General features: G+C 41.7%; 88 protein-coding genes and 1 tRNA gene (1 of these 89 cut by a window edge). 56 read left to right on the top strand and 33 right to left on the bottom strand.

What is annotated here, in order from left to right; translation table 11 throughout:
* Positions 1-69 precede the first annotated feature (69 nt).
* A complete protein-coding gene (locus tag H6G86_RS38660; protein WP_313930939.1) occupies positions 70-162 on the bottom strand; it encodes a hypothetical protein in 93 nt (30 codons plus the stop codon).
* Positions 163-323: 161 nt separating this feature from the next.
* Positions 324-1,277, bottom strand: a complete 954-nt coding sequence (locus H6G86_RS12830; RefSeq protein ID WP_190934648.1) for a Rieske 2Fe-2S domain-containing protein — start codon at positions 1,275-1,277, stop codon at positions 324-326.
* 335 nt (positions 1,278-1,612) lie between these two features.
* On the opposite strand from H6G86_RS12830, the gene H6G86_RS12825 reads away from it, so the two are divergent.
* The 3 genes from H6G86_RS12825 to H6G86_RS12815 all read left to right on the top strand — a co-directional run bounded on the left by H6G86_RS12825 (position 1,613) and on the right by H6G86_RS12815 (position 2,998).
* The gene (locus H6G86_RS12825) at positions 1,613-2,269 is read left to right on the top strand and encodes a TetR/AcrR family transcriptional regulator (RefSeq protein WP_190934647.1); all 657 of its coding nucleotides are present in this window, start codon (positions 1,613-1,615) and stop codon (positions 2,267-2,269) included.
* A gap of 103 nt (positions 2,270-2,372) precedes the next feature.
* Complete coding sequence (locus tag H6G86_RS12820) at positions 2,373-2,612, top strand: hypothetical protein (protein WP_190934646.1); 240 nt, start codon at positions 2,373-2,375, stop codon at positions 2,610-2,612.
* Positions 2,609-2,998, top strand: a complete 390-nt coding sequence (locus H6G86_RS12815) for a type II toxin-antitoxin system VapC family toxin (RefSeq protein WP_190934645.1) — start codon at positions 2,609-2,611, stop codon at positions 2,996-2,998. Before H6G86_RS12820 ends, H6G86_RS12815 begins: the two co-directional genes overlap by 4 nt.
* Positions 2,999-3,545: 547 nt before the next feature.
* On the opposite strand, the gene H6G86_RS12810 is transcribed toward H6G86_RS12815, so the two are convergent.
* From H6G86_RS12810 to topA, 5 genes are all read right to left on the bottom strand, one after another.
* Positions 3,546-6,239: an HD family phosphohydrolase gene (locus H6G86_RS12810; protein WP_190934644.1), complete on the bottom strand. Its 2,694-nt coding sequence runs from the start codon at positions 6,237-6,239 to the stop codon at positions 3,546-3,548.
* 416 nt (positions 6,240-6,655) lie between these two features.
* Positions 6,656-7,594 (bottom strand): ADP-ribosylglycohydrolase family protein, encoded by a 939-nt coding sequence (locus H6G86_RS12805; protein ID WP_190934643.1) that lies wholly within the window; start codon positions 7,592-7,594, stop codon positions 6,656-6,658.
* A 112-nt stretch (positions 7,595-7,706) separates the two neighbouring features.
* Positions 7,707-8,174 carry a type II 3-dehydroquinate dehydratase gene (gene aroQ / locus H6G86_RS12800; protein WP_190934642.1) on the bottom strand — a complete coding sequence of 156 codons (468 nt, stop codon included), beginning with the start codon at positions 8,172-8,174 and terminating at the stop codon, positions 7,707-7,709.
* A gap of 7 nt (positions 8,175-8,181) precedes the next feature.
* Entirely contained in the window at positions 8,182-8,322 is a 141-nt protein-coding gene (locus H6G86_RS12795) for a hypothetical protein (protein ID WP_012410890.1), read from the bottom strand.
* A 501-nt stretch (positions 8,323-8,823) separates the two neighbouring features.
* Positions 8,824-11,484, bottom strand: a complete 2,661-nt coding sequence (gene topA / locus H6G86_RS12790) for a type I DNA topoisomerase (RefSeq protein WP_190934641.1) — start codon at positions 11,482-11,484, stop codon at positions 8,824-8,826.
* Between the two features lie 282 nt (positions 11,485-11,766).
* On the opposite strand from topA, the gene H6G86_RS38655 reads away from it, so the two are divergent.
* Both H6G86_RS38655 and H6G86_RS12780 read left to right on the top strand, forming a co-directional pair.
* Positions 11,767-12,249, top strand: coding sequence for a DUF8820 family protein (locus tag H6G86_RS38655; protein ID WP_242064804.1), 483 nt, complete (start codon positions 11,767-11,769; stop codon positions 12,247-12,249).
* Positions 12,236-13,282 (top strand): DUF6745 domain-containing protein, encoded by a 1,047-nt coding sequence (locus H6G86_RS12780; protein ID WP_190934640.1) that lies wholly within the window; start codon positions 12,236-12,238, stop codon positions 13,280-13,282. Before H6G86_RS38655 ends, H6G86_RS12780 begins: the two co-directional genes overlap by 14 nt.
* Positions 13,283-13,534: 252 nt before the next feature.
* Here H6G86_RS12780 and H6G86_RS12775 read toward each other — a convergent pair whose 3' ends face one another.
* Positions 13,535-15,136 carry an iron uptake porin gene (locus H6G86_RS12775; RefSeq protein ID WP_190934639.1) on the bottom strand — a complete coding sequence of 534 codons (1,602 nt, stop codon included), beginning with the start codon at positions 15,134-15,136 and terminating at the stop codon, positions 13,535-13,537.
* A 310-nt stretch (positions 15,137-15,446) separates the two neighbouring features.
* On the opposite strand from H6G86_RS12775, the gene H6G86_RS12770 reads away from it, so the two are divergent.
* The 5 genes from H6G86_RS12770 (at position 15,447) to H6G86_RS12750 (ending at position 19,128) form a co-directional block, all read left to right on the top strand.
* On the top strand, positions 15,447-16,457 hold the full coding sequence (locus H6G86_RS12770) for a metal ABC transporter substrate-binding protein (protein WP_190934654.1): 1,011 nt from the start codon (positions 15,447-15,449) through the stop codon (positions 16,455-16,457).
* 119 nt (positions 16,458-16,576) lie between these two features.
* Positions 16,577-17,353 (top strand): metal ABC transporter ATP-binding protein, encoded by a 777-nt coding sequence (locus H6G86_RS12765; RefSeq protein ID WP_114085699.1) that lies wholly within the window; start codon positions 16,577-16,579, stop codon positions 17,351-17,353.
* A gap of 11 nt (positions 17,354-17,364) precedes the next feature.
* Positions 17,365-18,234 (top strand): metal ABC transporter permease, encoded by an 870-nt coding sequence (locus tag H6G86_RS12760; RefSeq protein ID WP_190934638.1) that lies wholly within the window; start codon positions 17,365-17,367, stop codon positions 18,232-18,234.
* A gap of 75 nt (positions 18,235-18,309) precedes the next feature.
* Positions 18,310-18,382: transfer RNA gene (locus H6G86_RS12755), tRNA-Phe, on the top strand.
* A 491-nt stretch (positions 18,383-18,873) separates the two neighbouring features.
* Entirely contained in the window at positions 18,874-19,128 is a 255-nt protein-coding gene (locus H6G86_RS12750) for a hypothetical protein (protein WP_190934637.1), read from the top strand.
* A gap of 542 nt (positions 19,129-19,670) precedes the next feature.
* Here H6G86_RS12750 and H6G86_RS12745 read toward each other — a convergent pair.
* Positions 19,671-20,813: a BMP family ABC transporter substrate-binding protein gene (locus tag H6G86_RS12745; RefSeq protein WP_190934636.1), complete on the bottom strand. Its 1,143-nt coding sequence runs from the start codon at positions 20,811-20,813 to the stop codon at positions 19,671-19,673.
* 236 nt (positions 20,814-21,049) lie between these two features.
* Here H6G86_RS12745 and H6G86_RS12740 point away from each other — a divergent pair, with 236 nt between their 5' ends.
* The 4 genes from H6G86_RS12740 to cobJ all read left to right on the top strand — a co-directional run bounded on the left by H6G86_RS12740 (position 21,050) and on the right by cobJ (position 25,369).
* The gene (locus H6G86_RS12740) at positions 21,050-22,549 is read left to right on the top strand and encodes an acyl--CoA ligase (RefSeq protein ID WP_190934635.1); all 1,500 of its coding nucleotides are present in this window, start codon (positions 21,050-21,052) and stop codon (positions 22,547-22,549) included.
* A 40-nt stretch (positions 22,550-22,589) separates the two neighbouring features.
* Positions 22,590-22,979 (top strand): hypothetical protein, encoded by a 390-nt coding sequence (locus H6G86_RS12735; protein ID WP_012411090.1) that lies wholly within the window; start codon positions 22,590-22,592, stop codon positions 22,977-22,979.
* 133 nt (positions 22,980-23,112) lie between these two features.
* The gene (locus tag H6G86_RS12730; protein WP_277883588.1) at positions 23,113-23,544 is read left to right on the top strand and encodes an NADPH-dependent FMN reductase; all 432 of its coding nucleotides are present in this window, start codon (positions 23,113-23,115) and stop codon (positions 23,542-23,544) included.
* A gap of 97 nt (positions 23,545-23,641) precedes the next feature.
* Positions 23,642-25,369 (top strand): precorrin-3B C(17)-methyltransferase, encoded by a 1,728-nt coding sequence (gene cobJ, locus H6G86_RS12725; RefSeq protein WP_190934634.1) that lies wholly within the window; start codon positions 23,642-23,644, stop codon positions 25,367-25,369.
* Between the two features lie 608 nt (positions 25,370-25,977).
* Here cobJ and H6G86_RS12720 read toward each other — a convergent pair.
* Together H6G86_RS12720 and H6G86_RS12715 are read right to left on the bottom strand one after the other, a co-directional pair.
* Positions 25,978-26,523, bottom strand: coding sequence for an RNA 2'-phosphotransferase (locus tag H6G86_RS12720; RefSeq protein ID WP_190934633.1), 546 nt, complete (start codon positions 26,521-26,523; stop codon positions 25,978-25,980).
* 71 nt (positions 26,524-26,594) lie between these two features.
* Entirely contained in the window at positions 26,595-27,782 is a 1,188-nt protein-coding gene (locus H6G86_RS12715; RefSeq protein ID WP_190934632.1) for an anion transporter, read from the bottom strand.
* Positions 27,783-28,313: 531 nt separating this feature from the next.
* Here H6G86_RS12715 and H6G86_RS12710 point away from each other — a divergent pair.
* The gene (locus tag H6G86_RS12710; RefSeq protein WP_190934631.1) at positions 28,314-29,144 is read left to right on the top strand and encodes a peptidoglycan-binding domain-containing protein; all 831 of its coding nucleotides are present in this window, start codon (positions 28,314-28,316) and stop codon (positions 29,142-29,144) included.
* On the opposite strand, the gene H6G86_RS39505 is transcribed toward H6G86_RS12710, so the two are convergent.
* Positions 29,121-29,243: a hypothetical protein gene (locus H6G86_RS39505; protein ID WP_277883587.1), complete on the bottom strand. Its 123-nt coding sequence runs from the start codon at positions 29,241-29,243 to the stop codon at positions 29,121-29,123. The two genes, H6G86_RS12710 and H6G86_RS39505, sit on opposite strands and share 24 nt — an antisense overlap.
* A gap of 313 nt (positions 29,244-29,556) precedes the next feature.
* Between H6G86_RS39505 and H6G86_RS12705 the strand changes: the two genes are divergently transcribed.
* Positions 29,557-30,744, top strand: coding sequence for a TRC40/GET3/ArsA family transport-energizing ATPase (locus tag H6G86_RS12705; protein WP_012411082.1), 1,188 nt, complete (start codon positions 29,557-29,559; stop codon positions 30,742-30,744).
* Positions 30,745-31,000: 256 nt separating this feature from the next.
* Entirely contained in the window at positions 31,001-34,312 is a 3,312-nt protein-coding gene (locus H6G86_RS12700; protein WP_190934630.1) for a GAF domain-containing protein, read from the top strand.
* 358 nt (positions 34,313-34,670) lie between these two features.
* Here the strand turns inward: H6G86_RS12700 and H6G86_RS12695 are convergent, their stop codons facing one another.
* A complete protein-coding gene (locus H6G86_RS12695) occupies positions 34,671-35,654 on the bottom strand; it encodes a CHAD domain-containing protein (protein WP_190934629.1) in 984 nt (327 codons plus the stop codon).
* Between the two features lie 281 nt (positions 35,655-35,935).
* On the opposite strand from H6G86_RS12695, the gene H6G86_RS12690 reads away from it, so the two are divergent.
* Positions 35,936-37,003: a DUF3616 domain-containing protein gene (locus H6G86_RS12690; RefSeq protein ID WP_190934628.1), complete on the top strand. Its 1,068-nt coding sequence runs from the start codon at positions 35,936-35,938 to the stop codon at positions 37,001-37,003.
* 24 nt (positions 37,004-37,027) lie between these two features.
* On the opposite strand, the gene H6G86_RS12685 is transcribed toward H6G86_RS12690, so the two are convergent.
* Positions 37,028-37,432 (bottom strand): NIL domain-containing protein, encoded by a 405-nt coding sequence (locus H6G86_RS12685; RefSeq protein WP_012411079.1) that lies wholly within the window; start codon positions 37,430-37,432, stop codon positions 37,028-37,030.
* A 185-nt stretch (positions 37,433-37,617) separates the two neighbouring features.
* On the opposite strand from H6G86_RS12685, the gene H6G86_RS12680 reads away from it, so the two are divergent.
* Positions 37,618-40,629 carry a response regulator gene (locus tag H6G86_RS12680; RefSeq protein WP_190934627.1) on the top strand — a complete coding sequence of 1,004 codons (3,012 nt, stop codon included), beginning with the start codon at positions 37,618-37,620 and terminating at the stop codon, positions 40,627-40,629.
* A 165-nt stretch (positions 40,630-40,794) separates the two neighbouring features.
* A complete protein-coding gene (locus tag H6G86_RS12675) occupies positions 40,795-41,181 on the top strand; it encodes a response regulator (protein WP_190934653.1) in 387 nt (128 codons plus the stop codon).
* Positions 41,182-41,235: 54 nt separating this feature from the next.
* On the opposite strand, the gene H6G86_RS12670 is transcribed toward H6G86_RS12675, so the two are convergent.
* Complete coding sequence (locus H6G86_RS12670) at positions 41,236-42,711, bottom strand: pentapeptide repeat-containing protein (RefSeq protein ID WP_114086084.1); 1,476 nt, start codon at positions 42,709-42,711, stop codon at positions 41,236-41,238.
* Positions 42,712-42,936: 225 nt separating this feature from the next.
* On the bottom strand, positions 42,937-43,680 hold the full coding sequence (locus H6G86_RS12665; RefSeq protein ID WP_190934626.1) for a pentapeptide repeat-containing protein: 744 nt from the start codon (positions 43,678-43,680) through the stop codon (positions 42,937-42,939).
* A 3-nt stretch (positions 43,681-43,683) separates the two neighbouring features.
* Here H6G86_RS12665 and H6G86_RS12660 point away from each other — a divergent pair, with 3 nt between their 5' ends.
* Positions 43,684-44,865, top strand: a complete 1,182-nt coding sequence (locus H6G86_RS12660; RefSeq protein WP_190934625.1) for a slr1591 family oxidoreductase — start codon at positions 43,684-43,686, stop codon at positions 44,863-44,865.
* 160 nt (positions 44,866-45,025) lie between these two features.
* Here the strand turns inward: H6G86_RS12660 and H6G86_RS12655 are convergent, their stop codons facing one another.
* Both H6G86_RS12655 and H6G86_RS40160 read right to left on the bottom strand, forming a co-directional pair.
* Entirely contained in the window at positions 45,026-46,870 is a 1,845-nt protein-coding gene (locus tag H6G86_RS12655; RefSeq protein WP_190934624.1) for a tetratricopeptide repeat protein, read from the bottom strand.
* Between the two features lie 490 nt (positions 46,871-47,360).
* On the bottom strand, positions 47,361-47,519 hold the full coding sequence (locus H6G86_RS40160) for a hypothetical protein (protein WP_206758434.1): 159 nt from the start codon (positions 47,517-47,519) through the stop codon (positions 47,361-47,363).
* Between the two features lie 8 nt (positions 47,520-47,527).
* Between H6G86_RS40160 and H6G86_RS12650 the strand changes: the two genes are divergently transcribed.
* Positions 47,528-49,744, top strand: coding sequence for an AAA family ATPase (locus H6G86_RS12650; RefSeq protein ID WP_190934623.1), 2,217 nt, complete (start codon positions 47,528-47,530; stop codon positions 49,742-49,744).
* A gap of 485 nt (positions 49,745-50,229) precedes the next feature.
* Here H6G86_RS12650 and H6G86_RS12645 read toward each other — a convergent pair whose 3' ends face one another.
* Together H6G86_RS12645 and H6G86_RS12640 are read right to left on the bottom strand one after the other, a co-directional pair.
* Positions 50,230-52,980 (bottom strand): cation-translocating P-type ATPase, encoded by a 2,751-nt coding sequence (locus H6G86_RS12645; RefSeq protein ID WP_190934622.1) that lies wholly within the window; start codon positions 52,978-52,980, stop codon positions 50,230-50,232.
* Between the two features lie 272 nt (positions 52,981-53,252).
* Positions 53,253-53,795 (bottom strand): general stress protein, encoded by a 543-nt coding sequence (locus H6G86_RS12640; protein WP_190934621.1) that lies wholly within the window; start codon positions 53,793-53,795, stop codon positions 53,253-53,255.
* A 290-nt stretch (positions 53,796-54,085) separates the two neighbouring features.
* On the opposite strand from H6G86_RS12640, the gene H6G86_RS38180 reads away from it, so the two are divergent.
* The 3 genes from H6G86_RS38180 (at position 54,086) to H6G86_RS38645 (ending at position 55,765) form a co-directional block, all read left to right on the top strand.
* The gene (locus H6G86_RS38180) at positions 54,086-54,184 is read left to right on the top strand and encodes a universal stress protein (protein ID WP_199338253.1); all 99 of its coding nucleotides are present in this window, start codon (positions 54,086-54,088) and stop codon (positions 54,182-54,184) included.
* 3 nt (positions 54,185-54,187) lie between these two features.
* Positions 54,188-54,511, top strand: coding sequence for a universal stress protein (locus H6G86_RS12635; RefSeq protein ID WP_199338252.1), 324 nt, complete (start codon positions 54,188-54,190; stop codon positions 54,509-54,511).
* A gap of 939 nt (positions 54,512-55,450) precedes the next feature.
* A complete protein-coding gene (locus H6G86_RS38645; protein WP_242064802.1) occupies positions 55,451-55,765 on the top strand; it encodes an SRPBCC domain-containing protein in 315 nt (104 codons plus the stop codon).
* Between the two features lie 243 nt (positions 55,766-56,008).
* Here H6G86_RS38645 and H6G86_RS12625 read toward each other — a convergent pair whose 3' ends face one another.
* Positions 56,009-56,395, bottom strand: a complete 387-nt coding sequence (locus H6G86_RS12625) for a hypothetical protein (RefSeq protein ID WP_190934620.1) — start codon at positions 56,393-56,395, stop codon at positions 56,009-56,011.
* Positions 56,396-56,535: 140 nt separating this feature from the next.
* On the opposite strand from H6G86_RS12625, the gene rppA reads away from it, so the two are divergent.
* The 11 genes from rppA (at position 56,536) to H6G86_RS12570 (ending at position 67,408) form a co-directional block, all read left to right on the top strand.
* Positions 56,536-57,216, top strand: a complete 681-nt coding sequence (gene rppA, locus H6G86_RS12620) for a two-component system response regulator RppA (protein WP_190934619.1) — start codon at positions 56,536-56,538, stop codon at positions 57,214-57,216.
* A 150-nt stretch (positions 57,217-57,366) separates the two neighbouring features.
* The gene (locus tag H6G86_RS12615; RefSeq protein WP_190934618.1) at positions 57,367-58,647 is read left to right on the top strand and encodes a sensor histidine kinase; all 1,281 of its coding nucleotides are present in this window, start codon (positions 57,367-57,369) and stop codon (positions 58,645-58,647) included.
* 276 nt (positions 58,648-58,923) lie between these two features.
* Complete coding sequence (locus tag H6G86_RS12610; RefSeq protein WP_190934617.1) at positions 58,924-60,081, top strand: sulfate ABC transporter substrate-binding protein; 1,158 nt, start codon at positions 58,924-58,926, stop codon at positions 60,079-60,081.
* Between the two features lie 69 nt (positions 60,082-60,150).
* Positions 60,151-61,152 carry a PstS family phosphate ABC transporter substrate-binding protein gene (locus H6G86_RS12605; RefSeq protein WP_190934616.1) on the top strand — a complete coding sequence of 334 codons (1,002 nt, stop codon included), beginning with the start codon at positions 60,151-60,153 and terminating at the stop codon, positions 61,150-61,152.
* Between the two features lie 49 nt (positions 61,153-61,201).
* Positions 61,202-62,143 carry a phosphate ABC transporter permease subunit PstC gene (pstC, locus tag H6G86_RS12600; protein WP_114086070.1) on the top strand — a complete coding sequence of 314 codons (942 nt, stop codon included), beginning with the start codon at positions 61,202-61,204 and terminating at the stop codon, positions 62,141-62,143.
* 6 nt (positions 62,144-62,149) lie between these two features.
* A complete protein-coding gene (gene pstA, locus H6G86_RS12595) occupies positions 62,150-63,049 on the top strand; it encodes a phosphate ABC transporter permease PstA (RefSeq protein ID WP_190934615.1) in 900 nt (299 codons plus the stop codon).
* A 51-nt stretch (positions 63,050-63,100) separates the two neighbouring features.
* The gene (pstB, locus tag H6G86_RS12590) at positions 63,101-63,931 is read left to right on the top strand and encodes a phosphate ABC transporter ATP-binding protein PstB (RefSeq protein WP_190934614.1); all 831 of its coding nucleotides are present in this window, start codon (positions 63,101-63,103) and stop codon (positions 63,929-63,931) included.
* Between the two features lie 244 nt (positions 63,932-64,175).
* Positions 64,176-64,418, top strand: a complete 243-nt coding sequence (locus tag H6G86_RS12585) for a hypothetical protein (protein WP_199338251.1) — start codon at positions 64,176-64,178, stop codon at positions 64,416-64,418.
* Positions 64,387-64,548, top strand: coding sequence for a hypothetical protein (locus H6G86_RS38640; RefSeq protein ID WP_242064801.1), 162 nt, complete (start codon positions 64,387-64,389; stop codon positions 64,546-64,548). Before H6G86_RS12585 ends, H6G86_RS38640 begins: the two co-directional genes overlap by 32 nt.
* A gap of 236 nt (positions 64,549-64,784) precedes the next feature.
* Positions 64,785-65,210 (top strand): hypothetical protein, encoded by a 426-nt coding sequence (locus H6G86_RS12575; RefSeq protein ID WP_012411065.1) that lies wholly within the window; start codon positions 64,785-64,787, stop codon positions 65,208-65,210.
* Between the two features lie 83 nt (positions 65,211-65,293).
* The gene (locus H6G86_RS12570; protein ID WP_190934613.1) at positions 65,294-67,408 is read left to right on the top strand and encodes a single-stranded-DNA-specific exonuclease RecJ; all 2,115 of its coding nucleotides are present in this window, start codon (positions 65,294-65,296) and stop codon (positions 67,406-67,408) included.
* A 125-nt stretch (positions 67,409-67,533) separates the two neighbouring features.
* Here H6G86_RS12570 and psb30 read toward each other — a convergent pair whose 3' ends face one another.
* Positions 67,534-67,677, bottom strand: coding sequence for a photosystem II reaction center protein Ycf12/Psb30 (psb30, locus tag H6G86_RS12565; RefSeq protein WP_114086065.1), 144 nt, complete (start codon positions 67,675-67,677; stop codon positions 67,534-67,536).
* A 279-nt stretch (positions 67,678-67,956) separates the two neighbouring features.
* Between psb30 and H6G86_RS12560 the strand changes: the two genes are divergently transcribed.
* The 3 genes from H6G86_RS12560 (at position 67,957) to H6G86_RS12550 (ending at position 69,225) form a co-directional block, all read left to right on the top strand.
* Positions 67,957-68,307 (top strand): YkgJ family cysteine cluster protein, encoded by a 351-nt coding sequence (locus H6G86_RS12560; protein WP_190934612.1) that lies wholly within the window; start codon positions 67,957-67,959, stop codon positions 68,305-68,307.
* A gap of 108 nt (positions 68,308-68,415) precedes the next feature.
* Positions 68,416-68,847: a TMEM165/GDT1 family protein gene (locus tag H6G86_RS12555; protein WP_190934611.1), complete on the top strand. Its 432-nt coding sequence runs from the start codon at positions 68,416-68,418 to the stop codon at positions 68,845-68,847.
* Between the two features lie 75 nt (positions 68,848-68,922).
* Positions 68,923-69,225, top strand: coding sequence for a TMEM165/GDT1 family protein (locus tag H6G86_RS12550; protein ID WP_012411060.1), 303 nt, complete (start codon positions 68,923-68,925; stop codon positions 69,223-69,225).
* 229 nt (positions 69,226-69,454) lie between these two features.
* On the opposite strand, the gene H6G86_RS12545 is transcribed toward H6G86_RS12550, so the two are convergent.
* A complete protein-coding gene (locus tag H6G86_RS12545) occupies positions 69,455-70,381 on the bottom strand; it encodes a cobalamin-binding protein (protein WP_190934610.1) in 927 nt (308 codons plus the stop codon).
* 539 nt (positions 70,382-70,920) lie between these two features.
* Here H6G86_RS12545 and H6G86_RS12540 point away from each other — a divergent pair.
* Positions 70,921-73,137 carry a hybrid sensor histidine kinase/response regulator gene (locus H6G86_RS12540; protein WP_190934609.1) on the top strand — a complete coding sequence of 739 codons (2,217 nt, stop codon included), beginning with the start codon at positions 70,921-70,923 and terminating at the stop codon, positions 73,135-73,137.
* Between the two features lie 102 nt (positions 73,138-73,239).
* Here the strand turns inward: H6G86_RS12540 and H6G86_RS12535 are convergent, their stop codons facing one another.
* Positions 73,240-73,677 (bottom strand): GNAT family N-acetyltransferase, encoded by a 438-nt coding sequence (locus tag H6G86_RS12535; protein WP_190934608.1) that lies wholly within the window; start codon positions 73,675-73,677, stop codon positions 73,240-73,242.
* A gap of 803 nt (positions 73,678-74,480) precedes the next feature.
* Here H6G86_RS12535 and H6G86_RS12530 point away from each other — a divergent pair.
* From H6G86_RS12530 to H6G86_RS12515, 4 genes are all read left to right on the top strand, one after another.
* Positions 74,481-74,981 carry a sterol desaturase family protein gene (locus tag H6G86_RS12530; RefSeq protein ID WP_190934607.1) on the top strand — a complete coding sequence of 167 codons (501 nt, stop codon included), beginning with the start codon at positions 74,481-74,483 and terminating at the stop codon, positions 74,979-74,981.
* A gap of 520 nt (positions 74,982-75,501) precedes the next feature.
* The gene (locus H6G86_RS12525) at positions 75,502-77,499 is read left to right on the top strand and encodes a GAF domain-containing sensor histidine kinase (RefSeq protein ID WP_190934606.1); all 1,998 of its coding nucleotides are present in this window, start codon (positions 75,502-75,504) and stop codon (positions 77,497-77,499) included.
* Positions 77,500-77,525: 26 nt separating this feature from the next.
* Positions 77,526-80,894 (top strand): PAS domain S-box protein, encoded by a 3,369-nt coding sequence (locus H6G86_RS12520; protein ID WP_190934605.1) that lies wholly within the window; start codon positions 77,526-77,528, stop codon positions 80,892-80,894.
* A gap of 216 nt (positions 80,895-81,110) precedes the next feature.
* Positions 81,111-81,488, top strand: a complete 378-nt coding sequence (locus tag H6G86_RS12515) for a response regulator transcription factor (RefSeq protein WP_114086157.1) — start codon at positions 81,111-81,113, stop codon at positions 81,486-81,488.
* A gap of 314 nt (positions 81,489-81,802) precedes the next feature.
* Here H6G86_RS12515 and H6G86_RS12510 read toward each other — a convergent pair whose 3' ends face one another.
* Complete coding sequence (locus H6G86_RS12510; protein WP_190934604.1) at positions 81,803-82,783, bottom strand: aldo/keto reductase; 981 nt, start codon at positions 82,781-82,783, stop codon at positions 81,803-81,805.
* A gap of 463 nt (positions 82,784-83,246) precedes the next feature.
* Here H6G86_RS12510 and H6G86_RS12505 point away from each other — a divergent pair, with 463 nt between their 5' ends.
* The gene (locus H6G86_RS12505) at positions 83,247-84,341 is read left to right on the top strand and encodes a phosphotransacetylase family protein (RefSeq protein ID WP_163934832.1); all 1,095 of its coding nucleotides are present in this window, start codon (positions 83,247-83,249) and stop codon (positions 84,339-84,341) included.
* A gap of 41 nt (positions 84,342-84,382) precedes the next feature.
* Here H6G86_RS12505 and H6G86_RS12500 read toward each other — a convergent pair whose 3' ends face one another.
* A complete protein-coding gene (locus tag H6G86_RS12500) occupies positions 84,383-84,661 on the bottom strand; it encodes a monooxygenase family protein (RefSeq protein ID WP_242064800.1) in 279 nt (92 codons plus the stop codon).
* A gap of 123 nt (positions 84,662-84,784) precedes the next feature.
* On the opposite strand from H6G86_RS12500, the gene H6G86_RS12495 reads away from it, so the two are divergent.
* The 3 genes from H6G86_RS12495 (at position 84,785) to H6G86_RS12485 (ending at position 86,532) form a co-directional block, all read left to right on the top strand.
* Positions 84,785-85,288 carry a hypothetical protein gene (locus tag H6G86_RS12495; RefSeq protein ID WP_041565591.1) on the top strand — a complete coding sequence of 168 codons (504 nt, stop codon included), beginning with the start codon at positions 84,785-84,787 and terminating at the stop codon, positions 85,286-85,288.
* An 86-nt stretch (positions 85,289-85,374) separates the two neighbouring features.
* Positions 85,375-85,773: an MAPEG family protein gene (locus H6G86_RS12490; protein ID WP_190934603.1), complete on the top strand. Its 399-nt coding sequence runs from the start codon at positions 85,375-85,377 to the stop codon at positions 85,771-85,773.
* 267 nt (positions 85,774-86,040) lie between these two features.
* Positions 86,041-86,532: a YajQ family cyclic di-GMP-binding protein gene (locus H6G86_RS12485; RefSeq protein ID WP_114086052.1), complete on the top strand. Its 492-nt coding sequence runs from the start codon at positions 86,041-86,043 to the stop codon at positions 86,530-86,532.
* A gap of 81 nt (positions 86,533-86,613) precedes the next feature.
* On the opposite strand, the gene H6G86_RS12480 is transcribed toward H6G86_RS12485, so the two are convergent.
* Both H6G86_RS12480 and H6G86_RS12475 read right to left on the bottom strand, forming a co-directional pair.
* On the bottom strand, positions 86,614-87,171 hold the full coding sequence (locus H6G86_RS12480) for a glutathione S-transferase family protein (RefSeq protein WP_190934602.1): 558 nt from the start codon (positions 87,169-87,171) through the stop codon (positions 86,614-86,616).
* A 6-nt stretch (positions 87,172-87,177) separates the two neighbouring features.
* On the bottom strand, positions 87,178-87,642 hold the full coding sequence (locus H6G86_RS12475; protein ID WP_163934819.1) for a hypothetical protein: 465 nt from the start codon (positions 87,640-87,642) through the stop codon (positions 87,178-87,180).
* A gap of 467 nt (positions 87,643-88,109) precedes the next feature.
* Here H6G86_RS12475 and H6G86_RS12470 point away from each other — a divergent pair, with 467 nt between their 5' ends.
* A complete protein-coding gene (locus H6G86_RS12470) occupies positions 88,110-88,847 on the top strand; it encodes a tetratricopeptide repeat protein (protein ID WP_190934601.1) in 738 nt (245 codons plus the stop codon).
* Between the two features lie 312 nt (positions 88,848-89,159).
* Here the strand turns inward: H6G86_RS12470 and H6G86_RS12465 are convergent, their stop codons facing one another.
* Both H6G86_RS12465 and psaM read right to left on the bottom strand, forming a co-directional pair.
* Positions 89,160-89,570 (bottom strand): slr1601 family putative cell division protein, encoded by a 411-nt coding sequence (locus H6G86_RS12465; protein WP_114086048.1) that lies wholly within the window; start codon positions 89,568-89,570, stop codon positions 89,160-89,162.
* A 424-nt stretch (positions 89,571-89,994) separates the two neighbouring features.
* Positions 89,995-90,084 (bottom strand): photosystem I reaction center subunit XII, encoded by a 90-nt coding sequence (gene psaM / locus H6G86_RS12460; RefSeq protein ID WP_040630342.1) that lies wholly within the window; start codon positions 90,082-90,084, stop codon positions 89,995-89,997.
* Between the two features lie 200 nt (positions 90,085-90,284).
* Between psaM and H6G86_RS12455 the strand changes: the two genes are divergently transcribed.
* The 6 genes from H6G86_RS12455 (at position 90,285) to H6G86_RS12430 (ending at position 97,561) form a co-directional block, all read left to right on the top strand.
* Positions 90,285-91,553 (top strand): FGGY-family carbohydrate kinase, encoded by a 1,269-nt coding sequence (locus H6G86_RS12455; protein ID WP_190934600.1) that lies wholly within the window; start codon positions 90,285-90,287, stop codon positions 91,551-91,553.
* Positions 91,554-92,000: 447 nt separating this feature from the next.
* On the top strand, positions 92,001-92,606 hold the full coding sequence (locus tag H6G86_RS12450; protein ID WP_242064798.1) for a hypothetical protein: 606 nt from the start codon (positions 92,001-92,003) through the stop codon (positions 92,604-92,606).
* Between the two features lie 261 nt (positions 92,607-92,867).
* A complete protein-coding gene (locus H6G86_RS12445; RefSeq protein WP_190934599.1) occupies positions 92,868-93,926 on the top strand; it encodes a BMP family protein in 1,059 nt (352 codons plus the stop codon).
* 95 nt (positions 93,927-94,021) lie between these two features.
* Positions 94,022-95,491 carry an ABC transporter ATP-binding protein gene (locus H6G86_RS12440; RefSeq protein WP_190934650.1) on the top strand — a complete coding sequence of 490 codons (1,470 nt, stop codon included), beginning with the start codon at positions 94,022-94,024 and terminating at the stop codon, positions 95,489-95,491.
* Positions 95,488-96,546 carry an ABC transporter permease gene (locus H6G86_RS12435; protein ID WP_190934598.1) on the top strand — a complete coding sequence of 353 codons (1,059 nt, stop codon included), beginning with the start codon at positions 95,488-95,490 and terminating at the stop codon, positions 96,544-96,546. Before H6G86_RS12440 ends, H6G86_RS12435 begins: the two co-directional genes overlap by 4 nt.
* 76 nt (positions 96,547-96,622) lie before the next feature.
* Positions 96,623-97,561 carry an ABC transporter permease gene (locus H6G86_RS12430; protein WP_190934597.1) on the top strand — a complete coding sequence of 313 codons (939 nt, stop codon included), beginning with the start codon at positions 96,623-96,625 and terminating at the stop codon, positions 97,559-97,561.
* A gap of 114 nt (positions 97,562-97,675) precedes the next feature.
* Here H6G86_RS12430 and H6G86_RS12425 read toward each other — a convergent pair whose 3' ends face one another.
* Together H6G86_RS12425 and H6G86_RS12420 are read right to left on the bottom strand one after the other, a co-directional pair.
* Positions 97,676-97,939, bottom strand: a complete 264-nt coding sequence (locus H6G86_RS12425; RefSeq protein ID WP_190934596.1) for a hypothetical protein — start codon at positions 97,937-97,939, stop codon at positions 97,676-97,678.
* Complete coding sequence (locus tag H6G86_RS12420; protein WP_159402519.1) at positions 97,908-98,066, bottom strand: hypothetical protein; 159 nt, start codon at positions 98,064-98,066, stop codon at positions 97,908-97,910. The genes H6G86_RS12425 and H6G86_RS12420 overlap by 32 nt, the downstream gene beginning before the upstream one ends.
* A gap of 123 nt (positions 98,067-98,189) precedes the next feature.
* On the opposite strand from H6G86_RS12420, the gene H6G86_RS12415 reads away from it, so the two are divergent.
* Positions 98,190-98,645 (top strand): DUF2214 family protein, encoded by a 456-nt coding sequence (locus tag H6G86_RS12415; protein WP_190934595.1) that lies wholly within the window; start codon positions 98,190-98,192, stop codon positions 98,643-98,645.
* Between the two features lie 160 nt (positions 98,646-98,805).
* Here H6G86_RS12415 and H6G86_RS12410 read toward each other — a convergent pair whose 3' ends face one another.
* Positions 98,806-99,279 carry the 3' end of a chloride channel protein gene (locus H6G86_RS12410; protein WP_190934594.1) on the bottom strand. The gene runs 822 nt beyond the window's last position, so only the last 474 of its 1,296 coding nucleotides appear in the window; its start codon lies off the right edge, out of view; the stop codon is at positions 98,806-98,808.

Raw genomic sequence — 99,279 nt, 5'->3', positions numbered from 1 at the left:
TACCAGCCACCACCGAATCTAGCGCAGCGTTCCCCTGTTGCGTCAATGTTCACAGTCCCGGTTTTTTGTTCACGATCGCTTGACTTTTAAGACAGTCGCTACTGGGATGCGATAGCCTCCATACTCAATATCCTTCAGGACAACACGATTATAGGCATACACTGGCGGATAGAGTCTTTCTGCTTCTTTTAGTACGTTGGTTAACTGTGGAAATTGGAATTTCTTCGGCGGATTTTAGCTGCTGCATATTTAAGTACCTCTAGCAGGAATTAGCAACAGTATCTATTTAATTCTAAAACTTAGCTAGGCTTTGTAAATCCAAATTACCAATCACGGTAGAGTTTTTCTGCGTAGAACATAATCTCTTCATTTGGCAATCTAATTTTCGGTTTTTGCCGAGGATACAAACTTTCAACTGCACCCGTATCCTGTTGAATGACTGTGGCTGCTGCTTGTAAAACTGAGTTTTTAAACAGAAATTTCATCAAAGGATTGACGACTCTGGCATACATCAAAATAAAAGTTTTGGTGATTTTGTCTGTTTCAGGGTAGAGAATATGAATTTGAGCAATATCACCAATCGGCGTTTTAGCAAAAAAAGCTGTAGTTGAAGGAAATGCGTATTCTAGTGTGTTAGAAAGTGTTTTAGGAAATATTCCCAAAACAGGATTTTTGATAATTTCTCCTAGCGTGTTGTTGGCTCTAATCAGTTCTTGTTTAACTGTGGCATAATATCCTTTTTCTTCAAAAGCACTGACATTACAAGTTGTAATTTTAAATAGTTCTTTATGAGTACCATTTTGGTGATTATAGTCATAGTTAACCATCAGGTTAGTCAAAAACTCACCCTGAATACTTTTATCCCCAGTTACTCCGAGAAACTCGTATTCATCGACAATTTTTTGATGCAAATCTGGAATTGGTAATCTTGGCTCAAATCCAGCATAAGTCCAGATACAATCATTGCTAATAATTAGCTTTAATGGTTTGGTAATTGGCTGATTGTCTTTTTTTTCTCCTTGCTGTAGTCTACCTTGTCCATCAAATTCTAGTGCATGAAAAGGGCAAGTAATAGTATCTCTCTCTTGACAAATCCAGCCGTCTGATAAGGGTGCTTGCATGTGCGGGCAGATGTTATCAAGGGCAAATACTTCGCCTTTTGGGTTTTGCCAAATGACATAATCCTGTCCGTTTAAAGTTATTTTATTGGGTTTATTGACTCCTAATGTAGATTTGTGTGCGATTAACCAAGGCGCACCTGGTAAAATTGGTTCCATTTTTCCTCCAAAATATTGAAAAGTTATTTATTGAAGTTCGATAGATGCGTTAGCAAAAGGTAACGCAATCTTGGAAATTAAAAGTTGTAGACAAGCTGGTGTCACTTACCCTACATTGCTATTTTGAATGTCAATTGGGAAATTAAAGTCTTATCTGCAATGGACGAACTAACACTACCAAGCATTTACTTGGCTGACTTCGGCTACTGCATGGATCAGTTATACAACTAACTAAATTTTTAGTTAGTTGATATTAATGTAATAAATTTCATTTTCTATGTCAACTACTAACCAATTTTTTAGTTAATATATTTTCGTTATGATGATGGAGAAACGTGGGTCGTTCAACGCAATCAAAATTTTCATCTAAAAAGCCGCGTCAGGTGCGTGATGCAGAAGTGACGAAAAAGCAGATTCTCGATGCGGCGGAAGCGGAGTTTGCCAGAAATGGACTTCAAGGGGCGCGGACTGAGGCGATCGCTAGAGGTTCAGGTGTCACCACAGCGATGATTTACTACTACTTTCAGAGCAAAGAAGGACTATATGAAGCTGTTCTGCAACGTCCGGCGGTGGAGATGCACAAAGGGTTTGAGCAGCTAAATTTGGATCAGTTCCCACCAGAGGAGGCGTTGAAGGTGCTAGTCAAAGAAGCGATCGCTTACGAAGCTGCTCACCCGCACAGAGGGATGCTTTGGTTTCAAGAAGCAAACCAAAATCAGGGAAAGTATTTCAAACAGGCAAATTGGCAAGAAAATTTTAGCTATCTCATCAAGATTTTAGAGCGAGGGATGGCAGAAGGTTGTTTCCGTCAGATCGATCCATTTCTCACAACTCTGCATATTATTGGGGTTTGTAATTTATACTTCAACGCTTACGAAAACATCAAGCATACTAGACCTGATTTGCAACTGCTGAGTCCAGAAATGATCGAGCAGCATACTCAAGCAGCAGTTAATTTTATTTTGGCTGGGGTGCGATGTAGTGAGAATTAGGGATTGAATATTGGGAAAACTGCGATCGCGTGCCAAACCGTCATAATAAAAAAACTAGAGTAAGTAACTGACTTTCTCTGGATTAAAAAATAGGAGTAGCAAGATGAATGCTCATAAAGTAGAAGCTGTTTTAAGTGAAGATGGAACTTTGATACTGCGGGACTTACCTTTTCATGCAGGGGATGCTGTGGAGGTTATTATTCTCGAAGCTAAAATTCCACAGCCTCAAGAAGCACCACCTAGCCAGTTAGAAACCAATCTCTATCCAATGCGAGGTAAACTACTCCGTTATGATGAGCCAACAGAACCCGTCGCTTTGTCAGATTGGGAATTTTTGCAATGATTATACTTGATACACATATCTGGGTTTGGTGGGTTGACGATAACGAGCGATTAACTAAAAAACATCGGGAATATATAGAAGAATATCAATCTCAGGGTTTAGGAGTAAGTATTGTTTCTTGTTGGGAAGTCGCCAAATTAGTTGAAAAAAATCGACTAGTTTTTTCTTGTTCAGTTAATGAATGGCTGGAAACAGCTTTGGCTTATTCCGGAATACAGCTATTAAATTTGACGCTGCCGATAGTAGTTGATTCAACTCAATTAAGCGGATTTCATAGCGACCCTTTTGACCAAATTATTGTAGCTACAGCGATAAATTATAGGTGTCCTTTGTTAACTGTTGATACGAAAATCCTTAACTATTCTGGTGTGGTAACGCTTTCATAAACACTTCTACCTTATATTGGCTATTGATGAAGATGAAGCTTGAGTTATTAAAACTAAATCTGGCGAGCGCTTACGAATGGTCAAATTAATTTACCCCAGCGACTATCAAGCGATCACATCTAGAGCTGGGGTGTCGAGTCAGCCAGGATTAAAGAAGCCTTGGGATTGTCGAAAATCCAACGGGAAAATTGTTAACAAGTAAAAAGTAAAAATTAAGAAATGCTTGCGGTATCAAAATAGTAAATAAGTCACCACAAACAATAGTAGTAAGTAATATTATTTAATAATTTTACTAAGCTGTGGCTCAAAACCACATATATTGAGTCTACTACACTCCTTCAATATATAAGCGTAACTTTCTGAACGACTTCTCATTTCTAATGTTATTTGATCAGAATTTTAATTAACATAATACAGATTAAATTTAAATGACTTAGCTAATAGCTAATTTTGCCCGACAAAGACGAACGCTCGCCCCCCTGAAAAAAAAACTCTTAACAAGATTATCAGCAGGTACGCGTAGGCGTAGCCCGTGGTGGACATCGCATTATGAATTCCGCACAGTGTTACTAGCCTTCAACTTAGGATAAGCAATCCGTTTGTGATGAAATTGCTGCCAAACATCTACAAATATTTGAGCAATTTGTGACATCTCTTCCCGCTTTAATCCTGAATCAACAAGTTGATTGTCTTGCCATTTCGCACGCAGGATATTATTCAGCATTGTTAAAGCTTGTTCTGTGGAGACATCTTTAAGTGATCGCTTTTCTCCCACAGATTTAGCCGATGCTTGCAGCGATCGCAACGCGGCTTCGCAAGAGTCCGCTAACATTACAATTCCAGTCTCCCGTGATTGGGGAATCGGGCCATCGTAGCGAAAATCTGCGTCGTCTACTGTCAAACTTGGATCTTCCTGAGCCATTTGCTGGGCTTGGTGATGGAAATAGGCAATTAGCATCGTTCCCTGATGCTCTGGAATAAAAGCTTGAATCGCTGTCGGTAAAAGGTGTTTACGTGCCATCACCAACCCTTCTGTTACGTGCTTTTTGATAATCTCTGCACTCTTCCAAGGGTCTTTAATTTCTGTATCGTGTTTATTCGGCCCTCCCATTTGATTTTCAATAAATCCAAGTGGGTCGTGCATTTTGCCAATATCGTGGTATAGTGTTCCAGCCCTAACTAGTTCAACATTGCATCCTAGTTCTTTGGCAGCAGCTTCGGCAAGGGTAGCTACAAATAACGTATGTTGAAAAGTTCCAGGAGTTTCTGTAGCGAGTCGTTTTAATAAGGGCCGATTAGGGTTCGCCAACTCTGCTAAACGGATGGGAGTGACTAAATCGAAAACTTTTTCGAGATAAGGACTCAACCCTAAAGCCACAACACTCCAGCCTAAACCGGATAAAGCAAAAAATCCAGCTTCTCGGAGAACGATATACCAGGTTGAACCAAATGCTTGACCAATTAAGATTTTAACAATCAGGTAAATGCCGCCCTGAGTTAAAGCGATCGCAAGCCCTAATAATGCCAATTCTTCACGCGATCGCAATCGTTGCGCGATGTAACTACCTAATATTGCCCCACCAGCACCAGCTAAAAGCGCAACTTTGCTCATATCCAAGATAACAGCTAATATCGGCAACAACAGTCCAACAACTGTTAACCCTAAAGTCGGACCGTAGAAGCTTCCCAACAATAAACCAAGGGCGCTCCAAGTGGTGTAAGGCAATCCCATTGTCACCAATCCTGGCACACTTAGAGTTAGCAATAAAACTAATAGGCGATCGCGTTGTCGTAATTCATAATCAACATGGCGTTCTACCCAGACAAAAATGCCAATGGCGATCGCAATCAAGCCTCCTAACTTCAACAACCCCCGCCATTTTACCTCTCGGCGAACCAGGCGATAATGCTTCAGCACCTCTAAGTTCCATGCAGTAATTTGCACTCCTCTTTTGACAATTACCTCACCATGCCGTACCTCTTCCATTACAGGTGGCACTCCAGCAGCAGCCTTTTGAGCGTTTACTCTCGTTTCTTCTTCATCTTTTTGCAGATTCGGCTTGAGTACAGCTAACAACAGGTTCTTTGCCAAAGGTTGGGCGGATTCTGGTACAAGGGACTGCAATTGTAAACTCACCGCATCCTGTAAGATATTTTTTGGCAGTCCTTGTGGGATGCCTTGAGTGAGAATCCGCTCTGCACTTTGATGGATTCCCATTTGTGTTTTTTCCCACTCCACATCTGACAAATCCAAAAGGAATGATTCCTCGTATACTGCTTCTGGGGTAACAGTCTCTAACTGTAAAAGTTTGGTAGTAGCTTCAGTGTATCTTTTGCGTGTTTGGGAAATTTGGGCAATCAGTAAGGATAAGTTTTTCTCAGAAGTTGTGAGGCGGTAAGATTCTAGTTCTGCAACTGCTTGCGTAAAATCAGTGCTTTGAGAAAAATCAACTGGCTCTGTTTTCTGTGGTGTTGTGCGCGGTTGGCGTTCCTGATTGGGTGCAGCTATAGATGATGGACGGGATGAGGTGGTTTGTCCTGTTCCTTTCTTTTGCTGATTTTTACTATTTTCTACGGCAACTTGTACCGCTTGCCATTCTGAGTCATTACAAGAGCGGAGATAACGCTGGGTAGAGATGGGCAAAACTACAGAATCAAAAAAAGGAAAAGCTCCAGCAACAGCGCGAATTTCGTTACCATCATCTAGAAGTTGTTGCAAATTTTCGTTGATTTGTTCGTTCATTCGCGCATCCAGCATCAACACTTGTAAGGAGCTTCTACTGACGGCTTTGCGCTCGGCTTCTGTTTTTTTCTGATCTTCAATTTTAGCTGTATAAGGCGCTGTAATAGTTTGGGGCGCGGGATGTCCTAGTTGGAGTTGAGTTTGGTTGTATAATTTTTGCCCAATAACGCCTGTAAGGGATAATACAGCGATCGCTAAAATTCCTAAAGAGCGGTGTTCATGCACCCAATCTAAACAGACCGAATAAATACTACTCTTAGTTGTTACCGATTTTGCCTTTGACTGGAGCGCTCTTTCTTGTTTTCGACGAGCGCTTTTGTCATTGCTTTTGGATAAAAATAAGATTACATTCTTCTGGAAAGTCCTTAAAAGTTGCTTTCTATCGCTTTTACTTTTGGGACTTCTCATTAACTTTCCTTTACGGCGTAGTCCTTTGTACTGTCGCCGCCAGTGAGTCAATTGCTGGGTTAAGAACTGCAAAAATTCCTGCATTTTCATTATCTCTGCCTGCAATTGCCTACTTTGATAGCTCAAAAAAAAGACAATCATCAGGGAAATTTCATCTGCTACTGTTGCAACTACGGTGACGGAGGCTAATTAAAGCTGATTTGCCACAATAGCTACTGACAGAATCTGTCTGAGGTTTGCTGAAAAGTTCTAGTATATAAGACTAGTACACTATAGCAATGGGCAAAAGCCCCTTGTCTAGTTAATTGAGATGGTAGCTGGATTTAATTCAAGCTGTCCTAATTATGTTTTAAGCTGTTGTGCCTTTAATTTGCACTAATATTTTTTCAATATGATTTTGGGGTGGGCCGAAAAGCCCGCCCTGATAGTGCAAGTTGTATACGTAACAGCTTATCAAGCTAATTTTGAGAGTTTAGTACCCGCACCATTTTTCGGTGGAAATAAAATTAACGTGATCGAATAACGCGAGGAGCTGCGTAAACTGAAAGCAAAGCCTCCTCACATCCCTGTGTTAACTCTCTGGGATTTAGGTCAATATCATACACTCCTGACCACACCGCCACAAATGCATCGGTCAATTTTAACATTTGGGAAAAGCTAGTTAATCCCCATACTGGAGAATTCCTTTGCAACAGCAAGACTTGCCAATTTACAGGAATTCCGCTTATACCGTTATATGCTCCTGATAAAGCACCAGCAATTGCACCTGTAGCCTGTGAGCTTAGAGATGTAGCATCTTGCACTTTAGAATTGCCATTGTGAGTAGCCTGCAAAACCGCAAGGCGAAAGTCTTCTAAGGTACTCAAAAAGCAGTAAAATGCCATAGCAATAGTGTTACTGAGTTTTTCTTCCCTAACAAACTCAGCTTGCGCCCTTGACAATCCTGCCCCTTGCTCTAATAAATTCTGGACTTTTAATAATTTTTTTGGTATGGATGTCGGTGTTTCACCAAGAAAAGAAATTGTTTGTGGGATGAGGGTTAGAGGGTCGAGTTTTTCAGTTAGAGCAAGAGATATCGCATAAGCTACCGCGAGTGTTCCATCCCTTACTACTGGATCATCTTCCCAGATTTTTAGTACACGCAGCAAATTTTGTCGCAGCTTAATCGGATTTTCGTGAAAAAAAAGTGCTATTGGTAGTGTGGCAATAATTATTTTTATCGATATATCATCAGCTGCTAAATGAAGAGATTCTTGCTGCTGACGCGCTATCCAATCATCTAAATCTAATTTACCCAAATTAATTAAACTCTCAGTACCCAGAATCGCCATTCTGCCTAAGTCTAGGTAACTCTGAGACTGTATTTTACCATCAGATGTTAAACTTCCACCCAGAAATGCTCCGAGGAAAGTACCTCTAAATCGACTTATAGGAGAGTAACGCATAGAATTTTAGATTTTGGGTTGCACCTTTGGTGCGCTTCTAGCGTAACTTAGATTTGGGATTGAATAATTTAATTCCAAATCTAAACTCTAAAATCGATTCATTTTTCATGCTTTACGTTTCATTTTTTCTTAAATGATTTACCAAAGCTTGTAAGCCCAACAAGTAACTTTGAACACCAAAACCACTTATTTGCCCGATCGCAACTGGGGCGATGTACGAATGATGGCGAAAATCTTCCCGGCGGTAAATATTACTCAGATGCACTTCGACTGTGGGCAAGTTAACAGCCGCGATCGCATCTCGCAATGCCACACTTGTGTGAGTATATGCCCCCGCATTAATCAAAATTCCTTGATGTTGTCCTAATGCCTCATGAATAGTATCTACTAAAATTCCTTCATGATTTGACTGCAAGGGAAAAACTTTCACCTGTAACTTGAATCCTTCTTCTTCTAACAGGCGGTTAATTTCAGCTAGTGTCAACGAACCATAAATTCCTGGTTCTCGCTGTCCTAGCAAATTTAAGTTTGGCCCATGCAGTGCCAGAATGCTTAAGGGTTGTAATGTCGAGTTCAGCACTTTGGATCTAGTGGCGACGACGCGAGCGATCGTTCACAGGAATCGGAATCAGTTCCGGTTCCGGTTCAGCCTCTGGCCCTAACAGGCTCTCAATCAGCCTGCGTGCTAATTCCTTAAGCTTTTCCAGCACCTTTTCTATATAGTCCATGAACTGAATGCTCCTGAGATACTACCTCAAATTTTGATTAACAGGTACGCAGAAAATGGCACATTGTCGTACCTCTGGCTTCCAACCGGGCACAGACACAATCCCGTTTTTGGGACATAAGCCACTTCTAAAATTTGGCGTTGTGTTCTCCCTTACTTTTTAGAGTATCACACTTGCAACCTACAGAACTGCATCCTATCAAGGATAAATATCAAGGGTCAAGAGTTTAAAGATCGGACTTTGGACTCTTGACTACGAATTTTAGATTTACGATAGCGTAGCCTTAGCCTTAGCGTTAGCGAGTCATCGAGCGTCCGTAGGAGCGTCTTTTAGATTTTAGATTTTGCCTACAAGGGGGAGCCCACTGCGGTGGACGGATTCTCCGGCATAAAGCAAGTGGCATCGGGGTATGAACCGCAAAATTCTTTTAATCCAAAATTCGAGTTGCACTGGAAGCGCACCAAAGCTATGACCCAAAATCCAAAATTAGTTGACTTACAGTTAGCCTTCTGTGACTTTCTTTTTCGCAGCCGTCGTTGACTTAGCAGTTGACTTAGCAGTTGACTTAGATTTGGAAGTCGTTGATTTAGTCGTTTTGCGAGTCGATTTCGCTGTCGATGCCTTAGCGCTCAACAAGTTAAGCGCTTCAGTCAGAGTTATATCTTCTACAGTTTGACCTTCTGGGATACTCACATTAGTTTTGCCATGCTTGATGTAAGGGCCATAAGGGCCATCGTAGATGTTAATTGTTTCCCCGTCCTCTGGATGTGGGCCCAATTCGCGTAAGGCTGCCTTGGACTTGCTGTTGGTGGAACTGCGTCCCTTTTTGGGTTCGGACAATAGTTCTAATGCACGTTCTAGGCTAATTGTCAATACATTGTCAGCAGCTTTAAGGGAACGGTAATCTTTCCCTTCCTTACCCTGGTCATGAACCACATAAGGGCCAAAGCGTCCCAAACTTGCTTGGATTTTGCTGCCTGTGACTGGGTGAACTCCCAATGTCCGGGGTAGTGCCAATAGACCAACAGCCATTTCCAGGGTAACGGTTTCTGGGGTGACACCCTTGAGTAGAGAAGCTTGTTTCGGTTTGGGGTTTTCGTCGGTTTTATCGCCCAATTGGACATAAGGCCCATAAGCACCGATTTTCACATAAATCGGTTCGCCAGTTTCGGGATGCCGACCAACCTGGTCAGGACCTGTGGTTTTTTGCCGCAGCAATACTTCTACCTGTTTGGGGTCGAGGTCTGCTGGTGTCAAGTCTTTGGGAATTGAGGCGGTGATTACCCCCTCACCATTTGTAACTTCAATGTAGGGGCCATATTTACCAATACGGACTTTGGCATCTAGATTCTCCAGTTCTACAGTCCTAGCTTTGGTGGCATCAATTTGACTTTCCCGTTCTTTTACCAGGGTTTCTAGCCCTTTTTCTCCCAGATAAAATTTCTGCAAGTAGGGTAGCCATTTTGCTTCACCTGTGGCAATGTCATCAAGGGTTTGCTCCATCTTCGAGGTAAAACTGGGATCAACGATGTCTGGGAAATGTTTTTCCAGTAAGTCGGTGACGGCGAAAGCGGTGAAGGTAGGAATGAGAGCGTTACTCACCAAATGGGCATAACCTTTGTCGATAATTGTGCCAATGATGCTGGCGTAGGTACTGGGACGACCGATACCTTCACTTTCTAAGGTTTTCACCAAAGAAGCTTCGGTGTATCTAGCTGGGGGTTGAGTTTCGTGTCCAACTGCTTCCAGTTCTGTACAATTCGGATGATCTCCCACTTTCAGATTGGGCAAAATTACTTCCTGGTCTTCCAGTGCTGCTTCTGGGTCATCTGAACCTTCGACGTAGGCACGTAAATATCCAGGAAATTCAATCCGTTTGCCAGAAGAACGGAATCCAGCATCCTCAACTTGCAATTGCACGCTAATTTGAGTTTGGCGGGAATCAGCCATTTGACAGGCGACAGTCCGCTTCCAAATCAAATCGTAAACGGCAAGTTCTCGACCGCCCAAACCAGTTTCTTGGGGGGTGCGGAAGGTGCTACCTGCTGGACGAATTGCTTCGTGTGCCTCTTGTGCGCCTTTGGATTTGGTGGTGTATTGCCGGGGTTGGGGACTGAGGTATTGTTGACCGTAAAGCTTTTCTACAGAACTCCGAGCTGCTGCGATCGCTTGATCTGACAAATGCACCGAATCTGTCCGCATATAGGTAATATACCCTTGTTCGTACAAGTTCTGGGCAACCCGCATCGTGTCACGGGCTGAGAGGCGCAGTTTCCGGTTAGATTCTTGTTGCAACGTCGAGGTGGTAAACGGTTGCGACGGTTTGCGCGTCACTGGGCGTTCTTCAATGTCGGTAACACTCCAAGTTTTCCCTGTTAGGCGTTCCTTGAGGGCTACGGCTTGGTCTTCGTTGAGCAACAAGACATTACGACCTGCGATAATTTCTCCAGTCGCTGCGTCAAAATCGCTGCCGTTAGCAATTTTGGTTCCTGCCAATGTTACCAACTGGGCACCAAAAGGGGTTTTTTCCTTTGACAAACTGGCTTTCAAATCCCAGTATGTACCCTCATGGAAAGCGCGGCGTTGGCGTTCTCTAGTGACTAAAAGCCGCACAGCTACAGATTGCACCCGCCCAGCAGATAATCCCCAGGCGATCTTTTTCCATAGCAGGGGAGACAGGGTATAACCCACGAGTCGATCTAAAATCCGCCGCGTTTCTTGGGCGCGAACCAACTGCTCATCAATTTGACGGCAGTCTTTCAGAGCTTTTTTGATCGCCTCTTGGGTGATTTCGTGAAACACCATCCGCTTAGTCGGAACTTTCGGCTTCAGCAATTGGTATAAATGCCAACTAATGCTTTCACCTTCCCGGTCTTCGTCTGTTGCCAGAATCAGTTCATCTACATCTTTAAGGGCTTCTTTAAGCTGGGTGACAATTTTCTTTTTGTCTTTCGGGACAACATATACCGGTTCAAAGTCGGCGTCCACATTTACCCCTAGCTGCGCCCATGTTTCCCCCTTGACGGCAGCAGGAATTTCACTAGCCGACTGGGGTAAGTCACGCACATGACCCATAGACGCTTCCACCCGGTAGCCTGATGGCAGGTAGTTGCGAATGGTACGAGCTTTGGTTGGAGATTCGACGATGACGAGAGTTGACATGGAAATTTCAATAAAAAGAATAGCTACTAAGCTAAACAGTCAAATTGAGGTAATTTTTGCAAATTGTCAAGATAAAAGGTCGCGCTTAGGGCGGTGCTTTAATCCTCACATAAACTGTCTGCTTGGGAGAAAATCCCCTGAACTTGTGGCCCAGTCTGTCCCAAAGGATAGAGAAGGCTACGCTGGGTGTGAATTTCCAGCTATTTCAATCTTTAACTTATCTAACGCATAATTGGCGACTACAGTTTTAAAATTTGGGGATTGGGGACTGGGGAATGGGGAATGGGGACTGGGAAGAATAACTATTTATTGCCCAATGCCCAATGCCCAATGCCCAATACCCAATGCCCAATGCCCAATGCCCAATGCCCCATTCCCAATTCCCACTTTCATATAGCTTGTGCCAAAATTAAACCAAACTTGAGAGCAAAAGCGAAGTGGAGTTTGTATCCATGTCAGGAAAGCAAAACTATGAAACCAATTCGTCAAGGTGATGTAATTTTACTGCCTGTGCAGCAAATTGAAGGACAAAAAATACCTCACTTAACTTTGGCAGAAGGCGAAGTTACGAGGCATAAGCATCGCATTACTGAGGGAAGCGCAGAATTATACGATAAAGATAGCACGCTTTACTTACGTGTGTTTTCAGAGTCGGCATTGCTAGCCCATGAGGAGCATAAAGCTATTTCTATTCCCCAAGGTGATTGGATGGTGAAAATTCAGCGAGAATACGAGCCTGAAGGTTGGCGATATGTCGCTGATTGAAAATTTAACGCCTGAGCAAGAGGCTTTGATTCCAGTTTATCGGGAAAAGTGGAGAGCGATCGCGCTTTCAACTGAGCGAATTGATAAAGAAAAGGCGGCGGAAGTCGTTAAAGCTGCATATACAGCGATCGGTAAACAACAGCCGGAAATTATTTTTTGTGACAGTCCTTATGCAGGTTTGAAAATTATTCTTAAAAAACGAAATAATAAATTAAATTCGAATAACATAAATTTAAATAATAATTTAATTAACTATATTTCTACAGCTTTAGTTAATAAAAGTTCAAAAACATTATATCAACTAGATAGGCAGGTTATTAGGCAATTAACTATTTTTAGACTAGATTTTATTATATCTGAATATGTATTTGAAAAAAAATCAAAATTCAAAATTCAACCTAAGATGAATTTAGATCGTCTTTGGTTAAAATCACAAAAGTTGGCTAGTGATTGTTGTTGGTTAGATTTTTATATATCTGTCTTAAATTGTTCTTACAGCAAAATAAGATGGAAAACCTTACAGTCTCTATCAAGATTTTGTGGTTGGATTTCTCCATTTGAAAACCTTTGTATTATCTGCGATCGCCCCCTTCACCTGCGCTTCGACAATCAAAACCGCCTCCACGCTGAAGGTGAACCCGCCATTGAATTTACTGATGGATATAGCCTCTACTCCTATCACGGCGTAACCTTGTCTGAAAAATACGGTAAAATCCACCCGCAGCAATGGCAAGCTACTTGGCTTTTAACAGAGGAAAACGCCGAACTACGCCGAGTGTTAATTCAGGGTATTGGTTACACTAGAATCTGCCAAGAACTACAAGCTGTTGAATTAGATACTTGGCAAGAATATACTCTATTAAAAATTGATGCTGATGTTGATGAAGGATCAATTCATTTACTAAAAATGACTTGTCCCAGTACAGGCTTTATTCACGCCTTGCGAGTTCCACCGAATATGAACTCAGCGCGTGAGGCAATTCGCTGGGTGAATTGGGGTGTAGACCCAGAGGCATTTGGTGTGCAAACCTGAGTTTATCAAGCCCAGCTTTTTTATTGGGTTTTATTTTTGAGACTACACACAAAATATAGTGCTTCTCGAATGGAAGCAATACATTTTGACCTCTCTCCAAACCTCTCCTAAAAGGAGAGAGGCTTTGAGACTTACTCCCCTTCCCTGCTAGGGAAGGGGCTGGGGGTTAGGTTTGTATTTCATGCAATTGAGAACCGCTATAAAAGACGCAAATTTATTTTTTGCGTCTTCTTTTCTTTGGAGTTTTGAAAATTAGAAACTGAATGTGGTTCTAAGTGCGCCAATCACAACATCATCGTTGTTATTGTTATGATCTGGAGATGTTAACCAGATGACTCCTGGGGTAATAGTGATATTGTCACTCAGCTTATACTGGTAGAACGCCTCAAGATGATAGGATGTATCGGGATCTGCATCTAATCCTGCGATATTAGAACTTGTTAATCTAGGTTCTACACCGGCAATAATACCAGCCAAACTTCCTTCTTTACCGAGGTCAGGGAAGCCGAGGGTAACGGCATAGTTCCAAATATCAACTTCTCCACGGTTTCCAGTCAAAGTACGGCTGTTGGTGTATCCAGCCCAACCACCTAAAACTATGTTATTAGTGATGCCGATGGATGCTTGGACACCGTAAGAATTACTGGAAAATCGGGAATCTAGGGTACCATCGCCATTTATATCTAAGGGCGCGAGAGTTGCTGCATTGCTACCAGTGAGTAGTGGTTGGTTGTAGGAATTGATGTAAGTTAAACCAATAGAAATGCGATCGCTTGGTTTAACTGTCACCTGTGCCAACGCACCGTAAGATCCATTAAACAAACCATTATTGGGTGTAGGGTCATTAGCTGTACCACTCAAATACCCTAAACTCAGTGCCAATTTATCACTGAACTCGTGTGTTACTCCCAAACCCGCGCCGTTGATCTGGCCATAAATTGGGTTACGTGTACCAAAGGTGGATAAAGCACCAAAAGCGCCATCACCATCAAAGAGATTAACAGTACTGGTAAGATCATCTGCTGCACCTGCGTTAGCGATCGCAACAACCTCTGTTTTTTCACCTAACGGAAATCTGTAGAAAAGCGCGTCTATCGCAGCATTAGTAGTACCGTCCTCGCCAGCAAAGAATAAATTACCCTCTGGCGTACCAATATTTGGGCTGAGAATATTATTAGCCTGGATTCTGGTGAACAGTGTATCTTTTCCTGTGAAGCTGGTCACAAATTCTATCCGCGCCCTAACCCCTAAAGTTGTATTTTTGTCTGTAATTTCTGCACCGTTCACTGTATTTCCTGACAAAACATCGCTAACGACAGCAACAACTTGTCCTTGCAATTTGGTTGTGGTTGAGAACTGATTCGCCTCCAATTCAGCAGTTTTAGCTTCTACTGCATCTACACGACCTCGGAGTGTCACTAGTTCTGCGGAAAAATCTTCTTGCAGCTTTTGTAATGTTGCTAAATCTTGTTTGTTAGCTAAATCGCCTGTGGCTGTAGCAATAAGTTCGTTAACGCGATCGAGACAAGCATTTAAACCAGCAGCGAACTCATATCGCGTTAATGCGCGATTACCACGATAAGTACTATTTGGGTATCCTGCAATACATCCATATCGCTCAACCAACGACTGCAATGCTTGGAATGCCCAGTCAGTAGGTTGTACATCAGAAAATTGAGATACGGAAGTAACTTGCCCTGTTATCTGAGTGTTTGTGTCTGGACTAGCTAAAACTTGCGGTTTATTGATTTCAGACGTAGCGGATGTTTCACCTGCAAATGCAGCAGTATTCACAAATAGCATTGCACAGCAGACTGCTGGACTAACTAGCAGATATTTCCAGAAATTTTGCATTTTTCTCCTCACACTGATCTTCAATTCACACCCAAAGCACGTTTTTTTAACGTGTATTTCATGCAAATATTTCTCAGTAATATTATCAGAAAGAAACAACCTTTTTAACAAAAAAAGTCAAGAAATCCTAATTATTCAAGGGAAACTAAATTGCGGAGGCTGTACCACTTGACAAAGTTTTGTTGTTACTCATTACACAGGAAACTGAGAATGATATTATGTATTGGAAATGAGAATGAGAATTATTATAGTCTAAAATTTAGAATAAGTCTCATAGACTTGCATCCATTTGGAGGAGGAAAACACCGTGATGATCAATGGCAAAGGGCTGATCAGAGGAAGACAAAGAAGCGGCATCTTGTCCATAATGACTCTACTAATGTTGTCAATGATTGCTGGCTGTAGCCAATCGAATCAGAATCAGGGAACAATACCTGAACAGTCACCGCAAGCACAGGCAACTGTATCCACCCCGGTAGCGCAATTAGGAAAAACTAAAGTTGTGACGACATTTTTGCCTATATATTTGTTTACTAAGGCAGTAGCTGGGAATGTAGCAGATGTAGAAATTCTAGTGCCGCCTGGTACGGAGGTACATGAATACCAAGCGACACCAGAAAATGTCAAAGCGATCGCAACCGCGAATGTGTTAGTAAAAAATGGTTTAGGTTTAGAGGAGTTTTTAGAAAATACGGTCAAAAATGCCCAAAATACCAAATTAGCTGAAATTGATGCCAGCAAAGGTATTAAACCCTTAAATGAAATTTCACCCGTTGTAAAAACAGCGAAGGAGGAAGAAAACCACGAACACGCCCAAGGTAATCCTCATGTTTGGTTAGATCCAGTTTTGGCAAAACAACAGGTAACTAATATTCGGGATGGATTAATTGCTGCTGATCCGGCAAATAAAGCTACTTATGAAGCAAATGCTGCGGCTTATATTAAAGAATTAGAAAGTTTAAATAATGAATTTCAACAGACTTTACAAAAAACTCCTAGTTGCACCTTTATTACCTTTCATGATGCGTTTCCCTATTTAGCAAAACGCTATAACCTCAAGCAAGTTGCTGTGGTGCAAATTCCCGAAGATCAACTTTCACCCACTGATGTGCAAAATGCAGTCAATGCTGTGAAAAAGTACAAAGTTAAAGCTTTGTTTAGTGAACCAGGAGTAGATAATAAACTCCTAAGTAGCCTCTCCAAAGACTTGAAATTAACTTTGCGTCCTCTGGATTCCCTAGAAACTGGCGAAACAGATCCGCAGCATTATTTCAAGGCAATGAAAGCTAACTTACAAATTTTGGAAACTTCGTGTAAATAGGTTTGTCATTTGTCCTTTGTCATTTGTCCTTTGTAAAAACTAACGACCAATGACCAACGACCAATGACCAATGACCAATGACCAATGACCAATGACCAATGACTAATGGCTAATGACCAATGACTAATGACATTGCTATTTTAAAAGTAGAAGGATTAACTGTCTATCAAGGTAGTTATCTAGCTGTTCGAGATGTTTCTTTTGAATTGTTACCAGGAACAGATACAGCTATTGTTGGCCCCAATGGTGCTGGTAAAAGTACTCTGGTAAAAGCGGTTTTAGATTTGATACCTCGAAGTGCTGGTACGATTGAAATTTTCGGTCGCCCAATTGCAAGGTTGGGGCGTTTGCGTCATTTATTGGGCTATATGCCTCAAAATTTCATCTTTGACCGCAGCTTTCCTATTTCTGTTAGCGAATTAGTGGGACTGGGATGGGCAAAAGAAGGAAAAAAGGGAGATTTATTTTTTTCCAAGCTGTGGAAACAAGACAGAGAAAAATCGGCAGCAGTAGTAGAAGCTTTACGGCGAACCGATGCTTATCATTTACAGCATCAAGCTATTGGTACTCTTAGTGGTGGTCAACTTAAGCGGGTGTTGTTGGCTTATTGTTTGGTAATGCCTCGGAAACTGTTGGTACTCGACGAAGCCTTTGCTGGTGTTGATGTGCAAGGTTCAGCAGATTTTTACGCTTTGCTAAATGAATTAAAGCGAGAGGAGGGTTGGACGGTATTACAAGTTTCTCATGATATTGATATGGTAAATCGCCATTGCGATCGCGTGCTTTGCCTTAACCAAAGCATTGTTTGTACTGGTAAACCGGAAATTGCCCTTTCACCGCAAAACCTGTTAGCAACATACGGCCCAGGTTTCAGCCGTTACCAGCACCAACATTAAAGCTTATAAATATGAATTTCTTCAATGATTGTCAGATAGCTTGGCTTGCGATCGCCAGTAGTAATGACTTGGTAAGCTTGTTAACATTCCCCTTCATGCAGCGTGCGATCGTCGGTGCTGTGTTAATGGGAATACTTGGCGGGATGTTGGGTAGTTTTGTCACCTTGCGCCAGTTGTCCTTTTTCAGCCACGCCGTTGGTCATGCAGCATTAGTAGGTGTGGCATTAGGTGTACTACTCCAAATAAATCCTACTTGGATGCTGTTACCTTTTACCTTGGTTTTCGGGGTTATTGTTCTCTATTTCATCGACAAAACCGACTTAGGTAGCGATAGTGTCCTTAGCATAGTGCTATCTGGGGCATTAGCGATCGGTGTGATTCTCACTAGCTTGATTAAAGGATATCGCGGCAACTTGATGGCTGTGCTGTTCGGGGATATTCTAGCGATCGATACCACAGATTTGATTTTGACGCTGTTAGTACTTGTGGGAGGTAGCATATTTTTACTATCAACCTTGCGACAGCAAATTTTATTGACCCTTAACCCTGATGTAGCACAAGTCCAAGGCGTTCCTGTCCAATTGTATCGCTATGTATTTGTGGTTTTGCTTTCACTCGCCGTTGCCGTAGCGATTAAAGCTGTCGGCGTTTTACTAGTGAACGCTTTTTTGGTTATTCCCGCCTCTACTGCCAAATTGATGAGTCACCACTTTAGCCGCTTTCTAGTCATATCGGTCATAGTTGGTTCCATCAGCAGCATTGCTGGCATCATTGTCTCTGGTATTTTCAACCTTGCTTCTGGCCCAAGTATTGTTCTTGTACAATTCCTGCTATTTATAGCCGTTTTCATCTGGTTTAAGTTGAATTTGAAAGCTGCATAAATCTTTTTTCTCCAAGGGCTTGCTATATTTTGGGATGTTTGCTACATTGATTAATCGTGGCTCACAAAAGCCCCAGCCGGGATAGCTCAGTTGGTAGAGCAGAGGACTGAAAATCCTCGTGTCACCGGTTCAAGTCCGGTTCCTGGCATCACTTACAGACAAAAACACTTCTGGCATCCTGCTTCCACTCGCAGTAGACTTGCATCCAACATAAATAAATCGTTGGTAGCATTAGTAGCGGTAACACGCGTTATCTCTACCGTTGACAGCAAGACAGAAAAAAGGGTAAGGATTCTCACTATCCCTACCCTGACGGTAAACGTACACACTGTTAACGGACAATGACGATGAGTGAGGAAGAGAGTAACGCTACGCCGTAGAACCGTGCAAAGTTGTGTGTATTTGTTTGCAGCAGTGACAACAGTCGTAGCGTTACTGGGTGGTTCCCCCGCCCTCGCATACCCCTAGTCTATTGTCGTCCTCCGTTCTCAACAGCGATGATTGTTAGGCAATGCCATAGCAACAGATTCTCGTGTTACTGCGATCGCCTAACCGTGAGTATTGCGTACTCTGGAAACCTATAGGTATCGAAGTCAAGCGTGCATCAACCGTGATGTGTTCCAAGGTGCGCTATAAGATATGTCTTATATACTTGTTGAACTATCCAACAAAGCATTGGTGCAAAGCACTTTGTCACATCGATTTCTTGCCGATGACTACCTTTTTTATCACCTGCGTCTCGATACCATTCCCTCAATCTTTGCCGGACTGTATTTTCTTTCTCACCCAGTAGTTCTGCTAAAAATACTGCTACTGTTGTTAGACCTGGGGAAAAGCATCATTCCCAGATCCATTACTCCACATTGCCAGTACCTTCGCCTGTCGCTGACTTAAATGTGGTAACTTTGCGCTAATGATCGCTATGCAGCTGTTTAAACCTGAATACTTGTTTATGACCTGCTTTATGTCACGATGTTTTATTCTATCTTCTACCCTTTTCTAAAAACCTGCCCTTGAAAGGGGGGGATGAGTGAGATGAAAAGAATAACTCTCAACTCCTAACTTTTTACTCTTAACTCTCTATAGCGGTTTGCGATCGCATGGATCATAGATCAATACAGTTCAGTTAAGCATTTTTTTTCTATTTCTTCTCTTCCTTCGTGTCCTTTGCGTCCTTTGCGGTTCGTTAAAAAATTCACTTTGACAAAGAGTAAAGCCTTAACTGAACCGTATTGGATCATAGATAATTCGTAGGGTAGTATCTGAACTTCTCTTATGATTGCCGTTTCTCTATAAGACACTAGTACCGCAAGGCGGAATTAAAAATTAAAAATTAAAAATTAAAAATGAATACATCGTAAGCATTTCATTGATTTAGAATGGGTGGTTTATTTCCGCCATGTTGTCTAGGTTAACGCTAACGATGGAATTACTTACTATAGTTTCTTCTGGGGAATTGACCCTTCAACTCCCTCAACATACCAATCCATCGCCAATTGTCCTCGATCTTCCAACACCTTACCATTTGGTACTCGCACCACCCCTTTTTGGTCTTTCACCGGCCCATCAAAAGGATGTGCAGTACCCTGAATAAACTCATCGCGCTTCGCATTCACTAGTTGTTGTACCTCTACCGGAATCGCCTGATTCATCGGCGAAATATCCACTATTCCTTGACCAATGCCATCCCAAACGTTTTGAGATTTCCAAGTATTACTCATTACAGCTAAGGCTTTATCTGTATAGAACTTGCCCCATTTGTTAATAATTGATGTCAGGTGGGCTTTTTGAGCAAACTTGCTCATATCACTGTTGTAGCCAAAAGCATAAATGCCTTTTTCTTCAGCTAATTGGATAACAGCGCCAGAGTCGGTATGCTGCGTCAATATATCTGCACCTGAATTGACCAAAGCAATAGCTGCTTCTCTTTCTTTAGCTGGATCGTACCAACTTTGTACCCAAAGTACCTTAACTTTTGCTTGGGGATTTGTTAAGCGCATTCCTTGTGTAAATGCACTGATTCCCCGAATTACCTCTGGAATTGGGTATGCGCCAATAAAACCAACTACATTTGATTTTGTCATTTCGCCAGCAATCATGCCGGTTAAGTAACGCGGTTCTTCAAAACGTCCTAGATAAGTGCCGACATTGGCAGCACGTTTGTATCCTGCACAGTGTTCAAAAATAACATCACCAAATTCTTTAGCGACTTTAATTGTTGGGTTCATATACCCAAAGGAAGTGGTAAAAATCAACTTGTTACCATCTAATGCTAGTTGGCGAATTATCCTTTCAGCGTCAGCACCTTCATTGACATTTTCGACAAAGGTAGTTTTTACTTTATCGTTAAGATTGGCTTCCATATCTCTGCGACCTAAATCATGGGCATAAGTCCAACCAAAATTACCCACAGGCCCCACATAAACAAATCCCACCTTGAGAGGTTCATTTACCACCACAGGCGACGCTGAGGGAGAAACCTCACCCGACAATTTGGAATTTTTGCCTTGAACACAACTCGTTAAAGCAAAACTAGATCCTGCTAAAGTGACATACTTTAGAAAATTCCGACGATCCATATTTTATTGATGGGGTTTACTTGCTGAAAAATATTTTTCTGATTTCTAGTAACGACAGATACACTCTTGACTTAATTTTAGCTCTTGTTTTTTGCCGTTAACTTACTACCAAAAGAAATCAAATAATGGTTGATATTATACAAAAGCACGATACTTTTTAATGAAAAAAAGAGAATGAGGTAGAAGCATTAATAACCAATGTCCAATGCCCAATTTTACTAATCTGGAGGTTTTTAATGAACTTATTTGAGCTTTTAGCAGGGGAAGATAATCATTCAGCCCTCGTTACACCTGGGGGGCGATCGCTAACTTATAAGCAATTGCGCGAAAATATTGTTGAACTCGTATCCCAACTCAACAGCTTTGGATTGACACGGGGAGAACGCATAGCCATTGCCATGACTAACGGTTCACCAATGGCTATTACCTTTTTGGCTGCCGCCCTGTGTGGCACGGCTGCACCCCTAAATCCCAAATACAAACAAGACGAATTTGCTTACTACTACGAAGATACTCAGGCAAATGCCCTGATTACTTTGTCTGAGGAGCCAGAAGCAGCGATCGCCGCCGTCACACCCAATATGATGCTGATTAATGCCAAGGTAAATACTGACGGCACATTGAGCTTTGAATTAGTCAAAACAGGCTCAAAACCAAGAGAATCATCGAATTCCACAGCCCCCAATGCTGACGATCTAGCAATGATTCTTCACACTAGCGGCACTACTAGCCGTCCCAAACGTGTGCCGATTCGTCATCGCAACTTAATCGCCTCAGCCAACAACATCGTTGGTGCTTACTCACTCACAGCAGCTGATACTACACTTTGCCTAATGCCCCTGTTCCACGTTCATGGATTAGTGGGTTGTTTACTGTCAACCCTAGCATCGGGCGGCACACTAATTTGTCCCAATGGTTTTAATGCCTTGGAGTTTTGGAAACTAGTAGATACCTACAAACCTACCTGGTACTCCGCAGCGCCAACCATGCACCAGACAATTTTGGCCCGCGCTAGCCGCAACACAGAAATTGTCCAAGCTAATCGCTTTCGTTTCATTCGCTCTAGTAGCGCTTCCTTGCCCCCGATTATTATTGAACAGTTAGAGTCAACTCTTAATGCTCCTGTGGTGGAATCTTACAGTATGACTGAAGCATCCCACTTAATGACTACCAACCCCCTACCGCCAAAAGAGCGAAAACCAGGTAGTGTTGGTTATGGCTTTGGTGTGGATGTCGGCATTATGGATTCTGAAGGCAACCTATTATCTCAGGGAAGCTTGGGTGAGGTGGTGGTCAAAGCACCCAATGTCATTGATGGCTACGAAAACAACCCAGAAGCGAACGCCACAGCTTTTGTCAACGGTTGGTTCCGCACTGGAGATCAGGGTACTGTGGATGCAGACGGCTATCTCCGCTTGACTGGACGCATTAAAGAATTAATTAACCGGGGTGGAGAAAAAATTTCTCCCTTAGAAGTGGATGATGTTTTGCTGCGCCATCCCGCCGTCGCCGAAGCCTTAGCTTTTGCCATTCCCCACAAATCTTTAGGTGAAGATATCCACGCTGCTGTTGTCCTCAAGGGAGACGCTAGCGAAAAAGAACTTTTAGCTCACTGTTCAACTATGTTGGCAGATTTCAAAGTTCCGAAGCAAATTCACATTTTGGAGCAACTACCTCGTGGTGCTACGGGGAAACTGCAACGGTTAGCTATGGCGAAATTGCTTAACATAGGCTAAATCAGCGATACACTAAGGAAAATTCCTTGAGGAAGCGTCAATGGCACGGTCAAACGGGGTTCAAACTGAAATGTCTGCACAGGAATTGCCTACAATCTCAGATGAAGATACAGTCAAAGTTGAAGATTTGCCGGAACAAGTAGAGGATGTGCAAGATATTGACGACATCTTGAACTCACTCAAAACCTTGCTGAGTAGCCTAGAAAAGCTCCAAAAAGTCCGGCAGGAAGTGGGCGACATCAAACCGTTAATTGGGCGGATGCTTGATGGAGAACTGGTTGCTGGTGAAGAACTTGAGCAACTCAAGTCAGGTGTGAGCAGTCTTTCTCGCCTTGTGCGGGCTTACAATGACCATCAAATAGCGTTGGCTAAAGCCCAACCTGCAAGAAATTTGCTAGATCAAGTCCTCAAAGAGCGGAAAGCGAATTGAAACAAGAAGCGATCGCATTTTCTGAAATTAAAAAATGCGATCGCACCCCTAATTACCCAAATGTCTAAACACACATCAGCTTGTCGCAATCTGACGCTGTAAGTATATGGTTAATTCAACTTGTGGCTAGACGTTGTTAAAAATTATTGCTCATGAGCTTCAAAACACTGCAAAGATGGAAGAACCGGCAGAACATATCCGAACAGGAGACGGTTTTGTAGTTATTGCGGGAGAGTATAACCATTCCATTCAGCCAGGGTTGAGCAACCTGATGGATCATTATTTAGAAGAATACTTTTTCCGTCCGGCTAGTATTGTTTCTTACTCAGCTGGTGGCTTTGGAGGAGTACGGGCAGCAATACAGTTACGTTCTTTTCTGTCAGAGATGGGAATGACTACGATTTCAAGTATTTTTGCCATCTCTAAAATTGGAGAATCTCTGGATGAAGCAGGTACATCACAGGCGATCGCTTTGACGAAGAGAGTCGGTCAATTTTTGGATGAATTAGAGTGGTACGAAGAAGCATTGCAACGACAAAGATTTGAAAAAGGAAACCCATTCTAATCAAGCCAGGATAAGTATTTAGCTACAGTTATCATTTTTTCATGACTAAATCTGTGGTTTCATTTGAAGGATATCGAATTTTGCAAGATATCTACTTATGAGCATGAACGTTGCACCCGCCATTGTAGTACTAGGTCAAAATAGCGTGACAGTAGCACGCAAAATAATCAGCGTTCTACCTGGGGCGACGCTATACGGTTTAGCGGGTCGCACATCGGGAGTGGATGTCAGCTTTACTAATTTTGGCGACACGTTACGCGAGTTATTTGCTCAGGGAACGCCGCTAATTGGCATTTGTGCCGCCGGAATTTTAATTAGGACACTAGCTCCCATACTCTCGGATAAACAGCAGGAACCACCAGTGCTAGCTGTGGCTGAAGATGGTAGTGCTGTTGTCCCACTCTTGGGCGGACTTGGTGGGGTAAACGATTTGGCCCGCCTCATTGCCGAAGCGCTTGATGTTAAACCTGCAATTACAACTACAGGTGATTTACGTTTGGGTACAACGCTCTTGTCTCCTCCCCCCGGATACCGTTTAGCAAACCCAGACGATGCTAAGAAATTTATTTCAGATGTGCTAGCTGGGGCAGAAGTCAGACTAGAAGGCATAGCGCCTTGGTTGAGTGATAGTAAATTACCCATAAATCCCAATGGAGATTTGACCATCCAAGTTACGGAACGTTTGGTAACTCCTACAGCCAACTGTCTTGTGTATCACCCCAAAACTGTAGCGATCGCAATTAATGGCATCATTGATGATGCAGTAGCTTTAGTACAGCAGCTACTAGTTGATACCAAACTAGAAAAAATATCAGTCGCCGGGATATTTGCACCCATCGCTGCCGCAGCCGATCCCGGAATTCGTGCTGTAGCTAGCGCCTTGGGAGTACCTGCCCGCTTTTTTACCCCAAATCAGCTAGAAGGTCTGTTATCACAAGGTTATAGCCCTACCCAAGCAGTTGCGATCGCCGCCACAGGCACATCTCCATTATCTTCCTCATCTCCTGATGTTGCGATCGCCATTGCCCCCCAACCAATTGACCCCAACACCATCGGTCAGCCACGCGGAAGGTTAGCGATTATTGGTACGGGGCCTGGTGGTTCGCAATGGATGTCTCCAGAAGTCAAGGAGATACTCAAGTCGGCAACTGATTTAGTGGGTTATAAAACTTATTTAGATTTAATCGGTTCTCTGGCTGATGGCAAGCAACGGCATGAGTCTGACAACCGCGAAGAAGAAGCACGGGCAAAAATGGCCCTTGATTTGGCAGCATCTGGGCGATATGTCGCTGTGGTTTCATCTGGCGACCCTGGTATCTATGCAATGGCAACAGCAGTTTTTGAAGTGTGCGATCGCTATGCCAAACCCGAATGGGATAGTATCGACATTCATGTAGCACCAGGTATTTCAGCTATGCAGGCAGCAGCAGCAGCCATTGGTGCGCCCCTTGGACATGACTTCTGTGCTATATCCCTGTCTGATATCTTGAAGCCTTGGTCTGCCATCGAACAACGAATTGCTGCTGCTGCCGAGGCTGATTTCGTAATCGCTTTCTATAATCCTGTTTCCAAAGAGCGTACTTGGCAATTAGCAGAAGCAAGAAATATTTTGCTGCGACATAGAACACCGGATACCCCGGTAGTATTGGCGCGGAATCTCGGCAGACCAGGACAGACGGTGAAAGCGATCGCACTTGACCAGTTAACACCAGCAAGCGCTGATATGCGAACAATTATTCTCGTTGGTTCCACAAAAACCCGAACCATCAAACGCAGCGATGGTAATTTCTGGGTTTATACGCCGCGCCGTTATACGGAAGAATAAGCGTAAAAACAAGGCAAACTTCTCCTTTGCTGGGGTTAAATCCATTTTTCTGTGCGATCGCATAATAAAACCCCAGGACTGGGAATTCATTCCTGGGGCTGTTATACCTGACCACCTTTACCTTTTTAATATAAAAACCTTGTAAATATTGAACTTTCAAAAGACATATATATCTGTATTTTGTCCAAATATACTTTTACAATTAAGTCAATTCGTGTTATTATAAATTCGTTTTTTATAAAAATAAAATAAAAATAAAAGTTATTTTATACAATTAAAACTTAATCAGTTTGAGTATTTGTAAAAAGATATAATTCCAGTAAATATGTCCATTATCTTAGCTGAAATATCTTGATTTTTTGAGGTCAATAATTAACAATAAAAGCATCATGATTCATACATGATTGTAGCCGAAAAAGTGACAGAAGCCCTTATTTAAGTCCGCGAAAGCGGACTTTTTTGTATCTATACATAGGTGATTGCTATCTTTATAACCCAATACGGTTCATTTAAGGGCTACTGGCAAAAATTTTGGGGTTTTGAGACGCGATAAATCGCCGTCTCTACAAGTGTTTCTTTCTAAATCACTCTTAACAACCGATGAAAATTCAAATTTTTTGGAGATACTCAGGTGGTACACGATCCACTAACCAAACACCATTATCAGAACAATAGAAGATGTAACCCGCCTGATGCATTGTGGCAGCAGATATAGCAAAAACCACTGGTTTTCCATGTCTTGCACCAACAGTTTGTGCTGTTGCAATATCCTTTGATAAATGGACATGATGCCGTGACATTTTGCAAAGTCCTGTTTCCATAATTGAATCTACAGATTTGTGTCCCGTGCCATGATAAAGCTCATCTGGGGGAACAGCGGGTTCTAATTGTAAATCGACTTCTACACTATGTCCTTGGTTAGCCCGAATCAGAGTACCTGTCAAATCAAAAGAAAAACGTTGTTTTTCGCTAGATTCTACTACTGCCTCTAATTCTTGACGGGTAATCGAAAACTTGTTTTTAGCACAAGCCGTAATTAATTCATCAACAGCAACCCAACCACCAGGAGCAAGTTTTATTCCAATTGCATCCGGCGCATGTCGCAGATGTTTGCTGAGATATTTGCTGATTTTGACGAGGCGAGAATCACTCATTTGCTTGTAATTGATAGATTTATGCTACAGTTGTACATTTATATGTTACATTACGATTTTCATTGATGATTTTAAGCAATCCAAAAATAGGTAAGTATCAAGGTGATAACAGTTAGCGGTAGCCCAAATCGCAAATGTTCCCCAAAAGTGAGTCGATAGCCTTGTTTAGCAACAGCCTCTGCCACAATCAAGTTTGCCACTGAACCCAACAGGGTGAGATTTCCTGCCAGTGTTGAAGCCGCCGCTAGTAGTAGCCAAGTGCGGGTGTCGGGATGGGGAATTAAGTGATGTAGTAGCAGTACAGCCGGTACATTCGACACTAAATTTGATAGCAACGCCGTTATTCCTAAAATGCTCAAGGGATTGTCAACAAAATGAGAAAGCCATTCTAAAGAACCAAGTTTTTGCACACCCTCGGTAAGCATGAACAGTCCACAAAACATTAATAGCAAATCCCAGTCTACCTTTTGTAAAATTCGCTCAGGCTTGAGGCGGCGCGTTACTAGTAATAGTGCGGCAGCAATTAAGGTAACTTCAGCAGTAGGAATTCCGATTAAAAATGCCACTAGTAATCCGGTGGTAATCAATAGACTTTTAATTAACAGTGGCTTGAAGATGTGATAACGCGGGGGTTTTACTTTTAAGTAAGGACGAAGCGATCGCACCTCTGGATATAACCACCACAATAAACCTACCTGAATCGTCAAACAAATCAACGCAAGTGGTGTTAATGCTTTCGCAAAATCTAGATAACTAATGCCAGAAAAGGAACCGATCAAGATATTTTGAGGATTACCGCTCAAGGTAGCAACGGAACCGAGGTTAGTTGCACCTGCTAGCGCCAGCAAATAAGGGATAGGTTTAAGCTTGAGCAATTGGGTAATACCAACTACTAAAGGTGTCAAAATTAGAGCAATCGTATCATTGAGAAAAAGTGCTGAGAGGATGCCACTGCCAAAAGTTAACACCACTAGTAATCCAAATGGGCTGTGGATGCGGCGGATTGTATAATCAAGGGCAAGCTGGAAAAAACCAGAGGCGGCGAGATTGGCGCTGATTACCATCATGCCAAATAGAAAAATTAGTGTTTTGTAGTCGATCGCACCCCACGCCGCAGGCAAATCTAGTACTCCCAATGCCATTAACAAGGCAGCACCAACAATGGCGATCGTCGCCCGATTCATCCGCAGTCCGGGCAAGTATCCTAATCCTAGCCCGATGTAGGTGATAATAATCACGAGATATCGCAAAACTACCATTGCTCATTCCCTAAACGTAGCAAGCCCCGATTTAGAGCTTACCGGATAGGCTGTAGATTTAGTTTCGGGCATGAAAACCAGAAGAAAATTAAGACAAGAGTTGCGATCGCAGCCATAGATCCTGAATATCTGCTAAAAATACATTCAACCAATCAAGTGCTTTCACGCTTCGTTGATGCGTTACCGAACGAGTGCGAAGTGTAGGAGTATGTCACTTAAGATGCAATACGGTTCGGATAAGCATTTTTCACTTTCCTTGTAGTCTGGGTAAAGGTTAAGGGTTAAAGGGGAAAGGATGTATTCAAAACATGAGTCCCTTTCCCCTTTAACCGAACCGTATTGACTTAAGATGTATGCCCTTAGCACGTAGTATCATCATCAATAGTTGAAAATAAGCGATCGCGATCGCTCACCAAGACTTAAAACCACTTTTCTTTTTCCAGATGTTTAGTTACTTACGCCGAACCTCTTCTAGAAAAGCAACTTGGTGTGACACATCGCTTAACTTTTGGAACGCCTTGCAAAAAAGATATGTTAGATTTATTTATCTCTACTTACTTAATTTTTGTAAAACCAGATACATTAAATGGTAGTTTAGTAGCAAAGGAATCGAAGAGCATGGCCATTAGTAGCCCTGAAGTCATCCGTCATATTTTGATCGGGCTGGGATATTTAGCACCTGAGATTGATCCGAAGCCGGATCTGACTAAATTCGCTCCCTGGAAGCGCAATAACAACTCATTAACAGACGATCTTACTGAAGAAGCAATTAAAAAGTTTCAGAAGCAGTACTCACAAAAACTTGTGGTAAATGGTAACGCTGATGCTGAGACTCGAACTGTAATGGAAGAGACAGTCAAAGGGCTTCAGAATAGATTGAAATTTCACGGTTTTGCAACCCCTGCCGAAATTCCTCCAGACAAGCCTTTTTATGGGCCAGCCACTTATACAGCAGTCAAGAAATTTCAGAAATCTCAGGGTTTAACTGAAAATGGAATTGCCACTTTTGAACAGCGTCAAATTCTACAGCAGGCTAACCTAACAGATAAGCCTCCAACCCCGCCACAATCACAACTCAAGCTGATAGATTTGTGCTTCCAGTTCAAAAAGAATCCTCAAAATCCTTCTTACATCGCAGCGTTAAATAACTTACAACAAAACCTACCCAAGGACGTTTTACACAAAGTTACCAATAAATGGAGAGGGACAAACGATCAAAATCCTGAGATTGTCAAGCTGACAAATTTGTTCATTTATTATGATGACAATAATCAAAACCATCGTGATGCACTAAATCACTTACAAAGTCAAATTACCCCAGCTATCTCTCAAGCATTTTTAAGTCTCTGGAATAAAAAGTAAACAAAGCGATCGCTCTTGGATAACTTCCAAAGCCTCTAGTAGCTTTTGTGGTGAGACTAAGAGGTTGTTTGAAAAGTGTTTTGCAGTGACTTTAGGCACTTTGAGATCCCCCTAACCCACATTTTGAAGGGGGGATTTAGGAGGATCTAGAACTTTTGATACCGACAAGATGACTTTTCAAACATCCTCTAAAGTGGATGTGGATATTTGCGATCGCAGTTCTAAAAACGAAACTGGCTGAGAATTACAGCGATTTTCAGGTAAATAGACCAGACGCTACGGGCGCAAGGCTTTTGCCGCGATCGCGCCCTAGATTTAGATGCTGTTCATGCCTAGAGACAACATTTATTTTCCTTAAACAGTCGATAATGTAAATAAATGTAAAAAATTCTCAGGCAGGATAGAAGCATCTATGCGTGTAATTTTAATGACTGGTAAAGGCGGCGTGGGCAAAACTTCCGTTGCTGCTGCAACTGGGCTCCGTTGTGCAGAACTAGGCTATCAGACATTGGTTTTAAGTACAGATCCGGCTCATTCCCTAGCTGATAGTTTTGACATAGAACTAGGACACGCACCCCAAAAAATTCGCCCAAATCTGTGGGGTGCAGAACTGGATGCGCTGCAAGAACTAGAGGGAAACTGGGGTGCTGTAAAACGCTACATTACCCAAGTTTTACAGGCGAGGGGTTTAGACGGCGTACAGGCGGAAGAATTGGCGATTTTGCCAGGCATGGATGAGATTTTTGGTTTGGTAAGGATGAAACGCCATTACGATGAAGGTGAGTTTGATGTATTAATTATCGACTCAGCCCCCACCGGCACTGCACTGCGTTTGCTGAGTCTACCTGAAGTTGGTGGTTGGTATATGCGCCGTTTTTACAAACCATTTCAAAACATCTCGGTAGCACTTCGCCCTCTGGTTGAACCTTTTTTTAGACCAATTGCTGGTTTTTCGCTACCCGATAAAGAGGTGATGGATGCACCTTATGAGTTTTATGAACAAATTGAAGCTCTAGAAAAAGTATTAACAGACAATACCCAAACCTCAGTACGTCTAGTCACCAATCCTGAAAAGATGGTGATTAAAGAGTCTCTGCGTGCCCATGCTTATCTGAGTTTGTATAATGTTGCAACAGATTTAGTAGTGGCTAATCGGATTATTCCAAGCGTTGTCCAAGATCCCTTTTTCCAACGTTGGAAGGAAAGTCAGGAACAATATCGCCAGGAAATTCATGATAATTTCCACCCTCTACCAGTGAAAGAAGTTCCCCTATTTTCTGAAGAAATGTGTGGATTAGCTGCATTGGAACGCCTCAAGGAAACTCTTTATAAAGATGAAGATCCGACTCAGGTTTATTACAAAGAAACTACTCTTAGAGTCGTGCAAGAGGAAAATCAATACAGCTTAGAAATTTATCTACCTGGTATTCCTAAAGACCAAGTTCAACTAAGTAAAACCGGAGACGAATTAAATATTACTATTGGCAACCATCGTCGTAACTTAGTTTTGCCACAAGCCTTAGCAGCACTACAACCAGGAGGGGCAAAGATGGAAGATGACTATCTCAAAATCCGCTTTGCTGACAACACAAGAGTTTAATTTTGTTGAATGTTTCTCTATCAACAAAAAGTTGTAACTAACAAGCAAAAGCTTTATCTTAATAGCTAGTATAGACGCAATTTTTTAGCGTCTTTTTTCATGATTTTTTGATAAATTTTTAAAAAAGCCAAATAAATATTTTCACTAGTAATTAGACCGTAGTTTTACTGAAGACAAATTGATGAAATAAATTTCACAATGTTTTTAGATTTAATAATTTCATTTTGCAAGCTACTAATTGATTTTTCTATAAGCAATGGCCTCCAATCCTGAACCAAATTTACCTTTATATAGCCAGGAAGAAAGTTTACTACGCCGGATTACAAACCGTATCCGACGAAGCTTAGAGTTAGAAGAAATTATCACAGTCACAACGGCAGAGGTGCGATCGCTACTAAAAACTGACCGAGTGATGATTTACAAATTTCATGCCGATGGTAGCGGTCAGGTCATTGCTGAGTCAATTTACAATAATCGTTTACCGTCATTACTAGGGCTGAATTTCCCAGCAGATGATATTCCACTCAGCGCCCGTGAGCTATTTCTCAAATTACGGGTGCGTTCTGTTGTGAATGTTGATACTCAAGAAATTGGTCAAATTCACTTACGTGACTTGGATAATGGAGAAACTGTCTCAGAGGAGATCCGTTACCGCTCTGTAGACTCCTGCCATATTGAATATTTGACGGCAATGGGGGTAAAATCCTCTGTAGTAGCGCCTATTCTCTATCAAGATCAACTCTGGGGGCTACTGGTTTCTCATAATTCTGAAGCGCGTTTGATTTCAGAATATGAACTAGAAGCAGTGCAGATGGTGGTAGAACAACTCTCTGTAGCGATCGCTCAAAGTACCCTGCTCACTCAAGTCCGCAAAACAGCCGAACAAGAAACTATCATTAACCGCATTGCTACCCTGCTGCATTCACTACCGACCATTGTATTACAACCAGCTTTAGAAGCGGCTGTTACTGCCTTTAATGGTGTTGGTGGCAGGCTTTGCATTAGAAATGAAGCTTTTGATTTCAACAATGGCAACATGACCAGCTTAACAGAATGCTTAATACCAGGAAACACTTGTATTAAGCTTTTTATCTGTGGACAGCAACCTGTAATGCCAGAACAAACCATATATCCCCTAATAGAGCAGTATGGTATCTGGCAAGAACACTATAAGTCTGGCAATTACGATATTTGGGCAATTTCAGACATATATAATAGCCCTGAGTTGCGAAGTTTACAAGTTGCTTTTCAACCAACTAAAATTCGCGGCATATTGACAATCCCACTCCAGTATCGTCAGCAGTTGCTGGGCTACTTAAGTATTTTCCGCAATGAAGTAGATACAGAGACTTTATGGGCAGGACAGTATGACAGCGATCAAAGGCAACTGTACCCCCGGCGATCGTTTGAGGTTTGGCGCGAATCTAAAAAAGCACAAGCTCAAAAATGGACGAATGAAGAGATTGAACTGGCTAAAAATCTAGGTAAACACTTTGCTTCAGCAATTCAGCAATATGAATTACAGCAACAAGTACAAGTCTTCAATGAAAATTTAGAAAAACAAGTTAAAAGACGCACAGTTGAGTTAAAGCGGTCATCGGAACAAGAACAAGCTGTGTTTAAGGTTATTGCCGAGATTCGAGAATCTCTGGACACAGATACCATTTTTCAAACCACCACTAAAGAAGTTTGTCAATTAATCAAAGCGGATCGCGTTTCTGTTTATCGTTTCGATTCTAATTGGGGTGGTGAATTTGTCGGTGATTTCGAGGCTGCTAGCCCATATTGGTCGAATGAGTCAGAACTAGGTATTAATACAATTTGGAATGACACCTACTTACAAGATACAGAGGGAGGACGCTACCGCAAGAATGAAACATTTGCAGTCGATGACATCTACAAGATGGGATTTGCTAAGTGTCATATCGACAACCTAGAGCAGTTTCAAATTCACGCTTTTGTGCTTGCTCCGATCTTTGTTGGGCAAAAACTTTGGGGTTTGCTGGCAACTTATCAACACACTGGTCCCCGACAATGGAAAGCCTCTGAAGTTAACTTTCTCATTCAGATTGCTGCCCAAATGGGCGTAGCACTCCAGCAAGCTGAATTACTCACCCAGACACGACAACAGACGTTAAATTTACAACAAGCAGCAGAACAACAACGGGTATTGTTTGAAGTTGTGGCGAAAGTTAGAGAATCTCTCGATCTAGATGCGATTTTTCAGACAACCACCCAAGAAATCTGTAAATCACTACAAGCCGATCGAGTTGCAGTCTTCCAATTCCAGGCTGATTGGAGTGGTGAATATATTGCCGAGTTTGTCGGTGATGGTTGGGTAAAACTAGTAGGTTATGATACTAAGACAGTTTGGCAAGATAGCTATTTGCAGGAAACCCAAGGTGGCCGATATCGTCACAATGAAACCTTTGCAGTGGATGATATTTATCAAGTTGGACATTCTCAATGCCACGTTGCAGTTCTAGAGCAAATTCAAGCAAGGGCTTATGTGATCGCACCTATATTTATCGGGCAGCAGCTATGGGGCTTGTTAGCAGCTTATCAGAACTCTGCACCCCGCCATTGGGAAGCCTCGGAAATTAAGTTTATCACTCAAATTGCCAATCAGCTTGGGGTTGCACTCCAACAAGCCCAATTACATAATCAAACCAAAGAGCAGACAGAAAAGCTGACTCAAGCTCTGCATGATTTAAAGCAAACTCAAACCCAACTGATCCAAACTGAGAAAATGTCCTCATTAGGTCAACTGGTAGCTGGTGTTGCTCACGAAATTAATAACCCCGTTAACTTCATTTATGGCAACATCAATCATGTTAACGATTACACCCAAGATTTACTGAGTATACTAGACCTGTATTTACAAAATACCCCTAACCCCAGCCCTGAGATTCGCGATCGCACCTTCGAGATAGACTTAGAATTTCTCATTGAGGATTTGCCGAAAACTCTATCTTCCATGAAAATTGGGGTTGATCGCATCCGTCAGATTGTCTTGGGTTTACGGAATTTCTCTCGCCTTGATGAGGCAGAAATGAAGCCAGTTGATATTCATGAGGGCATTGATAGCACTTTGCTAATTTTGCAACATCGTTTGAAAGCAAAACCAGAAAGTCCGGCTATTACATTAGTCAAAGAATACAGTGAGCTTCCCTTAGTAGAATGCTATGCCGGGCCACTGAATCAAGTATTTATGAATGTTTTAAGCAATGCGATCGATGCTCTTGAAGATTACAGAGAATCTCCATCAAAAGTTCATAGCGGTCAAATTACTATTCGTACTGCTATCGGAGAACTTGAAGGCAATATCAAGAGCGTAGTAATTCGCATTGCAGATAATGGCTCAGGAATACCCGAAGCTCTGAAGGCAAGAATCTGCGACCCATTTTTCACTACTAAACCAGTGGGAAAAGGCACTGGTTTGGGGTTATCAATAAGTTATCAAATTGTGGTAGATAAACACGGTGGTGTGTTGAAATGTGATTCTCAGCCGGGGTTAGGTACAGATTTTTGGATTGAAATTCCGGTGAGCCAAATTACCAAATCTTAGAGAAAATTAACTTCCATAGTAAAGCTGAAGGCAGGTGAAGGAAGCAGAAGAAATCATTCTTTGATGAGAAATACAGCAATACTGTAGGGGCAATTCATGAATTGCCCCTAAGATAGATGTGGTTTTTAAAATCATCTATATTTCAATACGCTTGAGTTAAGGGCTACTGGCAAAAATTTTGGGTTTTTGAGACGCGATAAATCGCCGTCTCTACAAGTGTTTTGGTCTTATCTGAACTGTATTGATCTATATTTAGTCTTACCTATCAATACGTCACTCCTAAAGAAAGTGGCAGAGGGCAAAAAACATATTTTCTTCCTCCTGCCTTCTTCAATCTTTGCCTAATAAAGAGCAACTTTTAATTGATTACTCCCGAAAGTGGGTGCAATATTGTTAAATGAAAGCTATGCCTAGTTTCAGCTTTCAAATACCGTTCTTGCAAGGGTTGCCACTGCTGCCACGACTGATAACGATTTTCAGTTAACAAACTAGCAAGGGTAGGCAACTCAGTCTTAATTTCTGATTTAAATACCTTGCCAAGCCAGTCTGTTAAGACCGCACTATCTTGCATCGTACCCAAAATTTCTTGGATATTTTTCACTTCTGTCATATAAGCTCCGTAAGACTCACCATATAAGTCTGTAAATAGCTCCATCTGGTAGCGTATACGTTTAGCTTCTTTTCGCAAACTATGCAGAATTTCGCCTTGTGTTGTTAATTGTTGTTCTACCTTTTCTGGTTCCCAGTTCTTGTGAATTTTTACCTCTGCTTCCACAAGTTGAGTACCAACTAGCCAACCTGGATGTAATAAGAAGTTACTCACTTCTGGTAGAAGTAAATCTGGTAGTACTTGCTGGATAGTAATAGATGCCAATGGTTGATAAGTTGGTTTATCTAACCACTTATCTAATGCCTCTTTTAAAGACTTGTAAGATTCATCTTTTAACGTTTTCTGTACACTTGATAGTACATCTTCACGTTGTTTAGCTAAAGCGTTGAAAGCTGTTTGTAAAGATTCCTGTTCTTTGTGGGGTAAGTTTGGTTTGTAATTGTTTTCTAAACTTTCTTTAAGTACGTCTAAATCTCGCAGATTACCAAGACGACGGGCTATTTTACCAATATTTTTATCGCTGATTGGTTTTGGTACATCCACTGCTAGTCCAAACCTAGTTACAGCCGTGCGTAAACGACGCATTCCTACTCGCATTTGATGAAGCGCTTCTGGATCTTCATCTTTCTTTACTGATTTTTCCCACTTCAAGGTTTTCTTAAAGTGTTTTTGAATCGCTTGGTAGGCGTAGTCCCCTAGAGTTTTTACCGTGCTTTGTGTGGCTAATTTCATAATTGAGCTTAATTACTACCTCATGAGGTTATTGCATAATAACATTAGTTAAAAATTTATATCTAGTTTTAATATATTTTTTATTCAATGAAATTGTTACACTTTTTATTGCTATTGATAGTGGCATATTATCAATAGTAATATACACTATCTACCAAAGGTTTAAAAAGCCGATTAACCTTTGCTATTTAATATGTACGATAGCTGATAATATTTTTTTACATGAATAATTTATTATGATAGCATGATTAACCTTTTTGCAATCATCAGGATAATTTAGAATGTCAAACTCACATTTACTGAATCAAGTTATCTTGACTTTTATAGATAATTTTAAAGAACATAGAGAAGATTTATCAGCATTGTTGCTAACACATCAGAAGTATTTATGGTTAGGGTCAGATGAAACTTCAACTATTGAGCGTCTGTCTTTAGTTGATACTGGTAAATTTACAGACCATCAACAATTTCGGGTAGCAGAATTTATCAACCTACCTGCACCAGAAAATGAAGAAATAGATATCGAGGGACTTGCTTACACTGATAATTATCTATGGTTTGTTGGTTCTCATAGCTACAAACGTAAAAAGCCCAAACCTGATAAGACTGATGTACAAAACTTTAAACGGCTAGCAAAAATTGAATCAGAACCTAACCGTTACGTCTTAGGACGGATTCCTCTAATAAACGGCAGCTTATTTTCATCTTGTCCACATCCCCAAAATCCAGATGTGCAGTTGAATGCGGCTAAACTAGAGGTAACGGAACAGGGTAATTTGCTGATGACAGCTTTGGCAGACGACCCTCATTTAGGCTTGTTTATCAAGGCATCAATTCCAGGAAAAGATAATGGCTTTGATATTGAAGGAATAGGCGTTTATCAAAGCCGGATTTTTTTAGGTTTGCGTGGCCCTGTATTGCGGGGTTGGGCTATGGTGCTAGAAATTGAGTTAGAAGATTCTAGTCCTGGAATTCTGAAATTGCGGCAAATTGGGGAAGCAAAGGAATTATATAAAAAGCATTTTGTCTGGTTGAATGGTTTGGGAATTCGGGATTTGTGTGTAGATGGCAAAGATTTGTTGATTTTAGCTGGCCCAACGATGGATTTAGATGGACCCGTGCAAATTTATCGTTGGGTAAATGGCGTGAATCTGCGAGAAAATGTCTTTAGCAATCCAGATTTTGTCCAAGATATTCCATTCGGAAATCGGGAAGATCATGCTGAGGGAATGACGCTGTTTCAGGATGTGGCTGGTATACCTTCGCTATTGGTAGTTTATGACTCTCCAGCAAAAAGTAGGCTGGTGGGTGATGGTACTGTAGTAGCGGATGTGTTTAAGATGGAATAAAGATGAATTTTGGTTTTTGGATTGTTAAAGGTTAGTGGAGATTGCTTGTACGGGACAAGTAGGGATACATTGTTCGCAGACGATACAACGCGATCGCGTGAATGTCAGTTTGTATGTCTCTGGGTGGAGAGTGAGAGCTTCGGTAGGACAAACCCCGGTACACAAGCCACAATGGACACAGACATCCTCATCGATCGCAATTTCGCCTAAAGTATAAGAGACGTTAACATGGCGCGATCGCATCCACTCGATAGCGGCATCTAGTTGATCGATATCTCCCGCTAGTTCCACTACTAGTTTACCAATTTGATTTGGGGCAACTTGGGCACGGATAATATTAGCAGCGACGTTGAATTCTTTGGCCAGTACGTAAGTGACTGGCATTTGCACGGCGCGTTTTGGGAAGGTTAGTGTTACTCGTTTTTTCACAGGTTTAGCAGAGGGTTTTTTCTGTTGTAACGTATCGGAAGTTTTATGAGTCGAAAGATTTAGACGATGTAGGGAGTAGGGAATGATGTGGTTTAATTATTTAAAAAGCAATATAATTTTTTTTCCAATTTAAGTTTATTAGTTAGTTATTTGTTGTATCCATTTTAACTTGGAAAGCTTTTAACATGAAAATATTAGTTGTAGAAGATGACGAGTTAAATGCATGTACACTGACCAACCTTTTGACTAACCAAAACTATGCGGTTGAAGTTGCTACTGATGGCGATGTTGCTTGGGATTTTATTCAAGCTTACGATTATGATTTAATTCTCCTGGATGTAGTTTTGCCCAAGCTAGATGGCATTAGTCTTTGTCGTAAAATCCGGTCTAATGGTCTGCAAATGCCGATCTTGTTGATGACAGGGCGCGATAGTAGTCATGAGAAAGCGATCGGCTTAGATGCAGGTGCAGACGATTATTTAGTTAAACCTTTTGATATAGAAGAGTTAGTTGCTCGTGTGAGGGCACTGTTGCGTCGCCCAGCCGTAACCTCGCAACCTGTTCTGGTATCTGGGAAGTTGCGGCTAGACCCTAGTAGCTGTGAAGCGATTTATGCTGGAAATCTGCTACCGCTTACCCCAAAAGAGTTTGCTCTGTTAGAACTATTCTTGCGAAATAGTCGTCGGGTGTTTAGCTGTGGCATGATTTTAGAACATCTTTGGTCTTATGAAGATACTCCCCAAGAAGAAGCTGTTCGCACTCATATCAAAGGGTTACGACACAAACTTAAAGCTGTAGGAGCGCCCGGTGATTTGATTGAAACAGTTTATGGTATTGGCTATCGTCTGAAACCACTGGAAGAGGATAAGCACGGAGATACAGGGGCAGAGGGGCAGGGGAGCAGGGGAGCAGAGGGGCAGGGGAGCAGGAGAGCAGAGGGGCAGGGGAGCAGGGGAGCAGAGGAGCAGGGGAGCAGAGGGGAAGTAGATAGGGTAAAATCGCCAGTACCCAATCTCAAATCACAGCAGCAAGCGCTAATGGCAGTTGCAGAAATTTGGCAACGATTTCAAGGGCGGGTGGAGCAGCAGGTGAGGGTGCTAGAGCAAGCGATCGCAACTTTAAATCAAAATAATAGTTTAAATGCCGAATTACTCTCTCTTGCAGCCAAAGAAGCCCATACCTTGGCAGGGTCTTTAGGGACTTTTGGCTTGCCTCTTGGCTCAAAATTGGCCCGCAATATCGAACTGCTGCTGAGTTCTGGTCAAATCTTGAGTAAATCTGAGATTGGCAACCTCCAAAGTTGGGTAAATTTATTGCGTCGAGAAATAGAGGGAAACGATGCAGGGGCAATATCTGTATCACCAATCCCGCAATTAGAAACAGTGACGCAACCACTGCAAAATCATCCCGATGCAGAAACTAAAATATTGGTTATGGACGATGATCCGCAAATTCAGGCATTGTTGCAAACCTTACTTAGCCCTTGGGGACTCAGAGCGATCGCTCTTGAAAATCCGCTTCAGTTTTGGGAAACTTTAGAAGCAGTTGCCCCAGATATGCTGATTTTAGATGTGGAATTGCCTTATATCAATGGGATAGAGCTTTGTCGATTGGTACGCAACGATTCACACTGGAGTGAGTTACCCATCTTATTCCTCACTGTTCATAGCGATGCCGAGATGGTAAATCAGGTGTTTAGCGTTGGTGCTGATGACTTTGTAAGCAAGCCCATTGTCGGGCCAGAACTTGTAACTAGGATCGTCAATCGCTTAGAACGAATGAAATTACGGCAGCGTGTGACGCAGGGGAGCAGAGGGGCAGGGGGAGCAGGGGAAGCAGGGGGAGTAAATTTACCCTCATCTTTCCCATCTTCCTCTTACCGAGCTATCAATGAATTAGAGTTGAGGGTCGCAGAGCGAACGGCTGAGTTAATAAGTGTGAATCAGCAGTTACAGTCACAACTTGATGAGCGTCAGCGAACGCAGGAAGAATTACGGTTTTCTCAAGCCCGATTTGCCCGAATTTTAGATATTGCTGATGATGCAATTATTTCTATCAACGGGTTCCACAATATCACCTTGTTTAATCAAGGAGCAGAGAAGATTTTTGGTTACTCTGCCCAGGAAGTGATTGGCCAAGGTCTTGATTTACTCTTACCGCAGCGCTTTTTCCAAGCACATCGTCAACACGTAGCTGACTTTGGGCAATCTCCCAATGTTGCCCGGCGGATGGGAGAACGGCGTGAAATTTATGGTCGCCGAAAGGATGGAAGTGAGTTTCCAGCAGAAGCTTCTATCTCTAAAATAGATATGGGTAATGAGATATTTTATACAGTCATCTTGCGAGATGTCACAGAGCGCAAGCAAATCGAACGGATGAAGGATGAGTTTGTCTCTGTTGTTAGTCATGAACTCCGCACACCTTTAACTTCGATTTACGGCTCTCTCGGAATGCTAGCCAGTGGTTTGCTGCCGACAGACTCAGAGCAGGGAAAACGTCTGTTGCAAATTGCTGCTGATAGCACCGAACGCCTAGTACGTTTAATCAACGACATTCTAGACATTGAGCGGATTGAGTCGGGTAAGGCGAAGATGGAAGCAGAAATCTGCAATATCGTTGATTTGATTACTCAAACAGTAAATGTTATCCAGCCTCTGGCTGACAAAGCTGGAGTGACACTATCCATTTCTGCTCTATCCGCTCAAGTATTGGCAGATTGCGATCGCATTGTTCAAACTTTAACTAACCTACTGAGTAACGCCATTAAATTTTCATCTGCCGGATCTACGGTTTGGTTGGGGGCGCAACAAGAAGGTGACGAAGTTTTGTTGACAGTCAAAGACAGCGGACGCGGCATCCCAACTGACAAACTTGAGAGTATATTTGAGCGCTTTCAACAAGTTGACTCTTCAGATTCGCGTAACCATGATGGTACTGGTTTAGGTTTAGCAATTTGTAGAAGCATTATGCAACAGCACGGCGGACGCATCTGGGCTGAAAGTACATTGGGCGAAGGTAGCACTTTTTACGTCACTCTGCCGTTGTTTGGGACTTTACCACATACTGATTTACAAAACTCTTCCAATATTCCTGTAATTTATGGTCGTCACGAGCAAACCATAAATAGCCGCCTAAGTCAAGATGCAGAATTTTTGACCAAAGGGCGTGTTGTCCCTAGGAATTTGAACAACGATTGATGGAGTTACTTCAGCGAATTAATCACAACCCAATCCTTGTCGGGTTAAGGGGAAAAGGGAAAAGGGGAAAGGGAAAGAAAAAACCTTTACCCCAAACCTGATTCCGAGTTAAAAATGCACAAAGCCAGAAGTATTGAATCACAACTAAATAAGAGGATAGCAATGATGGCAACAAAGCAAATTCTAGTGGTTGATAACGAGCAGTATATTCAAGAAGTTGCCAAGATTTGCTTGGAAACGGTTGCAGGCTGGAAAGTTGAAACAGCGAGTTCAGGTGAAGAGGGGATAATGAAAGCTGAAACTTACCAACCAGATGCGATTTTGCTAGATGTAATGATGCCAGAGATGGATGGGATTGCCACCTTTGAAAAGTTACAAGCTAATCCGGTAACTAAAAAGATTCCCGTAATTTTGTTAACTGCCAAAATCCAGGCTTCCGATCGCCGTCGTTATAATCAGATGGGAATGATTGGTGCGATCGCTAAACCATTCAATCCGCTAGAATTAGCTGCTGAAGTAGCTGAAGCACTGGGTTGGAGTCTGGAAAAATAAGCTGAAGTGAAAACGGTAGAATGCACCCAAATAACTAACTGATGCTGCGTTAACTCAACCTGATTGCCGCCAATCTGTCGGTGCTTCTATATAATCAGGTAGACGAGTAGTGCGATCGCCAAGTGCCTTTCTAATCTGATGCAACTCTAAGTTTTTAGCCCCTGTTAAAATTGTCCCTTCCAGTTTGACATCACTCAGGTCAGCTTCTAAAAAGTTAGCTCCCATCAGGTTTGCCTGAGTCAGGTTAGCTTGATAAAAGGTTGCTCTATGCAGGTTGGCTCCAATCAGGTTTGCCTGATGCAGGTCAGCTTCCGTTAAACTGGCTTCTGAGAGATTGGCAAAATAAACTTCTGTTTGGTGGAGTTTGGCTGCATTCAAGTTAGCCCCTGAAAGATTAGCTCCATTCAGGTTAGCCCCTGAAAGGTTAGCACCAATCAAACCCGTTAGATTTAGGTTGGCTTTACCCAGTTTTGCACCTTGCAAGTTAGCTAAAAACAGCTTTGCTCCAGATAGATTGGCGACTTTCAAAGTTGCTTGTTGCAAGTTGGCTTTATAGAGGTTTGCTCCTTGGAGATTCGCTACACGCAGACTTGCTCCAGAAAGGTTGGCTGAACGTAGGTTAGCCCCTGAGAGATTAGCACGATTAAGATTAGCCCAACATAGATTAGCTCCACAGAGGCTAGCTTTTAATAATTTGGTTTCATAGAGAATAGACCTAATGAGTTTAGCGCCGTTTAAGTCAGCCTCACTCAAGTCTGCTCCACGCAGGTCAGACCCACTCAGGTCAGAACCACGTAAATCTGCTTGTTGTAGGTTAACTCCTAGCAGGTCTGCTCGTCTGATGTCGATATGACGTAAATCAAGTTTCTGATCTTTTGGGTCTTCTAGTGAATTACGCCTGCCGATAACAGTTAGGGCTGCTTGAATATCAGTGCGGATTGTTGGAAATTCTTCATGGAGGTTTTGCTCTAACTGCTGTGTCGGACGCGGCCCACCTCTACGCCTACCTGAATAAGCATCTGGTGCATATTCCGGCTTTTGTTGCTCAACCTTCACCTGCTGGATAGGTGCATTTTCTCGCACAAAGGCAGTGAGGATTTCCATGATTGTCCAGTGTTCTTTAGGAAAATCCTGAGCAACTCTTTCTAAAGCATAAATTGCACCTGTTCGGGTTTCAACTTTATCATGACCAAGCTGGGCAATTGCCCCCATAAAGCGTTCTGAAATCAATCTATCTTGATTGAGTTTGGCATTTTGAAGGCCAATTTCTAGGTTTTTCTCAGCTGCGATCGCATTTTTCTGCATCGCTTGGGCCCGCTTTGCTGCGTAATAGGTATTAAACATTGCCGCCGATGCCAGAAAAACTATTGCAGTAGTTGTTAAAGCTTGGTTTCTATACTGAATCTTTTCCTGAATTGACAATTCTTTAATACTGGACAAAGCAAAGAAAATTACAATCAATGAGCAGCCAAATATAACTGTTATAGTTATCAACCAATTCAACAGAGTGTCTGTCTTTTTAGAAGACATGGTAAAGATTTTCCTTACAACCTAGAATTATTACTTAGATGTTTGGAAAAAATAGTATAGCATTTAGCAGAAAATTATAATAGGTGTCAGAAGACCTCTTTAACTAAGTAATAATGTCGAATAAACTAGTAGATTAGGGCGAAAATAGAACAATTACTGAAAATTGGTGAAAATTTTACCCTATAAGCTTTTTAATTTTAACTTTCACCTTGCAGGACTGGTGTTTTACTCAGAGAATTTAGCTTCTCTAAGGTTAGCCCCATCAAGTATGGCATCATTGAGAATTGCCCCATGTAAATCAGCTAGATATAAACTTGCACAATGCAGGTTAGCTCCTTTTAAGTTAGCTCCTTTTAGGTTGGCTGCACTAAGAATTGCCCCTTCTAGGTTAGCTAAATATAAGTTAGCACCTTCGAGGTTAGCCGCACTGAGAATTGCTCCTGCAAGATTAGCTTCTGTAAGGTTTGCCCCAGCAAGATTAGCTTTATAAAGGTTTGTCTGTTGTAGATTCGCCTTATTCAGGTTTGCTCCTCTCATATCGATATAACTCAAATCAAGCTGCTCATTTTCTGGGTCTTTATTTATATCTCTTTTAGCGATAACGGTAAGGGCTGCTTGAATATCTAGACGAATTTTTTCTAACAGATTAATTGTTACTTCTTCTTGAGGTAGATAAAGAGTATTTTTTCGGATAAAAGTAGTAAGAATGTTCATAATTATCCAGTGGTACTGTGGATGATTTTTGGCAATTTGCTCTAAATCATTAATTACAGCTAAACTGTTTTCTGTTGTGTTATTTTCTAGTTGTTCAATTGCTATTTTTAAATGATATTTTGGGGACTTATGTTGAGTTTGGTTAATTTTTTCTTGGAAAACCTGTATCCCCAGATATATTTTGGCTAATTGACTGTTATTGATTGATGAAATACCTTTTACAGCGTGAAAATAATTAATGATTACTGTCAACATACTATGGTTAAAAACTTAGTGCTAATTGGTGGCGGTCACAGCCATGCAATTGCCCTGAAAATGTTTGGAATAAAGCCGTTACCCGGAGTGCGTTTGACATTGATTACTGCAAATCAAAAGACAGCCTACTCTGGAATGTTACCAGGACACATTGCTGGATTTTACACCCATGATGAATGCCATATTGATTTGAAACCATTGGCTAACTTTGCTCAAGCAAATTTGTATATTGACAGAGTAGTTGCCCTAGACTTGGAAAACAACAAAGTTCTCTGTGCTAACGGATTGGCGGTAGATTTTGATGTGCTGTCTATTGATATTGGCAGCACTCCGGCCAGAGTGTCTGTATCAGGAGCAGCAGAATATACGATCGCAGCTAAACCAGTATCCCAGCTATTGGAACATTGGTATGAACTAATTGCAGCTGTAGGTAAAAATCCTCAAGAACCAATTCGGATCGCGATCGCAGGTGGAGGTGCTGGCGGTGTAGAATTGGCGTTGGCTATGCAATCTCATTTACATCAGATTTTCCATCAAAATCAACAACCAATTGAAAATCTGGAAATTCATTTATTTCAGCGTAACAAACAACTGATGCCCAATTATCATCAATCAGTACGGCATCAACTTCAGCAAATTCTCACCGAGCGAGGTATTAAGCTACATCTTGGAGAAAATGTGTGTAATATCGCACCTAAAAACTCCAAGGAAACTAGAGAAACATTTGAGATTAAGTGCAACTCTGGTTTGAGAGTAGAGTGTAATAAAATTTTTTGGGTAACACAAGCTTCAGCACCCGAATGGTTAAAAATTGCGGGACTAGGAACTGATGAGCAAGGTTTTATTCTGGTAGAGGATACCTTACAATCTCAAACACATCCGCAGGTATTTGCATCTGGTGATATCGCCACAATGGTAAATTATCCGCGTCCAAAAGCTGGGGTATTTGCTGTTAGACAAGGTAAACCTTTATTTAATAATTTGCAGCGAATTATATTAGGTAAGTCACTCAAACCCTATAAGCCGCAGAAACAATATTTAAGTCTAATTGGTACAGGAGATGGAAGAGCAATTGCAACAAAAGGCATCTTTACTTTACCACCTCATAAACTCTTGTGGCATTACAAAGATTGCATTGACCGCCGCTTCATGGAACGCTTTCATTTTGAAGAAATAAGAGAATAGGGAATGGGGAATGGGGAATGGGGACTGGGGACTGGGGAATGAGGAATGGGGAATGGGGGAGCAGGGGAGGTAGGGGGAGTAGAGGAGAATATTTATTTAATAATCAATGCCAATTCCCAATTCCCAATTCCCAATTCCCAATTCCCAATTCCCAATACCTTTATTGAAGCTGTTCAATTAGCTCCATAATTTGTTGATAATACTGAACATTTCCCTCTTGGTAATACAAATCTGCGGATTTCTGGAAATCCGCAATTGCTCCTTGAGAATCACCCAGATTTTGGTAGACATCTGCTCGCAAGATGTAAGCTGAAGCCCAATGAGGCTGAAGCTGCAAGGCTTGGTTTAAGTCTGTGAGCGCTCCTTGTAAATCTCTCAATAGAGAACGGCTACGACCCCGATTGTACCAGTCTTCAGCAAAGCTGGAGTCGATCGCGATCGCCCGACTGTAATCTTCGATTGCTCCTTGATAATCTTCTAGAGCATAGCGAGCATTAGCGCGATCACTGTAAAATGCAGCAGATTGAGGATTTATTTGTAAAGCTTGGGTGTAATCTGCGATCGCACTTTCATAAGCTTCTAAAGCATAATGCGTTGAACCTCGATTGTAATATGCTTCAATTAAATCAGGATTAATTTTTAATGCCTGATTATAATCTGCGATCGCTCCTTGTTCATCCCCCAGAAGACGACGAGCATTTCCTCGATTGCAGTACGCTTGTGAGAATTCAGGAACCAACTCTATCGCTTGGGTGTTATCATCAATTGCTCCCTGTAAATCTTGCAGAGCTTCACGAGCAATCCCCCGACCATAATAAGCTGCGGCTAATTTATCATTAATCTGTAATGCCCGATCATAATCTTTAATTGCTCCTTTATGATCTCCTAAAGAACGACGAGCCGCCGCGCGATCGCAATATCCTTCAGCTAAACTAGGATTGAGTTGTAATAACCGATTGCTATCTTCAATTGCGCTTTGATAGTCTCCCAGCCGGCGCAGAGCATTGGCGCGAAAGCCATATACTAAAGCCAGAGTCGGATTTTCTTGTAAAGCTTGGTCATAATCTGCGATCGCACCCTCATAGTCTTCAAGGGTACTACGGACAAGACCCCGTTCACAATAAGCTTGCACATCATCAGGATTGAACTTTAGCGCTTGATTAAAATCCTCAATTGCTCGGTGATATTCTTTGAGATGAGCTAGAACCAAACCCCGGTTGTAATATGCTCCAGCAAACCTGGGATTTATTTCTAGGGCGCGGTTGTAATCTGCGATCGCACTTTGATAATTTTCTAAAGAGTAGTGGGCATTACCTCGATTATGATAAGCCTCTGCCAACTTAGGATCTAATTGTAATGCTCGGTCATGATCAGCGATCGCTTCCTTGAAATTTCCTAAGATATGGTGAATATTACCCCGATTGCTGTATGCTGCGGCAAAATTGGGATACCACTGTAAAGCTTGTTGAAAATCTGCGATCGCTCCTTGATGATCGCCTTGTTCAAAACAAACTACACCCCGATTATGATAGGCATTGGCAATATCAATATTGATGTTATCAGCTAACTGGGTGCTAGTTTCTATTGTTTGGATATAGTCAGCGATCGCTTTGTCGTATTTTTCTAAAGCAAAGTAAGCATTACCTCGGCTGTGGTAAGATTGGGCGAGATTTGGATCAATTTCTAATGCTTGGTTATAATCTGCGATCGCTCCTTCGTAATCGCCTAAAAAGTAATGTGCATTACCCCGGTGATAGTAGGCTGTGGCAAAATTGGGATTGATTTCTATAGCCCGATTAAAATCTGCGATCGCACCACGATAATCTTTGAGTTGACCAGTGAGAATAATCCCTCGATTATGGTAAGCTTCAGCAAAGTTAGGGTTAAGCTTGACTGCCTGGGTATAAGCTGCGTATCCCTCTGGGGTTGCCACAGGCATCGCTCCTTGATAATCGCCTTGTAAACTGTGGTTCAATCCTTGGTTTAAAAATTCTTCAGCATTCATATAATAATTTTCTTGGATTTCAACATTCCCTAGCTTAAAGGCAATGGGATTGTTAACTATATATTTTGATAATCATTCTAGTTTAAGATCCCTACTGAAGTCTCATCAGAAAATGGGAAGCTAAGAGGATGTTTGAAAACTCCTCTTGTCGGTATCAAAAGTTCTAGCTCCTCCTAAATCCACGCCACATACTTCTCCCTTGGCGCTAGCCTCTCCCTTTGGGAGAAGGGGAGACGCTGCGCGAACAAGTCGGGCATTTCCCGCCTAACGCAGTGGGCTCCCCTTAGAAAGTGGAACTTTGATTCCGCTTCCCCCCTTTTTTAGCTACGGTGTACACACATCTCTCTACAAAACCAAAATATTGTAAATCCTCCGATAAATTGGAGGACTTTGAGAGGTTTTGCCCCCCTTTTTGTATTGTTTTAACAAAATCAATGTTTTGATTTTCAGGAGCCGCAAAAAAAAGTGGGTCAGTTGGCCTGCCCTGGGACTATGCCTGATTAAAATGATAGAGACACCGAAAAACCATCTCCAAAGAAATGCGGTCAAATGGAAGAGCCAATTCTTCGGCAATCGCATCTGCAAGGTCAATCAAAGCTGCATAGAACAACCAACTATTCACATCTTTTATAACAAGGCATGAAGACATATTAACTAATGGACTTATTTGACCAATATCTTACAAAAATAACTGAAGAAGAAGCACCCCTAGCGGCTCGGATGCGCCCACGAACACTTGATGAATTTGTTGGTCAAGACCATATTATCGGACAAGGAAGGCTCCTGCGGCGTGCTATTAGTTTGGATCAACTATCTTCCTTAATCTTTTCTGGTCCACCGGGGACTGGTAAGACTACTTTAGCTCGTGTTATTGCCAACACCACCCGCGCTCACTTCATCGCTATCAATGCTGTACTCTCAGGAGTTAAAGAAATTCGAGCGGCAATTGAAAAAGCCCAAGAAGAGCGCAAGTTTCATAATCAACGAACTATTCTTTTTGTCGATGAAGTCCATCGTTTTAATAAGTCTCAGCAGGATGCTCTATTGCCTTGGGTAGAGAATGGTACAATCATTCTCATTGGTGCTACCACCGAAAATCCTTTTTTTGAAGTCAATAAAGCACTTGTCAGCCGTTCGCGGATTTTTCAACTTCAGCAATTAACTGATAAAGATTTATACAAAATTGTTGAGCAAACACTAGCTGATTCGGAACGTGGTTATGGCAAGTTAACAGTACAAATTGACACAGATGCCTTAGCTCATCTAGTGAATGTTGCCAATGGTGATGCTCGTTCATTATTGAATGCTTTGCAACTGGCTGTAGAGACTACACCCCCCGATGCTACAGGTGTTATTCATATTCCTCTAGCAGTCGCAGAAGAATCAATTCAGCAGCGTGCTGTTTTATATGACAAAGAAGGGGATGTCCATTTTGATACCATCAGTGCTTTTATCAAGAGCTTACGAGGTTCTGACCCAGATGCAGCACTCTATTGGCTGGCCAAAATGGTTTATGCAGGTGAAGACCCGCGTTTCATTTTCCGTCGGATGTTAATTCTTGCTAGCGAAGATGTCGGATTAGCTGACCCACAAGCAGTTGTCGTTACAAATGCCTGTGCCGAAGCCTTTGATCGCGTGGGAATGCCAGAAGGACGTTATCATTTGGCGCAGGCAGTACTTTATTTAGCGACTGCACCAAAATCCAATAGCATTATGGGATTTTTTGATGCTTTAGCCGCAGTAGAAATTGAAAATGTTGCAGAAGTTCCCACTCATCTTAAAGATGCCAATCGGGATAAAAAAGGTTTTGGACATGGGGCGGGTTATCTGTATCCTCACGCTTATCGAGATCATTGGGTAGAACAGCAATATTTACCCAAGAGCTTGCAAGGGCAATTGTTTTACCAACCATCAACCCAAGGTTATGAACACCAAATTGCAACACAAGTGGCACGTCGTCGAGAAGCTCAACTTGCTGCAATAGTAGAAGGTATTAGTGTTGCACCAATGGAAGTAATGACTTATGGAACTGTTGACCGAGCAAATGAGCGCTGGTTGCAACGTACACTTTCTCAGGTAAGTACACAATTAGCATCTGTGCGCGATCGCATTTTCACTTTCGCTCAATTACAACGTCATCATTTAGTATTGGATCTAAATGCCGCCACTGGTTTACTTACTTGGGAAGCAATCCGGCAAGTTCCTGAAGGTGGGGTTTATGCCTGTGTTCGCAATAGCTCTGATGCCAATGCTTTAGTAGAACTTGCTGTGGCACTTCCTGAAACAATGCGACCAATAGTTTTTACTGCATCTGTTGCACAGATACCTGCGATGCTGGCATCTCTTGCACCAAATGTACAGTTTGACTCTATTATCGGGCGCAATGTACTAGCCTCGGAATCAAATAAGGGACTTGCTGCTCAAATTTTAGGTCAATTGCTCCCGTACTCAGTCAAGCTTATTTTAGCTGAGACAGTACCTCGTCATACCCAAAGGTTTTACCGCTTACTGCCCAGCCAAAATCTCGATACTCAATTGTATGAGCGATTAGTTTTAGCGGAAGAAGCTATTTATACAGATGCCTCTGACCCCATGCTTAATTGGGATGCTGATGATTTGCGTCACGCTTTTGCCTCAAATGGACACTGTGTACAACTAGTTGTTGAACAGTATTTGACACCAATACACATCTCTGATAATTTTATCAAGCGTTTATTTACTGCTAATCCTAATCGACCAAGTTATGCAGATCGTTTGGCTGAAAATTTGACCAGTGAGGAAATAGACATTCTTAAAAGTTTATTTATTCGTTACTTACTCAATCAATCCGTTAATTGGTCAAGCAGTGTGGTATTTTTAAAGATTAGCACATGAATATTTTTTGGCTCCCAAATCACAGTCATTTATAGTTATGATTTTAAAGATGCAATTGCTATTAGACATATCCTGCTAAACTTTATTTGTGAATAATCTGATTGCATTAAAAGGACTTTAGAGAAATATGCTAGTTACCCCTCTTCTGTCACTTTCCGAGTATTCTGAATAAAAGAATAAAACCCTGAAAGGTAAGTAGGTCAATAGAAGTAAGTCAATGGATTCATCCTCAAGACCAAAGACATCTACAAGTGTTTTGTGAGAATTCTCCTATTAGCTACCTTACCTCGAAAGAGTCCTCTATCTGCCACTGCTTCACTAAAAAAACGAACGCAGATAGAGCAACAAATTAAGTTCTCCCGTATCACTGTCTTCTCAAGTTGAGACTCCGAAAAGTTTTCTGCACCACTAAGCAGAAGAGGGTTAGGAGTAGCTGTGATGGGGTTCAGCCAGGATACGGATACCGGATACCGTCGGCTTAACCCTTAGTTGAGTGGATCGAAACGCTGCAAGATGAGAGCTATAAAGACCACTGGCAAACCTACACCCATACAAATAAGAGCTTGGATAAATGTCAAAGGTGTGGTGTCAAACACTTGATTCATCATGCTCCACTGACTGAACAGACATTGTAAAATCACCACAACCAAAATTCCGATCGCAGGTGCATAGGCTACGGGTGTTCGTTTACCTTGGATTCTCACGAATAGAGATGGTAAAAACTGGCTAATACTTAACAGGTAAAAGACTTCTGCCGCCACCAGCCCATTAATTGCCATCGTGCGAGCTAAGGCTTCATTGCCTGTAGTTTGCAGTATCCATTGAAACATCCCAAAAATTACCAGCCAATTGAAGACGGAAATCGCGATGATGCGTTGGAGTAACCCACCCGATAAAAGTCTTTCTCTGGGGTTGCGCGGTGGTTGTTGCATCACCTGTCCAGATTTTGGCTCAAAGGCAAGGGGAGCAATCAATGCTATTGAACTAACCATGTTGAGCCAGAGAATTTGGATTGGTAAGATGGGAAGCACGGTTGCTAGGAGAATGGCAATCAAAATCGTCATGGATTCGCCAACGTTGATCGGCAGCAAGAAAGCGATCGCTTTTCGTAAGTTGCGGTAAACCCCGCGCCCTTCCTCCACAGCCGCTTCTATTGAGGCAAAGTTATCGTCAGTTAGCAGCATATCCGCCGATTCTTTGGCAACCTCTGCCCCAGCTATGCCCATCGCTACACCAATGTCTGCCTGTTTAAGAGCGGGAGCATCATTGACACCATCTCCAGTCATGGCAACAATTTCACCCTGAGACTGCAATGCTTTCACCAGATGCAACTTTTGTTCTGGAGCAACTCGCGCAAATACCATACCTTCCTCAGCCGCTTGGGTGAATTCTTTTTCATCCATCTGAGCTAATTGCCGTCCAGTGAAAACTTGTGCCTCAGTCGAGCAAATTCCCATTTGACGGGCGATCGCAGCTGCTGTTAGCGCGTGGTCGCCTGTAATCATTTTTACCTGAATCCCCGCAGATTGACAGGCTTTTACTGCGGCGATCGCTTCTGCGCGAGGCGGATCGATTATGCCTTGAAGTCCCAGAAACACCAGTCCTCGATCGATATCATTGCGATCCAAGGATCGCTTAGTGGCAACTTCTTTGCTGGCAAAAGCTAGTACTCGTAACCCTTGGTTTGCCATGCCAGCAACTTCCTGTTCCACTGCGGCAGGATTGAGCGCAACCTGTTGTCCTTGAGCATCGAACATGCGATCGCATCGTTGGAGAATTGCCTCTACAGAACCTTTGAGATAAATCACATTCAGCGATCGCTTTGCATCCAATTCATGCAAAGTTGCCATGTACTGGAATTGAGACTCAAAGGGAATGGTGTCTATTCTAGGTAATTCTTGCTCTAGATTGGCTTGCGTCAATCCCGCTTTATTGGCAGCCGTAATCAATGCTCCCTCAGTTGGGGTTCCTACTAAGTTCCATTGCCCATCTCCCCATTTGATATGAGAATCATTGCAGAGCAATCCTGCTTCCAGGGATTCCCAAAGAGCAACATGTACATCTGCATTGAAATCAACCGGTTGTCGATCGATCAGGATTTCACCGTCTGGGGCATAACCAATACCGCTAACGGTGTAATGTTGTCCACCCGCATAAATCTTTTGAACCGTCATCTGATTCTCAGTTAACGTCCCAGTTTTGTCAGAACAAATAACAGTGGTACTTCCCAAGGTTTCCACAGCAGGTAGCTTGCGAATAATTGCCTGACGTCGTGCCATCCGGGAAACTCCGATCGCCAAAGTGACGGTGACAATTGCAGGTAATCCTTCGGGAATCGCGCTGACTACCAAAGCCACACTCGCTTTGAAAACATCAATCCAAGATTCGCCTTGTCCTAATCCGACTGCAAATGTCAGGGCAGCTAAACCTAAAATGACATACAACAAGCTTTTGCTAAATTTGTCAATATTTCGTGTTAGCGGTGTTTTCAGATTTGTGCTGCTTTCAATTAACTGGGAGATGCGACCGGTTTCAGTGGCATCTGCGATCGCTACTACAATCCCTTCTGCCTGTCCAAAACTGACGAAACTTCCGGCATATACCATATTGCTGCGTTCGGCTAACGGTGTTTCGACGGCCAGCGATGCCGTTGCTTTCTCAACCGGAACGGATTCGCCTGTTAAGGCAGACTCGTCAACTTGCAACCCACGCACACTTAATAACCGCAGATCGGCGGGTACTTTATCCCCAGATGCCAGCAATACCAAATCACCCAGAACAAGTTCAGTCGAAGCCAGACGGGTTTTTTGACCATTGCGAATCAAAGTTGCTTCGGTAGTGATGGCTTTGGATAAAGCAGCGATCGCGCCTTCTGCTTTCGCTTCTTGAATATAGCCAATGATGACATTAATTAAGGTGACACCAAAAATTACTCCCGCATCTAGCCAATCTCGCAGCAGCAGCGTCACCACTCCTGCCGTCAGCAAAATATATAGTAGTGGTTGATTAAATTGCTCTAAAAATCGTAGCCAAGGAGTTTTTCCACTTTTACCAGTCAGTTGATTTGCACCCATCTGCTGGTGTCGTTTGGTAGCTTCTTCATGGGTCAAACCTGCTTCAGGATGGCTGGCTAAGGTTTGCACAACCTTTTGTTCGCCCAGAGTATGCCATTCATAGTTGAGTAAATCTTCTGTTGTCTGGGCAAAAGTATTTGTCGCGATCGTATCTGCTGTCATTTTCGTCTCCAAAAAATAATTAGTAATTAAGAGGATGTTTGAAAAGTCATGATTGATGTATGAAATATTTTTTACCCCACCCTAACCCTCCCCTTGTAAAGGGGAGGGAACCCAATTTTCCGGTTTCCCCCCTTTATAAGGGGGGATTAAGGGGGGTAATAATTCGATTTAAATCACAGCCAACCACTTTTCAAATAACCTCTAAGACTCATCAGATTTAATCTGGATTTCTCTGTTTGAATCTGTATCTTTCTTTTTTCAAATTGGTGTTACTACGAGAATCTTTGGCTAAGTTCATAAATATGCCATTCCCGCACACCCCAATAACTGAGAATCGATTCTGCTTGCCAGATTTCATCTGTTGTTCCCTCTACTTTCACCAAAAATTTTTCTTGGCAGGTGGTTAGCTCACAGAGTCTAGCTTGCCTTTCGGGAGCGAACCAACCTTGAAATGCGCCATAAACACTGCCAAAAATCGCACTCGCTCCACCCGCCAGCAGTGTACCCACCACAGATTCAACCGCTAATGCCGGGCCAAAACCAGGAATAACTAATACGCCAAGTCCGGCTGTTAGTGCTAGAAAACCTCCAGTTGTTCCTCCTGTAACTGCGCCTGCTTTAGCACCTTCGATAGGAGTTATGGGATGTTTATCCGCATTAGTATCCTCGTGCAACTTTTCGTCTTCAGAGTCTAAAGTGAAGACAGAAATTTTCTGCATAGGAAAGTCAATTGCTCTGAGTTCATCAAGCACCTGTGTTACTGCCTGACGGGTAGAAATGACACCGATTGCATTTTTAACTGAACATAAATTCATAACAACATCTCCTATAAAAATCAGTAAGTTGAAAACGAAGCTTTATTAATCTCCAAATAGGAAAAAACTATAGTTTTTTAGTGTAAGTAGGAACCGTATTAGTTTAGGTATTCGTTTTAAACCTCAGTTGGCTTAGTTTCGTTTCTCTGCTTCTTTTCCAGGATTGCTGATGAATGTGAACGAAAAGTGAATAAATCGTTTGTCTACCTAATTTCACTTTTAAATCACATTTGTCCCTCAAGCTAAAAGACAACAAATGTGAATGAAGTAATTGATTATTGGAGTTGGAGATGAGCTTTAAGAAGATTTTGGTCGCAGTCGATGATTCACCTGCTACTGCAACAGTGTTTGCAAAAGCGCTGGAGTTAGCCCAAATAGATGCTGCTTAGTTAATGATTGGTCACAGCATTGAGCTAGCAGCTTCTAGTCAACTCACTGTGAATTTAGTAGACCTGGAAATAGAAACACGACAGGCACAAAGTTTACTCCAGTTGTACTATCAGAAAGCGAAAATACTAGGCATTATGGCAGAATCCAGTTATCAAACAGGAGATCCTGGTACTAACATCTGTGATTTAGCCCGGAGTTGGGGAGCAGATTTGATTGTGCTTGGTCGTAGAGGACTTAATGGATTTGCCGAACTTTTAGCAGGAAGTGTGAGCAATCACGTAGTTCATCACGCTCCATGTTCCGTCCTGGTTGTTCAAGGTCAGTAGTTCCTTCAGAACCATACGTGTCAACTTAACGTGAAACCCTTGTAATGACGTGATATTCAGTTCTCTGGCTTCCTATCACCATTCGCATTACCCCACCCTAACCTTCCCCTTGTCAAGGCTACGGTGTACACACAAGTCTGAAGTTGTTCAAGAATCTGGGTTTTACCCCACCCTAACCACTGCTTGAATTCAATGAACAACCACCCGAATTCAATAAACGACCACCCGAATTCAATAAACGACTACCCGAATTCAATAAACGACCACCCGAATTCAATAAATGACCACCCGAATTCAATAAACGACTACCCGAATTCAATAAACGACCACCCGAATTCAATAAACAACCACCCGAATTCAATAAACGACTACCCGAATTCAATATATTTATTGCATAAATTCTCAAAACTTTACCTGAAACCTGATTTACTAAGGTTTTAGCTTTAGTTTTACCCTACCCTAACCATCAGTGCGATTAAGTAGGTAATGTTTGGGATTTAAGAAGAAATTCGACTTGTGTGTACACGGTAGCCTTGTTAAGGGGAGGGAACAAATTTCCTGTTTCCCCCCAAAACATCGGGGGGATTAAGGGGGGTAAAACGCCTGTGGGACATGCATTTGAGCTTAAGTTGACACCAGTGCTTCACAATTGTCTACCAACCGCCAAAATTTTGCTGTTAAAACGTAAGTTTTCCACGAATAGTATTCATTATGCTTTACAAGAAACAATCTAGTTTCTTCGTAGTCCACTAAAGAAACTTTGTATGGTTTATTTTATGGTAGAAAAATCAAGTTATTTTCTCCCCCTGCTTCCCCTGCTTTATCTACCTACCTTCACCCGTAATTTTTGGGTTAGTCGATTACTAGGACTAGAATATATGGGGTTGTTTTTAGCAGGAATAACCGTTTTAATTTTGGTTTTTCTATTAACTCATACCCATGAAAATCTACACTGAAATTGAAATTAAGGCATCCGATAAGCAGGTCTGGAACCTACTCACTGATTTTGCGAGTTTCCCACATTGGAATCTGTTTATTCGTCAAATTAGTGGTTTGCTGAGTGAAGGGGCACAGCTAACCGTTCACTTTCAGCCTCCGGGTAGAGATATTATGATCTTTCGACCTACGGTGATTACGGTAGAACCTAATCGGAAACTGCTCTGGTTATGGCACTTTTTGATACCAGGGTTATTTGACGTTGAACATAGCTTTATCATTGAACCGTTAGCAAGCGATGTCTACGATGGTCACTGAGCGCAGCCGAAGTGCGGGCTACGCCTACGCGTTCGCTTCATTCAGCAAGAATCTTTCCAAGGTTTACTAGTACCTCTGCTAGCTCGTCGATTAAATATCGACGTTCGCCAAGGGTTTGAAGCCATGAACCAAACATTGAAAACCAAGGCAGAACGCATTGAAAATAAAAGTCAGGAGTTCAGAAAGTTTATATAATCAATCAGCTTTTTTGAACTATAGTAATAGCCTGAAATCGGATCAATGTTATTCGACAATCTCATAGCGCACTAACTTTCTAACATCTTCACGGGGTAGACTTAGTTCTTGGGCAATTGTCGCTTCTATTTGGCTGAATTCTATTGTTGGAAGTTCTAATTCCAATCGCTTCAGGATGGGGTCTGCTGTTTCCACTTCTACTTGAGTAATTCTCTTGGTTCGGTTGACGGCGGCGTTAATGAGCAACACATTGACTGATACCCGTGCTTCAAGTTGAGTATCTGACTGAAGTTTTTTCTCTGTAGAGTAGGGTCGGCTTAACTCTTGAGCAGCCAGGAAATTACAGCCAAGCCAAAACACAACCGCTACTAGTGGTAGAGGCAACCAAAACTCTAATCCCAGCCCTTGCAGCCAACGTTTACTAATACGCCACACACTACACCTGCTTCTGATTTTGCTAGGTAACACTTCATGTATATCCTAATGGGGTAGACAATCCTCTGAAATCTTACTGATGAAAGACGTTGAGATTGCTTCAATGGATTATTCTAAACAAGCACAAGTGTATAAAGGTGATGAAAATCTTACTGGTAGAGGATGATCCAAAGCAATTAATGCCGCTGCAAATAGTTCTCTCTCAGGCGGGACACAGCGTCGATGGTGTCAAGGATGGTGAAACCGCTCAATGGCTTTTGGCTGAAAAAGAATATGACCTGCTGATTTTGGATTGGATGTTACCTCGAATTAGTGGAGTGAGTTTGTGTCAACAGTATCGGGCGGCGGGAAAAACAGCTCCGGTATTAATGATTACGGCAAAAGATACCACACCCGATAAAGTCATAGGATTAGATGCCGGAGCTGATGATTACCTCGTCAAACCGATTGATATCGTGGAGTTCATGGCACGGGTGCGAGCATTGAGGAGGCGATCGCCCCTCTGGCAAGGAGACACCCTTTGCTTGGCAGACCTCGAACTTCATCTCGATAGACTAATTTTGGAGCGACAAGGAGCGATCGTATCCCTTTCCAGCCAAGAATTTCAGTTGCTAGAGTACTTCATGCGTCATCCTAAGCAAGTCCTAACTCGCAACCAGATTGAGCAAGCTGTATGGGAGTGGGGTAGTGAGCCAGAAAGCAATTCAATCACCGTTCTAGTTCGTAAACTTCGCCAACGTTTGCAAACATTAGCAGCAGCCGATTGGATTGAAACTGTCTACGGTATGGGCTATCGCCTAAACCCTCCAGAACCATCGTAAAAAGGACTGGGGACTGGGGACTGGGGACTGGGGGATGAGGGGGACAAGGAGGACAAGGAAGATAATGCTCCCTGCCCCCTGCCCCCTGCTCCCTGCCCCCTGCTCCCTGCCCCCTGCCCCCTGCCACTGTTCCCTGCCATAGTATAAGTTGTGTTTAACCGCAGTCGTCGTAACTTAGCTCGTTGGTTTACCCTTTCAATGGGGTGCATTCTGATTCTCTTTGCTGGAGTCATTTACAATCTTGAGGTAAAAGACAAGCTCAAAGCATTAGATCAACTGCTTTATAAAAGAGCAGAGCTAATGGCAGCCAGTTCGCAGTATCGGCTGTATCAAGGACAAAAAGAAGTCGATCTGAGCAATATACCGCTATTAGGTAGTGGTTCTCACCCGGCTGATATTGAATTGGTCTATGTTCGCTGGTATGACCCGAATGGCAAACTTAAGCGGTTTTTTGGTACTCCACCTCCAGAAAAGTTGGGAATAGCATCTGAGTTTCTCACGATTAAGTCCGTTGACCAGTTTACAGGTGAGACACTTTGGCTTCGTCAAGTCACGTTACCTGTTCAAGGAGGAAATTCGGTCATCGGTTATCTGCAAGTTGCTATCCCTCTGACAGAAACTCAAAACGATCTCCGAGAATTTCAGTTAATGTTGACCCTGGCTGTACCTGTAGCACTGGGGTTAATTGGACTTACAGGTTGGGTACTTGGTGGCATAGCTATGCAACCCGTTCAGCAAGCTTATAACCAACTCCAACGCTTTACATCAGATGCCTCTCATGAGTTGCGATCGCCCCTTTCTGCGATTTTGACCAATGCCCAAGTTGGGTTACTAATGGCAGCAGACCATCCCCAAATCCATCCCTCTGTGGAGAACATCATCGATAGCGCCAAGTCGATGAGTACTTTGGTTAATAACCTACTGCTGTTAGCTCGTCATCAGGGAAAATTAACTCCCGAATCTCTCAAAAAGGTTAATCTTAATAGCTTGTTAGATAATTTAGCTATTTATTACAATACTGTTGCTGCAAAAGCGTCGATCAAGTTGATCAGCCATTTACCAGAACAACCCATTGAGTTGTGGGCTGACCCCGATTTGCTGCGGCTAGCTGTGGAAAACTTGCTCAGTAACGCCTGTAATTACACTCCATCTGGTGGAACTGTCTGGTTACGCTTAGAACCTCACCCAGATCGGGCAGTAATTCAGGTCATAGATACTGGAATTGGAATTCCAGAGGCAGATTTACCTTACATTTTCGATCGCTTTTACCGAGTTGATACAGAACGTGCCAGAGAAAGCGGCGGATTTGGATTGGGATTAGCGATCGCTCAACAAATTATCCAGGCTCACGGCGGTAACATTCATGTGATGAGCAATGAGGGTAAAGGCTCGACGTTCCAGATAAAGTTACCACTGATGAGCCATTCCTAAATTCATCTTTAAAAGATGATTCATAATGAAAATCTAAAGCTTTTAGCTTTCCCCCAATTCTTCATAATAAATTATTGTGGCAATTCTATACAAAAATAATGTATGTATGCTGTAAACAAATCAGCTTTTTGAAGTTTAGCAGAACGCAAAGTTTAGACCCTGCTATTGCTACTTATAAAAAAAATCAAAGTCAGATGATAAATATTATTCTATATACCTTATAATCTCTAATACGGTATCCGCTTAGAAATACCGTAGATTTAGGGGTGAATTCTGATGAACGAGTCGCAACAAACGACACATTTCAGTAAATTGCTAACTGAGAGAATGCAGTCTTATGTCATGAAAGCATTACAGACTATACAACTCTCATATAAAGACACAATTAGAAATTGGTTAAATAGACACACTGTGCAAAGCTTTGTGAGTCTGTTTCTAGTAGGTGCTTTTTTGAGTATAACAGTTGCCTCCTGCTCTGGAAGCAGTTCAGCTAGCAAAAATGATGTCAAATTGAAACTCGTTTCTTTCTCTGTCACCAAAGCGGCTCATGACCAGATAATCCCCAAATTTGTCGAAAAATGGAAGCAAGAACATAACCAAAATGTCACATTTGAGCAAAGTTATGGTGGTTCTGTAGCTCAAGCGGCGGCTGTGATTGCTGGTTCCCAAGAAGCAGATATAGTACATTTGGCACTTCCTTTGGATGTCAGCAAAATTGCTCTTGCAGGTTTGATAAAATCGGGTTGGGAAACCAAAGCTCCCAGAAGTGGTATTGTGAGTAGATCGGTTGCTGCGATCGTTACCCGTGAAGGTAATCCCAAAGGTATAAATACTTGGGCAGACTTAGCAAAAGATGGCGTGAAAGTGATTGCGGCTAACCCAAAAACTTCTGGTATTGCTATCTGGGAATTCTTAGCTTTTTGGGGTTCGGTAACTCTAAACGGAGGTGACGAAGCCACAGCATTAGATTACGTCACTAAAGTTTATAAAAATACTCCCATTTTGACGAAAGATGCCCGTGAAGCTAGCGATTTATTTTTTCAAAAAAATCAGGGTGATGTCTTAATCAACTACGAGAATGAGGTAATTTTAGCAGGTAAAAATGGAAATAAGTTGCCTTATATTGTACCCAAAGTCAATATTTCCATTGATAATCCTGTAGCCATAGTTGATAAAAACGTTGAGAAACACGGTACAAGGGAAGTTGCACAAGCATTTGTTGATTTTCTTTACTCTACAGAAGCTCAACGAGAATTTGCTAAATTACAATATCGTCCTGTTAACCCCACTGTCACGCAAGAAGTAGCATCTCAATATCAGCCAATTGAAACGTTATTTACATCTCAAGATTTAGGCGGTTGGGATATTATCCAGAAAAAGTTTTTTAGCGATGGGGCAATTTTTGACAAAGTTCAAGCTGCCAGCAAAGCGTAATATCTATATTTTTCTAGCAGCTAGCCAAATATAAATAATTTTCAATCACTTTACCTCAATTGATAATTTATGAGTTTTCATAGCCGATTGAAAGATGGCTTTTCACTCACCTTTTTAATGCTGATTACCAGCAGTATCACTGCTTGTAATAGCGGTCAGGAATTAAAAAGTCAAGTGAGTATTGACGGTGCGGCTGTAGGTTTCCCTGTTTCTTTAGCGGTTGCAGAAGAATACGGCAAAGTTAAACCTGAAGCGAAAGTGAGCGTTGCTTCAAGTGGAACTGGTGGTGGTTTCAGTAAATTTTGTAATGGTGATATTGATATTGCCGGTGCTTCTCGTACCATTCGAGATGAAGAAATCAAAAAATGCAAAAGTAAGAATATTGATTTCGTCGAGTTGCCTATAGGTTTAGATGGCATAGCTGTGATTGCTAACCGTCAAAATAATTTCGCCAAATGTCTAACTATTAAAGAACTAGGCAAGATTTGGGGTGCTAAATCAGACGGTAAAATCTTAACTTGGAATCAAGTTAATCCCAAATTTCCTAACCAAAAGCTGAAGTTGTATGCTCCAGCTTCCGATACTGGAACCTTTGATTATATGACTCAAGCTGTTACTGGCAAAGCCAAGAATGGCCGTACAGATTACACTCCCAGCCATAATCAAAACCTTTTAGTACAAGGAGTATCTGGGGATGTATCATCATTGGGTTATGTCGGGATATCTTACTACATTCAAAACCAAGAAAAACTAAATCTGGTTGCTATAGAAAGTCCTACTGGAAAGTGCGAAAAACCAGTGCCAGTAGATAATGTCATCAAAAATATCTACACACCTTTATCTCGTCCCCTGTTTATCTATGTCAGCAAAAAGTCTTTAGATACCAAGCCAGCAGTCAAAGAATTTGTAGACTTTTATCTAGAAAATTCTTGGAAGTGGGTAGATAGTGTTGGTTATGTGGCACTACCCGATGAAGCTTATGTCAAAGTTAAACAAAAATTTGCTACGGGTGAAACTGGCACAAAGTTTAAAAAAGCAAAACCAGGTGAACCAATCACAAACTTTATTTAGATAAAGTCTTGTTTATTGTAGTCTAATTGTAGTCAAAAATTAACTGTTTATGCAGAATACCAATTCTCAAGACGATCCTTATTTACTATCTAGACAGTCACTGGATAAAAACCCATCTGAAGATATCTCTGAAAAGATTGTTGCAGTAATTTTATTTGCTTGTGCTTTAGTTTCTGTTTTGACTACCTTTGGTATTGTCGTAATTATCTTTCAAGAGACATTTGGCTTTTTCCAAGAAGTTTCCTTCGCCGAGTTCTTTCTTGATACTAAATGGACACCTCTATTTGCAGATAGACATTTTGGCGTTTGGCCCTTAATTAATGGCACTTTTTTAACAACAGCTATTGCGATGGCAGTTGCTATTCCTTTGGGTTTATCTTCGGCCATTTATTTAAGTGAATATGCTCAACCCAAAGTAGCAGCAGTTTTACGTCCAGCAGTAGAACTTTTAGCAGGAATACCAACAGTAGTCTATGGTTACTTTGCGCTGTTGTTTATCACACCATTGTTGCGGAATATTATCCCTCTGGAAATATTCAATGCTTTGAGTGCAGGGTTAATGATGGGCGTGATGATTACCCCTACTGTTGGTTCTATCAGCTTAGATGCTATTAAAGCAGTTCCCCGTTCTTTGCGAGAAGGATCTTATGCTTTAGGTATTACTAAACTAGAAACTATTTTTAAAGTAGTTCTACCAGCCGCGCTTTCAGGAATCATTGCTTCAATTATATTGGGTATTTCTCGCGCTGTGGGTGAAACAATGACTGTCCTAATCGCTGCCGGACTACAGCCAAAGCTGACTGTTAATTTTGCAGAATCAATAGAAACAATGACAGCTTACATGGCACAAATTTCTGGTGGAGATAGCCCACGCGGTAGTCTCAATTTTAAGACGTTATATGCTGTAGGTGCTGTTCTGTTTATAATTACCCTAGCTTTGAATATTGTTAGTTACTGGGTTGCAAATCGCTTTAAAGAAAAATACGATTAACTAAGTATGGCTACAAGTTACCAACAAGATGATTCTCTAGATTCTGCGATAGAATTTACCGATAATGTTGAGAGTAGGGAAACATTAGGCAAAGTATTTGAAATACTTTTTTTGTTAGGATTGCTAATTGGTTTGTTTGTCCTAGCATTGCTACTTTTTGATATTTTTAAAGACGGATTAGGCAGATTTTTAACACCCGGTTTTCTCACAGAAACTCCTTCTCGTTTTCCTGACCAAGGTGGTATTCGTCCTGCAATTATCAGCAGTGTTCTTTTAGGAACTATTGTAATTTTGGTTACTGTACCAATTGGTGTAGGAGCAGCTTTATATCTAGAAGAGTATGCACCGAAAGCTTGGTGGACAGCAATTATTGAGATTAATATCAGTAATCTGGCGGGTGTACCTTCTATTGTCTATGGATTGCTGGGTTTAGGAGTTTTCAATTATTTACTTGGGTTTGGCCCCGCTTTGATTTCTGGTGCATTGACTTTATCTTTGTTGTCTTTACCAGTAATTATTGTCACCTCTAGAGAAGCAATTCGCGCTGTCCCAGATTCCCTGAGAAATGCTTCTTATGGATTAGGTGTTACAAAATGGCGCACTATCAGCAGTCATGTTTTACCTTATGCTATTCCCGGTATTTTGACAGGGGTGATTATCTCTGTATCCCGTGCTATTGGTGATGCAGCCTCTCTAATTGTTGTCGGTGCTGTGGGTTTTCTCACTTTTGATCCCGGTTTGTTTCAGAGATTTATGGCATTACCCATTCAAATTTACAGTTACATCACTCGTCCTGAACCGGGTTTTGCTGATGCAGCAGCAGCAACAATTATTGCGTTGTTACTTCTGATTTTAGTTTTAAATGGTGTAGCAATTTATATTAGACAACGCTTCTCAATACGTTAGGTAATTAAATATCTAATTGGATACATTCACGAATATTAGGAGAATCGAAAAATGACTTATAGCAATAATAGTAGAAGTCAATCAGATAGCGCCACGCTTGACTATGAAAAGAGCGTATTCAATGTTGAAGGTGTGAAGGTTTTTTATGGCGGATTTTTGGCACTTTTAGATGTCTATCTTAAGATTCCTGAAAAACAAATTATTGCTTTTATTGGGCCTTCAGGATGTGGTAAAAGTACTTTACTGCGTTGCTTCAACCGGATGAATGATTTAATCCCTGGAGCTAGGGTTGAGGGTAGACTGAATTATCGCGATCGCAATATTTACGATCCTAAGATAAATTCTGTCAAATTACGCCGCCAAGTCGGAATGGTTTTTCAAAGACCGAATCCTTTCCCCAAGTCAATATACGAAAATATTTCTTTTGGGCCGCGTTCTAACGGTTACAAAGGTAACGTTGATGAATTGGTGGAAGATTCCCTCAGACGTGCTGCTATCTGGGATGAAGTCAAGGACAAACTCAAAGAGAAGGGTACTGCATTATCTGGCGGACAACAGCAACGACTTTGCATAGCCCGTGCGATCGCAATGAAGCCAGATGTATTATTGATGGATGAACCATGTTCTGCTCTCGACCCAATTTCTAGCCGCCAAGTAGAAGAACTCTGCTTAGAACTGAAGCAGCAATACACCATCATCATGGTGACACACAATATGCAGCAAGCTTCCAGAGTGGCAGATTTCACAGCTTTCTTCAATACAGAAATTGACGAGTATGGCAAACGTCGCGGAAAATTAGTTGAGTTTAATCCAACAGCACAGATGTTCAGTTCTCCTCAAACTAAAGAAGCTGAAGACTATATCAGTGGACGTTTCGGTTAAAAAGACATGACAACGCAAGGGGAAAGGAAAAAGCCAAGTTCAGTTGTGAGAGACTATTATTCCTTTACTCTTTAACCCTTTCCCTTTCATCTAAATCTAGTCAGCTCAACGCCCTGTTAAAAAATCCTTCTTTTTACTGAAATTTATACTGGTAAAACAATTCCCCAACTTTTGTAGTCGCTATTTTCGTACAAATTCCCCCTCCACTACAAGCTGAGACTAGGTAATATATACATATATAACTATGGATAAAAGGCATACAGTGGAAATTCAAGAATTAAAAGCATTGATTAAAGAAACTATGCGTGAAGTTCTGCAAGAAGAAAGGCTTCGCCTCTGCCAAATTCTGATTCCTTACATAAGTGATACTGAGCAACGCGAACTTGAAGCCGAATTTGGTGTACCTTTAGATGATACTGAGGATGAAGTAATTGATATGACCGATTGGGTAAGATATGGCAATAAAATTTCGCAAAAAAGCGATTAAATTTTTAGAAAAAGCAAATCCCGAAGATGTCGAAAATATTCGGGAGCAAATAAACAAAATTGTTATTGCTGTCGAAAACCAAGGCATTATCCCGTTTACAGAAATAGATATCAAAAAAAATGAAAGGTGATTGGGAGGTATTTTACAGATTGCGTATAGGTAAAAACAGAATTATTTTTACAGTAGATATTGATTCCAAAGACATCGAGATTTACGCCATTGGTGCAAGAGGAGATGTTTATAATAAATAATTCGTAATTAGTAATTTAATAACTGGAAATTAGCAAAGTAATTGTGGAAAATATACTGAGGCTTGATAGTACTAAATTGAAGTAATATTTCAGTTTAGTAGTTATACTGTGTATTATGTTTAAGCCTCTGTCATTTGCTTTAGTTGCAGCTACCGTTTTAGTAGCATCAATCAATAATCCCAGTGCTACCTTAGCTCGAACTTGTGCTTCTAAGTGTGGGTCGCATCCAATTCAGTTTACACCTGGGCAACACATCCGAGTTGAAGTGATAAATAGCACGCCTAACATCATCAAAATCCAAAAACCCTCTGGGACTGATGCAATGACCTTGAGTCCAGGGCAGAAACTAAGTTTAGAACAAATAGAAGGTACAGAGCCAAATACATCTCTGATATTTTGGAGCGAAAAAGGTTTGTCACTACAAGCAATTGTCTCGAAACCTAACTTTGGCACATTGCGGCTAGAACTCCGTCCGACTTGGCGCTCTCCGGGCGATCGCTCTTTGTATATTATGGATGATGGTAGAATAAACGTGTTTTAGATAGCAAATTAATGTTATTAGTTATGAGTTAAGAAACAACTTTCAATTCAACACTCATAACTAAGTAAATTCTAACTTGTATTGTGCTAGACCGACCTGTATCTGAATTCTCAAAACCTACCAGGCGCTTACCGAATCAGCGCTGGCAAATTTATCCACAAAAACCAGAATTTGCCCAAAAGCTGGCGGTTTTGATGAATGTTTCACCCATTATCAGCCAATTGCTGATTAATCGGGGTATGGAAACGCCAGAACAAGCACAAGCATTTTTAGAGCCAGAGTCATTAGTCTTACCTTCGCCGTTAGAAGATTTCCCAGATTTGGCAATTAGTTTGGAGTTGTTGCAAAATGCGATCGCTTCTCAAACAAAAATTGCTATTTGTGGTGACTACGATGCTGATGGAATGACCAGCACGGCTCTACTTTTGCGTAGTCTCCGCACTTTAGGCGCACAAGTAGATTATGCTATTCCCAGCCGGATGCACGAAGGCTATGGTATTAATAAACGCATAGTTGAAGAATTTCACAGCGAAGGTGTAGGGTTAATTTTGACTGTCGATAATGGTATATCTGCGTTTGAACCAGTCGCTAGAGCTAGAGAACTTGGTCTTGCAGTGATTATCACCGATCATCACGATATCCCCCAAAAATTACCGCCAGCTAATGCTATCCTCAACCCTAAACTAATAGCCGAATCGTCACCCTATAGGGGTGTTGCTGGTGTTGGTGTTGCCTATATTTTGGCAGTGTCTTTAGCACAACAGCTAGGCGAGACGAAGGGTTTAATCCAGCCGATGCTAGCACTGTTTACACTGGGAACGATCGCAGATTTAGCTCCCTTAACTGGCGTGAATCGCCGTTGGGTGAAACGTGGTTTACAGCATCTACCCAAATCAAACTTAGCTGGGATACAGGCGTTGATTCAGGTAGGTGGTGTGCAAGCGAGGGGAGAGGAGAGAGCAGGGGAGCAGGGGAGCAGGGGAGCAGGGGAGGAAATTTCTAATCCAAAATCCAAAATCCAAAATCCAAAATCGCTCAAGCCTGAAGATATCGGGTTTCGCTTAGGGCCGCGAATTAATGCTATCGGTCGGATTGGTAATCCCCAGACTGTGATTGAATTGCTAACTACAGATGATATGGGGGTGGCGCTGGAAAGAGCAATGCAGTGCGAACAAATCAACGCTTCTCGCCAGGAAATGTGTCAGCAAATTGAACAAGAAGCGATCGCTTATGTAGAATCAGAATTTGTTACATCTCTACAACAAGACCGTGTATTAATTGTTGTTCAACCCAATTGGCATCACGGCGTTATTGGCATTGTCGCCTCCCGCTTGGTAGAACGCTACGGTGTTCCTGTATTCATCGGTACTTATGAGGATGGGGAACATATACGCGGTTCTGCACGCTCAATTCCAGAGTTTAATGTGTTTGAAGCTTTGGAATATTGTCACGATTTACTAGGGAAATATGGCGGACACAAAGCCGCCGGAGGATTTTCTCTACCAGCAGAAAATTTACAGGTGTTGCGATCGCGTTTGATTGAGTTTGCTAACCAGTGTCTTGAACCCCAGCATCTCAAGCCTCTGCTCAAAATTGATGCTGAAGTCAACCTCGATCAGATCAATCAGCAGCTTTACCAACAGCTTAATGCTCTACATCCCTGCGGTATGGACAACCCAGATCCAGTTTTTTGGACAGCTAATGTTCAAGTAGTTGAGCAAAAAATCGTTGGTAAGGGTCACATCAAACTGACAATTGCCCAAACTATTGATAATCAGGATTACAGAATTAAAGCGATCGCTTGGCGTTGGGGCGACTACTTCCGCTTACCGCCGCGAGTGGATGTAGCTTACAAACTGCGAGAAAATTATTTTAACGGTAACACCACTATCGAGCTAGAGTTAGTCGGTGCCAGACTGCCAATTCAGATTCAACAATTTTTTGCTTCTTCACCTATCCAGTCAAGCACCACCTTTGAGTACAACCAGCGACAATATACTTGTGGTTTCTATAAAAACGGTATTGAAGCAGAATTAAGAATTAAAAATTCTGAAGGCAAAGTCTTGGCCATGCAGCCAGGACATATAATCGGTTTACTTGGTACTAATCGTCAAAACGCTAAAGAAGTTGATATTTCTCAGCCACAGTATGACAGTATTATTCAAGCTGCACTTCAAGCGTTATCAGTTAAAAGTTAGAAGTTCTTTATTAACTTATTGCTTCTGACTGTGATACTGTTAGTGCTGATTTATGAGTTATGAGTTAAGAATAAAATTTAATTACTCACTCCTCACCCCTAACTCCTAATCAGCACTCAGAAATCTTATAGGTTGCCGTTGCGAAATGCCAACAAAAAGATTACTACTGGGCCAGCAATCACAATTAGCGCCACGGACAGCAATTGGAAAATAACTTCCCAATTGATACTGGTAAAAGCGTTAAACAAGTCAGATACAGCGTCAAACATTTTTCCCTTTCTCCTCCCAATTGTCTTAAAAAATTCAATAACTTAATTACAAAACCCGCAATCGATCATATCTGTCTATGGCCTGTTGGATTTAATTTACTTAACAAAATTATAAGAAAAGACATAAAAACGTAAAATATGGGAATTGGGAATTGGGAATTGGGCATTGGGCAAAACAGTTCTGTTAGCGGTAGCGGGGCGTTTAGTCCGTGAAGAGTTGTTACGAATTCTCCCCCATTCCCCATTCCCCATTTCCCACTCCCCACTCCCTAATTCAAAATGGCAACTTGGCAATGTGTAAAACAATGTGGAGCCTGCTGTAATCTTGATCCAGCAGATCGTCCCGATTTGGATGAGTATCTCTCTCCACCAGAACTAGAACTCTACCTCAGCATGGTAGGCGAAGGCGGATGGTGCGTTAATTTTGACCATACCACGCGCGAATGTCGCATCTACTCAGATCGTCCTCGTTTCTGCCGCGTGGAATCAGAGGTTTTTCAAGATATGTATGGGGTTGAGCCTGAAGAAGTCAACGATTTTGCTATAGACTGCTGTCGCCAGCAAATAGAAGGAGTATATGGCGATCGCAGTTTAGAAATACTACGCTTCGATCAAGCTATTGGGCTGTAAGGAGGATACAAGAAATTTTTATCACCATTTATGTAGTTGCAATTTATTACAACAATCTGAGAATATGATAGAAATATGAAAATAACCTAGCAACCCAAACTACTGCTTGTGAAACTTGACTCTGCACCTTTGGAGATTTCGGGCATAGCTCAGACTGAAATAGAGCTAGAACTGAAAGACAGCACTGATTTTAACTTAACTCCTGCGATCGCCCAGCGAGTTCAGCCTCTAGTTGCCGATAGTCCTCCAAAGCAGCAATCAGTGTTAGTAGTTTTTGGCACAACTTTTGTAACCATTTTTCTCGCAGAAATTGGAGATAAGACTCAGCTATCCACCCTATTAATGAGTGCAGAATCTCATTCGCCTTGGGTTGTATTTCTCGGATCGGCAGCGGCGCTGATAACCACCAGCTTATTAGGCGTACTTTTAGGTAGTTGGATGGCTAGCCGACTCAGCCCAAAAACAGTAGAAAAATCAGCAGGTGTGATGTTGTTGGTAATTTCCCTAATGCTGTTTTGGGATGTATTTACTAGTCATTAGTCATTGGTCATTTGTCATTGGAGAAAGTCCCATTCCCCATTCCCCATTCCCCCTTTCCCATTCCCCCTTAATTATATGGATTGGCATCTTTTAGGACTAAGCTTTATTACAGTTTTTTTATCAGAATTGGGTGACAAAAGTCAGCTAGCTGCGATCGCACTTTCAGGGCGTTCTAACTCTCCACGCGCGGTATTTTTTGGTGCAGCAGGCGCATTGCTGTTGACTAGCCTGTTGGGGGCATTAGCAGGGGGAGCAGTAGCCGAATTATTACCTACACGTTTGTTAAAAGCGATCGCTGCGATCGGATTTGCCATCCTTGCTGCACGCCTGCTGTTATTTAACAATGAACCATCGGCGGATTCTGAAGAAACACCTTAGAGAAGAATTCAGAATCCAGGAATCAGAATTTATTCTTTGTGGGCTATTGGAACCCGCCAAAGCTTTAAACTATATCACTCAGTACTTCTCTACGAGACGCTGCCCGTAGCTTGCTTCCACGTACTCCTACGGAGAAGCAAGCTACGCGGAGGTACCGTAGGCGAGTGGTACGACAAACTCAGTAACCATCGTACTCCTGAATTCTGACTCCTGAGTTCTGAATTCTTCTTTACAAAAGTTCCCAAGCCGTTCCTTTGTAGCCGTATTGGAAAATTTCGGGATGCAAAATTTCAGCCAAAATTTCGAGAGAATCTACCAGTCGTGGCCCTGGACGATTAAAGTAAGAATTACCATCAGTGATGTAAACCCTACCAGCTTGCGTAGCGTGTAGTTTTTCCCACTCTGGACGTTTAGTTAACAATTTGGCTTCTTGGCGAGTGCGATTTAAATCAAAGCCACAAGGCATAAAAACAATGACATCTGGATTAGTTGTTAATAGTGTTTCCCACGGCAAGATAGGAGAAGGCTGACCTGTATAACAAAATAGAGACTGTCCTCCTGCCAAGTTAACTAATTCAGGAATCCAATTGGCGGCAACCATTAAAGGATCAGTCCACTCAATACATGCAACAGTAGGCTGTTCATTTAAAGAAAGTCCTTGAATTCTTTGCTGACAAATTTTGACGCGAGCTTCTAAATTTTCTAAGACTTTTACCGAATCTACCTCGAAAGCATTACCGACTCGCTCAATATCAGCCCAAATATCTTGGAGAATATTGGGTTGTAAAGAAATAATCTGCGGTTTACTGTCAATAAGTGTGGCAACTGCCTTTTCTACTTCGTGTAAGCTGACAGCACAAACATCACACTGGTCTTGAGTGAGAATGTGAGTAGGCTGCAACCGCTCTAAAACATCAGTTTTGATTTCATAAATACTGAGAGCAGATTGTAATAAATTGTTCACCTCATCGTTAATTTGGCTGCTGGAGGCATTGGAGTCTAAGCGTGCTTGGGTACAAACGGGGCGATTGAGTATTTCTGGAGGATAATCGCATTCGTGCGATCGCCCCACAATAGCATTAACCAATCCTAGTGCCGCTAAAATCTCTGTTCCACCGGGAATTAGGGAAACAATTCTCACATTACTAACCGTCATCGCTCCACCTCCATAAAAGCTCGCTTACCTTAATATTCTCAAAATTTTAGTCATTAAGTATCTTTCTCTAGGGGAATCAACTGTGTTTTGGTAATCATATTGATTATCTATGAAGTTGCTCCAGAACTTAGGGCTTTATGCCCATTGCCTCAGCAAGCTTGATTTTGTACAGTTCCAAAAAAATGAATTAACATTAACACTAACCAACAAATTGGCTTACAGCCCTTTTCAAGTAATTAAAATACACCACTTCTTACTTCCCAAATCAAAACACTATACTACTTAATATTTGAGTGAAATTACTTGATAGTAGAATTCCTGTAAATGCTAATTATCCCCTGGCAAAAATTACTGGCATGAAGTAATAAAAGTGATTAGCAAAATCTAGTTTGGAACTCGTTATCCAGAATCAAAAAAATTTGATTATAAAAAATATACTTTCCGGTTATGAAAAACCATACCAAGTAATTGTAGTTATACAAAGACGGTTCTTTTGCGTAGAACTGGAAGGCAAAATTATTTCTTCTTGAGGTCAAGTAATGCAGGTGGTGTCAGCTAAAGATATTACAGAGCAAAATCAGTCCCAAGAGGCTTTACAAATCAGAGAAAATAGTCGTCGAAAACAAAGCCAGACATTAGTACAACTGGCAAGAAGCAAGACATTTCAACAAGGCAATCTTAATGCAGTATTGAAAGAGATCACAGAAACTGCTGCTCAGACGCTTTTAGTCAAGCGAGTTGGGGTGTGGTTATATAATGAAGAACGCTCAAAGATTGAATGCATCGATTTATATGATGTAAACACTAAGGAGCATAGCTTTGGTAACTCGCTTTCACAAGAAAATTATCCAGCTTATTTCCAGGCATTAGAAGAAGAACGTACCATTGCCGCAAATGATGCCAGAAATGATACAAGAACCAAAGAATTATCCGAGCCTTATCTTTGTGTTTTAGGCATCACATCCCTACTGGATGCACCCATTTGGCTAGAGGGTCGTTTGGTAGGCGTAGTTTGCCACGAACACATAGGCGAACTTCGCGAGTGGACTTTAGAAGAAGAAACTTTTGCTGGCTCGATTGCAGATTTCGTGACTTTGGCTATAGAAGCAAGCGAGCGAAACATGGTACAGGAAGCACTGCGGCAGAGTGAGGCGAAATTTCGAGCAATTTTTGAACGTTCTTCTATTGGTATTGGACTTATAGATATGAAAGCGCAGATAGTCGATACTAATCCGGTACTGTGCGAGATTTTAGGATACAACCGAGAAAAACTATACGGTAAGCGCTTTACAGATTACATTTCCACGCAAAAGGGGGATTTAAAACTTTACAAACAACTAGTGTCAGAAATTGGCAAAAACTCAGGGAAAATTTCAAGGTTCGCCTTCCCAGTCTCCCAACTTGAGGAACAGGCTGTCGATAAACATCACATTGAGATGGAAAGACGCTGCTTACATAAAGATGGTAGCCTAGTTTGGACTCATATCTCTGTTTCTGTTATACCAGACAGCAATGGTGAACCTGAGTTTTTTCTAGCGATGATTGAGGATATTACTGAACGCAAGGAAACAGAATTGAAACTACGTGCCTCTCAAGAAGCAGCAGAAGCTGCTAGTCGGGCAAAAAGTGAATTTTTAGCAACCATGAGCCACGAGTTGCGAACACCTCTTAATGCGATTATGGGCTTATCGCAGTTGCTGCAACAAGAAGTAGTTGGCTCTCTCAATGAAAAGCAGAACGAATATGTAAGTTGTATATATAGTAGTGGTGAGCATTTGCTGGCACTGATTAACGATATTCTTGATTTATCGAAGGTAGAAGCAGGCAAAGAAGAACTGTTACTGTCACCTTTACCAGTATCTGATTTATGTAATTATGCCATCTGGACAGTGCGCGATCGCGCCTCAGAAAAGGGGTTAAAACTCACCTACAAAATTGACCTACAAGAGGATATTTGTATTGCTGATGAGCGGCGCATCAAGCAAATGCTACTCAATCTGCTCACCAATGCCATTAAATTTACCCCAGCCGGTGATGTATCGCTGGTAGTGAAAAAAGTACCTCAAGGAATAACCTTTACAGTTTCAGATACTGGAATTGGTATAGACCCAAATCAGTTTCAATTTCTATTTGAACCATTTAAACAGCTTGATAGCCAATTAAATCGGCAGTATGAAGGCACTGGTTTAGGTTTAGCTTTAACACGCAAGCTCGCACGTTTGCATGGTGGAGATTTAACTGTTACATCGACTTTAGGAGAAGGCAGTCAGTTCACTTTGTTTCTACCAAATCCAGTACTTTCGAAAGCAGTCGAAAATGAAAAAAATGAGGAAGATCAGGGAGATGAGGAAGAAGATTTGATTTTATCCTCCTCACCAGACATCCCCAAAAATAAAACTATTTTACTTATAGAAGAAGAGGAAAAAACTGCTACAGTTTTGCAAGACTATCTTCAGTCAATTGGCTATAAAGTCAAGTGGATAAATAATGAAACCGATTTTTTGAAACAGGTGCAAAGCCTCCAAGCAGATTTAGTTTTTTTTGATTTCCAGTTAACTAAAAAAACTAGTATCTTAAATTTGCTAAATCTCCTTAGACAAAAGCCTTCTTGGAAAGATACGCCAATTGTAATAATGACTTTGAACGAACCGATAGAAAAAGAAATTAACAAGTTACCAGGTAGTGCTAATGACTATCTGGTTAAGCCAATTCGCGCAGTCCAGCTAGAGTCATTACTAATGCGATATTTGAGCTAATTTTATTATAAATATTCTTGTTTACTGGTTAGGCAATTTCGTATTTAAAATCATTGTCAACTGCCGTGATTACCAGTTATTAAAACAAGCAGATTATTTAGACTATGAGATGTTTTTTCTCATTGCTACATGGCGAATGCTTGCTTCTTCAAATATTTCTCCCTCTTCTATAAAATCCAGTTTTTTATATAAATTTTTCACATATTCTTGAGCGTGAATCACTACTTCTGTAATATTTTTGTTAGCTATAATCTGTAGTGCCTTTTCCATAATTTTTGTACCAATACCCTGTCCTCTAGCTGTAGATAAAACTGCAAGCCTTTCTATCTTGGCAGTTTTATCTTCCAAGTATCTAATTCTGGCAGTACCAACAGCTTCTTCATTTAAATAAGCAATCAAATGTTCAGATATTGCATCTTTGCTATCAAATTCTAAAGCAGGATCTACATTTTGTTCATCCTGAAAAACTATTCGTCTAATTGCTTTAATTGTAGGAAAATCTTTAGACATGTCAGCAACTTTTATAGATAAATTACTCATCAAACTCTTTCTGTTGTTAGATTATAAAATAATTAGGATATATGGCAATATGCTTAGAATAGCGATATTTCGCCTCAGAAGCTCATCCGAACCCGCTTATAAAAAACAGGATTACTTTTTCTATTATAGGATCATAATGTCAGGAATAATTTTAGCTTAATCGTAGCCAAACCAAGGCATTTATCTACTTTTTATGGGTAAAATTTGAATTGAATTTTAGGGATCTAAATGTAGATTTTACATCACTGTCTCTGAAAAATAATGTTAGTTCTATATACTCAAAATTTTGCCATATCTCAATTTAATTGTAAACTTGCTTTACTCACCTTAATGACCCAAGTTGTTTTGGCAGAATCCTTATTTCTGTGGTTCTGATTAAATTTATCATTGAGACTTGATTGCAATCAATTTGGAATTAACAATTTCGAAAAAGTCTTAACCTAAATTTGTACTAACTTTAACTCAATCTTTGCCTATGCTGTATGCCTTAGTAAGAAGATTGTGTAGTAACTCTGGTAAAGTACTGTATTTCAATCGAGTTTTAGGTGTATACCTGCCATTAACCCAGAGCTAGAAGTCAAGCTGGAGGTTCTTTAGGAGTTACTGTTTACTGCATTTAAGGATTGGAGATTCATGAAACTGCAACTGATCCAATTACATATACTCTGAACCAAATTCACTGGAGCGTAGACCCATGATAAGCACAAATGCTGTTTGCACGGAGAAAACCAGGTGTCTACGCCGACAGCATGACATTTGCATATTTTCTGTGGAGTTTTCTTAACTATTCTTGAGGAGTACAAATGCTTGAGGCTATCGCTGTTGCTTGGTTATTACTGTTTTTTGGTGATTTTCTATCTACATTTATTTACCACGTACCCGAGCATGTTTTTGGTAGCCTTCATTTAAAAACGCACCACTCCTGGAAAAAAGATTTCCGCCACTACGCTATTCTGACTTTTAATCCTCAAGTTCTTTTAGATGGTATCTTAGGAGCTTTGCCTTATGTACTCATAGCAGTAGTCTTGTGGTCTTTCTCTCCCATTGGCGTTATTTCGGGATTACTGCTTGGTCAGGTTCATGTATGGTGGAGACACATAAGTGTACTTGGTTGGCAAACTCCAAAGCCTATAAATATTTTATGCCAAATTTTATTTGTTACTACTCCTGAGAGACACTGGTTACATCATCACAAAACTAATTTAGGTTTCGGTGATATTTTTACATTCTTTGAACAACCTGCACAAATGTGGTTACGCTGGCTTCGGTTACTCAGACTTCGTTTTCGCTACTCTCGGATCTAACTGAAGCTACTACTTATCTCAATACTTTTCAAACGTACCAAAAGAAGTTGCGATCGCAGCTTCTTTTGGTACGCTATTTATCTTTTCAGAAAAATATATTAATTGCTACTACTGTCTGTGGCTTTGTGTAAGCCCTAAAATAAGCGAATTACACAAATAGAAGTATACCTTTGTAACGAAGTATAAAGGTATTTGCTAATGTTCAACTTCACTGTTATATCGCCAATATTTTTGGGAAAGCTAGCCTTAATTAGTAAATTATTATATCTCTAGATTTTTATGATAATTTCTCTCTTTTCCAGAGAGGGCTGTTTTCCTTCTACTTTTCGGGTATCTCCTAAGCCCTTCGGGCACGCTTTGCAAACGAAGACGTTACGCGAACGCAGTCGCTCATGGGGAAAATACCCAAGAGCGTCCTGTCTCACTTCTTGCCCTCTATCTCCTGCCTTCATTGATAAAATTAATCACCCAATTTGCTTGAATGGGGTTAATTTGCAACTTGCTGCTTATGAGGTGTTTTATGTCCCCAGTTAGCCTCAGAAAGATTCTCAACAAAAAAGAATTGCCATCTCTCCTTCATAACTTAGTCCACCAGCTCAACATTGCTATTGATGTTGAACTAGTAGACGGCACAAAACTACTTAGCATTGGGGAGCAAGCTACCGAAAACCGATATCCAATCGAAATGTCAGGAGAAATCATCGGTTGGGTTGTGGGAGGAGAACAGGCAACTCTAGTTGCAAGTTTGCTCTCATTGTTGGCAAAGCAAGAAGCTGAGAAGAAAGTGCTGGCCATAGAATTGCTAGAGCGATACCAAGAAATTGATTTGTTTGACGATATCTCGACTCAACTCGCAACAAGTTTGGATACGCGACAGATTGCTCAACTCGTGCTTCAGGAATTAAGTCGATTAATTGAATCGTCTGCGGGGATGATTCTGCTTTTGAGTCCAGATGCAACTGCATTTGAAATCATTGCCGAATTTGGGGAGTTTTTTGACGATAGCCACCCAGAACCAGGTAAGGGAATTATTGGCAACATTGTGCAATCCAACCGGGCAGAACTGATCAATGATGTGCAAACCGATCCTCGATTAGAGGTGAAAAAAAACGTTAGCGCCATGATTTGTGTACCGTTACGAGCCAAAGAGCGGGTACTGGGAGCGATCGCGATTGGGGCATCCAAAACTGAATCATACAAAGCCGAACACCTGAAACTTGTGAGTATCTTTGCCTCTCAAACAGCGATCGCCATTGACAAAGCTTTGCTTTATGAGCAAAGCACTCAAGCAGCAGTTCAGGCACAAGCCCAGACAAAAAAGCTTCAGAAAGCTCTTCATGAACTGCAATTGGCCCAAACTCAGTTAATTCAAAGCGAAAAAATGTCCAGTCTCGGACAACTTATTGCCGGAGTTGCCCACGAAATCAACAACCCGGTTAACTTTATTTGCGGCAATTTAAAGTATGTTGCCGAATACGCCCAAAACTTATTACACCTATTAGAAAACTATCAGAAATTCCTACCTGTTGTCCCTCCAGAGTTGGAATCAGAGTTAGACAATATAGACCTGGAATTTATCATACAGGATCTCCCCAAACTGCTAGATTCGATGAAGTTAGGCACCGGTCGCATCGTAGAAATTGTCCAATCACTGAAAAACTTCTCCCGCCACGACGAAGCCGAAATGAAAGCCGTCAATATTCATGATGGTATCGACGGCACGCTAATGATTCTTCATCATCGCCTGAAAGCAGATATTCACCGTCCGGCAATTGAAATCATCAAAGACTATGCAAAACTTCCCCTCATTGAATGCTATCCCGGACAGTTGAATCAGGTGTTTATGAACATCCTGGCAAATGCCATTGATGCTTTGGAGGAGACAATGAGTAATGGGGAATGGAAAAATTCTCATTCACCCCATCTTCTTGTCCCGCCATCTCCTCACTCTCTACTCCCCACTCCCCAAATCACTATTCGTACCAAAGTTCTCGATCGCCAGTGGGCTGTGATTCTAATTGCCGACAATGGCCCAGGCATGAAGGAGGAGGTTATTCACCGCATTTACGATCCCTTTTTCACCACAAAAGATATTGGTAAGGGAACCGGATTAGGTATGGCAATCAGCTATCAAATTGTTGTAGACAAACATGGAGGAATGCTCAAGTGTCGTTCTCAACCCGGTGAAGGCACAGAATTCTGGATTCAGATTCCCTTAAATTGTGCAGTGGTGGCCCCTACTGAAGAAGAGAATTACACCTCTGCCTCGCCAACTGCCACAACGATATTACCCCATATACCCGATGCTGATGGTTTCATTCGATCAACAATTCCAATGCTCAAACCGACGGATTTACTGACTCGTCATACTCACTTGATCCAGCGACTTTCACAGCACAATCCAGATGTGGAAACTGCATCACCCGATGAAATTTACCAGATGTTCCAACGCCACCCAATTTCATTAAAGCTTTACGCCACTTTGTTGTCTTGGTTCTGTTGTTCTAACCCTACCTAAAATACGCCACTAGAGAAACCTTAGCCATGTTTAAGCAACTTGATGAATACAATAGTCAGCTATTTGAAAAATGTCCTGTTGGCCTAGCATTATGCCGAACAGATGGGACGCTAATTAATATCAACCATGCTTATGCTGAAATTTTGGGGCGCACTGTTCCAGAAACCCTAAATCTCAGCTATTGGCAAATTACTCCTGAAAGCTATGCTGCCTCTGACCAAGCTACCCTAGAGAACCTAGAACAAACTAGTCGCTATGGGCCTTACGAGAAGGAGTTAATCCACAAAGATGGGCATCTGGTTCCGGTCAGAATCTCTGGACTGATGATTGAGAAAGATGGGGAGCAACTGATCTGGTCTAGTGTGGAGGATATCAGCGACCTTCGACGCATTCAGCAGGAACGCCAACATAATGAACAAATCCTGAAACAGAGTGAAGCCCGATACCGCTCTCTGGTGACAGCTAATACACAAATTGTCTGGGTAAGCACACCAGAAGGAATTTGCTTTGAACTGGCAAGCTGGATAGCTTATACAGGTCAAAGTCTAGCTGAAGCTGAGAATGGGGGATGGATTAATGCTGTTCATCCTGACGATCGCGCCTACACCGGAGAAGTCTGGAGTGCTGCCGTGGCAAACCTGAGTATGTATCAAATTGAATACCGAATTTGTGGCAAGGATGGCAATTATCGCTACTTTTGGGTCTGGGGTGCGCCCGTTATCGAAGAAGATGGCAGCGTCAAGGAGTGGATTGGCACCTGTACCGATATTCACGATCGCAAGCTGGCAGAAGCCGAAAATCAGCGTCTTAAAGAACGATATCGCTCGTTAGTAACTGCTACTTCACAGATCGTCTGGGGAGCTACCCCGGAAGGACTGGGAATAAGCAATGAAATGCTCACCTGGATGGACTATACGGGGCAGAGCGAAGCTGAAGTTGAGGGTTGGGGCTGGATTGATCCAATTCACCCCGATGACCGTGCCAGTTCCACAGAAGTTTGGAATACTGCTATGGTAAACCGAGCTATCTACCAAACCGAATATCGGTTGCGTAGCAAAGATGGCACATACCGCTACTTCTCTGTCTGTGGTGCCCCTGTCCTGGAGAAAGACGGCAGCATTCGGGAATGGATTGGCACCTGTAATGATATTCATGATCGCAAACAAGCTGAAGCTGAAAATCAACGTTTATTGGATATGTTGAATCATTCCAGCGATGCCATCATCGTCCGTGACATGAGCGACAAAATCTCTCACTGGAATCAAGGTGCCGAGAGACTCTACGGTTGGACGCGTGAAGAAGTAAAAGGCCAATGCATTCAAGCATTTCTCAAAAAAATCTTTCCAAAACCAAAAGAAGAAATCATCGCAGAGTTATTAGAGCAAGGTAATTGGGAAGGAGAAGTGCAACACTTCACCCATTTTGGCAAATTAATTATTGTCCAGAGCCGATGGACATTGCAACGGGATATCGATGGTCAGCCCTGCGCGGTGCTAGAAATTAATACTGATATCACTGCCCGCAAACAAGCAGAAATTTCTTTGCGGCAATTGAATCAAGAACTGGAAGCTAGAGTTGCAGAGCGGACAGCTGCCCTGCAAAATACCTTAGCAGAAGCACACGGATTAAATGCCATTTTAGATAACTTAGCAGATGGTTTGTTAGTAGCAGACACCGCAGGACAAATTACCCACTTCAATCCTGCCTTTTTAGCTATGTATGAATTGACAGATACCTCTGTCAACGGTCACTACCGAGAACTGCCAATATCTGGTTTAGCAGAACTGGTTGCCCGAACTCAATCTCATCCCAAAGAGGTGTTTTCTGCTGAAGTTGCGCTGACGAAGGAACGTATTGGTCAGGCAGTGGCAACCGCTATTTTCAAAAAGACGGTAGAGCAAGAACCCCCTACCTGCTTCGGTTCTGCGCTGCTGATTCGGGATATAACGGCAGAAAAAGAGATTGACAAGATGAAAACCGACTTTATCTCAACAGTTTCCCACGAACTGCGAACACCACTAACTTCTGTTCTCGGTTTTGCATCGATTATTAAAGAAAAGCTAGAAACCGATGTATTCCCAATAATTTCTACTGAAGACCGCAAGCTTCAAAAAACGATTAAGCGGGTGGCTGACAATCTTAACATTATTGTGTCGGAAGCAGAACGGCTCACGTCTTTGATTAACGATGTCTTAGACATCGCCAAGATGGAAGCAGGTAAGGTGGAATGGCAGATGCAGCCGCTCGATCCCAGCGAATTACTCGATTGGGCAACCAATTCTACCGCCGGGTTGTTTGAAACCAATGGCTTGCAGTTGGTTAGCGAGATTGAACCTGGACTGCCTCAGATAGTAGGCGATCGCAACCGTTTGCTGCAAGTTTTAATCAATCTGATTTCTAATGCCGTTAAATTTACCGAATCTGGTTGTGTTACTTGCCGCGTCAAACAAGGAGACGACGGTGTTTGCATCAGCGTCATCGACACAGGTATTGGAATTGCACCAGAAGATCAGCCAAAAGTGTTTGAGAAATTCCGCCAAGTTGGTGACACCCTCACCGACAAACCCAAAGGCACAGGGTTAGGGCTACCCATCTGTAAACAAATCATCGATCATCATGGCGGTAGAATTTGGGTTGAAAGTAAACCAGGGAATGGCAGTATATTCTCATTCATCATTCCCACCTACACCAGCGATCAAAAAACAACTACTAATCTGAATCTGGATACGCTAGTCAAACAACTTAAAGAACACGTCATTACCACAAACCCAGTGGTGAACAAAAACCGTAAAACCATTTTAGTTGTGGATGATGACGCTAACATTCGGGAACTGCTTCGTCAACAACTAGAAAATGAAGGCTACAACGTTCAGGAAGGAAAGGACGGCGTGGATGCAATTCATCAAATTAAAATAGCCCGTCCCGATCTGATTCTCTTGGACGTGATGATGCCCCAAATCAACGGTTTTGATGTGGCAGCTGTTCTCAAGAATGATCCTCAGACCGCAGACATTCCGATCATTATTTTGTCAATTATTGAAAACAAAGAACGGGGCTACCATATTGGTATTGATCGCTATCTCACCAAGCCCATTAATACAGAGAAACTCCTCAACGAAATTGGCTCACTGCTTTACCAGGGTACTTCTAGTAAAAAGGTATTAGTTGTAGATAAAAATGCATCAGCTTTAAAAACCTTATCCGATGTACTAGAAGCTCAGGGATACAACGTGATTGAAGCCTCTAATCCGCAAGAATGCATCAATAAAGCTCTGTCAGCCAAACCTGACATGATCATCATCGATTCTATCTTCTCTCAAGAAGGTGATTTGGTGAAAACCCTACGGTTTGAGAAAGAGTTAGAAAATGTATTTTTTATTATGCTGTCTGAGTAGTAATCGCTCCTACTGGGGAATGGGGAAGAGGCAAGGGAGAAACGGGCAGGGGGACAAGGGGGACAAGGGGGAATTATTGAACAAGTCTCTCTCTTGTCTCCCCCCTCTACCTTGTCTCCCTTGTCTCTTCTTCATGTTCAATGCCCAATACCCAATTCCCAATACCCAATTCCCAATCCCCAATTCCCAATACCCAATTCCCAATCCCTAATTCCTATGACTCATAAAATTCTGATTGTTGACGATGAACCCAATATCTTGATTTTGATGGAACAAGCCTTAGAAGCATTAGAAGACGAGGGCGTAGAACTTCTAACTGCTAGAAATGGAGAAGAAGCTCTTGAAACTATTAAAACTGAAAAACCAAATCTAGTTTTTCTCGATGTGATGATGCCTAAAATGAACGGTTTGCAAGTCTGCCACATTGTTAAACATGACTTGGAAATGACTGACATCTACATTGTCATATTGACAGCTAAAGGACAGGAATTTGATAAACAAAAAGGGATTGAGGTTGGTGCAGATTTATATCTAACTAAACCATTTCGTCCCAAAGAAGTACTTGAAAAATCAAGGCAGGTGTTGGGATTTTGAGTAAAATTATGAACAATTTTAAAGTTTATCGCATTAACAATAAATACCAAGTATAGATGATTTGAAAAACCATGTATGTCGTAGGGACAATATCTAGAGGGAAGCAGCTTTGCGTTTACATAAATTGCCCCTACAGCGCAGGTCTATTTACCATCCAAGAATGATTAATAAAAACCTGAAATGACATACTTACCTTGATTCACAACATAATTATTTTGTGTAGTCCTAGCTTTTCACTGCGTAGGCGTAGCCCGTCGTAGACATCGCACTAATGGGAACAATCAACACAAATCTGTTGACATTTCATTAATGGATCAACGGTTAACAGTACTCATGTCAGGGTAGCGCTCACCTGCTGCTACACCTTTTGGTGCAACTGCTTCCAGTCGATTCAACTCTTCTTCAGTCAGGGTAATATCGGTAGCTGCAATATTCTCCTCTAAGTAGGTACGGCGTTTTGTACCAGGAATTGGGACAATATCTTCTCCTTGGGCCAATAGCCATGCTAGTGCAAGCTGACTAGCAGTTACTCCTTTTTCCGTGGCAATTGCCTTCACTTGCTCAACTAATTTCAAGTTCTTATCAAAATTCTCACCTTGAAAGCGAGGTGCATTTCTGCGATAGTCATCAGGTGCTAGATCTTCAAGTTTAGCGATCGCACCTGATAGAAACCCTCTTCCTAATGGGCTATAGGCAACAAACCCAATTCCTAATTCCCGCACGGTAGGTAAAATTTCATCCTCTGGTTCTCGACTCCAAAGAGAGTATTCTGTTTGGAGTGCTGCAATGGGATGAACTGCCACAGCCCGCCGAATCGTCGCCGGAGCTGCCTCTGAAAGCCCTAAATAACGCACTTTCCCCAGCTTTACTAGCTCTGCCATTGCTCCGACAGTATCCTCAATGGGTACGGTTGAATCTACCCGATGTTGATAATAGAGGTCAATCACTTCCACTCCCAGACGTTTTAGTGAGGCATCGCAAGCTTGATGGACATATTCGGGTTTGCCGCTAATTCCTTTCCAACCACCATCTTCAGTACGGACATTGCCAAATTTGGTTGCTAATACTACTCTATCTCGACGATCTTTAATTGCTTTGCCTACTAATTGCTCATTAGTAAAAGGCCCATACATATCGGCAGTATCAAGAAAATTAACTCCAAGTTCCAATGCTCGATGAATTGTAGCGATCGCCTCATTTTCATCACGACCACTATAAAATTCAGACATTCCCATGCAACCAAGTCCGATAGTTGAAACTTCTAACCCAAGTTTTCCTAGTTTTCTGGTTTTCATCAAATAATCTCCTAGTCAGTAATTGGTCAGAAAAAATCAGCTCTTTCAGCATTATCCCTTTCCCTATCATCTAGCCATCTACACTTAGAAGTATTTCCTGAGAAAAGTAATTAAAAAATATATTTATCATCGAACTTACGCAAAACCTTAGCCAAAAAGAAAGATTTTTTTCTTAGGGCAATTCATGTAGACACAAAGCAGATACTCCACAAGTTCTCCAACGGAGTAACCGCAGGATATCCTACCGTGCGTGTAATTTTGCATAAGTCCTATAAACAGACAGAATTCATTCTGACCAAAAAAGCGCATAGTGTAGTGGGAACAAGTCTACTTACCCCTGCTTATTTAGAAGATAATTATGGGAAACCTTAATTTGTGAGAGCGAAAGGCTTTTGCCAGAAGGAACTAGAATTAGTAAACACCTAGCTGGGTTCTTCTGAATTTTGAAATTAGGAGTGCATGTGTGCCAAAATCCCCTAAATATTTGCTGATTGGATCAACCGAGACTTACAGCGGTAAATCTGCAACTGTTCTGGGTTTGTCTCATCAGCTACAGCAAAAAGGACTGGATATTACCTACGGTAAACCGCTTGGTACGTGTCTAAATTCGTCTAGTGGAACCGTAATTGAGGAAGATGTCCAATTCATCGCTCTTAGCCTCAATTTGCCGGAAAACCGTGTTGCACCCACAATGCTGGCTTTGGATGAACTCAATGTGCAAAAGCGCTTACGAGGGGAAGACAAAACCGATTATCAGCAGTCCCTAATACAGCAATATTTACAAATGTCCCAAGGAGATTTAGTATTACTGGAGGGGCCTGGTGATTTTTCCGAAGGCAATTTGTTTGACTTGTCTTTGCTGCAAATGGCTGAAGTATTGGATGCTGGTGTGCTGTTAGTAAGCCGCTATAAATCGTTGCTTTCGGTTGAGGCGCTATTGGCTGCTAAAGGGCGTGTGGGCGATCGCTTGATGGGAGTTGTGATCAATGATATCCCTGTCACCCAACTAGAAGCGGTTAACACTCTCTTGCGTCCGTTTTTGGAACAGCAGGGGATTCCCGTACTAGCTATGCTGCCGAGTAGCGATTTGCTCCGCAGTATTAGTGTTGGCGAACTGGTGAAGCAGTTAAAGGCTGATGTTCTTTGTCGCAACGATCGCATGGATTTGTTAGTGGAAAGTCTGGCAATTGGAGCAATGAATGTCAACTCTGCTGTCAAGTATTTCCGCAAACGCCGAAATATGGCAGTGGTGACAGGAGGCGATCGCGTAGAAATTCAGCAAGCGGCTTTGGAAACTTCTACCCAATGTTTAATTCTCACTGGTCAACTACCACCGCCACCGTTCATTCTCAGTCGTGCTGAAGAACTAGAAATCCCCATTTTATCTGTTGACTTAGACACTCTCACCACTGTAGAAATTGTTAACCGTACTTTTGGGCAAGTCCGTCTCCACGAGCCAATTAAGGTTCAGTGCGTTCGCCAGTTAATGTCTGAGCATTTTGACATTGACCGCTTGTTATCGAAACTGGGTTTAACTCCCGCAGCAGCATTGTCTTAGCCTCATCAACTCAAATAATTGAGATCATCAATGCTCAGTTATCAGTTAGGAGGCTGTATTACTGCTAAAGGCATAACCAGCTCGTTGTCACCTCCCAGGCGACGGCGGGCTGTTTCCCTCCGCCCCATAGCTGGGAAGTGCTTAGTTGCAGCAGCTAATCCAAAAACAGGCATATTTCCGTAAATCGCTTCATACCTTCCCGGTTCGATTAAATAAGTTTCCTGCCAAATACCAACACTACTAGCAGTACTAATGGCTCGATTAAACTTCTGCCAAGCTTTTAGGTGTGCATAAGCTGGATTTCTGGCAAAACGCTCCAAATCTTCAAGCGATTATTGAACCAAACAGTCGAAAAATTGTAGCAATGTCTAACTCAAGTTTTCCTCGCATCTACACGCTGTTTGGTAAAATATCTGGGTCGTTTAATCGGATTATGTCTATCTTTGAGCCAATCAACAGACCTTATTAACCTAGACACATTAGCCCAAGAACTGGCGACCATCCAGCAAACTGGTTCTAAAAGAATCGCCTTGTTGGGTTCTCGTCACGTTCCGATTACGCACCAGAATCTTATTGAAATGATGACTTATGCCCTAGTTTTATCGGGTAATCGCATCATTACTTCTGGTGCTACAGGTACAAACTCAGCTGCCATCAAGGGAGCAACGCGGGCTGATGCAAATTTGTTGACGGTGATTCTACCCCAAAGCCTGGAACGCCAGCCTTTAGAATCGCGCCAGCAGCTAGAACAGGTAATGCATTTAGTGGAAAATCCCAGTAATGATAATCTGTCTCTTGCTGAAGCTAGTTACCTGTGCAACAAGGAGATTGTCTCCCGTTGCCAGCAACTGATCTGTTTTGCGTTTCACGACAGTCGCACCCTGTTGCAAACTTGTCAAGATGCAGAAGAACAAAGAAAAGTGGTAACGCTTTTCTACTTTGATTAGTCATTTGTCATTTGTCTTTTGTCATTTGTATTTGACTCATGACCAATGACTGATGACTGATGACTAATAACCAACAACAATAAGTAATGATAATTTTTTTGTACTCGATTGCTGCTGCCGTCGTTCTGATTTACATGCCATTTTTGGTAGTAGCTTATGCCCGTATGCGTATTGGCAAGGAAATGTTTTCTACTCCTCGCGCCATGTTTGATAAATTGCCGCCTTATGCCCAACGAGCTACTTGGGCACATCAGAACACCTTTGAAGCCTTTATGGTATTTGCCGCAGCCGCATTAATGGCTTACGTAACTGGTGTAAATTCTTTTACGGGGCAAATAGCTGCGATCGCCTTTGTGGTGGCTCGTTTCCTATACTCGATTTTTTATATTTTGAATATACCCCTTTTGCGATCGCTTATGTTTGCTAGCGGCATGGTTGGCTCTATCACTCTGATCTTCTTGAGCATCATGCAAGCTACTAATTAAGTATGGAATGGCGAATGGGGAATGGGAAATTGGGAATGGGAAATTGGGAATTGGGAATGGGGAATTGGGCATTGAACATGAAGAAGAGACAAGGGAGACAAGGTAGAGGGGGGAGACAAGAGAGAGACTTGTTCAATAATTCCCCTTTGTCCCCCTTGCCCCTCTGCCTCCCCCGCCCCTCTGCCTCTTTTCAATAGCCAATAGCCAAGCCAAAATCCATACCCAGCCTAAAATCCAAAATCCAAAATCTAAAATCTAAAATGTTTTATGGCTTCTACATTTTCCTTTGACATTGTGAGCGACTTTGACCGACAAGAGTTGGTTAACGCCGTCGATCAAGTGATACGAGATATCAAAGGTCGTTACGACCTCAAAGACACTCAAACTACTGTCGAGTTGGTCGAAGAAAGCATTAACGTTAGTACTGACAGCGAGTTTACCTTAGATTCTGTACATACCATCCTGCGAGAAAAAGCTGCCAAGCGTAACCTCTCCCAGAAAATCTTTGATTTTGGCAAAGTTGAATCAGCTAGCGGTAATCGCGTCCGTCAAGAAATCAAACTCAAAAAAGGCATCAGTCAAGAAATCGCCAAACAAATTTCCAAATTGATTCGGGACGAATTCAAAAAAGTACAAGCCTCAATCCAAGGTGATGCTGTGCGGGTTTCTGCAAAATCTAAAGATGACTTACAAGTAGTCATGCAACGACTAAAACAAGAAGACTACCCAGTTGCTTTGCAATTTACAAATTATCGTTAAAAGATTCGTAATTCGTAATTTAATTCTTAATTACGAATTACGAATTATGTTAGCGACGCAGGAGCGTCATTACGAATTATTTTAAGTCCGTCCGCCAATACTTTTTTGAAATGCCGGACGCTCAGATAACTGCTTCATATAGTTCAACACCTCTGGGTAGGAACTGAGGTCTACCTTTAGCATAATGGGAATGTAATTCAGAATAGATCCCACTGCTACATCAGCAACAGTGAACTCATTACCCAGCAAAAAAGGTTGCTTACTGAAAATTTCATTTAACGGAGTCAACAAGCGGGGCATTTCTCGTTCCCGACTTGCTTCTACAAAAATTCCAGGCCCAAGGGTAGCATTGGCAAACAGTACCCATTGGGAAAATACAGCCCTTTCTTCTAGTGAAGTTGGGGTTTTACCGTACTTTTCAGCAAGATACAGCAAAATTGCTCCAGATTCCCAAAGCTGAAAATCCCCATCAACAATTGCTGGAACTTTACCAACTGGGTTAATTGCCAAATATTCAGGCTTGAGGTGTTCACCCGCCTGCATATCGAGTTTGACGAATTCGTAAGGAAGTTGTATTTCCTCTAAATACCATTGAACAATTGAGGCTCGACTACGAGCGCCACCGTAAAGTTTGAGCATAATTACTTAAAGAACTTTGTGAGTGTGAGAATGTTGTTTAACGTTATCTTCTTTTGTCACAACCCTAGCGGCATTTAGCACCCGTTTGCGCTCAATGGAATACTTAAATTCAGTGTAGTTTGTGCCTAATGGAATTAGGGATTTTGCAGATTCACGACGCTTGTATGTACGAGCTGCTGCAAATACTCGCGGCACAAATTCCTCTCCAAACTGAGCCGACTCTGGAAAGCCATCCGGCAGGAATTGTGAATCGCCATCCAAGACAGATCCCAAAGTTGTTGCATGAGCCAGCTTATAGGAGGTAGGAATGCCTTTTAAAAGCGCTTCCAAAGCCGCAGAAGGAATCGGTTCTATGACTTCGATTTGATAAACTTCTCCATCTTCTTTGACGAAGCAGGTTGCCAAGCCAAGAACAATGTAGTCATCGGTTGCTAAATCAGGGGCATTGGGATAGGAAATTGCAGTTGTCATTAGAAAATTTCTCAAAACTTAAAAATTAAATCTAGATGTTGGGGTATGGGGCATTGGGCATTGGGCATTGGGCATTGGGCATTGGGCATTAGTTCTTTATTCTTTCTCCCCCTGCTTCCCCTGCTCCCTCATCTCCCTTGTCCCCCTCTGCCCTCTTTCTCATCTCTAAAAGAACGGCTTGTTGGCATTCTACCAATTTGTCGCTCTCACTACCTGACTAGTCTTTGAGATTGACATCTGCTATTTCTGGAATTGACCTCTGGGATCAAGTATCCATCATTAGGTTTGAGGAGCAATTGTTTATTTAGGACGTATCGTATATTTCTCTTGTGCGGCTAGGAAAAGTTCTCTCTTTAGATGGCTTTTTTGTAACCCTAAATACCTTAAAAATAGACACAGTGGTAAAAGCACTACCGAGCAAAAACTAGAATTTAATTTTACAAAGCAGGGATTTCAAGCAGGGAAAGATGAATATTCACTCATTTTTAGCTGACGATGACCAGCAAAGAAAGCAATATAAATGTGTTTTAAATAATACAAGTAAAGTCCAAGATCATAAGAAAAACGATCGCAGCGCATCTACTTTAGGGAATAACTACTTACGCTCTTTTGCTTTGAAGTCGGCTCAAGAAGGTGATTATGCTGAGGCGATCGCACTTTTAAGCCAACTAATTTACCGCCGTCCGCACAATGCCGTTGATTACAACAACCGGGGACTAATTTATTTCCAAAGTGGTGAAAGGCAAAAAGCGCTTTACGACTATAACACCGCCCTGAAACTCAATCCCTATTTGGCTAGTGCTTATAATAACCGGGCAAATTACTATGCAGCTTGTGGCGAATTAGCAACAGCACTGGCCGACTACGATCAAGCCATTGATTTGAATCCTGGCTATGTTCGGGCGTGGATTAACCGAGGCATTACCTGGCGTGAATTGGGGCGATACGAGGAGGCAATTGAGAATTTTGAGTTAGCACAGCTTTTCGGTCAACTAGAAGGTCATATCTGGGCTGAACGCGGCAGAACTTACCATCTTTGGGGTGACTGGAATTGTGCGATCGCTGATTATCGTCGTGCCCTCACCCAACTGCCTGCTCTCGAAACAACTAGGGAATTCACTGGTTCTCCCTTGCGTTTACAAATCGAAAATTGGCTAAACGATTTGTTATCTCCTGAGCATCCTACGTCCTATTTGGTAGATTAGTTCTAAGTAAGTCGGCACAATAAAATCAAATTGCGTGAAGAAAAGTAAACAAGGCTTAAGCCCTTTTTTTACTGCTCCTTGTCCCCTACCTGATCCCAAGGATAATTATTTACGCCGACTTACTTACTAGGAATTCAAAATTCAAAATAATTGATTAAATTTTGAATAAATTTTACTAATAGATGATAACTACATAGCTATTCAAACATCAGCTATTAACCATTACTTATTAGCAATAATATAAATTAGCACCTGGTTTTTACGTAGCCAAAATCACAAGAAACCTAAATAATCCCAAATTCACCATTTAGCTTAAGGTGATGACTCTGTTTGTTCATCTTCTCTAAGATCCTTATTCATCAACACGACTCGACGCTGATTAGGAGCAAATCGGAATCCTTGTTGTTGCATAATTCTTCTAGTTTGCTGAGGATCGAAGTTACGGCTAAATTCCACCTGTAAACCATCGACATGTACTTCCATCAACTTGACTTCAGTATTAATTTCTCGCAACTTTTCTTGCTGTAACCAATGATGAGGTAAAAGTTGTGCTAAAGCAGATGCTGCAACGGCTGTAACTACAAGATTAACTGCTATCTTGGCTGTGCTTTCTAGTGCCATCACCTGGTAAGAACGTTGACGAAGATGCCGCTTTGGTCGAGGAATGGCCCGGCGTTTTTGTATAGGTTGTAACGGTGGTCTGGAGGGTTGAATCGCGTTCATGATGCTAAAAGATAACCTCGCTTAGTGAAGGGAAGCACTATGAAGAGTGCTGAGTTATGAGTGCTGAGTAAAAGAATCACTAATCACACTCAGCATCAAATCAGTTCAGAGTAGCTAGTGCCTCGGCTTAGAGTGGGAAGGTTCATAAGTACTACTTTTTACTCATTACTTCTTCCTGGGCACTCAGCACAGGCTAAACGCCCCGCTACCGCTAACAGCACTCAGTACTCTTGAATGCTTGATTTAGCTGTCATATTACTTCATTTTTTCGAAATAGCTACAAGTGTTGCACCAGTTAAAAAATAACCTGGCTTACGTAAGTGCTAGTTTCCTAGCTACAGATGGCATAACACCAAAAGAAGAAAGGAAATTGCACCCCGTACTGCCAGGATTATTAGCTTTTCAACTGTGTCACATCGTAGCCTTATTTGTAAAGTTCTGTGGCTAATCGCCAAGCTAGAACTCCTGGAATCAGCGCTACAACTAGAGCGATGTAGACTTGAGTGTCTGAGATGGAAGATATCTGAGCGATGTACAGAGTATCTAAGATAGGCATGGCTGAAAACCTCCTAACCTGAATAGATTTTGAACAGTTCGTTTACTACTTTTCCTTGTTTTGCCAGAATTGTGGAATATCTTGTTACAAGATGCAACAAAAGCAGTTATTAGTCAGTATTCCTTATTTATTCTCTATTAAAAAAATTTATAAAAATTATGAATTTGTATTTGGGTATCGACTTCGGTACATCTGGCGCACGTGGCGTGGTAATTGACGAGGAAGCCTATTGTATTCAGGCTGAGGTGAGATATCCCTTCCAAGACTCAAAAGCCACCGTTACGCCAAAAATTTGGCAGGAGGCTTTGTTTGTACTGCTGGAACAAATACCTGACCAATTGCGGCGAAAAATTAAAGCGATCGCCATTAATGGTACTTCTTCCACCGTCTTACTTGTTGATGCTGCTGGCAATCCAACAGATGCACCACTGATGTATAACGATGCGCGGGGATCATTGCTGCTAGAGCATTTGAGGAGTATAGCACCTCCCAATCATACCGTGTTAAGTGCCACCTCCAGCCTAGCCAAACTTTTGTGGATGAGGCAATTACCCTCTTTCAGTGAAGCTAGATATTTTCTGCATCAGGCAGATTGGCTGGGGTTTCTCTTACATGGACAATTGGGAATTAGCGATTACCATAATGCTTTAAAGCTGGGTTATGACGTGGAAGAGTTGAAATACCCAGGATGGCTAGAAAAACTGCAAATACCGATTCAGCTACCCAAAGTTTTAACTCCTGGTACTCCCATTGCCGAATTGCGTCCGGAAATTGTGGATAAGTTTGGTTTTAGCCGTGATTGTCTGGTATGTGCAGGTACGACTGATAGTATCGCGGCTTTTCTCGCCAGTGGTGCAAAATTACCTGGTGAAGCCGTGACTTCCCTTGGTTCGACATTGGTACTAAAGTTATTAAGTCGTACCCGTGTAGAAGATGCCAGATATGGAATTTACAGCCATCGGTTGGGTGATTTATGGCTGACTGGGGGTGCTTCTAATAGTGGAGGTGCAGTACTTAAGCAATTTTTCACCAACGCTGAGTTAGAAAGCCTTAGCCGTGAGATTGATCCATCAATTGCCAGCGAGTTAGATTATTATCCGTTGTTGAAGGTAGGCGATCGCTTTCCAATTAATGATCCCAATTTAGCCCCACGTTTGGAACCACGCCCAGATAACCCAATGGAATTTTTGCATGGGTTGTTAGAAAGTATTACCCGCATAGAAGCGCGAGGGTATGAATTATTACAGCAAATGGGAGCAGACAAGTTAAGCCGTGTTTATACTGCTGGCGGTGGTGCGGCTAATGATACTTGGACTAAGATTAGAGCGCGTTATTTGCAGATTACTGTAGTAGCATCAGTGTATACAGAAGCTGCTTACGGAACGGCGTTGTTGGGTATGGAAGGCGTGAAAAAGAGTAATGTGTAACTATCTTTTCGTAGATATCTTCTAAATCAGTATCTCTCCCAGTGACAATCGACATATCTCAGACCATACTGGGATGATTAGATACCGGACTATAGATTCCAGGTTAATGATCTGGGCAGCTATTCGGGGATGGGTGCTTCGCCACAAGCGAATGTCATCTATCCCCTTTACTAATTATCGGTGTGAGTTCTGAGGTATTAAGAAAATAAAGGTTTTTTAAGAAAGTTTGACCTGCGCGATCGAGATTATCATCTAGGGAAAATGTGAGGCTGCGAACTCGAATTTGATCGCTTTTAATATTTAGTAGGTGTGTCAAGTATTTGGGGTATATCAAAAAGGCTTGTTCGCATTTGATTGTGTTGGCGTAGTTTAAGGCTAAGATGATGCGATCAAATTTTAGTTTGATTTATAGATGATACGATCGCAGTAAAAGTACTTTAGAGAGCTATGACAATAAAAAAGCGCATTGAGCTTAATCAAGGATGCTTCCTTAATTCTGCAAATAAAAAGATAGTTATCAACTTAGCAAGTAAAGATATTTTAAATATAATTACACAAGAATTAAAAACTCGTTATTCACCAGAAAATCAAAAGCAAGCACTTGAAGAGAGTTCCCAGTTTTTGCCGAATTTCGTATTTCAAGAATTATTAAAACGCCAAGAGGAGCTAGGAAACGTTAACCCAGATACTTTAATAGTGGTTAAATGTAACATCACAGAAGCAGAAGTTGATGATTTAGAATTTAATTTAAGTGTCGAAGCATATTTTGTAATTGGAGATACAACAGGTCAAAATCATTTTCGCGCTAATAGGATAGTACTTTGGTCGAATATATGGGGTGATGATGAACAACTCCTTTTCGATTTAGAAGATGAACTAGGCGAAAAATTCTGGACAGATTATCAAATTCAATTGCTCTTTGATGAAGAGAATCAGCAAACAATTGAATTAGAAGTATCACAAACAGATGATTATGCAGCAAGATTAGAATTTTCCCCATCTCTTCAAGAGTTTTTACCATCCATAGTTCCCTTTACGGTTAATGAATTATAAAATTTATTCTCCGTATTGATTATCAGCCAATCACTCAGAATGGTAATCCCGGCTCTTCAAGGCTGCAAATGATTTATTTACGATTGGCTGGTGGTTTTATAAGTAATAAAATATCGTATAAATCACTGCTGTCTTCAAACAGTCAAGGTAATGCGATGATTTTGCTGAATTTAGAAATTCGGGAGAAATTGTTTCCAAAATAGCACCTACGACTTTAGAGTGTTGAAATAACTCAAATAACTATTTATCTGAAGGCGAGGTATGACAACAAACTTTAGTCGGCGTGAATTTATCTTGTTTGGTTCAGGCGCGTTTGCTACCAGCTTAGTGGTACAAGCTTGCAGTAATAAGCCGACGACACCAGCAGCGACAACAACGGGTGGTACTGAAGGGTTTAAAATAGCGATCGCTCTCCCTGGCACGATTACCGATAAAGGCTGGAATCAATCTGGTTATGAAGGAATCAATCTTGCAAAACAAAAGCTAGGTGCAGAAACCGCCTATGTAGAAAAAGTAGCACAAGCAGATCAAACAGAAGTATTAACAGATTTTGCTCGTAAAGGCTATAATCTCATCTTCGCGCATGGCGGACAATTTGATGCCGCAATTGAACAAGTCGCCTCACAGTTCCCCAACACATTTTTTGTGGGAGTAAATGGTAATCTCAAGGGTGAGAATATTGCTTCTTTACGAATAGATCACCTACAAGCTAGTTATTTGTGTGGCATTATCGGTGCTTCTATTACTAAATCTAATAAATTAGCTTATATTGCTGGAGAGAAGTTTCCTGCTACCGAGGGAGAACTGCGGGGATTTGAATTAGGAGCAAAGTCTGTTAAACCAAATATCCAAATTACTTCCACTTTTACAGGTGATTGGGATGATGTTGCCAAAGCCAAAGAAGCGACTCTAGCATTAATTTCTTCCGGTGCTGATGTTATCTATCAATGGTTAGATAATGCTTCAGCCGCAGTCTTACAAACAGCAGGTGAAAAAGGAGTATATGCTTTTGGTAACACCAAGGATCAATTAGATGTTGCACCAAAAGCTGTTTTAACCAGTGCTGTCAAACGCTTAGATTTAGCCATAGCTTATATAGCAGAATTAGCTAAACAAAAACAAATCAAAGGGCAAATATATACAATTGGGTTAGAAAGACCAGATATATTATTTTTAGGTCAATTCGGAGCAATCATACCGGAAGCAGTTAAGCAAAAGGTATTGAATGCAAAGCAAGAAATTGTTAATAAGAAAATCATTTTTGAAGATTGTAAAGAGGCTGGTAAGGATACGCGCTGCGTTAAAAAAGCAACAACATAGGTTTAGCAGACTAGATTAAAAAACTTTTGTAGTGAGGACTTTAGCCCAGATTTAGAGGACTAAAGTCCTCACTACGAGCTATCAGTTTTGTGAATATGAACTATTTACGCTTAAACAATATTACTAAACGCTTTGGGTCTTTTATCGCTAACGACAATATAAATCTCTCTGTTGCATCTGGAAGCATTCATGCAATACTAGGCGAAAATGGCGCAGGTAAGAGTACTTTAATGAATATTATTAGTGGACTCTATCAACCTGATACTGGTGAGATTTATCTCCAAGAACAACCAATAAAAATTACTTCACCAAATGAGGCAATTAAATTAGGAATTGGCATGATTTATCAACACTTCATGCTTGTACCAAAATTGACTGTCACAGAAAATATTATCTTAGGGATAGAGAAAACTTGGCGGCTAAATCTAGAAGATAAACAGCAAGAAATTGCCGCCTTATCTCAAGCTTATGGATTAGAAATTGACCCTACTGCCAAAGTTGAAAATTTATCTGTTGGGGCACAACAACGGGTAGAAATTCTCAAAGTTCTCTACCGTCGAGCAAAGTTGTTGATTCTTGATGAACCTACAGCAGTTTTGACACCGCCAGAAGTAGAATCATTAATTGCTATCTTGCGCCAATTGGCCGCTGCGGGCAATACAATCATTTTTATCAGTCATAAATTAGAAGAGGTAATGAATCTCTGTGATTCAGTAACAGTTTTGCGCCAGGGAAAGGTAGTAGCAACAACATCAACTGAAGCGGCGACATCTCAGCAGTTAGCAACATTAATGGTAGGACGGGAAGTAGCTTTACAGTTAAATAAAAGTCCGACATTACCAGGAGAAATCATCCTGTCGGTGCAAAATTTACAAGTTGCTGATGAAAGAAATATTCCGGCTGTAAATAATGTATCTTTTGAACTGCGGGCGGGAGAAATTTTAGGAATTGCTGGTGTCGATGGCAATGGACAGCGAGAATTAGCTGATGCGATCGCTCTTGTGCGGACTATTAAGCAGGGTAAAATTGAGTTCACGCCCAAGCATTCCTCTGTGGGCTACATCCCAGAAGATAGGCAGACAATGGGATTGGTGTTGCAATTTAGCATTGCCCAAAACTTGATTTTAAAAGCTTTTAAATATCTGCCATTTTGTCGCCGTTTTTTGTTACAACAAGAAGCGATCGCTAATCGTGCCCAAGCTGCAATGCAAGAGTTTGACATTCGGGCAAATGGGATTGATATCAAGGTAAGTCAGCTTTCGGGAGGAAATCAGCAAAAAGTGGTGTTAGCGCGAGAACTGGCGCAAACACCAGCTTTAATTATCGCCATGCAACCCACCAGGGGGTTAGATGTAGGCGCGACAGTAGCCGTCCAGTCTCGAATCTTAACAGAACGCGATCGCGGTGCGGCAATTTTGTATATTTCTACTGAGTTAGAAGAAGTAATGGCGATGAGCGATCGCATTGCCGTAATCTACAGAGGTGAGTTTGTGGCTATTTTGGATGCACAAACAGCAAAGGTAGAAGAAATTGGTTTGTTGATGGCTGGTGGGGTTAATGAATGATCGCAACTAATCGCACTAAATTCCTGTTACCAATCCTATCACCGCTAATTGCGATCGCCTCTGCCCTGATCGTCGGTGCTATCCTCATGCTAATTGCTGGGGCAAATCCCATCACCGCATACAGCATCCTATTTCAAGAATCTCTCTCTACCTACTTTGGATTTGGTAACACCCTCACCAAAATGACACCGCTATTATTCGCTAGTTTAGGCGTATTAGTGGCGTTGCGGGCTGGGCAATTTAATATCGGTGGAGAAGGACAAATTTATCTAGGTGCGTTGGGAAGTACTTTAATTGGGTTATATGTGCAAGGATTACCTGCGGTGATTCATATCCCCTTAGCACTTTTAGCAGGATTTGTTTTTGGTGCAGTTTGGGGTTGGATTCCTGGTTATCTCAAAGCTATACGCGGAGTGAATGAGGTAATTACTACATTGTTGCTCAACTATATCGCGGTAAATTTAGTTAGCTACCTCGTCCAAAATCCATTAATGGCAACAGGTGCGCCTAGTCCTTATTCGCCATTAATTGCCAAAACATCCCGCTTGCCTATCATTTTACCGCAAAGCCTCGCCCATGCTGGAATTTTATTCGGTTTAATTGCCGCAGGTATTTTATGGGTATTGTTAGTGCGATCGCCTCTAGGTTATCAAATTACGGCAGTGGGATTTAACCCAATTGCCGCCCGTTATGCCCACATATCTGTTGAACGTACCATTATGCTGGTGATGGCTTCTGCGGGTGGTTTAGCTGGGTTAGCTGGAAGTTGTGAGGTGATGGGGTTGAAATATCGGCTATTTGAACAAGTTTCCCCAGGTTATGGATTTGATGCCATTGCGATCGCTTTTTTAAGTCGTGGTAGTGTTGTCGGTGTAGTCTTAACTTCTTTGTTTTTTGCAGCCCTTCGCAGTGGTGCAAATGTGATGCAGCGTAGTGCAGGTGTGCCAGTAACTGTGGTTTACGCGATTCAAGGGTTTATGGTGTTATTTATTGCTATCAGTTTTGCAGTCGAAAGAGAAATAAGAGTAAAAACGCAAAGGGACGCGAAGGTTTAACGCAGAGGAACACAAAGAAAACTCTGCGATACTTTGCGCTTCCCTCGTGCGTTCCTCTGCGTTAAAAAATAACTCTATGAATAATCTCAACTTCTTCTCTGATTACTTAATAGCTACTTTACGTCTAGCCGTACCCCTAGCATTTGCAGCCCTTGGAGGATTGTACTCGGAACGATCGGGGGTGTTAAATATCGCCTTAGAAGGAATGTTGCTTACTGGTGCTTTTACCAGTGCTGCTGCCACCTTCTACACAGGTAATCCCTGGCTTGGTATCCTCGCATCCTTGATTGCGGGGGGATTAGTCGGACTACTCCATGCTGTTTTATGTGTAACTTTGCGTGTCGATCAATTGGTATCTGGGCTAGCAATTAATCTTGTTGCAGCTGGATTAACATCGTTTTTAGCCCGGTTAGTGTTTAGTGGCAGTAGTACACAGCAGTTACCTGGAATTGGGACAATTATTATTCCTGGTTTAGCCAATATTCCCCTGATCGGGCCGCTACTATTTCAGTCAGATTTTTTAGTATATTTATTATTTACCTTAGTTATTTTAACTACATACATTTTATTTAAAACTAGCTTTGGGCTGACATTGCGGGCAGTGGGGGAATCTCCGAAAGCTGCTGACACGGCTGGAATTTCAGTACAAAATATCCGTTATATCGCAGTGGTAATTAGTGGCTGTCTTGCAAGTTTAGGAGGTGCTTATTTAGCTTTGGTACAGGTAAGATTTTTTGCCGAGGGGATGAGTGCTGGTAAAGGATTTATTGCGATCGCAGCATTAATTTTTGGCAGATGGCATCCTGTAGGTAGTGCTTTGGCTTGTTTGCTATTTGGGGCTACAGAAGCTTTACAACTGCGAATTCAGGCATTAGGGGCAAATATCCCTTACCAATTTTTAGTCATGCTACCTTATGCGATCGCTTTATTGGCATTGGTGGGATTAGCGGGAAAATCAACACCTCCTAAAGCTTTAGGTACTCCCTACTTTGGAGAAAATCGCCACTCAGACTAATTTACGGCGATTTTCAGGTAATACGGTAGGGGCGCAAGGCCTTGCGCCTTACAACGGATGTGGTTCAAATACATGAAAACTGCTGTAAAGTGAAATTCTGGATTGCAAGGGTAATTAAGATACTTTCATTTGCTTCCATAAGATAAGTTTCAACTCAGAACAATTACAAGCCCCATCACTAATTTCTCCTTCGCGATCAGCTAGCCAATCATAAATTTGTGCAGCTTTTGCCAATGCTACTTTTTCTGAACGATAAAGCCGAGGAGTAGGGCAGTAGGCATTGCCATTGATGTGTATAGCTACAATCTGCCAATAATCGCTCTCTGGTACAATTTCTAAAAACCCGTTACAGTAAGACTCGATTATTCCTATATTCATCTACACCATCAAACTTTTTAACGTTGGCCACAACAAAGCCGATGCCAGCCAATTTTTGCAAGTCAAAGCTGGAATCACCAGGGAATGCAGTAACAACCCCTGTTAATGATTGTGGGTTCGTAGTCAATGAAAATCTGAATTATTGGTCACTTTTTAGCTAGTTGTCTTAGTGTTAGTTTGAGCTGGATGGTGAAAGTTTTCGCATCAAAAGCAATATCAAAACAGTAAACTAGCAAAAACTAAAAATAATATGTGGATAAGTGCCATAGTTGCGTACTTACATTATTTAAGCTTCATGTTGTGTTTTGGCGCTCTGGTATCAGAAGCATTGAATTTAAAAAAAGAATTGAGTTTAAATGAGGCTTGGAAGATTGTCATAGCTGATGCAGTATATGGTATATCAGCAACCGTCGTTCTTGTCACAGGCATTTTGCGTGTTATCCACTTTGGTAAAGGCACGGATTACTATTTAAGCAACCCAGTTTTTTACGCCAAAGTTGTGGTTTTCATCGTGGTGGGTTTGCTATCTCTCTATCCCACTATTTCTTTCATTGGCTGGGTGAAAAGTCTGCGACAGGGGCAAGCACCCAAGCTAGAATTACTAAAACTAAATCGTCTCATCTGGCTCATTAGAATTGAATTGGTTGGTTTTACCCTAATTCCTTTATTAGCAGCAATAATGGCAAGAGGAATAGGTACAAACTAGGCTAAATTACTCCTGGATCAGTAATACCGTTTTGGTAAACAAAAGAGTCGAAGTTACACGCAAGAAGCGATCGCCATCCTAAAAATCAAGCGTTCACGAGGAAAATCAAAAGGCGATCGCACTATTGCAGGTAAATTAACCCAATACCCTAGCTAGCCTTTCATTCAGTAGCTTCTCTGCGGGTCTTTAGTTGAGATGCAATCAAAGGAACTTTGGGCGAGAGAAAAAATCCAATTAAACTGGCAAAAAGGATGGGTGTAAAAGGACTTAAGTTAGTCAGTTTTGACAGGAGCAGAGTTGTACTGATAGGTGTGCGCGTTACGGCTGCATTGACGGCCGCCATTGTACAAATCATGGCAAGGGCGGGATTAAGCCCCGGAATTAAGACTGCTACTGCTTTACCAATACAAGCACCAGTGAAAAACAGGGGGATGATGAATCCACCGCGCCACCCACCTGTTACCGTAATGCTAATGGCTGCCATTTTACCAAGAGCAAGAGTTAAGAGAAAAATAGCACCAAAGCTAGTAGTGAGGACTGGCTCTAATTCTTCATGTCCAAAATAACGGGTTAGGGGTAATAAAACTGCTAAAGTGCCAAGCCCAAATCCTGCTAATGTTGTGCGTACATAAAT

Origin of the sequence: Nostoc sp. FACHB-133 (genome assembly GCF_014698055.1) — a bacterium.
GTDB lineage: Bacteria > Cyanobacteriota > Cyanobacteriia > Cyanobacteriales > Nostocaceae > Nostoc.
This window is presented reverse-complemented; position numbering and strand designations above follow the sequence as displayed.

Coding starts and splice junctions, on each gene's coding strand:
- H6G86_RS12765 (WP_114085699.1), top strand. CDS start 16,577: ATGACTAATGACATTGCTATTTTAAAAGTAGAAGGATTAACTGTCTAT.
- H6G86_RS12700 (WP_190934630.1), top strand. CDS start 31,001: ATGGCCTCCAATCCTGAACCAAATTTACCTTTATATAGCCAGGAAGAA.
- H6G86_RS12430 (WP_190934597.1), top strand. CDS start 96,623: ATGAATAATCTCAACTTCTTCTCTGATTACTTAATAGCTACTTTACGT.
- H6G86_RS12680 (WP_190934627.1), top strand. CDS start 37,618: ATGAAAATATTAGTTGTAGAAGATGACGAGTTAAATGCATGTACACTG.
- H6G86_RS12705 (WP_012411082.1), top strand. CDS start 29,557: ATGCGTGTAATTTTAATGACTGGTAAAGGCGGCGTGGGCAAAACTTCC.
- H6G86_RS12635 (WP_199338252.1), top strand. CDS start 54,188: ATGATTGGTCACAGCATTGAGCTAGCAGCTTCTAGTCAACTCACTGTG.
- H6G86_RS12720 (WP_190934633.1), bottom strand. CDS start 26,523: ATGAGTGATTCTCGCCTCGTCAAAATCAGCAAATATCTCAGCAAACAT.
- pstB (WP_190934614.1), top strand. CDS start 63,101: ATGACTTATAGCAATAATAGTAGAAGTCAATCAGATAGCGCCACGCTT.
- H6G86_RS12770 (WP_190934654.1), top strand. CDS start 15,447: ATGATCAATGGCAAAGGGCTGATCAGAGGAAGACAAAGAAGCGGCATC.
- H6G86_RS12750 (WP_190934637.1), top strand. CDS start 18,874: ATGTCTTATATACTTGTTGAACTATCCAACAAAGCATTGGTGCAAAGC.
- H6G86_RS12710 (WP_190934631.1), top strand. CDS start 28,314: ATGTTAGATTTATTTATCTCTACTTACTTAATTTTTGTAAAACCAGAT.
- H6G86_RS12670 (WP_114086084.1), bottom strand. CDS start 42,711: ATGTCTTCTAAAAAGACAGACACTCTGTTGAATTGGTTGATAACTATA.
- H6G86_RS12780 (WP_190934640.1), top strand. CDS start 12,236: ATGTCGCTGATTGAAAATTTAACGCCTGAGCAAGAGGCTTTGATTCCA.
- H6G86_RS12485 (WP_114086052.1), top strand. CDS start 86,041: ATGGCTTCTACATTTTCCTTTGACATTGTGAGCGACTTTGACCGACAA.
- H6G86_RS12440 (WP_190934650.1), top strand. CDS start 94,022: ATGAACTATTTACGCTTAAACAATATTACTAAACGCTTTGGGTCTTTT.
- H6G86_RS40160 (WP_206758434.1), bottom strand. CDS start 47,519: ATGTCTTCATGCCTTGTTATAAAAGATGTGAATAGTTGGTTGTTCTAT.
- H6G86_RS12465 (WP_114086048.1), bottom strand. CDS start 89,570: ATGAACGCGATTCAACCCTCCAGACCACCGTTACAACCTATACAAAAA.
- H6G86_RS12515 (WP_114086157.1), top strand. CDS start 81,111: ATGACTCATAAAATTCTGATTGTTGACGATGAACCCAATATCTTGATT.
- H6G86_RS12575 (WP_012411065.1), top strand. CDS start 64,785: ATGTTTAAGCCTCTGTCATTTGCTTTAGTTGCAGCTACCGTTTTAGTA.
- H6G86_RS12760 (WP_190934638.1), top strand. CDS start 17,365: ATGAATTTCTTCAATGATTGTCAGATAGCTTGGCTTGCGATCGCCAGT.
- H6G86_RS12690 (WP_190934628.1), top strand. CDS start 35,936: ATGTCAAACTCACATTTACTGAATCAAGTTATCTTGACTTTTATAGAT.
- H6G86_RS38645 (WP_242064802.1), top strand. CDS start 55,451: ATGAAAATCTACACTGAAATTGAAATTAAGGCATCCGATAAGCAGGTC.
- H6G86_RS12610 (WP_190934617.1), top strand. CDS start 58,924: ATGAACGAGTCGCAACAAACGACACATTTCAGTAAATTGCTAACTGAG.
- H6G86_RS12445 (WP_190934599.1), top strand. CDS start 92,868: ATGACAACAAACTTTAGTCGGCGTGAATTTATCTTGTTTGGTTCAGGC.
- H6G86_RS12415 (WP_190934595.1), top strand. CDS start 98,190: ATGTGGATAAGTGCCATAGTTGCGTACTTACATTATTTAAGCTTCATG.
- H6G86_RS12520 (WP_190934605.1), top strand. CDS start 77,526: ATGTTTAAGCAACTTGATGAATACAATAGTCAGCTATTTGAAAAATGT.
- H6G86_RS12815 (WP_190934645.1), top strand. CDS start 2,609: ATGATTATACTTGATACACATATCTGGGTTTGGTGGGTTGACGATAAC.
- H6G86_RS38180 (WP_199338253.1), top strand. CDS start 54,086: ATGAGCTTTAAGAAGATTTTGGTCGCAGTCGATGATTCACCTGCTACT.
- H6G86_RS12605 (WP_190934616.1), top strand. CDS start 60,151: ATGAGTTTTCATAGCCGATTGAAAGATGGCTTTTCACTCACCTTTTTA.
- H6G86_RS12510 (WP_190934604.1), bottom strand. CDS start 82,783: ATGAAAACCAGAAAACTAGGAAAACTTGGGTTAGAAGTTTCAACTATC.
- cobJ (WP_190934634.1), top strand. CDS start 23,642: ATGAGCATGAACGTTGCACCCGCCATTGTAGTACTAGGTCAAAATAGC.
- H6G86_RS12480 (WP_190934602.1), bottom strand. CDS start 87,171: ATGCTCAAACTTTACGGTGGCGCTCGTAGTCGAGCCTCAATTGTTCAA.
- H6G86_RS12665 (WP_190934626.1), bottom strand. CDS start 43,680: ATGTTGACAGTAATCATTAATTATTTTCACGCTGTAAAAGGTATTTCA.
- H6G86_RS12795 (WP_012410890.1), bottom strand. CDS start 8,322: ATGGACTATATAGAAAAGGTGCTGGAAAAGCTTAAGGAATTAGCACGC.
- H6G86_RS12775 (WP_190934639.1), bottom strand. CDS start 15,136: ATGCAAAATTTCTGGAAATATCTGCTAGTTAGTCCAGCAGTCTGCTGT.
- pstA (WP_190934615.1), top strand. CDS start 62,150: ATGGCTACAAGTTACCAACAAGATGATTCTCTAGATTCTGCGATAGAA.
- H6G86_RS12455 (WP_190934600.1), top strand. CDS start 90,285: ATGAATTTGTATTTGGGTATCGACTTCGGTACATCTGGCGCACGTGGC.
- psb30 (WP_114086065.1), bottom strand. CDS start 67,677: ATGTTTGACGCTGTATCTGACTTGTTTAACGCTTTTACCAGTATCAAT.
- H6G86_RS12805 (WP_190934643.1), bottom strand. CDS start 7,594: ATGCGTTACTCTCCTATAAGTCGATTTAGAGGTACTTTCCTCGGAGCA.
- H6G86_RS12545 (WP_190934610.1), bottom strand. CDS start 70,381: ATGACGGTTAGTAATGTGAGAATTGTTTCCCTAATTCCCGGTGGAACA.
- H6G86_RS12650 (WP_190934623.1), top strand. CDS start 47,528: ATGGACTTATTTGACCAATATCTTACAAAAATAACTGAAGAAGAAGCA.
- H6G86_RS12540 (WP_190934609.1), top strand. CDS start 70,921: ATGCAGGTGGTGTCAGCTAAAGATATTACAGAGCAAAATCAGTCCCAA.
- H6G86_RS12660 (WP_190934625.1), top strand. CDS start 43,684: ATGGTTAAAAACTTAGTGCTAATTGGTGGCGGTCACAGCCATGCAATT.
- topA (WP_190934641.1), bottom strand. CDS start 11,484: ATGTCAACTCTCGTCATCGTCGAATCTCCAACCAAAGCTCGTACCATT.
- H6G86_RS12530 (WP_190934607.1), top strand. CDS start 74,481: ATGCTTGAGGCTATCGCTGTTGCTTGGTTATTACTGTTTTTTGGTGAT.
- H6G86_RS12560 (WP_190934612.1), top strand. CDS start 67,957: ATGGCAACTTGGCAATGTGTAAAACAATGTGGAGCCTGCTGTAATCTT.
- H6G86_RS12435 (WP_190934598.1), top strand. CDS start 95,488: ATGATCGCAACTAATCGCACTAAATTCCTGTTACCAATCCTATCACCG.
- H6G86_RS12745 (WP_190934636.1), bottom strand. CDS start 20,813: ATGGATCGTCGGAATTTTCTAAAGTATGTCACTTTAGCAGGATCTAGT.
- H6G86_RS12740 (WP_190934635.1), top strand. CDS start 21,050: ATGAACTTATTTGAGCTTTTAGCAGGGGAAGATAATCATTCAGCCCTC.
- H6G86_RS12425 (WP_190934596.1), bottom strand. CDS start 97,939: ATGAATATAGGAATAATCGAGTCTTACTGTAACGGGTTTTTAGAAATT.
- H6G86_RS12735 (WP_012411090.1), top strand. CDS start 22,590: ATGGCACGGTCAAACGGGGTTCAAACTGAAATGTCTGCACAGGAATTG.
- H6G86_RS12535 (WP_190934608.1), bottom strand. CDS start 73,677: ATGAGTAATTTATCTATAAAAGTTGCTGACATGTCTAAAGATTTTCCT.
- H6G86_RS12810 (WP_190934644.1), bottom strand. CDS start 6,239: ATGAAAATGCAGGAATTTTTGCAGTTCTTAACCCAGCAATTGACTCAC.
- H6G86_RS12490 (WP_190934603.1), top strand. CDS start 85,375: ATGATAATTTTTTTGTACTCGATTGCTGCTGCCGTCGTTCTGATTTAC.
- rppA (WP_190934619.1), top strand. CDS start 56,536: ATGAAAATCTTACTGGTAGAGGATGATCCAAAGCAATTAATGCCGCTG.
- H6G86_RS38640 (WP_242064801.1), top strand. CDS start 64,387: ATGGCAATAAAATTTCGCAAAAAAGCGATTAAATTTTTAGAAAAAGCA.
- H6G86_RS12675 (WP_190934653.1), top strand. CDS start 40,795: ATGGCAACAAAGCAAATTCTAGTGGTTGATAACGAGCAGTATATTCAA.
- H6G86_RS12475 (WP_163934819.1), bottom strand. CDS start 87,642: ATGACAACTGCAATTTCCTATCCCAATGCCCCTGATTTAGCAACCGAT.
- H6G86_RS12470 (WP_190934601.1), top strand. CDS start 88,110: ATGAATATTCACTCATTTTTAGCTGACGATGACCAGCAAAGAAAGCAA.
- H6G86_RS12550 (WP_012411060.1), top strand. CDS start 68,923: ATGGATTGGCATCTTTTAGGACTAAGCTTTATTACAGTTTTTTTATCA.
- H6G86_RS12820 (WP_190934646.1), top strand. CDS start 2,373: ATGAATGCTCATAAAGTAGAAGCTGTTTTAAGTGAAGATGGAACTTTG.
- H6G86_RS12695 (WP_190934629.1), bottom strand. CDS start 35,654: ATGAAATTAGCCACACAAAGCACGGTAAAAACTCTAGGGGACTACGCC.
- H6G86_RS12450 (WP_242064798.1), top strand. CDS start 92,001: ATGACAATAAAAAAGCGCATTGAGCTTAATCAAGGATGCTTCCTTAAT.
- H6G86_RS12525 (WP_190934606.1), top strand. CDS start 75,502: ATGTCCCCAGTTAGCCTCAGAAAGATTCTCAACAAAAAAGAATTGCCA.
- H6G86_RS12645 (WP_190934622.1), bottom strand. CDS start 52,980: ATGACAGCAGATACGATCGCGACAAATACTTTTGCCCAGACAACAGAA.
- pstC (WP_114086070.1), top strand. CDS start 61,202: ATGCAGAATACCAATTCTCAAGACGATCCTTATTTACTATCTAGACAG.
- H6G86_RS12655 (WP_190934624.1), bottom strand. CDS start 46,870: ATGAATGCTGAAGAATTTTTAAACCAAGGATTGAACCACAGTTTACAA.
- H6G86_RS38655 (WP_242064804.1), top strand. CDS start 11,767: ATGGGGACTGGGAAGAATAACTATTTATTGCCCAATGCCCAATGCCCA.
- H6G86_RS12715 (WP_190934632.1), bottom strand. CDS start 27,782: ATGGTAGTTTTGCGATATCTCGTGATTATTATCACCTACATCGGGCTA.
- H6G86_RS12830 (WP_190934648.1), bottom strand. CDS start 1,277: ATGGAACCAATTTTACCAGGTGCGCCTTGGTTAATCGCACACAAATCT.
- H6G86_RS12585 (WP_199338251.1), top strand. CDS start 64,176: ATGGATAAAAGGCATACAGTGGAAATTCAAGAATTAAAAGCATTGATT.
- H6G86_RS12640 (WP_190934621.1), bottom strand. CDS start 53,795: ATGAATTTATGTTCAGTTAAAAATGCAATCGGTGTCATTTCTACCCGT.